Here is a 115,343-nt window from a genome sequence, read left to right as displayed (position 1 = left end):
CTGGGCGCCGTGCAGGTGCGCGAGGCGGCCGACGAGGAGGGCGTGCTGCTGCTCGAGCGGCTGCATCCGGACGTGTCGGTGCGGTCGTTGCCGGAGGCGAAGGCGTTGCTGGAGGCGGCGGGGACGTTGCGGCGGCTGTGGGTGGAGCCGCCCGCCTCTCATTCCTTCGAGACCGTGGCCCAGCGGACCGGGCGCCAGGCGGCGGCCATGCGGGCGGGCGCGGCGGCCGACGCGGAGGTTGCGCCGCTGGTCGACGCGGCGCTCGCGGCTCGCGAGGAGTTGCTGGCCGAGCCGCCGGAGGAGCGGCTGCTGCACGGCACGTTCCGGCAGAGCAAGGTGCTCGCCGGGGACCGGATGCCGTGGCTGGCGGTGGGGCCCGATCCGGTGGTCGGGGAGAGCGCGTTCGATCTGGCGCGGCTGGTGCGGGACCGGGTGGAGGATCTGATCGCCCAGCCGTCGGGGGCGTCGACCACGCGGCGGCGGATCAAGCGGCTCGCGGAGTCGCTGGAGGTCGATCAGGAGCGGCTGCGCGGCTGGACGCTGTTCCGGGCGGTGGAGTCGGGGGTGCGGGCCCGGCGGGTGGGGCGAGAGCAGGACGCGGAGCTGTTGCTGGAGTTCGCGGGCTGGTTGTGACGGGGCCTCCGACGGTGGCGCGAGATGTCTCCGACGGTGGCGCGAGATGTCTCCGACGGTGGCGCGGGATGCCTGCGGCGGCCTGCGCGGGTGCCTGCGGCGGTGGGGCCGGTGCCTGCGGCGGTGGCGCGGGTGCCTGCGGCGGTGGCGCGGGTGCCTGCGGCGCCTGCGCGGGTTGTGGGGGTGCGCGTAGCGCGGTGCGTTGTCCGGGGGTCGGGCCGCGCCGGGGGGTGTCCGTCCTCGGAACGGCGCGGAATCGGTTGCTTGAAGAGGCGCGGGGCGTTGACGCGCCATCCGCTGCGGGCGGACACCCCCCGACACGTCCCTGCTCGCCGTACGCGCCTGCCGGCCGCCTCACCTGGGTGCCCCGCCCCGCCGTGTGCGGCTCTCTCGCCCTCGCCGGTGCGCGTGCAGTCGCCACGCTGCCCCGCCGCTGCGGGCAGTCGTGGGTGGGCGCGGCGGCACCCCGCCGGGCCGCGTCACCCCGGGCCCGCGCCCGGGGGAACGCGGTGCCGGTCAGTTGGTGAGGCGGGTGATGGCCTCCTCGACCGTCACTTCCTCGCGTTCGCCCGTGCGGCGGTCCTTCAGTTCGACGACGCCCTCTGCGGAGCGGCGGCCGGCCACCAGGATCTGGGGGACGCCGATGAGTTCCGCGTCGGTGAACTTCACGCCGGGAGAGACCCCCGCGCGGTCGTCCACCAGGACGCGGACGCCGGCCGCGGCCAGCTTGTCGGAGACCTCCAGGGCCAGCTCGGTCTGCAGCGCCTTGCCCGCGGCGACGACGTGGACGTCGGCCGGGGCGACCTCCTTGGACCAGACGAGGCCCTTGTCGTCGGCGTGCTGCTCGGCGAGCGCCGCCACCGCGCGGGAGACGCCGATGCCGTAGGAGCCCATGGTGACGCGGGCCGGCTTGCCGTTCTGGCCGAGGACGTCGAGCTTGAGGGCGTCCGCGTACTTGCGCCCCAGCTGGAAGATGTGGCCGATCTCGATGGCGCGGTCCAGCTTCAGGCCCGTGCCGCACTTCGGGCAGGGGTCGCCCTCGCGGACCACGACCACGTCGACGTAGGCGTCGACCTCGAAGTCGCGGCCCGCCACGACGTTCTTGGCGTGGGTGTCGGCCTTGTTGGCGCCCGTGATCCACGCGGTGCCCGGCGCGACGCGGGGGTCGGCGATGTACGTGACCTTCTCGCCCAGTCCCTGCGGGCCGACGTAGCCGCGGACCAGGTCGGGGCGGCCGACGAAGTCCTCGGCGGTGACCAGCTCGACGGCGGCCGGGGCGAAGTGCGCCTCGACCTTGTCCGTGTCGACCTCGCGGTCGCCGGGGACGCCCACGGCGACGATCTCGCCGTCCACCTTGACGAGGAGGTTCTTGAGGGTGGCCGAGGCCGGTACGCCGAGAGAGGCGGCCAGGGTCTCGATCGTGGGGGTGTCGGGGGTGGGGATGTCCTCGGCGGCCGGGACGCCGGTCGCGTCCACCGGGGTGAGGGCGTGGGTGATCGCCTCGGTGTTGGCGGCGTAGTCGCAGTTCGGGCAGTCCGCGAAGGTGTCCTCGCCGGCCTCCGCGGGGGCCAGGAACTCCTCCGACTTGGAGCCGCCCATGGCGCCGGCGGTGGCCGCGACGATGCGGTAGTCGAGGCCCAGGCGCTCGAAGATGCGCTGGTAGGCGGCGCGGTGCAGGGCGTAGGACTCGGCGAGGCCCTCGTCGGCGACGTCGAAGGAGTAGGAGTCCTTCATGAGGAACTCGCGGCCGCGCAGGATGCCGGCCCGGGGGCGGGCCTCGTCGCGGTACTTGTTCTGGATCTGGTAGAGGATGACCGGCAGGTCCTTGTAGGAGGACGCCTGGTCCTTGACGAGGAGGGTGAAGATCTCCTCGTGGGTGGGGCCGAGGAGGTAGTCGCCGCCCTTGCGGTCCTGAAGGCGGAAGAGTTCGGGGCCGTACTCGTCCCAGCGGCCCGTCGCCTCGTACGGCTCGCGCGGCAGCAGGGCGGGGAGCTGGACCTCCTGGGCGCCGATGGCGTCCATCTCCTCGCGGACGATGCGCTCGATGTTGCCGAGGACCTTCTTGCCCAGCGGCAGCCAGCTCCACAGGCCGGCGGCGGTGCGGCGCACGTAGCCGGCGCGGACCAGCAGCTTGTGGCTGAGGACCTCGGCGTCCGCCGGGTCGTCGCGCAGCGTCTTCGCCATCAACTTCGACATGCGCTGGACCGGTGCGTTGGCCATGGTTCTCGTGTCTCCTGCTGCGTAAGGGTGGTGCTAGGAGGTTAGCCGGGTGGTCCGGTGCGGTGGAAATCGGTTATCGACCGGCCGGTGACCGCCTGCGCAGCGGGAGCGTGGCGCCCATCACCGCGTACGGCTTGGGGGCGCTCGGGAAGAGGACCTGACGGGCGAGGTCCTGGTAGCCGAGGGAGTGGTAGAGGCCGCGGGCGGGGCTGTCCCGGTCGATCGCGGAGAGGATGGAGCGGGGCTGGGCGGCGGCGTCGGTGATCGTGGTGATCAGGGCGCGGCCCGCGCCGCGGTTCTGGTGCGCCGGGTGGACGTGGAGCTCCGTGATGACGAAGGAGTCGTCCAGCCAGGCGTCGGTGCCCCGGTCTCGGAGGTAGGGCTCGACGACCGTGGACCACCAGTGGGCGCGGTCGTTGGGCATGCCGTAGACGAAGCCGACGAGGCGGCCCTCGACGGTGGCGCCGAGGGCCCTGGCGCCCGCGTAGGTCATGTGGCGCAGGACGATCTGGCGGCGGACGGCCACCTCGTCGGGGCCGAGGCCGAACGCGGCGGCTTGGACGGCCAGCGCCTCGTCCACGTGCGCGGAGAGGTCCAGTGGGCCGATCACGAGGTCCATGGCGGGGAGCCTACAGGGGCGTTCCGGTTGTCGTCGGGGAGCGGGCCGCCGTCTGGGCCGGGTTCAGAACAGGACGCTCATGAAGGCGCCGACCTCCTGGAACCCCACCCGGAGGTACGTCCGTCGGGCCGCCGTGTTGAAGTCGTTGACGTAGAGGCTCGCCACCGGGGCGGTGTCCGCGAGGGCGTAGCGCAGGACCGCCGCCATGCCGGGGGCCGCCAGGCCCTTGCCGCGGTACTCGGGGTGCACCCACACGCCCTGGATCTGGCAGGCGCGGTCGGTGGCGGCGCCGATCTCGGCCTTGAAGACGACCTTGCCGTCGGCGTCGAAGCGGGCGAAGGAGCGGCCGGAGCCGACGAGTTCGGCGACCCGGGCCTGGTAGAGCAGGCCGCCGTCGCCGGCCATCGGGGAGATGCCGACCTCCTCGGTGAACATCGCCACACAGGCCGGCATGATCCGCTCCATCTCGTCCTTGCGGACGCGGCGGACGTAGGGGTCCGGGGCGATGTCGTCGGGGAGCCGGTCGGTGACCATGAGGGGCTGGCGGGTGCGGACCTCGCGGGCCGGGCCCCAGCCGGGTTCCAGCAGCCGCCACAGCTGGGCGGTCGGGCCGGCGGGGCCGACGATCGAGGAGCAGCGGCGGCCGGCCCGGCGGGCGCGGTCGGCGAAGGCGCGGACGGCGCGGGGGGTGGCGCAGATGGGGACGAGGTTGGCGCCCGCGTAGCACAGCGAGGTCAGCATGCCGTGCTCGTACCAGCCCCACATCTCGCCGCCCAGGCGCCACGGGTCGAGACCGGCGACCTGCACGCGTGCGGTCACGAAGGCGTTGGCGACCGGCTCGCGGTCCAGGACGGCGAGCGCGGCCTCCAGGTCGCTCGGTTCGAGCACGCGGGAGGTGGTCTGCGTCAACACGTGCGGCGGCCTCACCCTGAGATCAGCTGGTCTCCGCACTGTACCTGTCGTGCATATGCCGCGCCGCCCCCAGGGCGACGCGGCAGGATCGGGCGGATCAGCCCGCGACGGAGACCGAGGGCTCGCCGGAGATCACGCCGTCCTTCTCCATCTGCTCGGCGATCTTCATGGCCTCGTCGATGAGGGTCTCCACGATCTTGGACTCGGGGACGGTCTTGATGACCTCGCCCTTGACGAAGATCTGGCCCTTGCCGTTGCCGGAGGCGACGCCGAGGTCGGCCTCGCGGGCCTCGCCGGGACCGTTGACGACGCAGCCCATGACGGCGACGCGGAGGGGGACCTCCATGCCCTCCAGGCCGGCGGTGACCTCCTCGGCCAGCTTGTACACGTCGACCTGGGCGCGGCCGCAGGACGGGCAGGAGACGATCTCCAGGCCGCGCTGGCGCAGGTTCAGCGACTCCAGGATCTGGATGCCGACCTTGATCTCCTCGACCGGCGGGGCGGAGAGGGAGACCCGGATGGTGTCGCCGATGCCCTGGGAGAGCAGTGCGCCGAAGGCGACCGCCGACTTGATGGTGCCCTGGAAGGCCGGGCCCGCCTCGGTGACGCCGAGGTGCAGCGGGTAGTCGCACTGGGCGGCGAGCTGGCGGTAGGCCTCGACCATGACGACCGGGTCGTTGTGCTTGACCGAGATCTTGATGTCGCGGAAGTCGTGCTCCTCGAAGAGCGAGGCTTCCCACAGGGCGGACTCGGCCAGGGCCTCGGGGGTCGCCTTGCCGTACTTCTGGAGCAGGCGGCGGTCGAGGGAGCCCGCGTTCACGCCGATGCGGATGGGCGTGCCGTGGTCCTTGGCCGCCTTGGCGATCTCCTTGACCTTGTCGTCGAACTGCTTGATGTTGCCCGGGTTCACCCGGACCGCGGCGCAGCCGGCCTCGATCGCGGCGAAGACGTACTTGGGCTGGAAGTGGATGTCCGCGATCACCGGGATCTGCGACTTCTTCGCGATGACGGGCAGCGCGTCGGCGTCGTCCTGGGTGGGGCAGGCCACGCGGACGATCTGGCAGCCGGACGCCGTCAGCTCGGCGATCTGCTGGAGGGTGGCGCCGATGTCGGAGGTGCGGGTCGTGGTCATGGACTGGACCGACACGGGGGCGTCGCCGCCCACCGCCACGGGCCCGACCTGGATCTGCCGGCTCTTGCGGCGCTCCGCGAGCCTGGTCGGAACGTCCGGCATGCCGAGAGAAATCGCAGTCATCTGCTGTGCAACCCCAAGTCGTGGATCAAGGTCCGGTCCCGTTCAGCGGCGGGCTCCGGCCTTCGAGATTACGGCACCGACATGAACGCCGGGCACGCGGCGTACGGGAGATGCACCCTTTGGCGTCCATCTGCCGGGTGAGGCGACTGAAGCCCGGCCCGGAGGGACATGCTCTCCGGATCGGGCTTCTCGTCGGATCGTCGGACGGTCACCGCATCGGGTGATCGGTCCCGCGCGCGGTGGCCGTCCGGGCGTCAGGTGATGCGCACCGGGTTGACGACGTCCGCCACCAGCACGAGCAGCGTGAAGCAGACGAAGACGCCCGCCACCACGTAGGCCACCGGCATCAGCTTCGCCACGTCGAAGGGCCCAGGGTCGGGCCTGCGCAGCACCTTCGCTGCGCCGCGGCGCAGCGACTCCCACAGGGCGCCCGCGATGTGGCCGCCGTCGAGCGGCAGCAGCGGGAGCATGTTGAAGAGGAACAGGGAGAGGTTGAAGCCGGCCACCAGCATCACGAACATGGCGAGCTGCTGGGTGGGCGGGATGTCGAGGGTGGCGATCTCGCCGCCGACGCGGGCCGCGCCGACGACGCCCATCGGGGAGTCGGCCTCGCGGGGCCCGTCGCCGAAGGCCGCGTCCCACAGGGCGGGGATCTTGGCGGGCAGGGCGGCGAGGTTGTCGACGGCGTCGCCGATCCGGTCGCCCATCCAGGTCACGGACTGGCCGAAGTCCTGTTTCACCACGCCGGTGGCGGAGCTGAAGCCGAGGAAGCCCGCGGTGACGTACTCGCCCTGGACGATCTGACCGTTGGAGTCCTTCTTGGCGACCTTGTTGGTGGCGATGGTCGCGTGGAGGGTGATCTCCTCGCCCTTGCGCTCGACGACGACCGGTACGTCCTCGCCGGGGTTGGCGCGGATCAGGTCGGACAGCCTGTCCCAGTCGTCGGTCCGTACGCCGTCGAAGGCGAGGATCTTGTCGCCGGCCCTGAGGCCCGCCGCCGCGGCCGGGGAGGCCGGGTCGGCCTTGGTGCAGTCGTCGCGGTTCTCGCTCTGCGAGATGACGCACTGGGAGACCGAGCTGACGGTGGTGGTCTGCTGCGAGATGCCGAAGCCCATCAGCACCGTGAGGAAGAGCACCACGGCGAGGATCAGGTTCATGAACGGGCCGGCGAACATGACGATGACGCGCTTCCACGGCTTGCGCGTGTAGAAGAGGCGCTTCTCGTCACCGGGCTGCAGTTCCTCGAAGGCGGCCGACCGGGCGTCCTCTATCATCCCGCGCCAGGGCGAGGTGGAGCGTGCCTCCATGCGGCCGTCGGGGCCGGGCGGGAACATGCCGATCATGCGGATGTAGCCGCCGAACGGGATGGCCTTGACCCCGTACTCGGTGTCGCCCTTCTTCCTGGAGAAGAGCGTCGGTCCGAAGCCCACCATGTACTGCGGCACCCGGATGCCGAACATCTTGGCCGTGGACAGGTGGCCCAGCTCGTGCCAGGCGATGGAGAAGAGCAGGCCGACGGCGAAGAGGACTATGCCGAGGATGAACATCAGGGTCGTCATGCACGGGCCTCCGCCGTCTGTGCCGCCAGTTGCCGGGCCCGGGCGCGTGCCCAGGTCTCCGCTTCGAGGACGTCCGCGACGGTGAGCGAGGTTCCCGTACGGGGGGTGCCGTGCTCCTCGACCACCCGCGTGACGGTCTCCATGATCCCGAGAAACGGCAGTGCGCCGGAGCGGAACGCCTCGACACACTCCTCGTTGGCGGCATTGAACACCGCCGGGGCCGTGCCCGCGAGCTGTCCGACGTGCCGGGCCAGGTCGACGGAGGGGAAGGCCTCGTTGTCGAGCGGGAAGAACTCCCAGGTCGAGGCCTTGCTCCAGTCGAAGGCGGGCGCGGCGTCGGGGACGCGTTCGGGCCAGCCGAGGCCCACGGCGATGGGCCCGCCCATGTCGGGGGGCGTGGCGTGGGCCAGGGTCGATCCGTCCGTGTACTCAACCATCGAGTGGACATACGACTGCGGGTGCACGACCACCTCAATGCGGTCGAAGGGAATGTCGTAGAGCAGGTGGGCCTCGATCACCTCCAGGCCCTTGTTGACCAGGGTCGCGGAGTTGATCGTGATCACCGGGCCCATGGCCCAGGTGGGGTGGGCGAGCGCGTCCTCGACGGTGACGGCCGCCAGCTGGTCCCTGGTACGGCCCCGGAACGGGCCGCCGGAGGCAGTGACGACCAGCTTGCGCACGTCGGCGCGGGTGCCGGCGGCCAGCGCCTGGAAGAGGGCGGCGTGCTCGGAGTCGACCGGGATGATCTGGCCCGGCTTGGCCAGCGCCTTGACCAGCGGGCCGCCGACGATGAGCGACTCCTTGTTGGCCAGCGCGAGGGTGCGGCCCGCCTCCAGGGCGGCGAGGGTCGGCGCGAGTCCGATGGAGCCGGTGATGCCGTTGAGCACGGTGTGGCAGTCGGAGGCGGCGAGCTGGGTGGCCGCGTCCGGTCCGGCGAGGATCTCGGGGAGCGGCTCGCCCGTCCCGTACTGGGCGGTGAGCGCCTCCCGCAGCGCCGGTACGACGTCCTCGCGGGCGACGGCGACGGTCCGCGCCCTCAGCCGGTACGCCTGCTCGGCGAGGAGGGCGACCCGGCTGCCGTTGGCGGACAGGGCGGTGACCCGGAAGCGGTCCGGGTTGCGCAGCACGAGGTCGATGGCCTGGGTCCCGATCGACCCGGTGGACCCGAGGACCACCACGTCCTTCGGGCCGTCGCCCGCCACCGGGTCGTAGACGAGGTGGGGGTCGGCGAGTGGGGCTGGACTGTCGCTCATCCCCCCATTGTGTCCGCAACGGCCCTCCGGGAGGACAGCGCGTCCCTCGGCCGGGTGTCGCGGGCCGTACGAGGGGTGGCCGGGCCGGTCGGCCGCGCCCCTCCCGCCGGGACGGTCCGGTGCGGCAGGCGCCCGACGCGAGTCGCCGGGGGCCTGCTCCGGTCCTGCCTTCGGGGCGGGGCCCCGGGTCAGCCGATGGCGCGGCGGACGTTCTCCCGGCCGGACGGGCCCGGGGCCGCCTCCGCGATCCACGGCCCGTCGCCCGACGGGTCGACGACGCCCTGTTCCAGCCACTCGTACGCGCCGCCCAGCACGCCCTTGACGACCTTGCGGTCGAGGTCGTCGGTGTTGCTCCACAGGCGGCCGAAGAGTTCCTCGACGCGGATGCGGGACTGGCGGCAGAAGGCGTCGGCGAGCTGGTAGGCCTCGCGGCCGTGCTCGCCCTTGGTGCGCAGGTGCTCGGCGCGGACGCAGGCGGCGCTCATCGCGAACAGCTCCGCGCCGATGTCGACGATCCGGCCCAGGAAGCCCTGCTTGGTCTCCATCCGGCCCTGCCAGCGCGACATGGCGTAGAAGGTGGAGCGGGCTAGCTTGCGGGCGGTGCGTTCGACGTAACGCAGGTGACCGGAGAGGTCGGGGTGACCGGAGGGGTGGAAGTCGGCGTACGAGCGCGGGAGTTGGCCGGGACCCGCGACGAGTTTCGGCAGCCACTTGGCGTAGAAGACGCCGGCCTGCGCGCCCGCCCGCGCCTTGTCGGAGAGGGTCTTGTCGGGGTCGATCAGGTCGCCGGCGACCGAGAGGTGGGCGTCGACCGCCTCGCGCGCGATCAGCAGGTGCATGATCTCGGTGGAACCCTCGAAGATGCGGTTGATGCGCAGGTCCCGCAGGAGTTGCTCGGCGGGGACCGCGCGCTCGCCGCGGGCTTCGAGTGAGGCCGCGGTCTCGAAGCCCCGGCCGCCGCGGATCTGGACCAGTTCGTCGGCCATCAGGCAGGCCATCTCGGAGCCGTAGAGCTTGGCGAGGGCGGCCTCGATGCGGATGTCGTTGCGGTCCTCGTCGGCCATCTGGGAGGAGAGGTCCAGGACGGCTTCGAGGGCGAAGGTGGTCGCCGCGATGAAGGAGATCTTGGAGCCGACCGCCTCGTGCAGCGCGACCGGCTTGCCCCACTGCTCGCGCACCGCCGACCACTCGCGGGCGATCTTCAGGCACCACTTGCCGGCCCCGACGCACATCGCGGGGAGGGAGAGGCGGCCGGTGTTGAGGGTGGTCAGGGCGATCTTCAGGCCCGCACCCTCGGGGCCGATGCGGTTCGCCGCCGGGACGCGGACCCGGTGGAAGCGGGTGACGCCGTTCTCCAGGCCGCGCAGGCCCATGAAGGCGTTGCGGTTCTCCACCGTGACGCCCTCGGAGGCGGCCTCGACCACGAACGCGGTGATGCCCCCCTTGCCGCCCGCCGCGTCCTTGCCGCCCTCGGGCTTCGGGACGCGGGCCATGACCACGAGCAGGTCGGCGACGACGCCGTTGGTGGTCCACAGCTTCACACCGTCGAGGACGTAGTCGTCGCCGTCCCGGACGGCGGTGGTGGCCAGCCGGGCCGGGTCGGAGCCGACGTCCGGCTCGGTCAGCAGGAAGGCCGAGATGTCGGTGCGGGCGCAGCGCGGCAGGAACGTGGCCTTCTGCTCCTGGGTGCCGAACATCTTCAGCGGCTGCGGCACGCCGATCGACTGGTGGGCGGAGAGCAGTGCGCCGATCGCGGGGTTCGCGGAGCCGACCAGGGCGAGGGACTTGTTGTAGTAGACCTGGGTCAGGCCGAGGCCGCCGTACTTGGTGTCGATCTTCATGCCGAAGGCGCCCAGCTCCTTCAGCCCGGTGATCACGTCGTCGGGGATCCGCGCGTCGCGCTCGATCACCGCGCCGTCGATCTTCGTCTCGCAGAAGTCGCGCAGTTTGGTGAGGAACTCCTCGCCCCGCTGGACGTCCTCTTCGGCCGGGACCGGGTGGGGGTGGAGGAGGTCGAGGCGGAAGCGGCCGAGGAAGAGTTCCTTGGCGAAACTGGGCTTGCGCCAGTCCTGTTCCCGGGCCGCCTCCGCGACCTGTCGGGCTTCACGTTCGGTGACGGTGGGTCGGGAGGAGGGGGTGGGTGGTGCGGACATGGGGCTCACCTCGCCGCGATTCGTCCTGCGCGAACTTGCGGACGTACGTTACTAGTCGGTGCTACCCGTTCGTATGTACCCGATCCCGGGCGACCCGGCCACCCTTCGTGCGGCCGTTCGGCCGATACTGCGTGGGGAGAGCGGGAGAGAGGAACGCGGCTGAGGAAGCGGTGGAGAAGGCGGTCGGCCATCGCGGCGAACAAAGCCGTCGAAGCGCTTCGACAGCCTATGGACACCCATCCTCACTGCGGCTACTGTCGAACCACCCTCGCCCACCCCTATCTGTCCCGCGCGCTGTCGAAGCGCTTCACACAATTTGGAGAGCTGGATGGTCACCCTCGCCGAGGTCGCCCAGCACGCCGGAGTCTCGGCCAGCACGGTGAGCTATGTCCTCAGCGGCAAGCGGTCCATCTCCACCACCACCCGGCAGCGGGTCGAGGAGAGCATCCGGAAGCTCGGCTACCACCCGAACGCCGGCGCCCGCGCACTGGCCAGCAGCAGGTCGAACATCATCGCCCTCATGATCCCGCTGCGCACCGACATGTACGTGCCGGTGATGATGGAGATCGCCATCGCGGTCGCGGCCGGCGCGCGCACCCACGGGTACGACATCCTGCTGCTCACCGGCGAGGAGGGCCCCGACGCGGTGCGCCGCGTCACCGGCAGCGGACTCGCCGACGCGATGATCCTCATGGACGTCGAACTCGACGACGAGCGGCTCCCCCTCCTCCGCGACACCCACCAGCCGTCCGTACTGATCGGACTCCCCGCCAGCACCGAAGGCCTCACCTGCGTCGACTTGGACTTCCGGGCGACCGGCGCGCTGTGCGTGGAGCATCTGGCGCAGCTGGGGCACCGGGACATCGCCGTCATCGGTGAGGCCGCCGCCGTGTACGAACGGCACACCGGTTTCGCCGAGCGCACCCTCGACGGCCTGCGCACCCGCGCGCGCGAGCTGGGACTGCGGCTGCTGCACCGGCCCTGCGAGGGCGGGTACGACGCGATGGCCGCGACGCTGGCCCGCGTCTTCGACGAGCGCCCCGACACCACGGGGTTCGTCGTCCAGAACGAGTCGGCGGTGGAACCGCTGCTCGCCCTGCTGCGCCAGCAGGGGCGGGCGGTGCCGGAGGACGTGTCGGTGGTCGCGGTCTGCCCCGAGCAGGTCGCCACCCAGGCCTCGGTGCGGCTCACCTCGGTGGCGCTGCCCGCGCAGGAGATGGGCCGGCGGGCCGTGGAGCAGCTGGTGGCCAAGCTCGACGGGCGCGGTAGCGACGAGGTCGTGCTGCTCGCACCGGAGCTGACCGTCCGGGCCAGTTCGGGTCCGGCGCCCGTCCGGTCGTAGGGTCGCCCGGCTCCCGCCCTGGCGCGTCACGCCTTCGTGGATGCCGACGCCGAGCGGGGGCGGAGCGTGCGCCGGTACTACCGTGCCTCGACCGTGATGACGCGGTCCTGACCGGCGACGAGGTCGAGCGGTTCGGCTCCGGAGGGGGTCCGGAGTTCGATGCGGTGGGTGCGGTCCGGGCGCAGGACGGCCGTCGCGGTGCCGTCCGGTGTCCAGGCGAGGTCGACCGAGGCGCCGAACCGGGTGCGTATGCCCCTGAGTTGGCCCTGGCGGCAGGAGGCGGGGAGGGCGGGCAGCAGGACCAGCCGGCCGGGGGTGGACTGCACGAGCATCTCGATGAGCACGGCGGGCAGGGTGTGGGCGGCGTCCGCGTTGTAGACGTCGCGGTGGGGGTAGTGCGCGCTCATCAGGGAGGCGTGGAAGTAGTCGCCGTCGAGGACCCGGCCGAGCGCGTGGGCGACCCGGTCGCCGTCACGGAGCCTGGCCGCGACGAGGGCGTGGTGGAGGTGGCCGTGGGCGGAGTCGTTCTCGGCGCCGCGCAGTTCGAGGGCGCGGTGGGCGGCCTCGGCCTGCTCGGGGGTGTCGTACGGGTTGATCTCCTCCAGCGGCCAGACCCCGTAGAGGTGGCTGAGGTGGCGGTGGTCGTAGGTGTCCGCCAGCCCGGGCCACGCCCACTCCGCGAGGGCGCCGTCGGCGTTGATCCGGTGCGCGGGGAGGCGGCCGGCGAGGGCGCGCAGGCGGTCGGCGCGGTCGGGGTGGCGGTCGGCGGCGATGAGCAGGGCGTGCCGGGCGGCGGAGAGGTCCATGGCCGCGTCGAGGGTGCCCCAGCTCGCGTTCGCGGGGCGGTTCTCGGGTGAGTAGGACGGGACGACGACCAGGTGTCCGTCGTCGTCGGTGCGGGTGAGGAAGTCCTCGTAGAAGGCGGCGACTTCGGAGAGTGCGAGGGTGGTGCGGGGGTCGCGCGTGCCGTAGGTCTCGTCGTGGTCGACGAGCGGCTTGAGCAGCCAGTCGGCGCCCGCGGTCCACAGGTGCAGGGGGTACTCGCGGCTGAAGTGGTACGTGTGGCCGCTCTCGCCGTCGGTGTGCGAGGGCGCGACCGCGCCCCGGGTGCCGAAGATCGCGCGGGCGTTGTCCCGCCAGTCGGGCAGTTGCCGGTGGACCAGCGCGGCGTGGGCCTCGGTGACCTCGGGCAGGGCGGCGGCCGCGGCGGAGGCGGTCTGGAGGTTGAGGTTGGCGTTGGTGGTGAAGGCCCCGGACCAGGCGGTGTTCCAGTCGCCGGTCCACAGGCCGGTGAGGCGGGGCGGGAGCAGGCCGCTCGCCGACAGCAGGTGGTAGCGGCCGGCGGCGAAGAGCCGTTCGAGGAGGGCCGCGCTGTGCGGCCTGGTGAGCAGGTCGGAGCCCGGCAGGGCGCGTTCGGCGGGGTCGGCGGCGAGGTCGAGGGTGACGCGTTCGTAGGCGGTGCGGTGGTGGGTCAGGTGCCGGGCGAGGAGGGCGTCGTAGGAGGCCAGGTGCGGCGCCGCGTACCGGGCTTCGCGCAGCAGGTCGCGCAGGGCGCGGCTCTCGGCGACCGTGTCCAGCTCGCCGGTGTGGCGGTGCACCCGGGTCAGCAGCAGCACCTCGGTGGCGCCCTCGACGAGGACGCCGGGCGGCGTGAGCCTCGTGGTGCCGCCGGTGACGGCGACGAGGGTGACGCCGGTGTACGCGAGGTCGCTGCCGGGGTAGCGGGCGCGCAGGGTGAGCAGGGCGCCCTCGGGGGTGAGGACGGCGCCGTGGCCGATGCCGAGTCCGGCGGGGGCGCCGGGGAGGCGGGGGTCGAGGGACAGGTCGAGGGTGAGGTGCGGGTCGCTGACGTGCTGGACGATCACGTCGTCGGCGCGGGAGACGAAGACGCGGCTGGCCCAGCCGGCGCGGGTGGCGGTCGTCTCGCCGGTGGTGAAGTCGACGGCGCGGCGGTAGGGGGCGTCCGTACCGTCGGGGGTCGGTCTGTTCAGGCGGAGCTGGAAGGCCGGGTGGAAGGGGCGTACCCATTGCAGCGGGCGGCCGTCGGTGAAGTCCTCGGCTGCCGTCGGGTCTCCGGCCAGCAGGCGGTCCTGGAGGGCGGGGAGTTCGGCGGCGAGGTTGGGCGGGCGGCGGTGGGCGTCGTCTCCGTCCGGACGGACGAGGGTGTGGTGGGTGACGATCACCCGGTCGGCGTGCGGGTCGCCGTGCACGAGGGCGCCGTGGTGGCCGTTGCCGCTGAGGAAGGCGTCCTCCCAGCGGGCGGCGGGCGCGGGCTCCCAGGTGCCGTGGACGGGCGTGGCGCTCATGGCTTCAGCACCGCCACGGCGTAGCGGCCGAGGGTGATCCGGTCGGTCGCCGTCGTCTCCGTCAGCAGGTCGTGGTGGGTGCCGGGGAGGTCGACGGTGACCGGTTCGCGGCCGTGGTTGAGCAGGAACAACAGGTCTCCTCGCCGGACCGCCTCGACGCCGTCCGGAAGCCCGTCGAGCACCGGACGGACGTCCGCGCCGGCGGCGACGCGGGCCAGCAGGGCGCGCAGCGCGTCCGGCTCGGGGAGCGTGGAGACGTACCAGGCGCGGCCCTTGCGCAGTACGGCCGGCAGTCCGTCGAGTTCGCCGCCCTTGTACGGCACGGTCTCGTCGGCGGAGCCGTCGGGCTCCAGTTCCTCGGACCACAGGGTGCCGCGCAGGCCGCCCTCGCACTCGGCGCTGCCGCCCGGCTCCAGCGGCCACCACTCGTGGAGGGTGCGGATGCCGAACAGGCCGCGCAGCCGGGCGTCCATGGCGCCGGGCCGTACCCGGTCGTCCTGGTCGGCGACGCCGGTCAGGAAGCCGCAGACGAGGGTGCCGCCGCCGCGCACGTACGCGAGGAGGTTGTCGACGGCGGCGTCGGTGAGGAGGTAGAGCTGCGGGACGACGACGAGCCGGTAGCGGGTCAGGTCGTGGCCGGGGTGGGCGAAGTCGGTGGTGATTCCGGCCCGCCAGAGCGCGCGGTGCCAGGCGCCGAGGACGTCCGGGTAGTCGGCCTCGCGGGAGGGCCGGGCCTCCTGGTCGCCGGCCCACCAGGAGTGCCAGTCGTGCAGGACGGCGACGTCGGCGGTGACCGCGGCGCCGGTGACGTGCGGGGCGATCCGGGCCAGGTCGGCGCCGAGCCGCCGCACCTCCTGGTACGTGCGTCCCTGCTCGCCGGCGTGGGAGACCATCCCGGAGTGGAACTTCTCGGCGCCCTGCCGGGACTGCCGCCACTGGAAGTGGCAGACGGCGTCGGCGCCGCGGGCCACGGCCTGGAGCGACCAGAGGCGGTGGAGACCGCGCGGCTTGGGGTGGTTCACTCCGCGCCAGTTGACGGGTCCGGCCGCCTGTTCCATGAGCATCCACGGGCCGCGTGCCTGGGAGCGGGTCATGTCCTGGACGAGGGCGCCGTGCTGGGCGCCGGACGGGTCGCGCGGGTCGGGGTAGAGGTCGACGGAGACGACGTCCTCCTCCTCGGCCCAGCGCCAGGCGTCCTGTCCCGCCCACAGCGGCATGAAGTTGGTGGTGACCGGGAGGTGGGGGCTGTGGCGGCGGACGATGTCGCGCTCGGCGGTGTAGCACTCCAGGAGCATGTCGGAGGTGAAGCGCCGGAAGTCGAGGACCTGCGCCGGGTTCTTGAGGTAGTGGGTGCGGCGGGCCGGCAGGATCTCCGCCCAGTCGCCGTAGCCCTGGCTCCAGAAGGCGGTGCCCCAGGCGGTGTTGAGGGCGTCGAGGGTGCCGTAGCGGTCCTCGAGCCAGCGGCGGAAGCGGGCGGCGGCCTCGTCGCCGTGGTCGTAGGTGCAGTACTCGTTGTTGATGTGCCACATGGTGAGGGCGGGGTGCTGCCCGTAGCGCGCGGCCAGGGCCTCGGTGATGGCGGCGGCGTGGCGGCGGTAGACGGTGCTGGAGTGCGAGAAGTGCTGCCGGCCGCCCCACCACTCGGTGCGGCCGTCCTCGTCGCGGGGCAGCGTGTCGGGGTGCAGGTGCCCCAGCCAGGGCGGGGGTGAGGCGGTGGGGGTGGCGAGGACGACGCCGATGCCGTGGGTGTGCATCAGGTCCATGAGCCGGTCGAGCCAGGCGAAGTCGTGGACGTCGGGGCGCGGTTCGAGCTTCGACCAGGAGAAGACGCCGAGGGTGACGGAGTTGACGCCGGCGGCCTTCATCAGGCGGACGTCCTCGGGCCAGGTCTCCTCGGGCCACTGCTCGGGGTTGTAGTCGCCGCCGTAGAGGATGCGGCCCAGGGTGGCGTCGGACAGGTGCGGCATCAGCCCTTCACCGCCCCGGTGAGCATGCCCTTCTTGAAGTGGCGCTGGACGAAGGGCGACAGGACGGCGACCGGCAGCAGGGCCATGACCATCACGGCCATCTGCACGGCTAGGCCGGAGAGTTCACCGGTCTTGATCGCCTGGCCGAGGCCGACCGGCGCCTCCTGCTTCTGCACCAGCTGGATCATGACGTTCTGGAGCGGCAGCATGTCCTGGTCGTTCAGGTAGAGGGAGGCGTTGAACCAGGCACTCCAGTAGCCGACGGCGTAGAACAGCGTGATCACCGCGACCACCGCGCGGGACAGCGGCAGCACGATCTGCCACAGGATGCGCAGGTCGCCGGCGCCGTCGATGCGGGCGCTGTCGATCAGTTCCTGGGAGATGCCCATGAAGAAGCCGCGCAGCACCAGGATGTTGAAGACGCTGATGGCGCTCGGCAGGATCAGCGCGAGGTAGCTGTCGGTGAGGCCCAGGGACTGCACCAGCAGGTAGGTGGGGATGAGACCGGCGCTGAAGAACATGGTGGCGAGCAGCACCATGAGGATCCAGCGGTGGGCGAGGGAGCCGCTGCGGGAGAGCCCGTAGGCGCACAGCACGGACACCGCCATGGAGAACAGGGTGCCGACGAGGGTGATGCCCACGCTGACGAGCGCGGCGCGGGTGACCTGGCCGCCGCTGAGCAGTTCCTGGTAGGCGACGAAGGTGATGTCCTTGGGGATCATCACCAGGCCGCCGGCCTCGTCGATGGACTTGCGGGTGGACAGGCTGGTGACGATCACGATCCACAGCGGGAACAGGATGCCCAGGCAGGCCAGGAGCAGGACGAGCCCCTTGCCGGCGAGTCCGGCGCGGCTGGGCCTCTCCTCCCACACGGGGCGGGGCGGGGCCGCCCACCGGCGGGGTGGGCGCGCCGGCCGGTCGCCCGCGGAGGTCGTCGCCTCTCGGACGGAGGTCGCTTCGGGTACGGCGGTCACTTCTTGTACACCCCCTGCTCGCCCATGAGGTGGGCCACCTTGTTGGCCGCGAGGACGAGGCCGAGACTGATGACGCCCTTGACGAGGCCGGCGGCGGCCGCGTAGCCGAAGTCCTGGTTGCGTACGCCGTTCCACCACACGAAGGTGTCCAGGACCTCCGCGGCGCCCGGCCCCACGGCGCCGCGTTGCAGGAGGATCTGTTCGAATCCGACGGTGAGGGCGTCGCCGACGCGGAGCACCAGGAGCAGGGCGACGACCGGGCGCAGTGCGGGCAGGGTGACGTGCCACATGCGGCGCCAGCGGTTCGCGCCGTCCATCGCGGCCGCCTCGTACAGGTCGGGGCTGACCGAGGCGAGGGCGGCGAGGAAGACGATGATCCCCCAGCCGGCGTCCTTCCACACGCTCTGCGCGGTGATCAGGAACTTGAAGGTGTCGGGGTCGGTCATGATGTCGAGCCCGTCGTACCCGTGCTGCCGCAGCAGCTGGGAGAGGAGCCCGGCGCCGCCGAGGAGCTGCTGGAAGACGGCGACGACCAGCACCCACGAGAAGAAGTGCGGCAGGTAGAGGATGGCCTGCGAGATCGCCCGGACCCGGGGCCTGACCACGCTGTTGATGAGCAGCGCGAGCAGGATCGGGATGGGGAAGTACAGCAGGAGCTGGAGGACGAAGAGGACGAGGGTGTTCCGGACCGCGTTCCAGAAGGCGGAGTCCTCGAAGATCCGCTGGAAGTTCTCCAGGCCCACCCACGGGCTGTGCAGGATGGAGACGACGCCGTTGTCGCTGAGGTAGGGGTCGTACTCCTGGAAGGCGACGACGTTGCCGAGGATCGGCACGTAGTTGAAGACCAGGAGCAGCACGACGGCCGGCAGCGTCATCAGCAGCAGGACGCGGTCGCGCCGGAACCTCAGCCGCAGGCTCAGCTTCCCGGTGGCCGGTTTGTCCGGGGCCCCCTTGTCGCCGCCGTGCGCCTCCGGGAGCTTCTTCTTGACTTCTTCGGCCTCGGTGTCGGTCCGAGGCACCGTGCTGTGCGACACGGCGGTTCTCCTTGCCTCGTACCTGGTCAGCCGGCCGCGGAACCGTTCTCGTCGAGGATCTTCCGGTACCAGTCGCGGAGCTTGTCCCCGCCCTTGCTCTTCCAGTCGGAGACGGCCTGCTGCATGTCGGCGATCTTCTTGCGGCCGCGGACGATGTCGTCCTCAAGCTGCTCGAAGTCGTTGGAGAGGTTGGTGTAGCGGGCCGGCTCGGTGATCTGCATGCCGTAGAACGAGGGCTTCTTGGTGACGGCGCCCATGCGCTGCTGCCACTCGACCTGCCCCTTGGCCACCTCGGGGAAGTCGGGGTGGGCGATGGTCGCGGCGGGGCTCGCCACCATCACGTAGGCGTTCATCACGTCGATGTTGCCCTGGTCCGTCTTGGTGGGCACGCCGTCCTTGACGGTGTAGTGGGTGCCTTCCACGCCGTAGTTGGTGGCCATGTACTCCTTGGTCCCGTACGGCGCGGCGGTGACGTTGGCGACGGCCAGCACGTCTCGGATCACGGCCTCGGACGCCTTCTTGTTGACGAAGGCGAAGATGCTCGCCGGGTTCTGCGCCCACAGGGTCGGGGCGCCGCCGTCGTGACCGAAGAGGTCCATGCCCCAGATACGGAACTCCGGGTTCTGCGTGGCCTGTTCGGCGGTGCGGCTCCACCACTGCGACATGTCCTGGTTGTAGATCAGGAACTCACCGGCGGCGAACTTGGGGCCGGGGTCGGCGGCGTTGGACTTGCCGAGCTTGGCGTCGGGGTGGACGACGCCGGCGGCGAACAGCTTGCGCGTCCACTCCAGTGCCTCGAGGTACTCCTCGGTCTCGATGCGGTAGATCAGCTTGCCGTCGGTCTCGTTCCAGCCGAGCGACTTCTCGTTGCCGGAGAGCACACCGAAGGCGTTGAAGGCGGTCCACTTCATGTCCAGGCAGGCCCAGCGCTTGGCCCTGGCGTTGGTGGCGTCCTTGGCCAGCGCCATGAACTCGTCGCACGAGCGGGGGATTTCGTAGCCCTCCTTCTCGAAGACGTCCTGGCGGTAGAACGGGACGATGCCGGTGACGTACGAGGACGGCATGGGCAGGCCGCGCAGCTTGCCGCCGAAGATGGACCGCTGCCAGGCGTCGGTGGGGATCGCGGCGAGGTTCGGGTACTCCTTGACCGCGTCGCCGGAGAGGTAGGGGCCCAGGTCGGCGAACTTGCCGATGATGGCGCTCGGGATCTTTCCGGTCATGTTCCAGCCGGGCACGACCACCACGTCGGGCACCTCGCTGGAGGCGAGGACGGCGCCGAGCTTCTGGTCGTAGGTGTTGCCGTCCTGGTTCTGCCAGACCACGTCGACGCCGATGAGGTCGTTCATCGACGTGTAGTAGGCGTTGTCCTCCTTGGGCGGGGACCCCCAGAACGGCGACATGACGGTGACCTCGCCGCCCTTGCCGAGCTTCTTCGGCACCGAGGACTTCAGGCCCGCCAGGTCGAGCTTGCCGGTGAAGCCGACCGCCGAACCGTTCTTGCTGGGGATGTCGGGGGTGACCACGTTGCTCGCCACGTACGCCGGGAGGATCTTCTTGGCGTCCTTCTTCGACGTGGTGCCGTCGCGCGAGCCTCCGTCGGATCCGCCGCAGGCGGAGAGCAGCGGCACTCCTCCCGCCACCGCTGCGGTGGCGACCGCGGTGGAGGCGAGGAAACTTCTCCGGCTGGGACCGGAGGCGGCGTTCGGCGTCATTTGCGTCAACCCTTCGTGCCTTCGTGGCGCACCGGGACACCCGACGGGGGCCGTCGGGTCGGTGTCTTGAGAGAACTGGGACCAGTTCGCGTCGAAGCGCTTCGATGTTGCAGCGAGGTTAAGTTAACCCCTCGGGGGGCACAAGAGCCGTCCCAAGATTCCTGACCGGCACTGCCCGCAGGGGACTTGACGGAACTCCTCCTCTCCACGTTGCAATGCCGGGCGGGCTCGGTCGCGATCCGTCGCGGTCTCTTGACACCCACCCTGGGCTGCACAGAGCATCGAAGCGCTTCGACGTCCTACCCGCTCCATCGCAAGGGGACCTCCACGTGACCGCACCCACGCCGCCGTTCCGTGATCCGCACCTGCCGTTCGCGAAGCGCGTCGACGATCTGATGTCGCGGCTCACGCTCGACGAGAAGACCGCCTTCCTGCACCAGTTCGCGCCCGCGGTCGAACGTCTCGGCATCGCCGCCTTCCGCACCGGCCAGGAGGCGCTGCACGGTGTCGCCTGGATGGGGCCGGCGACCGTGTTCCCGCAGGCCGTGGGGCTGGGCGCCACCTGGAACGAGGACCTCGTGCGCCGGGTCGGCGAAGCGGTGTCCAAGGAGGCCCGGGTGATGCGCGCACGGGACGGACGCGTCGGCCTCAACGTCTGGTCCCCCACCGTGAACCTGCTGCGCCACCCCCTGTGGGGCCGCAACGAGGAGGGCTACTCCGAGGACCCCAAGCTGACGTCCGCCGTCGCCACCGCCTACACCCGGGGACTGCGCGGCGACCACCCGGCGTACTGGCGCACCGCGCCCGTCCTCAAGCACTGGCTCGCGCACAACAACGAGACCGCCCGGGACACCTCCTCGTCCTCCGTCCGGCCGCGCGTCCTGAACGAGTACGACCTGCGGGCCTTCCGCGAAACGGTCGAGGCGGGCGCGGTGGCCGGGGTGATGCCGGCCTACAACCTGGTCAACGGCCGTCCCAACCACCTCTCCCCCCACCTCGGCGGGCACCTGCGCACCTGGACGGAGGAGGACCTCCTGGTCTGCTCGGACGCGGGCGCGCCCTCCAACCTGGTCGACTCGGAGCACTACTTCGACACCCACGAGGAGGCGACCGCCGCCGCACTGCGGGCCGGGGTGGACAGCTTCACCGACCACGGCACGGACTCCTCGAGGATCGTCGCGCGGGTCCGGGGCGCGCTGGAGCAGGGCCTGCTGACGGAGGCGGACGTGGACGCGGCCGTGCGGCGGCAGCTGTCGGTCCGTTTCCGGCTCGGCGAGTTCGACGCCGAGCACGACCCGTACGCCGTGACGGCGGACAGCGAACGGGACTTCGACTCGCCGGAACACCGGGCGCTCGCCCGGGAGGCGGCCGAGCAGGCGGTGGTCCTGCTCAAGAACGACGGCGTCCTGCCCCTGACCCCCGGCACGCGCGTCGCCGTCGTCGGACTGCTCGCGGACGAGTGCAAGCTCGACTGGTACAGCGGTACGCTCCTCCACCGCTCGACCCCGCTCGAGGGCCTGTACGAGCGGTTCGGCGCCGACCGCGTGAGCTTCGCCGAGGGCGTGGACCGGGTCGTGCTGCGCACGGCCGACGGCAGGTTCCTGCACGTCCCGCCGTCGGACGAGGCCCCCGCCGAGGCGCGTGGCACGGAGGGCGCCCTCGACCCGGCCCTGCTCGCCGGCCGCACCGACCTGCCGCCCCTGACCACCGACGCCACCGGCACCGAACTGGCGCTCGTCGACTGGGGCGAGGGCGTGCTCACCCTGCGCGCGCCCGACGGACGCTACCTGTCCGTCGCCGAGGACGGCTTCGTCCGCGCCTCCGCCGACCAGCCCGGGGGCTGGGTCGTGCAGGAGACCTTCCGGCTGGAACCGCACGCGAACGGTCACCTCCTGAGGCACACGGGAACGGGTCGTCCCGTCCAGGTCGCCGCCGACGGGGTGAAGGTTGCCGCTGACGACGCGGACGCCGAGGTCTTCGGGCTGACGGTCGCCGAGCGAGGCGAGGACGCGGTGGCGCGGGCGGCGGCCGGGGCGGACGTGGTCGTGGTGGTCGCGGGCAACGACCCGCACATCAACGGCCGCGAGACCGAGGACCGTACGACGCTGCGCCTCCCCGGCCACCAGGAACGGCTGCTGCGCGCGGCCCGCGCCGCCAACCCGGCGACGGTGCTCGCGCTGGTGTCCGCCTACCCGTACGCGGTCGACGCCGAGACGCTCCCGGCGGTGCTGTGGACGGCGCACGGCGGCCAGGCGGCCGGCACCGCGCTGGCCCGGGTCCTCGCCGGGGACGTCTCCCCGGCGGGCCGGCTCCCGCAGACCTGGTACGCGGCCGACGCCGACCTGCCCGGTCTGCTCGACTACGACGTGATCGGCGGCCGCCAGACCTACCTGTACTTCGAGGGGACGCCCCTGTTCCCCTTCGGGCACGGCCTGTCCTACGCGTCCTTCGGGTACGCGGACCTGGCGGCGGGGATCGAGAACGGGTCAGTGTCGGTGTCCTTCACGGTCACCAACACCGGGGAGGTGGCCGCCGACGAGGTGGCCCAGCTCTACGTCCGTGCCGCCGAGCCGTCGGTGCCGCGCCCGCGCCGCGAACTGCTGGCCCACCGCCGGTTCGCCCTGGCCCCGGGCGCGTCGACCCGGGTGTCCTTCGAGGTCCCGCTGTCCGCCCTGGCGTTCTGGGACGTGGCGCACGGCCGGTGGCGGGTGGAGCCGGGCCCGTACGACCTGCTGGTGGGCGCCTCCAGCGAGGACGTGCGCCTGTCCGCGACCGTCGCCGTCGACGGCGAACCCGCCGCACCGCGCCCGGTCCGTGAACGCGGTCTGGAGGCGGCCGACTTCGACGAGCAGAGCGGCACGGAGCTCGTCGACCGGACGAAGGTCACCGGCGACGCGGTGACGCCGGCGGCCGGAGGATCGGGCGAACTGCTCTACCGAGCCTGTGACTTCGGCACCGGCGTGACGCGGGTGACCGTGTCGGTCGCGGGCGGCGGCACGGTCGAGGCGGCCCTGGACGGGGGCCCGTGGACGACGGCGCTGTCCCCGGCCGCGCCGACCGCGGGGCCGTACGACTACGTGGAGCTGGACGGCCCCCTCGTCGCCGAGGGCGTCCACGACCTCCGCATCAGGCTGCGCGGCTCACTGCGGCTCGCGCACGTCGGCTTCTCCGGTTGAGGGTCCGGGGAGGTCCGGCACGGGGACGGGGTCCGGTACCGGTGGCCAAGGGCTACCGGTACCGGACCCCCGACTCGCGACCCGCTCTGACCAGGCCCAGTTCGTAGGCGACGATCACCGCCTGGGCCCGGTCGCGCAGTTCCAGCTTGGCGAAGAGCCGGTTGATGTGGGTCTTCACGGTGTGGTCGGTGATGGTGAGCCGCTCCGCGATCTCCGTGTTGGACAGGCCCCGCGCGATCAGGGTCAGCACCTCCGTCTCCCGGGCCGTGAGGTCACCGGCCGCGGGGACGGGCAGCCGTGAGCCGCGCGCGTGCACGAACTCGGCGATCAGCCGCTTGGTGATCTCGGGCGACAGCAGGGCGTTGCCGCTCGCCACCACCCGTACCGCGTGCAGCAGTTCGGGGAAGGTGGCGTCCTTGAGCAGGAAGCCGCCCGCTCCGGCCGCGAGCGCGTCGTACACGTACTCGTCGAGCCCGAAGGTGGTCAGCATCAGGACCTTGGTCGCACCCCCGGACGCGGCCAGGATCTCGCGGGCCGCCTCGATCCCGTTCTTGTGCGGCATCCGGATGTCGAGGAGCGCGAGGTCGGGCCGGGTCTCCCGGGCCGCCAGCACCGCCCGCACCCCGTCCTCCGCCTCGGCGACGACCTCGATGTCCTCCTGGGTGGCGAGGAGGTTCACGAACCCGGTGCGGACGACCGCCTGGTCGTCGGCGACCAGTGCCCTGATCACGTGCGGCTTCCCCGCTCGCTCCCCGGCGCTCATCCGCTCCCCCCTGCTCATCCGCTCCCCCAAGGCAGCTCCGCCTCCACCAGGAAGCCGCCGTCCGGGCCCGCCCCCGCCGTGAGCCGCCCCCCGACCAGGGCGGCCCGCTCCCGCATGCCGGTCAGCCCGTGCCCCGTACCGGCGACGGAGTCCGGACCGGAACCGGGATCCGAGCCGGGACCGGTGCCCGGACCGTCGTCGCGGACGCGGAGGGTGAGCAGCCGGCCGGCGCCGTAGTCGACCTCGACCACGGTACGGGCGCCGGGGGCGTGCTTGCGGGCGTTGGTCAGCGCCTCCTGGGCGATCCGGTAGGCGGACAGCTCCCACGCGGCGGGCAGCGCCACCCGCTCCCCGGTGATCCGCAGCTCGGCCGGGCCGCCCACGGCCCGGTGCTGCTCGACCAGTTCGGCCAGATGGTCCAGGGTCGGCTGCGGCGCGGTGAGAGCGGCCGGGCCGGTGTCGCCCGGGGGCGTGCGCAGGACGCCGAGCAGGCGGCGCAGTTCGGCCATCGAGGAGCGGGCGGTGCCGGCGATCTGCTGGAAGCCGTCACGCGCCTCCGGCGTGAGTCCGGGCGTGGTGTACGTGGCGCTCTCGGCCTGTACGGCGATCATCGACACCGAGTGGGAGACGATGTCGTGCAGTTCGCGGGCGATCGCGGCGCGTTCCGCCTCGGCGGCCTGCTGCCGCTCCATGGCGATCAACTTGGCCTGCGCCAGGCTCCGTTCGGTGCGTGTCTCCTCCCGGGAGCGGACCGCGTCACCCATCATCACCGCTCCGAAGACGACCACGGTCAGCAGGAACGACTCGGCGAACAGGCTGAGCGATCCCTTCTCCCACAGCGCGGGCACCGGCAGGTCCATCCGCGACCAGGTGTTGATGTGCACCAGGTTGACGCACACCGCGCCGAGCGCGCCGCCCGCGACGGTGAGGGCCGGGTGCAGCACCCGGTTGCGGCCCAGCGAGTAGCAGCCGGTCAGCCCGCTCACCATGATCGACACGTACAGGTTGACGTCCCCGGCGAAGGCGATCAGCCCCGCCGCGACGGTGAGCATCGCGACGGGCGGGAAGGAGCGCCGCCACATCAGCGAGGCCGCGGACACCAGCACTCCGACCGTGGTCGTGACGCCGCCCGGAACGGCGATCAGCTCCACGACCGCGCCCACCGTCACGGCACCGCCGGTGATCCAGGGGTAGGCGGGCGCCGCGATCCAGTCGCGCAGGCGCTGTTGGGGCGACGTACTCATTCCTCCATGATCCCGGCCGGGGCAGGGGCGCGCGTCACCGCCCGGGTGGAGTCCGGGACCGGATGTCGTACCACGGGTTGACTTCCGGCTGCGGAGCCTCGGTTGACGCCCTGGGACCTGCGGATTCCTAGCGTCGACGGACATGGGGAAGACCTTTGGGGAACGGGTCGCCGGGTACGCCGGGCGGCACGTCGAACGGTACGCGTGGGCCGGGTGCGCGGTGGCGGCGACGGGCTTCGCGCTGGTCTCGGGCCCGGTGCCGCACCGGATGTGGGGATGGTCGGCCGGGGCGGGGTACGCGCTCGCGGCGTTCCTGTCCTCGGGCTCCGCTGCGCGCCGGGCGGCTCGCGCTGTCGCGGTGGCGGGGGCCGTCGTGGTCCCGCTCGTCGTCCTGGTGGCGGCGGGGCTCGGGCAGTCGGAGGTCGCCGTGGTCGAGCGGTCGGGGCGGCTGCTGCTCGCCGGTGGAAGCCCGTACCTCACGGCTCCCTCGGCCGTGGCCGACTTCAATCCCTATCTGCCGGGGATGGCGCTCTTCGGCGTCCTGCCGGGAGATCCCCGCTGGTGGCTGGGCGGCACGTTCGTCGTGTCCCTCGCCGCGGCCCGGCCGTGCCGCGTCGGTCCGCTGCTCGCCTGCCCGCTGGTCGCGCTGCCCCTCGCGGTGGGCGGCGTGGACCTGCCGGTGGCCGGCCTGATGTGCCTCGGCCTCGCACTGGCGGGGCGGGGCCGGCCGGGTGGGGCCGGTCTCGCGCTCGGTGCCGCAGCGGCCCTCAAGTGGACCGCCTGGCCCGCGCTGCCGGTGGCCCTGGCCCTGATCGCCGTACGGCAGGGCGGCCGTTGCGCGGCGCGGTGCGCGGGCGTGGGCCTGGGCACGGGGGCGGCGGTGGTCCTGCCCTTCGCACTCACCGATCCCACCGGCTTCTTCCGCAACGTCGTCGCCTTCCCGTTCGGGCTCACGGCCACCGCCTCGCCCGCCGGCAGCCCGCTGCCCGGTCACCTGCTCGCGGCACACGTCCCCGGCGGCACGGTGATCGCTCTCGCGCTCCTCACGGCCGGCGCACTGCTGATCGGTGTCTCGCTCGCGGTGCGCCCTCCGCGGACGCTGCGGGCGGCGGCCGGACGGCTCGCGCTCGGCCTGGGCCTGGCGACGGTCCTGATGCCGGCGACGCGCTTCGGCTACCTGGTCTGCCCGCTGGTCCTGGCCGCACTGGCACACCGTCCGCCGCACCGCGCCCCCTTGGCCACCGACCGTTCCCTCGAGAGGACCCCCGCATGACGAGCGCCGCCCGCACGCTGATCGTCACCAACGACTTCCCGCCCCGGCAGGGCGGGATCGAGACCTTCGTCCGGGAACTGGCCGACCGCTTCCCGCCCGACGGGGTGGTCGTCCTCACCGGCTCCCCCACCCCCGCGGCCCAGCCCGGCGAGCCCGTCCCGTACCCGGTGGTCCGGCACCCGGCCCGCACCCTCCTGCCGACGCCCCGCGCCACCGCCCACGCCGCGGCGGTGGCCCGCCGGTACGGCTGCGACCGGGTGTGGTTCGGCGCGGCGGCGCCCCTCGCGCTGATGGCGGGACGGCTGCGCCGCACGGCGGGGATCCGCACAGCCGTCGCCACCACCCACGGCCACGAGGTGGGATGGGCCCGCACCCCGGGCGCCCGGTGCCTGCTGCGGCGCGTCGGCACCGAGGTGGACACGCTGACCTGGCTGGGCGACAGCACCCGGGGCCCGATCGAGGCGGCCCTCGCCCCCGGTGCCCGGACCGCCCGCCTGGTCCCCGGCGTGGACACCGGGGCCTTCCACCCGGCCGTCGACGGCGCCCCGGTCAGGACGAGGTGGGGTCTGGGCCACCGCCCCGTGATCCTGTGCGCGGCCAGACTGGTCCCGCGCAAGGGCCAGGACACTCTGGTCAGGGCGCTGCCCTGGGTGCGCAGGGCGGTCCCGGACGCCGTACTGCTGCTGGCCGGCGACGGCCCCTACCTGTCCGGGCTGCGGCAACTGGCCCTGCGCGAGGGCGTCATGGACTCGGTCTTCTTCGCCGGCGGCCATCCCCACCACGCGCTGCCGTCCTTCTACGCGGCGGCCGACGTCTTCGCGATGCCCTGCCGCACCCGCAGGGCCGGTCTGGAGGTGGAGGGCCTGGGGATCGTGTACCTCGAGGCCGCCGCGTCCGGGCTGCCGGTCGTCGCGGGCGACTCGGGCGGCGCCCCGGACACGGTGCGCGAGGGCGAGACGGGGTACGTCGTCGACGGCCGTTCGGTCGCGGCGACGGCGGACCGGCTGATCAGGCTCCTGCGCGACCCCAGGCTCGCCCGCGCCATGGGCGACGGCGGCCGCCAATGGGTGCGGACCGCGTGGTCGTGGGACCGGTCGTACGCGACGCTGCGGGACCTGCTGTCGGGTCGGACGGCGGGCTGCCGCACAGTGGGGGCGGACGAAACCGCCCGCACCGCGGGACCGGACTGAACGGCCGCACCGCGGGACCGGCAGAGACCCCCCGCGCCGCGGGGCGGTCGAACCGGCCCGCGGCGCGGCCGACCGCCCCCGGCGCCTGCGCGCCGTCCCCGGGGCCGGGCGTCAGAGCGCGAGGCCGGTGAGGACCAGTACGCGCTCGTAGGTGTAGTCGTCCATCGCGTACCGCACACCCTCGCGGCCCACGCCGGACTGCTTGGCGCCGCCGTACGGCATCTGGTCGGCGCGGTAGGAGGGGACGTCGCCGACGACGACGCCGCCGACCTCGAGGGCGCGGTGGGCGCGGAAGGCGGCCTGGAGGTCGTGGGTGAACACGCCTGCCTGGAGGCCGTACTTGGAGTCGTTGACGGCGGCGAACGCCTCGGCCTCGCCGGTCACCTTCTGCACGCTCAGGACGGGGCCGAAGACCTCCTCGTGGGCGAGGGTGGTGTCGGCGGGCAGGTCGGTGAGGACGGTCGGGGCGTAGGAGGCACCATCGCGCTTGCCGCCGGTGAGGAGCTTCGCGCCCGCGGTGACGGCCTCCTCGACCCAGGACTCCACGCGCTCCGCGGCGGCCTCGCTGACCAGCGGGCCGACGTCCGTGGCGTCGTCGTTCGGGTCGCCCGTGACCTGGGCCTCGACGGCGGCGACGATGCGGGGCAGCAGGCGGTCGTAGACGGCGGCGTCGGCGATCACGCGCTGCACGGAGATGCAGGACTGGCCGCCCTGGTAGTTGGAGAAGGTCGCGATGCGCGCCGCGGCCCGGTCCAGGTCCTCGTCGCTCGCCCAGTCGGCGAGGACGACGGCCGCGCCGTTGCCGCCCAGTTCGAGGGTGCAGTGCTTGCGGGGGACCGAGTCCATGATCGCGTAGCCGACGGTCTCCGAGCCGGTGAAGGAGATGACCGGGAGGCGCTCGTCCTGGACGAGGGCGGGCATGCGGTCGTTGGGGACCGGGAGGATGCTCCAGGAGCCCGCGGGCAGGTCGGTCTCGGCGAGGAGTTCGCCGAGGATCAGGCCGGAGAGGGGGGTGGCGGGGGCCGGCTTCAGGATGAGGGGGGCGCCGGCGGCGATCGCAGGGGCGATCTTGTGGGCGCAGAGGTTGAGCGGGAAGTTGAACGGCGCGATGCCGAGCACGACGCCCTTCGGGAAGCGGCGGGTGAGGGCGAGGCGGCCCTGACCGCCGGCGTCGGTGTCGAGGCGCTGGGCCTCGCCGCCGTTGAAGCGGCGGGCTTCCTCCGCGGCGAAGCGGAACACCGAGACGGCGCGGCCGACCTCGCCGCGGGCCCACTTGACCGGCTTGCCGTTCTCGGCGGAGATCAGGCGGGCGATCTCCTCGGTGCGCTCGGCCAGACGGCGGCTGACGTGGTCGAGGGCGGCGGCGCGGATGTGGGCGGGGGTGGCGGCGAACTCGTCCCGTACGGCGTACGCGGCGGCCACGGCCTCCTCGACCTGGGCGTCGGTGGGGAGGCTCACCGTGCCGACGGTGGTGCCGTCCCAGGGGGACGTGACGTCGAAGTCGGACTCGCCGGTGGCCTGGCGGCCGGCGAGCCAGAAGGCGTGGGTGGAAGTCATGTCGGGTCCCGGCCCTTCCGCGTTGGGGGTGGTGGTGTGTGCGCCGTGCGGGGTCCACGGTAGGGCGGGGCGGGGCGGTTGCCGTTTGTCCGGGGTGTAGTGGTGGGGGTGAGGTGTTCGACGTGGTGGCCAGGTGGGACCTCAGTCGGTGGCCGTGGCCTTCAGGGCCAGCCAGAGCTCCATGCGTACGTCCGGGTCGTCCAGGGAGCGGCCGAGGATCTCCTCCACCCGGCGCATGCGGTAGCGCAGGGTGTGGCGGTGGACGCCAAGGTCGGCGGCGGCCGCGTCCCACTGGCCGTGGCGGGAGAGCCAGGCGCGCAGGGAGGCCACCAGGTCGCCCCGGCCGGTGGCGTCGTGGTCGCGCAGCGCCCGCAGGAGGCCGTCGGCGAAGGCGCGGACCGCGTCGTCGGCGAGGAGCGGCAGCACGGAGCCGGCCGCGAGGTGTTCGTGCTCCACGCAGACCCGGCCGCGCCGGCGGGCCACCGACAGGGCCTGTTCGGCCTGTTTGTAGGCGGCGGACGCGGCGATCGGCCCGGACGGTGCCGAGAGGCCGACGACCAGGCTCTCGTCGTCGCCGCCCGAGCGGGACTCGGACGCCGGGCGGGCGGCCTCGAGTGCCGACGCGTACTCGACGCAGGCGGCGACGGCCGCGCCCCCGTCGGTGGCCAGCACCACCAGGCGTTCGCCCTCGGGGACGGCCAGCACCGCCTCGCCGGAGCGGGCCGCCGCGGACTCCACGATCTCCGTGAGGGTGCCGAGGGGGTCGCCGCCGGTGTCGCCGCCCGTGTCTCCGGCGGCCTGGGCGGTGCCGGCGGCCCTGGACCTCGCCGCGGCCGACTCGGCGACGACGATCCGGAACGGCGCGTCCAGCAGGCCGCCGTACAGGCTCCCGGCGACTGTGCGAGCGTGGTCGGGCTCGCCGGCCAGCAGCATGCGCAGTACGGCCGCGTCGATGCGGAGCCCCGCCTCGTGCAGGGAGCGGGAGCGTTCCGTGGTGAGGGTCAGCAGGGCGATGGCGGAGTGGACGGCGTACCGCTCGGCGGTGCCGAGGGCGGCGGCCGTGCCGACGGCGAGCGCGGAGCGGGGGCGGCGGGAGGTACCCAGGGAGTGCAGCTCGACGCGGTCGGCGTTCTCGGGGTGCTCGGAGTTCCCGGTCCCGCCGACCACCGACGAGGCCGGCGCGGGGCGCTCGCGCAGCCGCTGCACGTCCGCGGTGAGCCGAGCCGCCCTGCGGCCCGCCCACTCCGGCGCGGTGGCGACGACGGCGCCGGAGGCGTCGTACAGCGCCGCCCAGCCGTCGACCTGGGCGGCGAGCGCGGCCAGCAGGCCCTCCGGGCCGTCGGCCAGGGTCCGCCGGGTCAGCTCGCGCTGGGCGGCGAATCCGGCGGTGACCGCGCGGTACTGGTCGGCGGCGATGGCGGCGGAGACGGCCTTGCTGATGGCGAGGAAGGGGGTGCGGCGCGGCACCTCCAGGAGCGGGAGTCCTTCCTCCCGGGCCGCTTCCACCAGGGCCGGGGGGATGTCGTCGTAGTTGACCCCGACGGCGAACCCGAGGCCCACCACGCCCGCACCCGCCAGCCGCTTCACGTACCGGCGCATCACCTCGGGGTCCTCGGCGTCGAGCTTGAGGGCGGTGATCAGCAGCAGCTCCCCGCCCTCCATGTAGGGCACGGGGTCGGCGAGTTCGCTGACGTGGGCCCAGCGCACCGGCACGTCGAGGCGGTCCTCGCCGGCGCGCACGGTCAGCTTGAGCGCCGAGTGGTGGACGAGCGAGGCGAGCGTCGGGGGCATGGGTGCCTTGGCCTTCGGGTCTGCGTCAGGGGCGCGAGGCTGGTCGCGGGGGCGGGTCCGGTCGCGGGGTCGGGTGTGGAGCCTCTGTGATCCTTTGGCCGCCGCGTATGAACGGCCTGTGTCGATTCTGCCTCACTGTACGGTCCCCGGGCCCCGTACACCTCACCCGCGCAGGTCCACCAGCAGCGGCGGCGCGTACTCCCCCTCGACGCTGGTCAGCGACAGCACGGCGTGCCCGGCCGGCACGGCGTGCGCCAGCTCGGAGGCCGACCAGCGTTCCCGCTCGACCTGCCGGACGGTCACCGCGTCCGTGGTCACCGCCCTGCCTGTCACCAGCTTGCGCACCGCGTGGATGAAGCGCGTCATCGGCTGGTCGGCGAAGACCGTGTGCTTGGCGACCTCCGTCGTCTCCACCCACTCGGTGCCCCAGGCCTGCGCGAACCGGCCGCCGTCCCAGGTGGAGACGCCGCAGAAGGCCATGCGGCAGCCCACGGCACCGTACAGCGGGCCGTGCAGCGCCTCCGGGACGTCGCCGACGGTCCGCAGGGCGAGCAGCACGCCCGCGTTCTGCGAGCGCAGTCGCTGGATGCGGCGCACGGACTCCGGGGTGACCGCGCCCGTCGCGTCGTCCAGGACCAGGCAGGCGAAGTGCTCGCGCCGGCCCTGCCTGACGACGGCGTGGAACTGCGCGAGGACCAGCCGGGTGATCACCCGCGCGGCCTCGTCGTGTCCTCGCTCGGGGACGTCGATCCGGACCCGCAGCGGGTGGTGGGCGACCGCGCGCAGGGAGAACGGCCGGGCCGGGCCGCGGCCGCCGAAGAAGTCGGCGAACGCCGGCCGGTTCAGCAGGGCCAGCCGGTCGGCCAGGGCCCGGCCCGCGTCGCCCGGCGCGCCGGTCTGCCGGACACGCGCGTCGAGCTCACGGCGCATGACGTCGTTCCCGCTCGCCGCGAGCGCCTCCCCCAGCCGGGCCAGCGCCGTCTCCTCGCCGGCCAGCAGCGCGTGCAGCTCGGGCAGGGAGGGGAACCGCCCGTGGACCGCCCGGAACGGGCCAAGGAGCTGCGCCAGCGCGGTGACGGCGCCCTGCGCTCCGACCGTGTCGAGGTCGCCCACCAGGGCTTCGGCGAGGATCGCGGCCGCGTCGTCCGGGTCGTCCGACTCGGCGTAGGGGTCCAGGTCGTGCACCGAGGCGGGGTCGCCGATCCGGACGATCACGTCGAAGGCGTCGTCCTCGCACACCGGGGTCCCGGGGGCGGACACCGCCACGACGGCGCAGGCCCCGGTGAGCGCCTGCAGCGCGAGTGCCTCGGTCACCGGCTCGACGAGGGCGCGGGTCTTGCCGGACCCGGGAGGTCCGACCGCCAGCAGCGAGGTGCCGAGCACCTCCGGGCCGAGTGCCGCCCCGGCGTCCCGGTACGGCAGCGGGGTCTGCTGGGCGGCCGTCCAGCGGCCGATCCGCACCTGTCCGGCCAGCAGGTCGTGCCGGGCGGTCCGGCGTAGCAGGTCCCGGGCACCGGACGAGTGGGCCCAGGCCGCGCCGCCCAGACGCAGCACGGTGTCGCGGAACGCGTCCAGCGTGGCGCCGCGCCGAGCGGCGGAGAAGGCGTTCTCGACGCGGGCGCAGTCGACGTCGTTCACGCCGCCGCGGGCGACCTCGCCGGTGAGCAGGTCGGCGGCCTCGTGCTGGCCGACGTCGCGCAGGGCGGGCCACTGGGAGCGGGGGCGTGCGGCCGGGACGCCGGGGGCGGGGGCGGCCCGGCGGGCGGCGAGCAGTGTCCGCGCGTACGGCAGCCAGCCGCCCAGGCGGGCGAACGGCCACACCACGAGGAGGGTGACGACCGCGTACAGCGTGTCGGTGTACAGGCGGGACGCCATCAGGCCGTAGCCGTCGGAGACCAGCACGGTGAGGGAGAGCAGCGGGTCAACAACCGGCACCGGGGACCATCCGACGGCCGGGAAGGCGTCGGGGAAGACGAGGCTGAGGACGGCGAGGGCGAGCAGGGCCGCGATCAGGGCGCGGGCGGGCTGGGGCCTGCGGGTCACGTAGTGGCTGACGACGGCGCGCCAGCTGCCGAGCACGGCCACCAGGGCGACGAGCGCGGCGAAGGCGAGGCCCTCGTAGATCACCAGGGCTTCCGCGCCCGGGGAGGCCACCTCCTGCCCCTCGAAGACCTTGGGCGACGCGAGCGTGCCGCCCCACCACCAGTCGTCCGGGGTGAACAGGCGCAGGAGGGCGTACTGGTACGAGGTGACACCGCGCTGCCACAGCGACCACACGAGCATCGCCAGGAGGAGGGGGACCAGCATGCCGACGACCGTCACCGGGGCGACCCGCTCCGGGGTCTCCTCGGGCGGCCGGTAGCCGAACCGCCAGATCCCGGGGCGGGCGGGCGGCCTCTCCTCGTCGAGCCAGGCGGCGACGGCGGACACGGGCCGGGGGGCCTGCTCGGGCACGGGGGGCGCGTGCGGCGCCGTCGCCGGTCGTGGCGGCACCGCGGGTGCCTCCGCGGGTACCCGGGGCGGCCCGGCGAACGCCCCCGGCGGCCCCGGTGGCGTCTCGGGCGGCCCCGCCGGGCGCGGCACCGGATTCGCGTGCGTGCCCCGTGCGTCCCGCGTCCCGTCGCCGTCCATCGCCCTTGCCCCCTGACCTGCCGCTCCGTCCACCATCAGCGAGCCAATCTAACGCCCTCCCAAGGGGAGTTCACCGCTTACGCGGCCGGGCCCGCGCGGACGTGTCCATATGTCGCCGTTCCTGCCACCTGTCCATGTCGGACAACCGGCCGTACGGACAACGCCCACATGGAGCATGCCCACCCCACAGCACCGGTCCTAGCCTGCGAGAAAAGAAGTCAAGCGATTGCCCGCACGACCCCAGGAGCCCCCCATGACCGCAGTTCCGCAGGAGCGCCGCGTCGTCACCGCCATCCCCGGCCCGAAGTCGCAGGAGCTTCAGGCCCGCCGTACGGCCGTGGTGGCGCAGGGTGTGGGCTCCACGCTGCCCGTCTTCGTCGCCCGCGCCGGCGGCGGTGTCATCGAGGACGTCGACGGCAACCGCCTGATCGACTTCGGTTCCGGCATCGCGGTGACCTCCGTCGGCGCCTCCGCCGAGGCCGTCGTGCGCAAGGCGTCCGCGCAGCTCGCCGACTTCACCCACACCTGTTTCATGGTCACGCCGTACGAGGGTTACGTCGCCGTCGCCGAGGCGCTGGCCGAGCTCACGCCGGGCGACCACGCCAAGAAGTCGGCGCTGTTCAACAGCGGTGCCGAGGCCGTCGAGAACGCCGTCAAGATCGCCCGTGCGTACACCAAGCGGCAGGCCGTGGTGGTCTTCGACCACGGGTACCACGGCCGGACCAACCTGACGATGGCGCTGACGGCGAAGAACATGCCGTACAAGCACGGCTTCGGCCCGTTCGCGCCCGAGGTGTACCGCGTGCCGGTCGCCTACGGCTACCGCTGGCCCACCGGTGCCGAGAACGCCGGTCCGGAGGCCGCGGCCCAGGCGATCGACCAGATCACCAAGCAGGTCGGCGCCGAGAACGTGGCCGCGATCATCATCGAGCCGGTGCTCGGTGAGGGCGGCTTCATCGAGCCGGCCAAGGGCTTCCTGCCGGCGATCCGCGAGTTCGCCTCGGACAACGGCATCGTCTTCGTCGCGGACGAGATCCAGTCCGGCTTCTGCCGCACCGGCCAGTGGTTCGCCTGCGAGGACGAGGGCATCGTCCCGGACCTGATCACGACGGCGAAGGGCATCGCGGGCGGTCTGCCGCTGTCCGCCGTCACCGGCCGCGCCGAGATCATGGACGCCGCGCACTCCGGCGGCCTGGGCGGCACCTACGGCGGCAACCCGGTGGCGTGTGCCGGCGCGCTCGGGGCCATCGAGACGATGAAGGAGCTGGACCTCAACGCCCGGGCGAAGCACATCGAGGCGGTCATGAAGTCCCGCCTGTCCGCCATGGCGGAGAAGTTCGACGTCATCGGCGACGTCCGGGGCCGCGGCGCGATGATCGCGATCGAGCTGGTCGGGGACCGCGGCACCAAGGAGCCGAACCCGGCGGCGACCGCCGCGCTCGCCAAGGCCTGCCACGCCGAGGGCCTGCTGGTCCTGACCTGCGGCACCTACGGCAACGTGCTGCGCTTCCTGCCCCCGCTGGTGATCGGCGACGACCTGCTGAACGAGGGCCTCGACATCATCGAGCAGGCCTTCGCCGGCCTCTGAGCGAGGCCGTTCGGGCGGTTGCGCACGAGCACGTGCGCGAGCGCCCGAACGCGCATCTGAGCTGCGCTTCGCACGCCTGGCGCAACGACCGGCAGAGCGTGTGAAGAACGTGTGCGAGGTGGATGGCAGGACGCCGAGGGCCCTGTCCTGAGCGCACCCCCTGCCGTAGGTTCTACGCAGATGAGAGATACACCCGCCCACAGGGGACTGTGGGCGGATCATCAGGACGGGGCTTCCCCGGCTTCGACCTGGTTCGTGCCTCGCGCACACAACCGGAGCCCACGGGTTCCGGCTTCCTCACCGATCGGACGGTCGCCCGCCCCAAACCCCCCGGGGCGCGCGGCGTTCCGGTCAGGACGGCCGCCTCGGCACTCGGGACGGTGGTTCGCCGAAGGGCCGACACACTCCCCCCCTTGTGCCGGCCCTTCGGTGTTCACTCCCCCGGACCCCTCTTCTCCCCCGTGTTCTCCCCCGTGACGCGGGCCAGCAGGTCCCGGGCCTCAGGGATGCGCGGGTGGTCCGGGTGCAGCTCCCGTTCGCAGTCGGCCAGCGCACGGCGTGCGCTCGTCGCCGCCTCTTCGCGGCGTCCCAGGCCGTTCAGGGCCTCGGCGGTGACCAGGTCCAGGTAGCCGGCGGCGTAGCGGGGCGGCTGCGGAACTCCGTCCTGGCGTACCTCGGCCAGCGCCTCCTCGTGGCGGCCCTGTCCGTTCAGGGCGCGTGCCAGCGTGGTGTGCTGGACGGCGACGGCGGACCCGTTCGCCCGGGTCAGGTTGCCGCGCGCGACGGCCTCCGCCTCCTCGTGGCGGTCCAGCCCGTTCAGCACGGCGGACAGGTGTCCGAGGGTGTTGATCTCCAGCGCCGAGACCGGGGCGCGGTGGGCGATCTGGTTCAGCTCGCGCAGGATGCCGTTCGCCTCGGTCTCCGCCTCCGCGTATCGCCGCAGGCCGGACAGGGCGGCCACGCGGCTGCTGCGGGCGATCAGCAGCAGCATCCGCGAGTTGAGGCCGACCGGCTCCAGTTCCGCGATCAGCGTGTCCAGCTCGTCCAGCGCCTCGGCCACCCGGCCGTGCATGACGGCCGTTCCGGTGGCCAGCACCCTCGCCTCCCAGTGCGGCGGACGCCTGCGCCAGGGTCGTCTCGGGAGCGCGGCCAGGGCCCTCGCCTCGGCCTCGACCTCTTCGTACCGGCCCTCCCTGACCATCGCCTTCAGCCGGGCGAAGGTTTCTCCCCACCGGCCGTCCCGTGCCGTTCGTATGCTCGTCACGGGCGGTGAGCCTACGCGAGGCCGGGCCTGCGAAGCTGGGCGTCATGCCGGACTCCGCCCCTCCTCGCGCACTGCCCGCCCTCGTCGGGCTTGCCCTGCTCCTCTTCGCGCTGATCACCTGGCAGGTCCTCGCCGACGGCCCGCTGGTCGGGGTGGACGAGCGGCTGAGCGGGGCGCTCGTCCACCCCGACCGGTTCTCCGAGCTGCTGTCCGACCTGGGCAACGTGCCGGTGGCCGTGCCCGTTCTCGTCGTGGCGCTGGCGTACACGGCGTGGCGGGGGCGGGCCGAGGGTGCGGACCGCTGGTGGCTGCCGCCCCTCGCGGGGGCGGTGGCGATGATGCTGGTGCCCGCGCTGGTCGCGCCGCTGAAGGAGTGGACCGACCGCCCGGGCACCCCGGCGGTGCCGCCGGCGGTCGGTTACTACCCCTCCGGCCACACCGCCACGGCCCTCGTCGCGTACGGCGCGGCGACGCTGCTGCTGCTCGGGCGGCTGCGCACGCCGGCCGTGCGCCGGGGGCTGGTCGTGCTGTGCGCCGTGCTGGTGCTCGGCACCTCCTACGGGCTGGTGCGCAGGGGCTACCACTGGCCGCTGGACGTGGTGGCCAGCTGGTGCCTGGGGGTGGTGCTGCTGGCCGGGGTCCGGCTGGTGGTCCGCCGGACCACGCCCGGCGGCCGGACCCCGCCCGGCGTCAGCCGAAGTAGGCGTCGAAGTTCTTCTGGAACTCCCAGTTCGCGTAGCGGTCCCAGTTGATCGACCACGTCATCAGGCCGCGCAGGTCCGGCCAGGTGCCGTGGGTGGCGTACGAGCCGCAGTCGGTCTTCCTGGTCAGGCAGTTGAGCGCCTTGTTGACCTCGGCCGAGGAGACGTGGCCGTTGCCCGCCTGGGTGGAGGCGGGCATACCGATCGCGACCTGGTCCGGGCGCAGCGGCGGGAAGACGTTGTTCGCGTCGCCCGCGACCGGGAAGCCGGTGAGCAGCATGTCGGTCATGGCGATGTGGAAGTCGGCGCCGCCCATGGAGTGGTACTGGTTGTCGAGGCCCATGATGGGGCCCGAGTTGTAGTCCTGGACGTGCAGCAGGGTCAGGTCGTCGCGCAGGGCGTGGATGACCGGCAGGTAGGCCCCGGCCCGCGGGTCCTGGCCGCCCCACTTGCCGGTGCCGTAGTACTGGTAGCCGAGCTGGACGAAGAAGGTCTCGGGCGCCATGGTCAGCACGAAGCCGTCACCGTACTTGGCCTTGAGGGTCTTCACGGCCGAGATGAGGTTGACGATGACGGGGGTCTTCGGGTTCTTGAAGTCCGTGTCGTCGGCGTTCAGGGACAGGGAGTGGCCCTCGAAGTCGATGTCGAGACCGTCCAGGCCGTACTCGTCGATGATCGCGGAGACGGAGGAGACGAACTTGTCGCGGGCGGCGGTGGTGGTGAGCTGCACCTGGCCGTTCTGGCCGCCGATGGAGATGAGCACCTTCTTGCCGGCCGCCTGCTTGGCCTTGATCGCGGCCTTGAACTCGGCGTCGCTCTCCACGTTCGGGCACTCGGCGACCGGGCAGCGCTCGAAGCGGATGTCGCCGGAGGTGACCGAGGTGGGCTCGCCGAAGGCCAGGTCGATGACGTCCCAGCTGTCGGGCACGTCGGCCATGCGGGTGTAGCCGGAGCCGTTGGCGAAGCTGGCGTGGAGGTAGCCGACCAGGGCGTGGGCCGGGAGGTCGGAGGAGCCGCCGCCGTCGTCCGGGCGCTGGGCGGTGGTCGCGGTGACCGTGGCGGAGCGCGCCGACTCGCCCGCGTCGTTGACCGCGGCGACCTGGAACGAGTACGCCGTCGAGGGGCTCAGGCCGGACACCGTGGTGGAGGTGCCGGTGACCGTGCCGGCCCTGGCGCCGTCGCGGTAGACGGCGTAGCCCGTCGCGCCCGGCACCGGTGACCAGGACAGGGCGACGCTGGAGGAGGTCACGGAGCCGGTCTTCAGGCCGCCCGGGACCGCCGGGGGCTGCTGCGTCCCGCCGCCGGGTCCGATGAGGGAGATGTCGTCGGCGTGGTAGGCGCCGGTGCCGTACCAGCCATGGGTGTAGATCGTGACCTTGCTGGTGGACGGGCCGGTGCGGAACGTGGTGGTCAGCTGCTGCCAGTCGGGGGCGGACTGGGCCCAGGTGGAGACGTCGGTGGTGCCGGTGCCGCTCGCGCCGAGGTAGACGTAGGTGCCCCGGACGTATCCCGAGAGCGTGTACTGGGAGTCCGGTTCGACGGACACCGTCTGCGAGCAGCGGGCGTTGTCGGCGCCCGCCGGGGTGGCTTTCAGGGCCGCCGTGCCGCTGTGCACGGGCGAGGTCACGGTCGTGCCCGCGGTGCAGGTCCAGCCGTCGAGCGCGGACTCGAAGCCGCCGTTGCGGGCGAGGTCCGCGTCGGCCGCACGGGCGGCCGACGTGAGCGCGGTCAGGCCGGACGCGGCGAGGGCCGCGGCCGTGAGCAGGGTGACGAGGGGGCGACGGGCGAGGGGTCTGGCGTGTTCCGCACGTGCGCGTTCCACAAGTGCCTCCGGACATGGGGGAGATGGGGAGGGTGGAGCGCGCCCAATTTGGTCCAGACCAATTACGTTGTCAACCCCTCGCGCAACTCACCCCCCGCCGCCCCCGCTCTCCTCCACCGCGAGGGCCGCCGCCGCCTCGTGCATCGCCAGCTCCAGCAGCGAGGGGTCGGTGAGGGTGCCGGTCCCGTCCGGCGGGATCAGCCAGCGGGTGCCCCCGGAGGACAGCCGGCCGGGGTACGGCACCACGATCCAGGTGCCGAGCCCGGCGGTCCTGATGCCGGTGCCGACCCAGCGGGCGGCCGTGCCGGCCGGGACGAAGAAGCCCGTGCGCGCGTCGCCGAAGTCGGCGAGCACCGGTCCCGGCTGGTCCAGGACACGGGAGAGCACGTCCAGGGTGGGATAGCCGAGTCTGCTCGGCAGGATGAGCACGTCCCAGGCCTTGCCGGCGGGCAGCAGCGCGACGCCCGAGGGGTCGCGCTCCCAGTCCCGGCGGCAGGACCCGGGATCCGGTGCGACGGATGCCAGCCACGCGACCGCCGTCTTCGCACCAGGCATGTGAAACCTCCCTTTCACTCGTCGACGCGGGGTGCGTCGTCACGAGGGAGAGGGAGGTCTCCCGGCCGCATTACGCGGGTTGCCGCAGCTCGTTGGGGTGAACCGGGTCACACCGCTCGCCGGCCGGCGCGGCTCAGCTGTCGAAGCCGAGTCCCAGGCGGTCCATCGTGCGCAGCCACAGGTTGCGCCGGCCGTCCCGGTCGTCCGCGCGGGCCAGCGACCACTTGGTGAGGGCGATGCCGGTCCAGGCGAAGGGCTCGGGCGGGAACGGCATCGGCTTCCTGCGCACCATCTCCAGTGCGGTCCGCTCGGTGCGCTCCCCCGCCAGCAGGTCGAGCATCACCTCGGCGCCGAACCGGGTCGCGCCCACACCGAGGCCGGTGTACCCGGCCGCGTACGCCACCTTGCCCTGGTGCGCGGTGCCGAAGAACGCGGAGAAGCGGGAGCAGGTGTCGATGGCGCCGCCCCAGGCGTGGGTGAAGCGGACGCCCTCCAGTTGCGGGAAGCAGGTGAAGAAGTGCCCGGCGAGCTTGGCGTAGGTCTCGGGGCGGTCGTCGTACTCGGCGCGCACCCGGCCGCCGTAGGGGTAGACGGCGTCGTATCCGCCCCACAGGACGCGGTTGTCGGACGACAGGCGGAAGTAGTGGAACTGGTTGGCGCTGTCGCCGAGTCCCTGCCGGTTCTTCCACCCGATCGAGGCCAGTTGTTCCGCGCCGAGCGGCTCGGTCATCAGGGCGTAGTCGTAGACCGGGACGGTGTACGAGCGCACCCGGCGGACCAGGTTCGGGAACACGTTGGTGCCGAGTGCGACCGTGCGGGCACGGACCCCGCCGTAGGGGGTGCGTACGGCCATGCCGGCGCCGTGCGGTCTGAGGGTGAGCGCGGGGGTGCGCTCGTAGACGCGTACGCCGAGTTCGAGGCAGGCGCGCTTGAGGCCCCAGACCAGCTTGGCGGGGTTGACCATCGCGACGCCCCGCCGGTCCCACAGGCCGGCCCGGAAGGTCGGTGAGTCGACCTGCTCCCGTACGGCCTCGGCGTCCAGGTACTCGATGCCCTCGGCTAGGCCCTTGGCGCGGATCTCCTCGTACCAGTCCGCCAGTTCCCGGGCCTGGTAGGGCTCGGTGGCGACGTCGATCTCGCCGGTGCGTTCGAAGTCGCAGTCGAGGCCGTGGCGGGCGACCGCCTCCTCGATGGCGTCGAGGTTGCGGGCGCCCAGCTCCTCCAGCTTGTGGATCTCGTCCGGCCAGCGGGTGAGGCCGTTGGACAGTCCGTGGGTGAGGGAGGCGGCGCAGAAACCGCCGTTGCGGCCGGAGGCGGCCCAGCCCACCTCGCGGCCCTCCAGCAGCACCACGTCCCGCTCCGGGTCGCGCTCCTTGGCGATCAGCGCGGTCCACAGTCCGCTGTAGCCGCCGCCGACGACCAGCAGGTCGCAGGTCTCGACGCCGGTGAGGGCGGCCTCGGGGCGGGGGCGGCCGGGGTCGTCCAGCCAGTACGGGACCGGCTGGGCGTCGGAAAGGGATTTCGTCCAGTCGTTGCTGCGGCTCATGGCACCAGGGGCCATGATTTCAACTCCCTACGAATGCAATGGTGCGCTTGCGCTGTTGTGCTTCACGCCTTGCGGCGATTTCGGCGATTGCCGACGACCATGGAGGCCAGGACGAACAGTACGGCGACGACGAACATGGCCGTACCGATGACGTTGATCTGAACGGGCGTTCCGCGCTGGGCCGATCCCCACACGAACATGGGGAAGGTGACGGTCGAACCGGCGTTGAAATTGGTGATGATGAAATCGTCGAAGGACAGCGCGAAGGCGAGCAGCGCGCCGGCCGCGATACCGGGGGCGGCGATCGGCAGCGTGACCCGGAGGAAGGTCTGGAAGGGGCCGGCGTACAGGTCCTGGGCCGCCTGCTCCAGCCTCGGGTCCATCGACATCACGCGCGCCTTGACGGCCGTCACGACGAAGCTGAGGCAGAACATGATGTGGGCGATCAGAATCGTCCAGAAGCCCAGCTGAGCACCCATGTTGAGGAAAAGGGTGAGCAGCGAGGCGGCCATCACGACCTCGGGCATCGCCATCGGCAGGAAGATCAGCGAGTTGATCGCGCCCCGGGCGCGGAAGCGGTAGCGGACCAGCGCGAAGGCGATCGCGGTGCCGAGCGCGGTGGCGCCCAGCGTCGCCCAGAGGGCGATCTGGAGGCTGAGCGAGAGGGAACCGCACAGCCCGGCGACCCCGCACGGGTCCTTCCAGGCGTCCGTGGAGAACTGCTGCCATTCGTAATTGAAGCGCCCGTTCGGCTTGTTGAACGAGAACACCGTGACGACGACGTTGGGCAGCAGCAGATACGCCAGCGTCAGCAGCCCGGCGATCACGACCATACGGCGCTTGAACCAGTTGACGAAGGCCATTTAAACCAGATCCTCCGTCCCCGACCTGCGGATGTAGAAGGTGACCATGGCCAGAATCGCGGCCATGAGGATGAACGAGAGCGCGGCCGCCGTCGGATAGTCCAGCACCCTGAGGAACTGGGACTGGATCACGTTGCCGATCATTCCGGTGTCCGCCGAGCCCAGCAGCGAGGCGTTGACGTAGTCGCCGGTGGCCGGGATGAAGGTCAGCAGGGTGCCGGAGACGACGCCGGGCATCGAGAGCGGGAAGGTGACCTTGCGGAAGACGGTGGAGGGCCTGGCGTACAGGTCGCCCGCCGCCTCGTGCAGCCGGCCGTCGATGCGCTCCAGGGACGTGTAGAGCGGCAGGATCATGAAGGGCAGGAAGTTGTACGTCAGACCGCAGACCACCGCCAGCGGGGTGGCCAGCACGCGGTCGCCCGCGGTCCAGCCGAGCCAGCTGGTCACGTCCAGGACGTGCAGCGTGTTCAGGACGCCGACCACCGGGCCGCCGTCGGCGAGGATGGTCTTCCAGGCCAGGGTGCGGATCAGGAAGCTGGTGAAGAACGGCGCGATCACCAGGATCATGATCAGGTTGCGCCAGCGTCCCGCGCGGAAGGCGATGAGGTACGCGAGGGGGTAGCCGAGCAGCAGGCACAGCACGGTCGCGGAGGCCGCGTAGGCGACCGAGCGCAGGAACTGCGGCCAGTACTCGGTCAGCGCGTCCCAGTAGGTGGCGAAGTGCCAGGTGACCTTGTAGCCCTCCTCCAGCGAGCCCGTCTGCACGGACGTGGAGGCCTGGTAGATCATCGGCGCCGCGAAGAACACGACCAGCCACAGGATGCCGGGCAGCAGCAGCCAGTACGGCGTCCAGCGGCCGCGTTTGCGCGGGGGCTTCTGCTCCGGCGCGGTCGGGGTGAGCGGCGGTGGCGCCTCGGTGAGGGTGGACATCAGGCGGCCTCGCCCTCGGCGACACCGGCGTCGATGTCCTGGGCCGCGTCGAGGCCGAAAGTGTGCGCCGGGTTCCAGTGCAGGACGACCTCGGCGCCGGGCGCGAGGCGGGCGTCGCGGTCGATGTTCTGGGCGTAGACCTCGAACTCGGGGCAGGCCGCGCAGTCCACGACGTACTGGGTGGAGACGCCGATGAAACTGGTGTTGCTGATCCTGCCGGTGATGCGGTTGCGGCCCTCGGGGATGGCGCCCGCGTCGTTCGCGTGGGTGAGGCTGATCTTCTCGGGGCGGACCCCGACCAGGACCTTGCCGCCCGCCTTCGCCGGGGCGGAACACCGGGCGCCCGGCAGGACGAGCTTGTCACCGGCCGCCTTCACGACGACGTCGTCGCCGCTGCGGGTGTCGACCTCGGCCTCGATGAGGTTGGAGGTGCCGAGGAAGTTGGCGACGAAGGTGGTGCGCGGGTTCTCGTACAGGTCGGCGGGGGCGCCCAGTTGCTCGACGCGGCCCGCGTTCATCACGGCGACCCGGTCGGCCATCGTCATGGCCTCCTCCTGGTCGTGGGTGACGTGCACGAAGGTGATGCCGACCTCGGTCTGGATGCGCTTGAGCTCCAGCTGCATCTGGCGGCGCAGCTTGAGGTCGAGGGCGCCGAGGGGTTCGTCGAGGAGCAGCACCCGGGGGTGGTTGATCAGGGCGCGGGCGACCGCGACGCGCTGCTGCTGGCCGCCGGAGAGCTGGTGCGGCTTCTTGCGCGCCTGCTCGCCGAGCTGGACCAGGTCGAGCATCTCGCCGACCTGCTTCTTCACGCTCTTGATGCCGCGCCGGCGCAGGCCGAAGGCGACGTTCTCGTAGATGTCCAGGTGCGGGAAGAGGGCGTAGGACTGGAAGACGGTGTTGACCGGCCGTTTGTAGGGCGGCAGCGCGGTCACGTCCTGGTCGCCGAGGTGGACGGTGCCGCCGCTCGGCTCCTCCAGTCCGGCGATCATGCGCAGGGTGGTGGTCTTGCCGCAGCCGGAGGCGCCGAGCAGGGCGAAGAAGGAGCCCTGGGGCACGGTCAGGTCGAGCGGGTGCACGGCGGTGAAGGAGCCGTAGGTCTTGCTGATGCCGGCGAGGCGGACGTCGCCGCCGCCGTCCTTCGCGGCCGTCTGGTTCTTCGTCGTCTGGTTCTTCGTCTGGTTGGTCGTCATCGTCGTCACGCCCCGGTGAGCTTCGCGAACTTCTCTTCGTATGCGGTCTCTTCCTTCGAACTCAGGGAGCGGAAGGAGTGCGACTTGGCCTGCATGGCCTGGTCGGGAATGATCAGCGGGTTGTTCGCCGCGTCCTCGTCGATCTTGGCCAGGTCGTCCTTGACGCCGTCGACGGGGCAGACGAAGTTGATGTAGGCGGCGAGTTCCGCGGCCGGGCCCGGCTCGTAGTAGTAGTCGATGAGCCGTTCGGCGTTGGTTTTGTGCCGTGCCTTGTTGGGGATCAGCATGTTGTCGCTGGACGTGACGTAGCCGCTGTCCGGGATGACGAAGTCGATGTCGGGGTTGTCGGCCTTGAGCTGGACGACGTCACCGGCCCAGGCCAGACAGGCCGCGAAGTCGCCCTTGCTGAGGTCGGACGTGTAGTCGTTGCCGGTGAAGCGGCGTATCTGGCCGCGGTCGACGCCCTTCTGGAGCCGGGCGATCCCCGCGTCGTAGTCGTCGTCGGTGAAGCGCGCCGGGTCCTTGCCCATGTCCAGGAGCGTCATGCCCATGGTGTCGCGCATCTCGGTGAGGAAGCCGACCCGACCCTTGAGCTTCGGGTTGTCGAGCAGGTCGGAAACCGTCCCGACCTCGATGCCGTCCAGCGCCTTCTTGTTGTAGGCGATGACGGTCGAGATGCCCTGCCAGGGGTAGGAGTAGGCGCGGCCCGGGTCCCAGTCGGGGTTGCGGAACTGGGGCGACAGGTTGGTGAAGGCGTGCGGCAGGTTGGCCGGGTCCAGCTTCTGGACCCAGCCGAGGCGGATCAGGCGGGCGGCCAGCCAGTCGGTGAGGACGATGATGTCGCGGCCGGTCTCCTGGCCGGCGGCGAGCTGCGGCTGGATCTTGCCGAAGAACTCGCTGTTGTCGTTGATGTCCTCGGTGTACGTGACCTTGACGCCGGTGCGTTTGGTGAACGCCTCCAGCGTGGGGTGCCGGCGGCCGCTCTCGTCGACGTCCATGTACTCGGTCCAGTTGGAGAAGCGGACCTGCTTCTCCTCCTTGGAGTGGTCCTCGGCGGAGACGCCGCCCTCGGTCTTGCCTGCCGCCGGGATGCCGCAGCCGCTCAGCAGGCCGAGTCCGCCGGCCGCGAGCGCGCCGCCCGTGGAGGCGCGCAGCAGCGACCGGCGGGTGAGGGCGGCCCTGCCGCTCCTGAGAGAGCGCCGCACGGCGGCCACTTGGGCCGGGGACAGGCGGTCTGGCTCGTACTGCTCCATGCGCGTGGTTGCCCTTTCGGGTGGGTCGGCCGTGGTCGGCGGCCTCTCGTCGTGACTACCGGTCCCCGAAGACGGTGCGGTGCCAGTCCTTGGCCGCCACCGCGGTGTTGTCGAACATGACGTGCTTGATCTGCGTGTACTCCTCGAAGGAGTAGGCGGACATGTCCTTGCCGAAGCCGGACGCCTTGTACCCGCCGTGCGGCATCTCGCTGATGATCGGGATGTGGTCGTTGATCCACACGCAGCCCGCCTTGATCTCGCGGGTGGCGCGGTTCGCGCGGTACACGTCCCGGCTCCAGGCGGAGGCGGCGAGACCGTACGGCGTGTCGTTGGCCAGCCGGATGCCCTCGTCGTCGGTGTCGAAGGGCAGCACGACCAGGACGGGGCCGAAGATCTCCGACTGGACGACCTCGCTGTCCTGGGTGGCGTCGGCGATCAGGGTGGGCCGGTAGTAGGCGCCGTCCTCGAGGTCGCCCTGCGGTGCCTCGCCGCCGGTCACCACGCGCGCGTAGGCGCGGGCCCGGTCGACGAACGCGGCGACGCGGTCGCGCTGCACGTGGCTGACCAGCGGGCCGAGGTCGGTGCCGGGGGCGAAGGGGTCGCCGACGCGGACGGTGTCCATGAGGGCGGCGGTCTTCTCGACGAACGCCTCGTAGAGGGGGCGCTGCACGTACGCGCGCGTGGCGGCCGTGCAGTCCTGGCCGGTGTTGATGAGCGCGCCCGCGACCGCGCCGTGGACGGCGGCGTCCAGATCGGCGTCGTCGAAGACGAGGAAGGGGGCCTTGCCGCCCAGCTCCAGGTGGAGGCGCTTGACGGTCGAGGTGGCGACCTCGGCGACGCGCTTGCCGACGGCGGTGGACCCGGTGAAGGAGGTCATGGCGACGTCGGGGTGGGCGACGAGGTGCTCGCCGGCCTCCCGTCCGGTGCCGCTGACGATGTTGATCACGCCGTCGGGGATGCCGGCCTCGGTCGCGGCCTGGGCGAACATCAGGGAGGTCAGCGGGGTGATCTCGGCGGGCTTCAGCACGATGGTGTTGCCCGCGGCGATCGCCGGGAGGATCTTCCAGGCGGCCATCTGGAGCGGGTAGTTCCAGGGCGCGATCGACCCGACGACGCCGATCGGCTCGCGGCGGACGTACGAGGTGTGGTCGCCGGAGTACTCCCCGGCCGACTGCCCCTGGAGCTGCCGGGCGGCTCCGGCGAAGAAGGCCGCGTTGTCGACCGTGCCCGGCACGTCGAACTCACGGGACAGCTTCAGCGGCTTGCCGCACTGCAGGGACTCCGCGCGGGCGAAGTCCTCGGCGCGCTCGGCGAGGACGGCGGCGAACCGGTGCAGGGCGTCGGAGCGCTCGCCGGGGGTGGCACCGGACCAGCCGGGGAACGCCGCCCGTGCGGCGGCGACGGCCGCGTCGACGTCGTCGGGGCCGGCCAGTTCGTAGGTCAGGACGTCCTCGCCGGTCGCCGGGTCGACGACGGTGTGCGTCCGTCCGGAGGTGCCCTTCGTGAGACGGCCCGCGATGTACTGGGCCCCGTCCGCGAAGCGGTCCTGGGCCGGGAATCGGTCCGGGGTGGCGTTGCCCGGGTTGTGCATGTCGGCTCTCCTCGGTCTCCCCGTGGCGGGGGCCGGCGTGGCTCAGGCTCGATGTGAGTGCCGATCCTGACAGAGCACTAGGCCTCCAACAAGTGATTCCGTTGTTGCCATTTGGTTACGCGACGGAATCTGTCGACCAGGTGTCGAGTCGCCACGGAAAAGGGCGGACGGAGTGTCAGTGGCGCGTGCCACACTCGCGTGCATGGAGAAGATCACGGGGGCGGAGCGGATTCCGGAGGCGGGCAGGAGCGCGGAGGCGGCCACGGCAGGCGTCGACGGGCTAGACGACCTGCTCACGCGGGTCCGGGCGGGCGAGCGGATCGAGTACCTGTGCTTCTGGGGGCACCGGCCGCTCCCGGACGGCAGGCTCGGGCCGAGCTGTCTGAGCCAGTGGTGGCCGTCGCCGTTCACGGTGGCCGGGGTGGAGTACGCGACGGCCGAGCACTGGATGATGGCGGGCAAGGCCCGGCTCTTCGGGGACGAGGAGGCCGAGCGGCGGGTGCTGGCGGCCGTTCATCCCGCCGGGGCGAAGAAGGCGGGCCGTCTCGTGCGCGGTTTCGACGAGGCGGTGTGGGAGCGGGAGCGCTTCCGGATCGTGGTGGAGGGCAGCGTCCACAAGTTCGCGTCCGACCCGGCGCTGCGGGCGTTCCTGCTGCACACCGGCGACAGGGTGCTGGTGGAGGCGAGCCCGGTGGACCGGGTGTGGGGCATCGGTCTGGCCGCGGACGACGAGGCGGCGACCGATCCGGAGCGCTGGCGGGGGCCGAATCTGCTGGGCTTCGCGCTGATGGCGGCCCGGAAGCGGCTGAGAGAGACGCCCGGCGGGTAACGGAGCAGGAACAGGACCGGACCCGCCCGGCCCCCGTCACGACGTGAGGGGCACCGGGCGGGTCCGGACTCGGGCTCGGGCTCGGGCGACGCTCAGGCGACGCTCATCAGGCTCGCGAAGGCGAGGAAGCCGAGCAGCGGCAGGACCACGGTGGCGGTGATGCCGAGCACGAGACCGGCGGTCGCGGCCCCCTTGTTGGTGGCCTCGCCCCTGGTGGCCTTCCCCCGGCCGATCGCGCCGAAGATGATCCCGAGGATGCCGAGGATCACGCCGAAGAACCAGAGGAAGAAGGTCAGGCTGCACACCACGCCGATGATGCCGAGGACCAGTCCGGTGGTCCCCATGCCGTTGCTCGGCTGCATCGGCATGCCGTAGCCGGGACCCTGCGGGTAGCCCACGGGCGGGGCGGCCGGGTAGGACGCGCCCTGGTTCGGGTAGCCGTACCCGGGCGCGGACTGCGGGTAGGCGTAGCCCCCGGCGGGCGGCTGACCCGGCTGCTGCGGCGGCCCGTATCCCCCGGGTCCGGGGTTGGAGTACGACATGAACTGCTCTCCCCTCGTTGGCGCTTGACATCGTAGAGGCAATGCCGCGGGGAGGAGATCAGCTTTCCGCGGTCACCGAGACCGGCGCGGGGCGCGAGGAGCCGTAGTAGGGGTCGTCGTCGTACGAGTCGTCGTTGATCGCGGCGGTGATGCCGACGGCGATCAGCACGATCACGGCGATGCCGAGGACGACGCCGATAATGCCCATGACGAACCCGGCCTGCGCCTGCCCGTGGTTGCTGGCCAGGCCGAGCTCCGCCTTCCGGCGGCCCTTGACCCCGAAGACGATGGCGAGGACGCCGAGCACCAGGGAGACCACGCCGTACATGCAGAACAGGGCGCAGGCCAGGATGCCCAGCACCATCGACGCGGTGCCCATGCCGTTCTGCGGGGCCATCGGCATTCCGGGCCAGCCGTAGCCCTGGCCGTACCCGGGGTAGCCGTAGCCGACCGGGGCGCCGGCGCCGTCGGGCGCGACCGGCGGGGGCGGCACGGCGGAGTCGGGGGTGGCGTAACCGGCGCCCGGCATCGACGTGACCGTGGCCTGGTCGTGCACGCCCGGCGGCGGCTGCCAGGGCGGCGGTGCGTCGGAGGCGGGCGGCCGGGGCGGCTCCTGCGCCGGCCCGGGCCCGGCGCCCTTCTCGAGGGAGGGCCCGCTCTCCGGGGGCGCCCAGGGGTCGCGGCCACCGGCCGAGTCCCCGTCGGGTCGTATCTCGTCGCTCATGCCTCGTCCCCCCAGGTCGTTCGTGCCCGCCATGCTACGGTCCCGGGCCGCCGGGCGTGCGACCGGCCTACGATGATCCCCGAACGACCGATCAGCCGATCGCCCGCGTCCCACCGCCGCCGCGCGGCCCGGGACGCCGCCCCGGGGAGGAACCCATGACCGAGCACCTCGTCGACCCCGACGTACCGCGCGACCTGCACGCCTTCATCGCCGGACTGCCGAAGGCCGAACTGCACGTCCACCACGTCGGCTCCGCCTCCCCGCGCATCGTCTCCGAACTGGCCGCGCGCCACGCCGACTCGAAGGTCCCCACCGACCCCGAGGCCCTGGTCGACTACTTCACCTTCACGGACTTCGCGCACTTCATCGACGTGTACCTGTCCGTGGTCGACCTCATCCGCACCCCGGAGGACGTCCGGCTGCTCACCTTCGAGGTGGCCCGGGACATGGCCCGGCAGCAGGTGCGGTACGCCGAGCTGACCATCACGCCGTTCTCCTCCACCCGGCGCGGCATCGACGAGGCCGCCTTCATGGACGCGATCGAGGACGCCCGCAAGGCGGCCGAGGCGGAGTTCGGGACCGTGCTGCGCTGGTGCTTCGACATCCCGGGCGAGGCCGGCCTGGAGTCCGCCGAGGAGACGGCCCGGCTCGCCACCGACGACCGGCTGCGCCCCGAGGGCCTGGTCTCCTTCGGACTCGGCGGACCCGAGATCGGAGTGGCCCGCCCGCAGTTCAAGCCGTACTTCGACCGCGCGATCGCCGCCGGCCTGCACTCGGTGCCGCACGCGGGCGAGACCACCGGCCCGCAGACGGTGTGGGACGCCCTCACCCACCTGAACGCCGAGCGCATCGGGCACGGCACCAGTTCCGCCCGGGACCCGAAGCTCCTCGCCCACCTCGCCGAGCGGCGCATTCCGCTGGAGGTGTGCCCGACCTCGAACATCGCCACCCGCGCGGTGCGCACCCTGGACGAGCACCCGATCAAGGAGTTCGTGCGCGCCGGCGTCCTGGTGACGGTCAACTCCGACGACCCGCCGATGTTCGGCACCGACCTCAACAACGAGTACGCCGTCGCCGCCCGGCTCCTCGGCCTCGACGAGCGCGGCCTCGCCGACCTCGCGAAGAACGGGGTCGAGGCCTCCTTCCTCGACGCGCCGGGCAAGGCCCGCATCGCCGACGAGATCGACACGTACACCGCCGCCTGGCTCGCCTCCTGAGAACCGCGCCCACCGAGAGTTGCCCCCACCATGGACACCCCGCGTGCCCTGACCGCCGTCGCCCACCGCGGCGACCCCTACCGGCATCGCGAGAACACCGTCGCCTCGCTGCGGTCCGCCCTGGACCGGGGCGCGGACGCGGTGGAGACCGACGTCCGCCTCACCCGGGACGGCGTGCCGGTGCTGTTGCACGACGAGACGCTGAAGCGCCTGTGGCAGCTGGACCGGCCGCTGCGCTCCCTGTCGGCCGAGGAGGTGCGCGGGCTGACGGCGGGCGGGGTGCCGACGCTGGCCGAGGCGCTGGCCGCGACCGGGGACAGCCGGCTGATGCTGGACCTGCCGGGCGGGCCGGGCGAGCGGGCGGTACGGCGCATCGTGGACGTGGTCCGCGAGTGCGGGGCCCAGGACCGGGTGTACTACACGGCGGGCGCCGCCGCCATGCTCGCGGTGCGGGCCGCCGACCCCGCCGCCGAGATCGCCCTGACCTGGACGACGGCCGCCCCGCCCCGGCCCGCGCTGCTCGCGGCGGTCCGGCCTCGATGGCTCAACTACCGGTTCGGGCTGGTGAACCGGGACCTGGCCGAGCGGGTCCACGCCGACGGCCTCCTGCTGTCCGCCTGGACCCCGGACACCGGGCGCACCATGCGCCGGCTGCGCGCCCTGGGCGTCGACTCCCTCACGACCAACCGCATCGACGTGCTGTGCGCGCTGCGGGACGCCGACACGGCCGGCACCGAGGTCCCGTAGGGGGTTGCCCCCTACGGCTCTCGCTCCCGCTGGGGGCGTTCCCCGAGCCCGGCTCCGGGGCGGGCACCCTACTCGGCGACGATCCGGCACGGGGCGCGGCGCACAAGGATGATCAACGATCCTTCCGCCGCAACCGCCTTCACCCCGGGAGCAGTCGATGCGTGCCCGTACCCACTCCGTTCTCGCCGCCTCGGTCGTCCTCGCCCTGGCCGCCGGCCCGTTGGCGGCCCCGGCCTTCGCCGCGCCGCCCGCCACGGCCGCCCACTCCGCCGATCAAGGAGATCAAGGAGATCAAGGAGATCAGGGGGACGAGGGGGATCAGGGCGATCAGGGCGGGCCGAACGAGAAAGCGCTGCGCGCCGCCCTCGACGGGCTGCCGAACCGGTACGCCACCGCCGCCCTCGTGCGGGTCGGCACGTCCGGCGGCGACTGGCACGGCAGCGCGGGGGTGCGCGACCTGGCCAGTGGCCGGCCGGCACACCCCGATGCCCGCTTCCGAGCCGGCTCGATCACGAAGGTGGTCACCGCTGCCACCGTCCTGCGTCTCGCCGCGCGGGACGAGATCGACCTGGACGCGCCGGTCCAGGGTTACCTTCCCGACCTGTTCACGCCGGAGTTCAGGCAGCCCATCAGCGTGCGCCACCTGCTGAACCACACCAGCGGCATCAAGCCGGGCGTCAGCTTCGGCGACGCCTTCACGGACGTGTACCCGCACCGGTACGACACCCTCACCCCGCAGCAGGTCGCGGCGTCGGCGATCGCCGAGGGACCGGAGGAGTTCGCCCCGGGGACACGCCAGCAGTACCTGAACATCAACTACACGATCCTCGGCCTGCTGATCGAGAAGGTCACGGGACGCTCCTACGCCTCGGTGGCCACGCGTCTCGTCCTGCGCCCGGCCGGCATGCACCACACCTCCTTCCCGGGCACCGATCCCCGCATCCGGGGCCCGCACAACCGGGGCTACCAGAAGGTGGAGCGGCCGGACGGCACGACGACGTTCGTCGACGTGACCGAATGGAACCAGGCCGACCGCTGGGCGGCGGGCGACATGATCTCCACCACCGCCGACCTGGAGAAGCTGCTCACGAAGCTGTTCCGGGGGAGGATCGTGCCGCAGCCCGAGCTGGAGGAGATGTTCACGACTCCGGCGGGCGTCACGGGCGCGACCCTGAGCGCCGGCCTGGAGTACCAGGAGGTCGACGGCCAGGTCTTCTGGACCAAGTCCGGGTCGCGCTACGGCTACGGCACGTTCATCGGCGGCACCCGTGATCTGAGGCGCACGCTGGTCTACTCGGTCAACTCCACGGACGCCAAGGGGGAGGGGCACAAGCCGGTCGGCGAAGCGATCGTCGCGGCCGCTGTGCGGTAGGCCCCGCGCACCGCCCCGGCCCCGTCAGCCTCCGCACCGCCCCGGCCCCGTCAGCCGCCGCGCCACCGCGTGCGCGCCGACCGTCGCCGCCCCCGCGAAGCCGAGCCCCACGGCGAGGTCGCGCGGGCGGGTGGTGCGCAGGACGCCGGCGCGGCGCAGGCGCCGGCGGGCCCAGAGGGTGAACGGGACCACGATCAGCGGCGAGGTCGCCGCCCCGGGTGTGTAGCCGCGCACCAGCCCCGCCTGGGCGAGGTGGACCAGGCCGTGCAGGCCGAAGGCGTTGAGCGCGGTCTGGTAGGTGGCCGAGCGGCCGCCGGTCAGCCGGCCCGCGACGGACGCGGAGGCCACCACGGCGGCCATCGCGCCGACCGCCACCGCGAACTCGCGCCCGTCGACCGAGCCGGCCCGCCGCCACACGGTCTCCGGCACGGCCGGGTACCGCTCGCGCAGGGCGGGGAGGTTGCGCCGCCACCAGCCGGGCAGGGTCGCCAGTTCCTCGAGGTCGTGCAGGGCCCAGGCGGCCAGGAGCCCCAGCGTGACCGCGCCCTCGACGGCGCCTTCGGCCGCCCCGACGACTGCCCTCTCATCACCCGATGAATTTTTCACATGATCAGTCTGCTACACACCGACGATCCCGTTCCACCGCTTCGCGAATTCCGCCCGCTCCCCCGCCGAGATGTCCCGTGCGATGGCGAGCCGCCCGCGCATCGCCGCGTCCGGGAAGATCAGCGGGTCCTCGGCCAGGGCGGCGGTCTCCTCGTCGCCGGAGGACGCCAGGACGTCCTGGGCGGCGGGGACCGGGCAGACGTAGTTGACCCAGGCGGCCAGTTCGGCGGCGACCTCGGGCCGGTAGTAGTGGTCGATCAGCCGCTCGGCGTTGGCCTTGTGGCGGGCCAGGTTGGGGATCATGAGGGACTCGGCCCACAGTTCGGCACCCTCCTCCGGGACGACGAACTCGATGTCCGGGTCGTCCGCCTGGAGCTGGATCACGTCACCGGAGTAGGCCTGGCAGGCGAGCACGTCGCCGCTGGAGAGGTCCTTGATGTAGTCGTTGCCGGTGAAGCGGCGGATCTGCCCCTTGGCGACCTGCTTCTCCACCTGGTCGCAGATCAGGTGGAAGTCGTCCGTCTCCCAGTCGGTGATGTCCACGCCGTTTCCCTGCATCAGCAGCGCGAACGCCTCGTCCATGCCGGACAGCAGGGTGACGCGACCCCTGAGGTCGGCCGCCCACAGGTCGGAGACGTGCCGGATCTCCCGGCCGAGCCTGCGCCGGTTGTAGGCGATGCCGGTGATGCCGGACTGCCAGGGCACGGTGAACTTCCGGCCGGGGTCGAAGGCGGGCGAACGCAGCAGCGGGTCCAGGTACTTGGTGACGTTCGGCTGCCGGGAGCGGTCCATCTCCTGCACCCAGCCCAGCCGCACGAACCGCCCGCACATCCAGTCGCTGATGACGATCAGGTCGTGGTCGGTGGGCTGGTGGTTCATCAGGGACGGGCTGATCTTGCCGAAGAACTCGTCGTTGTCGTTGATCTCCTCGACGTAGTCGACGGAGATGCCCGTCTCCTTCTCGAACGCCTCCAGCGTGGGCCGCCGGTTCGGACGCTTGTCGTCGGTGTCGATGTACAGCGGCCAGTTGGCCCAGGTCAGCCGCCGCTCGGTGGCGGACCGGTCGGTCGCGGCGCGGTCGCCCGGGGCCACGTACGCCGCGGGGACACCGCAGCCGGCCAGGGCGCCGAGCGCACCGAGCGCGGCGGAACCGCCCAGGCCGCGCAGCAGGGTACGACGGGAGAGCGGAGGCGTCTTCGGGAGCAGGGGCATGGCACGAGCATCCCGTCCCCCGCCCACCGGGACAATCGACGCTGCGTCGAGCGGGCCCGGCCAGGCCCGACACCCTGTCGAGCGCGGGGAGTTCACCCCTGGCACACACGCGCCGCGGCCCCGGACGGAGACCGGGAAGGTCCGTCCGGGGCCGCGCGCACACCGCGTGGGGTCACATGTCCAGCGACGTCATCACGTGCTTGATCCGCGTGTAGTCGTCGAAGCCGTACCCCGACAGGTCCTTGCCGTAGCCGGACTTCTTGAAGCCGCCGTGCGGCATCTCGGCGACCAGCGGGATGTGGGTGTTGATCCACACGCAGCCGAAGTCCAGCCGCTTGGACATCCGCATCGCGCGCCCGTGGTCCTTGGTCCACACCGAGGAGGCCAGCGCGTACTCGACGCCGTTGGCCCACTCGACGGCCTGGTCCTCGTCGCGGAAGGACTGGACGGTGATGACCGGGCCGAAGACCTCCTGCTGGATGATCTCGTCGTCCTGCTTGAGGCCGGAGACGACGGTCGGGGCGTAGAAGTAGCCCTTGTCGCCGACCCGGTGGCCGCCCGCCTCGACCTTGGCGTGCGCGGGCAGCCGCTCGATGAACCCGGAGACCTGCTTGAGCTGGTTCGGGTTGTTGAGCGGGCCGTACAGCACGTCCTCGTCGTCCGGCTGCCCGGTCTTGATCTCGGACGCGGCCTTGGCGAGCGCGCTCACGAACTCGTCGTGGACCGACTCGTGGACCAGCACGCGGGTGGCCGCCGTGCAGTCCTGGCCGGCGTTGAAGTAGCCCGCCTCCGAGATGCCCTCGACGGCCTTGGGGATGTCGGTGTCCTCGAAGACCACGACCGGGGCCTTGCCGCCCAGCTCCAGGTGGACCCGCTTGAGGTCCTTGGAGGCCGACTCGGCGACCGACATGCCGGCCCGCACCGAACCGGTGATGGAGGCCATCGCCGGGGTCTCGTGCTCGACCATCAGGCGGCCGGTGTCGCGGTCGCCGCACACGACGTTGAAGACGCCCTTGGGCACGATCGAGCCGATGATGTCGGCCATCAGGGCCGTGGAGGCGGGGGTGGTGTCCGAGGGCTTGAGGACGACCGTGTTGCCCGCGGCGAGCGCCGGGGCGAACTTCCACACGGCCATCATCATCGGGTAGTTCCACGGCGCGACCTGCGCGCAGACCCCGATGGGCTCGCGGCGCACGAAGGAGGTCAGACCCTCCATGTACTCGCCGGCGCCGCGGCCCTCCAGCATCCGCGCCGCGCCCGCGAAGAAGCGGATCTGGTCGACCATCGGCGGGATCTCCTCGGAGCGGGTCAGCCCGATCGGCTTGCCCGTGTTCTCCACCTCGGCCGCGATCAGCTCCTCGGCCCGCTCCTCGAACGCGTCCGCGATCTTCAGCAGGGCCTTCTGCCGCTCGGCCGGGACCAGGTCCCGCCACGCCGGGAAGGCCGCCGCGGCGGCCGCCATCGCGGCGTCCACGTCCGCCTGCCCGGACAGGGGGGCGGTCGCGTACGCCTCGCCCGTGGCGGGGTTGACCACTTCCGTGGTCCGTCCGTCGGCGGCGTCCCGGAACTCACCGTCGATGTAATTGCGCAGACGACGCAGCTCGGTGCTCACTGCCGGCCCTCCAAGTTCGGGTGTCCATTGACTGAGACACCCACCCTAGACGGAGTGCCGACGTTTTCAACACCCCCACTCCCCTCAGGGTTGCGATATCCGCAGTCTGAAGCGATCGAAACAACGAATTTCATCGATCCGGCCTTGCGAAACTGTCGATACGTCGTGCACAGTGAAGCCGTGGCCAGTCGAAGCGCAGACCAGAAGGACTCCCGCGAGTCCAGGAACGGCGGTCCCCAGTTGGACGCCGTCTCCCTCGCCATCATCGAGCAGCTCCAGGAGGACGGCCGCCGGCCCTACGCCGCCATCGGCAAGGCCGTGGGCCTGTCGGAGGCGGCCGTGCGCCAGCGCGTCCAGAAGCTGCTCGACCAGGGCGTCATGCAGATCGTCGCCGTCACGGACCCGCTCACGGTGGGCTTCCGGCGCCAGGCGATGGTCGGCGTCAACGTCGAGGGCGACGTGGAGTCGGTGGCCGAGGCGCTGTCGGCCATGTCCGAGTGCGAGTACGTGGTGATGACCGCGGGCTCCTTCGACCTGATGGTGGAGGTCGTCTGCGAGGACGACGACCACCTCCTGGAGGTCATCAACCGACGCATCCGGGCCGTGCCCGGCGTGCGCTCCACCGAGAGCTTCGTCTACCTGAAGCTCAAGAAGCAGACCTATATGTGGGGAACCCGATAATCGTGAGCACCGACAGCCCCAAGGACCTCAGCAAGACCGCGTACGACCACCTGTGGATGCACTTCACCCGCATGTCGTCGTACGAGAACGCCCCCGTCCCCACTATCGTCCGCGGTGAGGGCACCCACATCTACGACGACAAGGGCAAGCGCTACCTCGACGGTCTCGCCGGCCTGTTCGTGGTCCAGGCCGGACACGGCCGCACGGAGCTGGCCGAAGCGGCCGCGAAGCAGGCGCAGGAGCTGGCCTTCTTCCCGGTGTGGTCCTACGCCCACCCCAAGGCCGTCGAGCTGGCCGAGCGCCTAGCGAACGAGGCCCCCGGCGACCTCAACAAGGTCTTCTTCACCACCGGCGGCGGCGAGGCGGTGGAGACCGCCTGGAAGCTCGCCAAGCAGTACTTCAAGCTGACCGGCAAGCCCACCAAGTACAAGGTGATCTCCCGCGCGGTGGCCTACCACGGCACCCCGCAGGGGGCCCTGTCCATCACCGGCCTGCCCGCGCTCAAGGCCCCCTTCGAGCCGCTGGTCCCCGGCGCGCACAAGGTGCCGAACACCAACATCTACCGCGCCCCGATCCACGGCGACGACCCCGAGGCCTACGGCCGCTGGGCCGCCGACCAGATCGAGCAGCAGATCCTGTTCGAGGGCCCGGAGACCGTCGCGGCGGTCTTCCTGGAGCCCGTGCAGAACGCGGGCGGCTGCTTCCCGCCCCCGCCCGGCTACTTCCAGCGGGTGCGCGAGATCTGCGACCAGTACGACGTGCTGCTCGTCTCGGACGAGGTCATCTGCGCCTTCGGGCGCCTCGGCACGACCTTCGCCTGCGACAAGTTCGGCTACGTCCCGGACATGATCACCTGCGCCAAGGGCATGACCTCGGGCTACTCCCCGATCGGCGCCTGCGTCATCTCCGACCGCCTCGCCGAGCCGTTCTACAAGGGCGACAACACCTTCCTGCACGGCTACACCTTCGGCGGCCACCCGGTCTCCGCCGCGGTCGGCATCGCCAACCTCGACCTGTTCGAGCGCGAGGGCCTCAACCAGCACGTGCTGGACAACGAGGGCGCCTTCCGCGCCACCCTGGAGAAGCTGCACGACCTGCCGATCGTCGGCGACGTCCGCGGCAACGGCTTCTTCTACGGCATCGAGCTGGTCAAGGACAAGACGACCAAGGAGTCCTTCAACGAGGAGGAGACCGAGCGGGTCCTGTACGGCTTCCTCTCCAAGAAGCTCTTCGAGAACGGCCTGTACTGCCGTGCCGACGACCGCGGCGACCCGGTCATCCAGCTCGCCCCGCCGCTGATCTCCAACCAGGAGACCTTCGACGAGATCGAGCAGATCCTGCGCGCCACGCTGACGGAGGCGTGGACGAAGCTCTGATCATCCTCCGATCATCCTTTGGGACGATCATCACCGGCCCCGGCGCCGCCCGTTCGAGTGAGACACGGCGGCCCGGGGCCTCGTGCTGTCCGGCCCCCGCGCGGGGACTGCCTAGCGTGCCCAGTGACCGATCGGCCCCGTCTTCGTTCCCCCGGAAGGGGGACGACACGACCGGGGAAATACGGATCAGAACCGAGGTGTACGCCCATGGAGGCCCCGCCGGACAACGATGTGCTCTGGGCCCGCGCCCTGCACTTCCAGCACCACGACGGCTCCCCCGCGTTGCAGGGCGTGTCGCTCGGTGTGCGCGAGGGCGAGATCCTCGCCGTGAGCGGACCGCGCGGCAGTGGCAAGACCACGCTGCTGCGGTGCCTGTCCGGCCTGGTCAAGCCGCAGGACGGCGAGGTGTGGTTCAACAGCGTGCCGGTGCACACCATGGGTCCGCTGAGCCGGGAACGCCTGCGCCGCGACCGCTTCGGCTGGATCGACCCCGCCCCGGCGCTCGTCCCGGAGCTGAACGCGTGGGAGAACGCCGCGCTCCCCCTCATGCTGCGCGGCACCGGCCGGCGCCGGGCAAAGACCGCCGCCCTGGACTGGCTGGACCGCCTCGACGTCGGCGGCAAGGCGCGCAGGCGCCCGCACGAACTCCAGCAGGCCGAGCGGCAGCGCGTCTGCATCGCCCGCGCCCTCGCCGTCGCCCCGGCGGTCCTCTTCGCCGACGAGCCGACGGCACCCCTGCACCGCGCCGACCGTGCCCAGGTGCTGCGGACGCTCACCACGGCGGCCCGCTCGCACGGCATCACCGTCCTGCTCGCCACCCACGACGCGCAGACCGCCGCCCTGGCGGACCGCGCGGTGGCGCTCCTCGACGGACGCCGGGTACGGACCGTGCACCTCCCCCCGCTCGCCGAGACCGCGGTGGCCACGGGTGCCGCCGGGACTCCCGGAACGGAAGGCCGGGCGGCGTGCTCGCTCTCCGCCTGACCCGCACCGCCCACCTCGCCGTCCACCTGCGCCGCCTGCTGGTCGCGGTGGCTTCGGCGGGCACGGGCTTCCTGTTGCTGTCCGCCCTCGGCTACGCCCTGAGCCACCCGGACACACCCGGCGCCGCCGCGCTCCGTCTCGCCTGGTGCGCGGCGCCGCTGGCCGCCGCGGTGCACCTCGCGGTGACCGTGGCCCGCACCGACCCCGGGACCCGGCCCCGCTCGGGGCTGTCGGCGATCGGCCTGGGCCCGGGCCGGCTGATGGCCGTCTCGGCGACGACGACGGCCTTGGCCGCCGCGCTCGGTTCGGTGGCGGCCCTGTTCCTCTACCTCCAGCTGCGCGGCGACCTGACGGGCGGCCCGCCCTCGGGCCGCGTGGCGGCCGACGCCCTGGCCGTCGGCCAGTCCCTGCCCGCCCCGGCCGTCCTGACCCTGCTCGTCCTCGTACCGGCCCTCGCGTCGGCCGCGGTGGCCCACACGCTGCGCCCCCGCGACCCCCGGCCCACCACCACGGCACCGCGCGGCTACGGCCGCTTCGGCGCGTACGGCTGGGGCAAGACCCGAGAAACCTTCGGCGCCTACGGCCGCTTCGGCTCCCGAACCACCGCCGTGACTGCGGGCAGTCGTGCCGACGTGGCTGCGGGCAGTCGCGCCGACGTGGCGGCACAGGTGGGCGCAGGCGGCGGCCTGCGCACGCAGGTGAGTGACCCCCGGCCCCCAGCCCCGACGGACGGCGCAGCGGAGACGCCGGTCACCACACAGACGCTGGACCCGCAGCCCGAGCCCGCCCCAGAGCCGGCCCCCCGCCCCCAGAGCACCACCGCCCTCCCCTGGGGCATCGCCGTACTCGCCGCGGGCCTCACCGTCGAGACCTACACCGGCAACGCCTCCACCGCCCCCACCCCCGGCACGGCCCCCTCCGCCGGTGTCCTGATCGGCTGGGCCCTCGCCGCCCTGGGCCTCGCCCTGGCCGGCCCGGGCCTCACCCATCTGTGCGGCCGCCTGCTCCAGGCCGCCCGCCCCGGCGCCCTGCGCCTCCTGGCCGGCCGCGTCCTCATGGAGGAGTCCCACCGCATCGGCCGCCCCCTCGGTGTCGTGGCCGCCGTGGCCGCCGCGGCCTACGTGGCGGCCACGGTGTACGACGGCGACGGCCCGGCCTTCGGCCCGCTGGCCACGCTGGGCGCCCTCCTCGTGGCCGGCTGCACGGTCGCCACCCTCCTCACTGCCGCCGTCGCCGCCAAGCACGCCCGCGCCGACACCACGGACGCCCTGCTGCGCCTCGGCGCACCCCCGGCGACCCTGCGCGGCGCCGCCGCCGTACGCACCGCCGCCCTGCTCGCCCTGTTCGGTCCGCTGACCCTGGTCGTCGCGGTGCTGGCGGCACTGCCGCTGGACCACTGAGCCTCGGCCGAGCCGCAGCCGAGCGGCAAGAATCCTTTTCGAGAAAGTCCCCGGACCGGCGATGAGTTCCGGGGCCGCCTCCCGTCTACCTCTTCGAACGGCACGGCACACGAACCGCACGACAGCGGCGGCACATCAACGGGAGAGGCCCCCCATGTACCAGCAGATGATCTTCCTGAACCTGGCCACCAACGACCTCGACACCTCCAAGAAGTTCTTCACCGGGCTGGGGTGGGAGCTCAACGCGCAGTTCAGCGACGACAACACCGCCTCGTTCCCGGTGAGCGACACCATCGTCGTGATGGTGCACACGCCGCAGAAGTACCGCGAGTTCACGAAGAAGGAGATCGCGGACTCGACGAAGTCCAGCGAGGTGCTGATCGCGCTGAGCGCCGAGAGCCGCGAGAAGGTCGACGAGCTGGTGGACAAGGCGGTCGCGGCCGGCGGCTCGGTCTCCGGCGAGACGCAGGACCACGGCTTCATGTACGGCCGGGCCTTCGACGACGTCGACGGCCACACCTTCGAGGTCGTGTGGATGGACCCGGCGGCGGTCGAGGGCTGATCCGGGCGCGTGCCTAGCATGGGCGGGTGGATCCGACATCCGATCAGACACCCGCCCAGCGCAAGGCCCGGTCACCGCACGGGTCACCGTCACTGTCACAGTTCCAGTCCCACCACGCCTCCCACGACCGGGAGATCGAGAGCCTCGACGAGTTCGACCGCGTCGTCGCGGCCCCCGGCTCCCTCGCCCACCACCGCGTCCAGGCCGTCGACCTGACGGACCGTACGGACGCCCTGCTCGCCGCCGACGCCACGGGCGCCGTCTTCCTCGGATGCCCGATGGCCCCGGCGGCGGCCGCCCGGGTGCGCTCCGCCGGCGCCCTGGTCTTCCCGCCCATACCGGGCCTCCCCTTCGACCCGTACCGGGGACGCGTCTACTCCCCCGACGAGTTGTACGCCCACCTCGCCGAGGGCTACGAGGCGACACCGGACGCCCTCGCGTACGCATGGTTCCAGCAGACCAAGGCCGACGGCGACGTGTTCGCCTCGATGCTGCGCGCCGTCCACGACGACGCCGTCTCGGACGCCCTGGACGAACTCGTCGCCGGCGCCCGGGTGGTGGGTGTCATGGGCGGCCACGCCATGGCCCGCGGCACCGCGGAGTACGCGGGCGCCGCCCGCCTGGGCCGCGAACTGGCCCGCGCCGGGCTCCTGGTGGCCACGGGCGGCGGCCCGGGCGCGATGGAGGCGGCCAACCTCGGCGCGTACGCCGCCCCGTTCGAGGACGGGATGCTGGACGACGCCCTGGCGCTGCTCGCCAAGGTCCCGTCGTTCGCGCCGTCGATCGGCGACTGGGCGCGGTCCGCGTTCGAGGTGCGGGAGCGCTGGCCGGACGGCGGCGCCTCGATCGGCATCCCGACCTGGTTCTACGGCCACGAGCCGCCCAACGCCTTCGCCGCGCACATCGCCAAGTACTTCGCCAACGCCACCCGCGAGGACGGCCTGCTGGCCCGCTCCACGGCGGGCGTCGTGTTCCTGCCGGGTGCGGCCGGCACCTTGCAGGAGATCTTCGACAACGCGACGCCGAACTACTACGAGTCGCGCGGCGAGCCCACCCCCATGGTGCTCGTGGACCGGGAGCACTGGACCGGGACCCTGCCGGCGTGGCCGCTGCTGCGGTCGCTCGCGAAGGGCCGGGCGATGGAGTCTCGAATCGCACTGGTTGGCCGGATCGACGAGGCTCCCGAGGCGCTGAAACGTCTCGGCGGTTAATAAGACGGCAAAGTCAACGCCCCTGTCCGGCATATGCGTTGACACTTCTTACGCCCCGCTTATAGACCAGTGAGGCTCATGGGTGTGCTGATGCCGCGTCATCGAGTGTCGGCACACTCACCACCCCCCGCATCCGCGCTCCCGTAAAGGACAAACGTGGCAGTCCTGTCCATAATCAGCCGTACGGCATCCCGCCGTGGTGTCCGCGCCCTCGGCGTCGTCGCCGCCTCCGCGGCCCTGGCGCTCAGCGCCTCCGGCTCCGCCCTCGCCTGCGACATCAGCGAGTTCTCCGCCGAAGCCCAGTGCGACGGCGACAACGGTGTCATCACCGTCACCGACGTGGACCCGGCCGGCATCCCGGCCACCGTCACCGTCACCCTGAAGAGCACTGGCGAACAGGTCGGCCAGGAGACGGTCAAGGGCTCCAAGGAGGGCACCACCGTCTCCTTCGCCGTGGACTGGAAGCCGAACACGGATTACCGCGTCCACATCAAGGCCGACCGGTACGTCGACGAGTTCATCAAGCCGGACGTCACCACCCCGTCGACGCCTTGCAAGACCGAGGACACGCCGACCCCGACCCCGACCCCGTCGGAGAGCTCCTCGACCCCGTCCGACGAGACGGAGTCCCCGGCGCCGGAGCCCTCCACGTCGGCCCCCGCGCCGTCGCAGCCGGAGAGCAGTGCGCCGGCGGCCGCGCCGAGCGACAACGCCCCGTCCCCGGCGGCCGGTGAGTCCAACCTCGCCGAGACCGGTGCCAACTCCAACACCGGCATGATCGCCGGTATCGCGGCGGCCTTGGTCGTCGTCGGTGGCGGTGCCGTCTTCTTCGGCCTGCGCCGTCGCGGAGCCAACAGCAACCGCTGACGCCCGCACACCGGTTCACGTACACCGGTTCACACAGCGGTGGCCCGTCCCGTCCAGGGGCGGGCCACCGTCGTGTCAGCCGAACGTCGCCTTTTCCAGCCAGAGTTCGAGCAGCTTGCGGTCACCGAGCACCTCGAGTCCCGGGGCGTCCAGCGGCAGCCGGCCGTAGAAGGACATCAGTACGTCCGTGAGCGGGCCGCGCAGCGCCACGGTCGCCTTCTCGTGGCCGCGGCGCCAGGTGATGCCCTCGTCGGGCAGCTCGATCAGCCACTCGGCGTTCAGCTCGGCCGGGGTGTCGGTGGCGTGCAGGTGGATGCTGCTGCCCGGGGAGCGCAGCTCCTTCGCCGCCGTGCCGGGGAGCACCCGCTGCACGAACCGCACGATGTCCAGCCACTCGTCGACCGCGTCGGCCGCCACGTCGGCCGCGACCGGCTGAAGGGGCAGACCGGCCGCCAGTACCGCGTCCGCCCCGTGGACGACGATCTCGTGGGTCATCCGCCGCGCCCAGAATCCCGCGGTGTCGACGCCGGCCCAGGACCACGCGCGCGCATCCGGCCCGGCCTCCCGCAGCGCACCGACGACCACCTCGCCGGACTCCGTCAGCCACGCCTCCAGCGCCGCCGCGTCCCCGGTCGTCGCGGGCCCCTCGTTGCCCGGCACCCGGTCCATCGGGACTTCCTCCTCGGCGCGGGTGCCGACGATCAGGCCGGTCCAGCGCAGGGCCCGGCCGACGTGCCGTACCAGCTCCTCCAGGGTCCAGTCGGGGCAGGTCGGCACGGTGGCGGACAGATCCGCACCGGACGTGACCACGGCCCCCAGCCGGCCCACCTGGTGGACGATTTCGTCGCAGTACCGTTCGTGCGCGAGGAGTGTCATGCGCTCACCCTACGAACGGAACGATCACCCGAGCACCACCGTTTCGGCCACATCGAACTCCACGCCGACCGCGTCCCCGACCTCGGGCGCGTCCCGCAGCGCGCAGGCCGCCTCCAGGCGGGGCGCGTCCTGCGGCTGGAGGTGGACGGCGACGTGCGTACCGCGGAAGGTGCGGGCCGTGACCGTGCAGCGCAGGCCCTCGTCGGCGGGGACGATACGGACTCCGGCCGGCCGCACGAGCACCGTGCGCGAGCCCTGCGGGGCGCCCTCGGGGACCGGCACCTTGCCCCAGGGGGTGTCGGCGGCCTGCCCGGCGACGGACGCGTCGGTCACGTTGTCGAAGCCGAGGAAACGGGCCACGAAGGCGTCCGCCGGACGCTGCCAAACCTCCAACGGCGTCCCTGACTGGGCGATCCGCCCGTCCCGCATCACCACGACCCGGTCGGCCAGCGCGAACGCCTCGCCCTGGTCGTGCGTCACGGCCAGCACCGTGGTGCCCAGCCGGCCGAACAGCTCCCGCAGTTCCACCACGAGGCGTTCCCGCAGCGAGCGGTCGAGCTGGCCGAGCGGCTCGTCCAGCATCAGCAGCCGGGGCCGGGGCGCGAGGGCGCGGGCCAGGGCCACCCGCTGCTGCTCACCGCCGGAGAGCGCGGCGACGGACCGGCGGGCGGCACCCGGCAGCCCGACCAGCTCCAGCAGCTCCCCCACCCGGGCCTGCTGCTCCGTCCGGGACGCGCCGCGCATCCGCGGCCCGAAGGCGATGTTTCCGGCCACGTCCCGCTGCGGGAACAGCTGGTGGTCCTGGAACATCAGCCCGACCTCGCGCCGGTGCGCGGGCACCCCGGTCTGGTCCCGTCCGTCGAGCGTCACCCGGCCGGCGTCCAGCGGCTGGAGCCCGGCGACCGCCCGCAGCAGCGTCGACTTGCCGCTGCCGCTGGGCCCGAGCACGCACACCACCTCGTGCTCGGCGACCCCCAGGTCGACGTCGTCGAGCACGGGCCGCCCGCCGAAGCGGACGGTCGCGCCTTCCAGGCTCAACAGGCTGGCCGGCATGTCTAGAACTCCCCGCTCCGGTCGGTCCGCAGCCGCTCCAGCACCACCAGGGCCACCGCGCACACCAGCATCAGAATCGTCGAAAGGGCCATCGCCTGGCCGTAGTTCATGTCCCCGGGCCGGCCAAGGAGCCGCGCCACGGCGACCGGCAGCGTCGGGTTGTCGGGCCGCGCGATGAACACGGTGGCCCCGAACTCCCCGAGCGACACCGCGAAGGCGAAGCCGGCCGCCACCAGCAGCGCTCGCCGCACCATCGGCAGGTCCACCTCGCGCCACACCCGCCACGGCGACGCGCCCAGCACCGCCGCCGCCTCCCGCAGCCGCCCGTCCACCGCCCGCAGCACCGGCAGCATGGTCCGTACGACGAACGGGACGCCCACCAGCGCCTGCGCGAGCGGCACCAGGATCCAGGACGACCTGAGGTCCAGCGGGGGTTCGTCCAGCGCGATCAGGAAGCCGAAGCCGACCGTCACGGCCGACACTCCGAGCGGCAGCATCAGCAGCGCGTCGAACCCGCGCACGAAGCGGCCCGCGTCGCGCCGGGTGAGGGCGGTCGCGGCCAGCGCGCCGATCACCACGGCGATGGCGGTGGCGGCGACGGCGTACTGGAGGGAGTTGCCGATCGCCTCGATCGGCGGGACGAGGAAGGCGCCGCCGTCCTCGCGGGCCAGCGCCCGGTAGTAGCCGAAGCCGGACGCGCCGAGCGACCGCTGGGCCAGCACCGCGAGCGGCAGGACCAGCAGGACGACGATCACGCCCAGGACACCGGCGAGCAGCGTCCACTGTCCTGCCCCGCGCGGCCGGCGCGCGGTCGTGGCCGCGTCCACGAGCCGCAGGGCGCTCTCGCGCCGGCGTACCGTCCACGCGTGCACGGCGAGGACGGCGGCGACGGCCGCGAACTGGACCAGCGTCAGCACGGCCGCCGTGGACAGGTCGAAGACCTGCGAGGTCTGGCGGTAGATCTCCACCTCGAGGGTGGAGAAGGTGGGTCCGCCGAGGATCTGGACGACGCCGAATGAGGTGAAGGTGAACAGGAAGACCATCAGCGCGGCGGCGGCCACGGCGGGCGCCAGCGCGGGCAGCGTCACCTGCCGCCAGGCCCGCAGGCGCGAGGCGCCCAGCATCCGCGCGGCCTCCTCCTGGCGCGGATCGAGCTGCGCCCAGAGGCCGCCGACGGTGCGGACGACGACGGCGTAGTTGAAGAAGACGTGCGCGAGCAGGATCGCCCACACCGTGGTGTCCAGGCGCAGGCCCCACAGCTCGTCCAGCAGCCCGCCGCGCCCGACCAGGGCCAGGAACGCCGTGCCGACGACGACCGTCGGCAGCACGAACGGCACGGTCACCACGGCCCGCAGGACCTGCTTGCCGGGGAAGTCGAAGCGGGCGAAGACGTAGGCGCCGGGCAGGGCGATCAGCAGGGTGAGCGCGGTGGACGCCAGCGCCTGCCAGGTGGTGAACCACAGGACGTGCCGGACGTCGGACTGCGCCAGCACGTCCCCGACCCGGCCGAGCTGCCAGACTCCGTCCACCTTCAGGCCGCGCGCGACGATGGCGGCGACGGGGTAGGCGAAGAACACCGCGAAGAACGCGACGGGCACGGCCATGAGGCCGAGCCGGGCCGCACTCCCGCGCGCGGTGCCCGTCGGCGTCACCGCTGATTTCACCGCCGATTTCACCGTCCGCTCGCCTTCTCGGCTCACTTCAGTACGAGCGAGGTCCACGACTTGACCCACTGGTCACGGTTGCCGGCGATCTTCGCCGGGTCCAGGGTCTGCGGGTCCTTCGCCTGCGGCCCGAACTTGGTGAACGCCTCGGGGATCCGCGCGCCCTCCCGCACCGGGTAGACGAACATGTTCAGCGGCATGTCCTCCTGGAACCTCTTGCTCAGCAGGAAGTCGAGGAGCGCCTTGCCGCCCGCGGGGTTCTCGGCGTTGCTGAGCAGGCCCGCGTACTCGACCTGCCGGAAGCAGGTGCCGTCGGCGACGCCCGTGGGGGCGGTGTCCGGCTGCGGGTCGGCGTAGATGACCTCGGCCGGCGGGGAGGAGGCGTAGGAGACGACGAGCGGACGGTCGCCTCCCGCCTTCTTGCCGCCGGACGAGCCGGAGAACTCCTCGTTGTAGGCCTGCTCCCAGCTGTCGACGACCTTGACGCCGTTCGCCTTGAGCTTCTTCCAGTAGCCCTCCCAGCCCTCGTCGCCGTACTGGGCGGCGGTGCCGAGCAGGAACCCGAGCCCCGGCGAGGAGCTGCCCGCGTTCTCGGTGACGAGCAGGTCCTTGTACGCGGGCTCGGCCAGGTCGTCGAGGGACTTCGGCGGAGCGAGGTCGTGCTTCTCGAAGTACGCCTTGTCGTAGTTGACGCAGATGTCGCCGGTGTCGACCGGAGTGACCCGGTGCTTGTCCTGGTCGGCCCGGTACGCGGGCAGGACCTGGTCGGAGCCCTTCGCCTCGTACGGCTGGAACAGGCCGTTGTCGAGCGCGCGGGACAGCAGGGTGTTGTCGACGCCGAAGAAGACGTCGCCCTGCGGGTTGTCCTTGGTGAGGATGGCCTTGTTGACGGCCTGCCCGGCGTCGCCGTCCTCCAGGACCTTGACCTTGTAGCCGGACTCCTTCTCGAAGGCGGCGACGACGTCCTTGGACGCGGCCCACGAGTCGTGGCTGACCAGGGTCACGGTCTTGGAGTCGCCGGAGCCGCTGCCGGCGTCGTCGGACGACGATCCGCAGGCGGCCAGGGTGCCGACCATGCCGAGGCCGACGGCCAGGACGCTGACCTTCTTGGTGATGCTCACTGAATTCCTCCTGGGTGACCAGGAGAAGACGCGGCCCCGCCCGGAACCCCTGGCGAGGGTCCCGGGCAGGGCGCAACAGCTCGAGTGGTGACCGATCTCCCTACCCAGAATGACCTGGGCCAGGTTCGGAGGGTCTGCGGCCGGTGCCGCACTCTCAGCGCTGTGGCGCTCCCCTGTCGGAATATGAAGATGTGACTGTGCTGACGTACTTCCGCCGGTCAGGTTACCGCTCGCTCGCGGCGAGCTGACCACACGCCCCGTCGATCTCCTGCCCCCGGGTGTCCCGGATCGTCACCGGCACACCGTGCGCCGCGATCGCCTCCACGAACGCCTTCTCGTCCTCGGGCCGGGACGCGGTCCACTTGGAGCCGGGCGTGGGGTTGAGCGGGATCAGGTTCACGTGCACGGGCCTGCCCTTGAGCAGCCGCCCGAGACGGTCACCGCGCCAGGCCTGGTCGTTGATGTCGCGGATCAGGGCGTACTCGATGGACAGCCGGCGCCCGGACTTCGCCGCGTACTCGAACCCGGCGTCCAGCACCTCCCGCACCTGCCACCGCGTGTTGACGGGGACGAGGGTGTCGCGCAGCTCGTCGTCGGGGGCGTGCAGGGAGATGGCGAGGCGGCACTTGAAGCCCTCGCCGGTGAAGCGGTGGATCGCGGGGACGAGACCGACCGTGGAGACGGTGATGCCGCGCTGGGAGAGCCCAAGACCGTCCGGCTCGGGGTCGGTGAGCCGGCGGATGGAGCCCACGACCCGGTTGTAGTTGGCGAGGGGCTCGCCCATGCCCATGAACACGATGTTGCTGAGCCGCGCGGGGCCTCCGGGGACCTCGCCGTCCCTGAGCGCCCGCATGCCGTCCACGATCTGGTGCACGATCTCGGCGGTCGACAGGTTGCGGTCGAGACCGGCCTGGCCGGTGGCGCAGAACGGGCAGTTCATCCCGCAGCCGGCCTGGGAGCTGATGCACATGGTCACCCGGTCCGGGTAGCGCATGAGGACGGACTCGACCAGCGTCCCGTCGAACAGCTTCCACAGCGTCTTGCGCGTGGTCCCCTGGTCGGTCGACAGGTGCCGTACGACCGTCATCAGCTCGGGCAGCAGGGCCTCCCGCAGCCCCTCGCGCGAACCGGCGGGGATGTCGGTCCACTGCTCGGGGTCGTGCGCGTACCGCGCGAAGTAGTGCTGGGAGAGCTGCTTCGCGCGGAACGGCTTCTCACCGATCGCGGCGACGGCCTCCTTGCGCTCGGCGGGCGTGAGGTCGGCAAGGTGCCGCGGCGGCCGCTTCGCTCCGCGGGGTGCGGCGAAGGTGAGCTCACCGGGGGCTGGACGGGCCACGGTCGGACAACTCCTCATGACGGCGGGCCTGTGGCAACCCCCCGCGTCTGCGGGGACAACGGCAGGGCCATGCCGAAGCCAGGAGACCTCACTGGAACATCCCCGCATCGGCGGGGATACACGGAAAGGCCCGCAGCAGATGCCGCAGGCCCTTCCCATGCTACCGGATGGCTGTCAACCCGACCCGACGAAGATCACCAGCAGCAACCACACCACCGGCGCCGTCGGCAGCAGGCTGTCCAGGCGGTCCATGATGCCGCCGTGACCCGGCAGGAGGGTGCCCATGTCCTTGATGCCGAGGTCGCGCTTGATCATGGACTCGCCGAGGTCGCCCAGGGTGGCGCTGACCGCGACCGCGAGGCCGAGCAGCAGGCCCTGCCACCAGGTGCCGTCCTCGATCAGGAACTGCACGCACAGCGCGCCCGCCGCCATCGCGAACGCCACCGCTCCCAGCAGACCCTCACGCGTCTTGCCGGGGCTGATGCGCGGGGCGAGCTTCTTCCTGCCGAAGCGCCAGCCGACGGCGTAGGCCCCGGTGTCGCTGACGACCGTCAGCATCAGGAAGACCAGGACGCGCCAGGCGCCGTCGTCCGCCGCCAGCATCATGGTGACGAACGTGGCCAGGAACGGCACGTAGAAGGCTGCGAACAGGCCCGCGGTGACGTCCTTGAGGTAGCCCTCGGGCGGCTCCGTCATCCGCCAGACGAGGACCGCGAGGGCCGTGAGGGCCATGGCGATCCACGCCCCCTCGGCGCCGCGCGCGTAGCCGGCGACCACCATCGCCGCACCGCCGATGGCGAGCGGCACGAGGGGCGCCTTGATGCCCTTGCGCTCCTCCAGACGCTTGGTCAGCTCCCACAGGCCCACCACGACGGCGATCACCACCACGCCGACGAAGACGGCCTTGACGACGAACAGCGACGCGATGATCACCACGCCGAGGCCGACACCGACCCCTATCGCGGCCCCCAGGTCGCGCCCCGCGCTCTTCTTCTGCGGCGGCTGGGGCTGCGCCGGCTGCGGGGCGTCGGGCATGGGCTCCGGATTCTGCGGCACCGCCGCATACGGCTGCGCCGACGGATTCTGGTCGCGGTACGGCTCGTCGCGACCGGGCTGGTCGTGGAACGGCTCGTCCCGGAACAGGGGACCGCCCGGCCGAGCGGTCCCCTGGTCGTCGTCCTGGTCTCCGCCGTGTTCGGGTACGTCGGGCACGATGGGCATGGGGCGAGTCTGCTGCGCGTAGTGCGCATCGTACGCGGGACCCGCCGGGGCGGCGCCCTGGACGGGTCCCTGGTCGGACGGCCCCCAGTACCCGGCTTGTGGCGGCGCTCCCCAGGAAGAGTCGTTCATCAGACTTCGAGCAGCTCAGCTTCCTTGTGCTTCAGGAGCTCGTCCACCTGTGCGACGTACTTGGCGGTGGTGTCGTCGAGCTCCTTCTCCGCACGGCGGCCCTCGTCCTCGCCGACCTCGCCGTCCTTGACCATCTTGTCGATGCCGTCCTTGGCCTTGCGGCGCACGGAGCGGATCGAGACCTTGGCGTCCTCGCCCTTGGCCTTGGCGACCTTGATGTAGTCGCGGCGGCGCTCCTCGGTGAGCTCGGGGAACACCACCCGGATGATGTTGCCGTCGTTGCTGGGGTTGACGCCCAGGTCGGAGTCGCGGATCGCCTGTTCGATGTTGCGCAGGGCGCTCTTGTCGAAGGGGGTCACCACGGCCATGCGCGGCTCGGGCACGGAGAACGAGGCCAGCTGGTTGATCGGCGTCAGCGCGCCGTAGTAGTCGGCCACGATCTTGTTGAACATCGCCGGGTGCGCACGGCCGGTGCGGATCGCGGCGAAGTCCTCCTTGGCGACCACGACGGCCTTCTCCATCTTCTCCTCGGCCTCGAGGAGGGTCTCTTCGATCACCACTTGCTCCTGCGTGTCTTGAGTAGGCCCGGCTGCGGTTGCCCTTGCGGGGCGGCGGCCGGCTGCGTCGCGTTCTTCCTGCACGGTTCCCGACCGGCGGGACATTGTCCATCCCCCGGCCCGGTCCCGCCCCGTCCGTCCCCCGGACAGGTGGCGTCCGCGGACGGGGGGTGTTCTCCGGTCAGTCCCGGCTGCCCTGGTCCCCCACGAGCGTGCCGATCTTCTCACCCTTGACGGCGCGGGCGATATTGCCCTCCTTCAGTAGCTCGAAGACCACGATCGGGAGGCTGTTGTCGCGGCAGAGCGTGACGGCCGTGGCGTCGGCGACCTTCAGATCGCGGGTGATGACCTCGCCGTAGCCGAGCGCGTCGAACTTCACGGCGTCCGGGTTGGTCTTGGGGTCGGAGTCGTAGACCCCGTCCACGCCGTTCTTGCCCATGAGCAGGGCCTCGGCGTCGATCTCGAGGGCGCGCTGCGCGGCGGTGGTGTCGGTGGAGAAGTAGGGCATGCCCATACCGGCGCCGAAGATGACCACGCGCCCCTTCTCCAGGTGGCGCACGGCGCGCAGCGGGATGTAGGGCTCGGCGACCTGGCCCATGGTGATGGCGGTCTGCACGCGGCAGTCGACGCCCTCCTTCTCCAGGAAGTCCTGGAGCGCCAGGCAGTTCATCACGGTGCCGAGCATGCCCATGTAGTCGGAGCGGGCGCGGTCCATGCCGCGCACCTGCAGCTCGGCGCCGCGGAAGAAGTTGCCGCCGCCGATGACGATCGCGATCTGCGCGCCGTCCCGGACGACGGCCGCGATCTCGCGGGCGATGGCGTGCACCACGTCGGGGTCGACGCCCAGGCCCCCACCGCCGGAGAAGGCCTCTCCGGACAGCTTCAGCATGAAGCGGCCGCGTACTTTGCCGTCGTCGCTCTTCTCGGCCTTGGTGGTCATGGAGATCTCGCCTCTTTTACGTGGGTCACACACACGAAGAAGGCCACTGCCGGCGGGGGCGGGTTTCGCATCCCATACGCGGCAATGGCCTCCTCGTCAGATCTGCTGTCGTCCGCCGCCACGCGCGTGTACGCAACGGCATACGCGAACGGCGCCGACGACTGCTGTCGACCCTACCGGGGTCGTACGTCCGTCGCGGTACGGACTCAGATGCCGACCTTGATGCGCGAGAAGCGCTTCAGGCTGACACCGGCCTCTTCCAGCACCTTCTGGACGGACTTCTTGTTGTCCAGGGCGTAGGGCTGGCCCAGCAGGGTGGCGTCCTTGAAGAAGCCGTTGAGGCGACCCTCGACGATCTTCGGCAGGGCGGCCTCGGGCTTGCCCTCGGCGCGGGTGGTCTCCTCGGCGACGCGGCGCTCGGTCTCGACGACCTCGGCCGGGACGTCCTCCTTGGAGAGGTACTTCGGCGCGAAGGCGGCGATGTGCTGGGCGACACCCTTGGCGATCTCGGCGTTGGGCTTGTCCAGCTCGACGAGGACACCGATCTGCGGGGGCAGGTCGGGCATCGTGCGGTGCATGTACGCGGTCACGAAGCCGCCGGAGAACTGCGCGAAGCGGTCCAGGACGATCTTCTCGCCGAGGTTGGCGTTGGCCTCGTCCACGTACGCCTGGACGGTCTTGCCGGCCTCGATCTCGGAGGCGAGCAGGGCCTCGAGGTCGGCCGGGGCGGCCTTGGCGACGTGCTCGGCGATGGCCGTGGCGACGTTCTGGAACTTCTCGCCCTTGGCGACGAAGTCCGTCTCGCACTTCAGCTCGACGAGGACACCCGAGGTGTTGTCGTCGGCGATGATCGAGACGACGGCGCCGTTCTCGGCAGAGCGGCCCTCGCGCTTGGCGACGCCCTTCTGGCCCTTGATGCGGAGCGCCTCGACGGCCTTCTCGACGTTGCCCTCGGCCTCGTCCAGCGCCTTCTTGCAGTCCATCATGCCGGCGCCGGTGAGCTCGCGGAGCTTCTTGACGTCGGCGGCGGTGTAGTTCGCCATGATTCCGGAATCTCTCTCGAAGTCTGAAGATCTACGGGCCGGACGGCGGGGGCTTCGTGGGCCCCCGCCGTCCAGAACCCGAAGGTGGTGAGGGGTCAGGCCTGCTCGGCGTCCGCGGCCGGGGCCTCGGTGGCGGCAGCCTCGGCGGCAGGAGCCTCGGCGGCGGGGGCCTCGGTGGCCTCGGCAGCCGGGGCGGCCTCGGCGGCAGGAGCCTCGGCGGGCTTCTCGGCGGCCTCGGCGTCGTCCTTCTTCTCGGCCTTCTCGCCCTCGAGCAGGTCGCGCTCCCACGCGGCGAGCGGCTCACCGGCGGCCTTGTCGCCCTTGGCGCCACCGGCGGCACCGGAACGGGCGATGAGGCCCTCGGCGACGGCGTCGGCGATCACGCGGGTGAGCAGGGTGACGGAGCGGATCGCGTCGTCGTTGCCCGGGATCTTGTAGTCGACCTCGTCGGGGTCGCAGTTGGTGTCGAGGATGGCGACGACCGGGATGTTGAGCTTCCGGGCCTCGCCGACCGCGATGTGCTCCTTCTTGGTGTCCACGATCCAGACGGCGCTGGGCACCTTGGACATCTCGCGGATACCGCCGAGGGTCTTCTCCAGCTTGGCCTTCTCGCGGGAGAGGACCAGCAGCTCCTTCTTGGTGAGGCCGGAGGCGGCCACGTCCTCGAAGTCGATCTGCTCGAGCTCCTTCAGGCGCTGCAGGCGCTTGTAGACGGTCGAGAAGTTGGTGAGCATGCCGCCCAGCCAGCGCTGGTTGACGTAGGGCATGCCGACGCGGGTGGCCTGCTCGGCGATGGCCTCCTGCGCCTGCTTCTTCGTGCCGACGAACATGACCGTGCCGCCGTGGGCGACGGTCTCCTTGACGAACTCGTAGGCGCGGTCGATGTACGACAGCGACTGGAGCAGGTCGATGATGTAGATGCCGTTGCGCTCCGTGAAGATGAAGCGCTTCATCTTCGGGTTCCAACGGCGGGTCTGGTGACCGAAGTGGACGCCGCTTTCCAGCAGCTCCCGCATCGTGACGACGGCCATGGCCGTATCTCCTTGATTTTCTCGGTTGTGCCGCGCGAGCCGGACGGCTCCCGCGCCTGACGCCCGGATGCGCCTGCCCTGAGGGACCGAGGGGCGCTGACACGGACCTGTGCGGGCCTCGTGTCGGGGCGTGCGAAGTCGACCCGGTGACCCGGATCGCCACCAGAAGTGTACGGGACCCGCGGGGTACCGGGTGACGCGGCTGTCCACAACCGGGGCGCGGTCCACAGGGCCGGGCGTCGATCGGCCGGGCGCGGGACGGTGTCCGCATGCGAACGAGGCGATGGGTGAGTGCGTGGACCCGACCGGTACTGCTGCCGGTCGTCCTGTCCGTTCTGACCGTGCCGGCGGTGCTGGCCGTCCTGGCGGTGCTGGTCGTGGAGCCGCCGCGACCGGCGGCGGGGGCGGCCGCGGTGACGGTCGCGGCGGCGGGCCGGGCGGTGCCGGCGGCCGGGGTGCCGGACGCCTCGCGGAGGTCGCCGGGCCCGATGGCGCCGGACCCGGTGGTGCCGGCTCTGGCCCGTCACTGGCCGGTCGGGGACCGGCCAGCGGTTCTGCGGGGCTGGGAGCCTCCGGCGACCCCGTACGGCCCCGGCCACCGCGGGGTGGACCTCGCCGCGGCGGGCGGGGCGCCGGTACGGGCGGTGGCCGCGGGGCGGGTGTCGTTCGCGGGGCCGGTCGCCGGCCGGGGCGTGGTCTCGCTGGAGCTGGCCGGTACGGGTGACCCGCCCCTGCGGACCACGTACGCGCCCGTCGAGGCGACAGTGGAGGAGGGCGACGAGGTCGCGGCCGGCGAGGTGCTCGGCACGGTGCAGCCGACGGGCTCGCACTGCACCGGCTGCCTGCACTGGGGTCTGCTGCGCGGCGACGTCTATCTGAACCCGCTGTCCCTGCTCCCGCCGTGGCTGCTGGACGCGGGTCCGTCGAGGCTGCTGCCGGTGCTGGGGGTGCCGGTGCCCGGCCGGGCGGGGGTCAGCCCCGAACGCCCCGCAGCACCATGGAGACCGCCGCCTCCGTGATCTCCGCGGGCTCCTCCGCCGCGCCCAGCTCGATGCGCCGTACGGCCGCGTCCACGACGCCCTGGAGGAGCATCGCCGCCAGCCTCGGCTGGTCGTGCCCCAGGTCGCCGAGCGCCTCGACGATCATCGCGACCAGCCCGCCGTGCGCGGCGCGGATCTTCTCCCGCGCGCCGGCGTCCAGCTCGCTCGCGGAGATGGCCACGACGGCCCGGTGCCGCCGGTCCCCGACCAGGTCGAGCTGGGTGCGCACATACGCCTCGATCTTGGCCCCGGGAGCCGTCTCGCGCTCCATCGCCGCCTCGACCTCCGCCGCCCAGACGGGGAAGTCGACGGCACACAGCTCCTCGACCACGGCCGCCCGCGACCGGAAGTACTCGTACACGGACGACCGCGCGAGGCCCGTCCGTTCGGCGAGGGCGGGGAAGGTCAGCGCCTCCGTTCCGCCGTCGGACAACAGGGAGCGTGCCGCGTCCAGCAGGGCGGCACGCTGCATCGACCGGTGCTCGGCCACAGAGGCCGCTCGAATCCTTGGCACGTCACCACTTTACGGACGCGGCACCCCGGACGGGAGTCACTCACCGGCCGGACGACCACCGGCCGCCGCGCCGACGCCGACGCGCACCGCGCCGAAACCCCAGGTCAGCGGCCGAAACCGGCCAGCTTGGCGCGGAGCTGCAACACCGACTTGGTGTGAATCTGGCTGACTCTGCTCTCGGTCACGCCCAGCACGTTCCCGATCTCGGCGAGGGTGAGGCCCTCGTAGTAGTACAGCGTGACGACGGTCTTCTCCCGCTCCGGCAGGGTGTTGATCGCCCGGGCCAGGAGCCGTCGCAGCTCGCGGTCCTCGGCGACCTCCACCGGATTGTCGGCGGCGGTGTCCTCCAGCGTGTCCATCAGACTCAGCCGGTCGCCGCCCTCGCCGCCCGCGTGCAGCAGTTCCTCCAGGGCCACCACGTTGGCCAGCGACAGCTGGCTGAAGACCGCGTGGAGGTCCTCCACGGCGATCCCCATCTCCACGGCGACCTCGCTCTCCGACGGGGTGCGGCGCAGCCGCGCCTCCAGCGTCGCGTACGCGCGCTCCACGTTGCGTGCCTTCTGCCGCACCGAGCGCGGGATCCAGTCCAGCGCACGCAGTTCGTCGATCATCGCGCCCCGGATCCGGGTGATCGCGTACGTCTCGAACTTGATCTCGCGGTCGACGTCGAACTTCTCGATGGCGTCGATCAGCCCGAACACTCCGGAGGAGACGAAGTCGGCCTGCTCGACATTGGACGGCAGTCCCACACTGACCCGGCCGGCCACGTACTTCACGAGGGGCGAGTAGTGCAGGATCAGCTGTTCCCGCAGCCGCTCGTCGCCGGTCGCCTTGTACGACCGCCACAGCTCGTCGAGTGTCGAGGGGGCGGACGGTCGCACGCTGCCACCGTCGCGGGCGGCTGGGGGGATCGCCGCCCGGTCGGACCCGGAGGTGTGCTGGGGCATTCGTCGCCTAGTGCCGTTTCTGCCGTGATGTCGTGTGCCTGAGGCCGCCGGTCTGCTTTCTGGTTGTCGCCTGTCGTCGGCCGTCTGCGTGGGGGTCATCGTGAGCGTAGCGTGACTGGGCCGTCGCGGTGTGCGAAGGAGTGGGCGGGGACCCTACGCAGATACGTTCCGCCGAACGCTCTACAGGGGGGACGATGATCGCTCTGGGTGATCATTCGAATACCCCAACTGCCGGAATCCCCAGGGGCGTCGGGCTTCCCCCGGACGGCCGAACACGGTGCGTCAGCGCGGGCTGCGACCGCCGCGAATCGAGATCATCGCCTGGCGTGTCAACTTCCAGCCGTCGCCGTGTCGTTCGACGTAACCAAGCGCTCGAAGCTCGTACAGTCTCGCGGTCGCGTCGTCGCCGGTGGTCTGGGCACGGCGTGCCACCTCCGCCGCCGTCGCCGTCCCCCGGCCGGGGAGCCCGGCCAGCACCTGTCGGGTCCGGGGCTCCAGCAGATCGGTGGGGAGAACCGGCCCGCGCCGCTCCGGAGGCAGCTCCCCCATGTCGCCGACCAGTTCGACCACTTCTGCGGCGTCGCCGACGAGCACCGCGTCGCCGCGCAGCAGTTCGTGCACCCCCGTGGAGAGCGCGCTGGTCGCCGGTCCGGGCACGCCCATCACGTGGCGCCCCAGACGCCGGGCCGCGCGGGCGGTGACCAGCGAACCGCTGCGGTAGGCGGCCTCGACCACCACGGTGCCCCGGGTGAGCGCGGCGATGACCCGGTTGCGTAGGACGAATCTGCTCGGCGTCGGGTGATCGCCGGGCGGCAGCTCTCCGACGACCAGCCCCTGCTCGGCGATCCTGGTGATCAGCGCGGTGTGCCCGGGCGGGTAGGGACGGTCGACCCCGCAGGCCAGCACCGCCGCCGTGACGCCGCCGGCGCCCAGGGCACCCCGGTGTGCGGCGCCGTCGACGCCGTAGGCACCGCCGGACACCACCACCCAGCCCCGCTCGGCCAGGCCGGCGGCGAGGGTGGCGGCCATGTGGGCGCCGTACTCGGTGCAGGCGCGGGCGCCGACGACGGCGACCGACCGCAGCGCCCACATGCGCAGACTGGGCGTGCCCCGCACCCACAGCCCGAGCGGCCGGGCATCACCGAGGTCGTCGAGCTGCCCCGGCCACTCGGCGGTCCCGGGGACCACGAACCGCGCCCCCGCGGACCGGGCGACGGCCAGGTCACGACACGGGTCGGCCAGACCCGCCCGGGCACACAGGCCGGCCCAGCGCTTCGCGCTCACCCCCGGCAGGGCGCGTCCGCCCTCGCGCAGGCGCCGCACCACTTCCAGGACGCCGCGCTCACGCACCCACCGGCCGCCGGTCTCGTCGCCGGGTTCGAGAACCCGGGCGAGGAAGACCCGGCCCAGCAACTCGCCCTCGGCCGCCGTGTCGCCCGGCGCCGTGCTCCTGCCGCCGCGGACGTCGGTGCGGACGCCCGCGATCCCACCTCCTCCACCGGCCCCCACATCCGCGTCCGCGCTTGCGTCTGCCTGCCCACCGACGCTGCGGAACCCGACGACGGCACCTCCGACGGCCACGCCGTCCGTCCCCGCCGCGCCGGATCTCGCCCCCGTGCCGGGCATCCCGGCCCCAGGGGTCGGCCCGGCCGGCAGGTCGTCACCCCCTGCGCCGCCGATCTCTGTCCCGTCCCCCTCCGTCTGGTCCGCCCTCCTCTCCCGACCGTCGTCCCGGGGCACAGCACGCGTCACCGCGTCACCCTCGCCGGGATCACCTCCCCCTGAGGAGTCGCCCTCGACCTGACCACCGCCGCCGCAGAACAGGGCGTCGGCGCGGAAGAGGGCGTCTTTCCCCGGCTGCGCCGCGTCCCTGTTCATGGCGCCGTCCCCCGTCGGCCCGGCTCCCCCGCTCACGTCAGTGCTCCCAGAGCCATCGGAACGCCCCGCGGCACACCGGTGCGCAACTGCAGCGCCAGGGCGACGTCCCCCGCTACGGGGCGGTCGTGGCCGACGAGGTCGGCGACGGTCCAGGCCACGCGCAGGACCCGGTCGAGTCCGCGGGCGGTGAGCACGCCGCGTTCCAGGCTGCGCTCCGCCTCCTCCAGCGCCCCGGGCGCGGCACGCCAGCGGCTGCGCAGCTCACGGCCGGGCACCTCGCTGTTCGACCGCCACGGCGTGCCCGCGAGGCGCGCGGCAGCCCGCTCCCGGGCCGCGCGCACCCGGTCGGCGACGGCGGCGGTGGAGTCGCCCCGGGGTCCGTCCCCCGCCAGCTGGCTGCGTGTGACCCGGTCCACCTCGACGCGCAGGTCGACCCGGTCGAGCAGCGGCCCGGACAGCCTGGCCTGGTAGCGGCGGATCGCCGCCGGCGAGCACTCGCACAGCTCGTCGGTCCGCGAGAACCGCCCGCAGGGGCAGGGATTGGCGGCGAGCACCATCAGGAACCGCGCCGGGAAGCGCACCACGCCCGCGCTGCGCGCGATGACGACGTGCCCGGCCTCCAGCGGCTGGCGCAGAGCGTCCAGCGCGTGACTGCTGAATTCCGGTGTTTCGTCCAGGAACAGGACGCCCCGATGGGCCAGCGACACCGCTCCCGGCCGCGCGATGCCGGGGCCGCCGCCGACGAGGGCCTGCATCGTGGCGGAGTGGTGGGGAGCGCAGTAGGGGGCCACGTCGATCAGTGGCCTGCCCGGCGGCAGCAGCCCCGCCACCGAGTGCACGGCGGTGACCTCGAGGGACTCGGCACGGACGAGCCGGGGCAGGATCGCGGGCAGCCGTTCGGCGAGCATGGTCTTGCCGGCGCCGGGCGGGCCTTCCAGGAACAGGTGGTGGCGGCCGGCCGCGGCGACCTCCACGGCCGTGCGGGCCGACTCCTGTCCGACGACGTCGGCGAGGTCGTGGCCGTGCTCGTGACCATGGTCGTGCTGGGCCGCTCCGATGCTGTGCATTCCGGTGGCCGCGCCGGTGCCGGGCATCCGCAGGCCGGCCATGAGCGGGTCGGGGCGGCCCTGAAGGTCCTGTTCCTCCTCCGGCACGGGTTCGTCGGCGAGGACGGCGATCAGCTGGCGCAGGCTGCGCACCCCGAGCACCGACACTCCCGGCACCAGCGACGCCTCGGCGGCGGCGCACTCCGGTACGACCACCTGTTCGTAGCCGGCCTCGGCCGCGGCGAGTACCGCCGGCAGGATGCCGCGCACCGGCCGCACCCGGCCGTCCAGGCCCAGCTCGCCGATCATCACGATGTCGGCGAGCACCCGCGGGTCGATCCGTTCCGCGGCGCCCAGGACGCTCGCGGCGACGGCGAGGTCGAAGCCGCTGCCGCTCTTGGGCACCGAGGCCGGGCTGAGTCCCACCGTCAGCTTCTTCTGGGGCCACTCGGCGCCCGAGTTCACCACGGCCGCCCGTACCCGGTCCCGGCTCTCGGTGAGGCTCTTGTCCGGCAGCCCCACCAGCGTGAACGCCGCCACTCCCGGTTCCAGGTCGGCCTGGACCTCGACCACCACGCCCTCGACGCCGACGAGCGCCACCGAGCACGTACGCGCGAACGCCATCACGCCACCCCCCGGGCGTGTTCGACCACGGGGGCGCCGCGCCGCGGGAGGAGCACGCCGACCAGGTCGATGCGGACCCCGCCGGGCGGGGCTCCTCCGTGGGTCTGGATCCAGCGGCCGGCGAGCCGCCGCAGCCGCTCCGCCTTGTCCGGGGTCACGGCGGCCATCGGGTGCTCGAAGGAGCCGCCCCTGCGCGTCTTGACCTCGCAGACGACCAGGACGTCGCCGTCGCGGGCCACGATGTCGATCTCGCCGGTCCTGCCGCAGCGCCAGTTCCGCTCCAGGACGGTCATTCCGGCTCCGGCCAGCCGGCGGGCGGCGAGCGTCTCGCCGTACTTGCCCAGCGCACCTCGTGCGTTCATGTCGGCACCACCTCCGGCACCAACGATCACGCAGAAGTTACGAGCCCATCACTCACGGTGAGCTACTCACCGGTTGTGGACAACTCCGTCACCCGCCCGGGAGCTCCAGGTCGCTCTTGTTCAGCTCCTCGATGTTCACGTCCCTGAACGTCAACACCCTCACCTGCTTGACGAACCGGGCCGGCCGGTACATGTCCCACACCCAGGCATCAGCCATGGAGACCTCGAAGAACACCTCGCCCTGGACCGAGTGCACCTGCATCTCGTAGTCGTTGGTGAGGTAGAAACGCCGCTCGGTCTCGATCACGTATTTGAACAGACCGACGACGTCGCGGTACTCCCGGTAGAGCTTGAGCTCCATCTCGGTCTCGTACTTCTCGAGGTCCTCGGCGCTCATGGCATGTTCCCCTTCAGCCGTGCGGTCACCCCATTGTGCGCCAGTCCCGCGTGCCCCTAGACGATTTCGGTGTCCAGGGTCACCGGACCGGCCGGGGGACCTTCGTCGAGCAGCGTGCGCAGCAGCCCGGCGAGTCTGGTCGGATACACCGTCTCACGTGCCCGGGTCAGTTCCTCACACGTCCACCAGCGCGCTCCGGCGACGCTGCGCCGCTCCAGTTCGGTGAGGCCGGGGCCGACCGCCTCGGTGGCGGTCCGGGCGGTGCGGGCCAGGTAGTACCACTCGTCCTGGTCCCAACGGCGGCCCGCGAAGGGGAAGGAGCACCTGCGCCGCCACAGCACCGGGCCGAGTTCGACGTCGGTGATGCCGGTCTCCTCCAGGAGTTCGCGCCGGGCGGCCTCCTCACGGGTCTCGTCGCCCTCCACACCGCCACCGGGGGTGAACCACCAGTCGTCGGCCGGGTCGTCCGGTTCGTGCCCGTGCAGCAGCAGGATGCGGTCCTCCGGGTCGAGCAGCACGACCCGGGCGACCCGGCGCAGGCCGCCCTCATAGGTGTCCTGCCCCGCCGGCGTCACCTCAGCGCCCACCGGCCGGCTCCGCTCCCTTGCGGGCCCGGGAGGCCCCCGCGCGCTGGGCGAGCGGGCCGTAGGCCGCGCCGCCCAGGATCAGCACGGCCCCGGCGATCACCAGGACGACGACGGTCCGCAGCGGACCGGGCGAGGACAGGTCGCCCAGCGTCTCGAAGCCGGTCGGCCGCTCCAGCATGCCGTTCATCGGCCAGGCCACGGCGTCCACGCGGGCGTCCACGGCGCCGCGCGACACGGTGCCGCCGGCCGCGTCGGTGAGGTGGGCGGTGGAGTCGACGGAGTTGTCGCGCTCGTCGCCGAGCAGGAACAGGCGGCCCTCCGGGACGGTCACCGTCTGGAAGTCGCTGATCTCGGCCGGGGTGCCGGCGGGCAGGTACGGCTCGTCGATCACCTTGCCGTTGACCTTCAGCTTGCCCTTCTGGCAGCACGAGACGGTGTCCCCGCCGACGGCGACGACCCGCTTGACCATCGGGGCGTTGGCCCAGGTCGCGTCCTTGAACACGACGACGTCACCGCGGCGGACGTCGGCGCCGTCGATGCGCTGCGCCAGGACCCGGTCACCGGCGTCGATCGTCGGCGTCATCGAGCTGGTCGGCACGGTGTAGGGGCGGTAGACCACCGCACCCCAGGCGAAACCGCCGAGGAACAGCACCAGACCCAGCGCCACCGCGATGCCGGACAGCCGCTGCCCGGTCCGGCCGCCCACCGCGCCCTTGTTCGCTCCGCCACCGCGCGGGGCCGTACGTGTCGTGCTCTCGCCACCCATGGAGCCGCACCTTACCCGGCGGTACGCCAACGGGGCAGCCCCCTCCCGGGGACCGGAAGGGGGCTCTTGGAACCGCGGCGGGATGCGGCGGGCTCAGCGCGTCTCGGCCGGGGCGGTGCGGCGACGGCGCCACCAGACGAACGGGACCACGCCGGCCACGGCCAGGCCCTGAGGTGCGACCGTGAGCGCGGCGGCCGGCGACTGGGCCTGTGACTGGAGGCCGTCCTGGTCGAAGGTGTCCGGGACCGGCAGGGTGCTCCAGCGGTCCATCGGCCAGGCGACCACGATGGCGCGGCCCACGACCTCGTCCACCGGGACCATGCCGCCGTTCTTGTCCGCCTGGTTGTAGCGCGAGTCACGGGAGTTCTGCCGGTGGTCGCCCATGACCCAGATTTTGCCCTCGGGCACGGTGACCTTGAACCGGCCGCCCTGGTCGTCGTCCGAGCACGGGGTGTTGCCCGGGTAGACGTACGGCTCGTTCAGCGCCTTGCCGTTGACCTTCAGCGGGCCGGTCTTGTTGCACTCGACCGTGTCGCCGCCGACGCCGATGACGCGCTTGATCAGGTCCTTCTCGTCGGCGGACGGCATCAGGCCGATCCAGCTGAGGACGGTCTGCAGCGCGTTCGGGTCGGGCGTCGGCTCGCCCGCAAGCCAGTCGTCCGGGTCGTGGAAGACGACCACCTCGCCGCGCTCGGGCTCGGAGCCGAACCAGGGGGTCAGCTTGTCGACGAGGACCCGGTCACCGATCTGAAGGGTGTTCTCCATCGAGGACGACGGGATCGAGAACGCCTGTACCAGGAACGTCTTGATCAGCAGGGCCAGCACCAGCGCGATGCCGATCAGGATCGGCAGCTCCTTCCAGAAGGAGCGCTGCTTCTTGGCCGCCGGAGGTGCCGCGGGCGGTGTTCCGCCGACCCCCTCGTCCTCCGTCCCGCCGTTGTGCCCGTTCTGGCCGCTCTGTCCGTTCGTCACCCTGCCGTCCTCGGTTCCGGAGCCGTACCGGGAGTCCGGGGCGCCGACCGCCGCCGGGTCGGCCGTCTCCTCGGGGCGTCCGCGGTTCTCCTCGCCGTCGTGTCCGGACCGTGCGCCGACCGCCACATCCCCCACGCCAACTCCTCACTCTCTGCCACCGCCTGCCCCGGATGCGACGCAGGCCCACCACTCCCATAACGAGCGGGAGTTCCGCAGGGGTCGGGAGTTCAATCATCGCGTTCGGATCGTAGGGGGCAACCCTATGCGACAGCCCGGGAGCGGCGGTCGAACCGGAGGCCGAGTCGGACACGGACGCGTACGTCTCGGGTTCGTCCAGGGTGGTCCAGTGACCGAACGGCCACGCGATCACCATGGCCCGCCCCACCACCTCGTCCTCGGAGACGGTGCCGAAGTCGGTGTTCTGGTGGGCGCGGGAGTCGGCCGAATTGGACCGGTGGTCGCCCATCACCCACAACCGCCCCTCGGGGACGGTGACGTCGAAGGGCGTGCGGGACGGCACGTCCCCGGGGTACAGGTAGTCCTCGTTCAGGGGAACGCCGTTGACGGTGACGCGGCCCTGTTTGTCGCAGCACTTGACGTGGTCGCCGCCCACGCCGACGACCCGCTTGATGAGGTCCTTCTCGTCGTCGGACGGCAGCAGTCCGATGAAGGCGAGGCCTTCCTTGACCTGTTTGACGACGACGGGATCGTCCTTCTTGGTGGTCTGTTCGCCCCGGAGCCAGCCGCCGGGGTCCCGGAAGACGACCACGTCCCCGCGCTGCGGCTCGGAACCGAACCAGGGGGTCAGCTTGTCCACCAGGACCCGGTCGCCGATCCGGATGGTCTGCTCCATGGAGCCCGACGGGATCACGAAGGCCTGGACGAGGAAGGTCTTCAGCACCAGCGCTATGAGGACCGCGACGCCGATGAGGAGGGGGATCTCCTTGACGGCGCCGCGTCTGCGCCGCCGTTTCACCTTGCGCTGGAGCTTGCGGCGCTCGGCGCGCGAGCGGCCGCCGGAGGGCGCGGCGGTGCGCCTCGAGCCGGTGGGCAGCAGGTTCTCCGTGGGGCTGCTGGGCGCCCCCCGCGGCTTCCCCCGGCTACCCATCGGCGTCCCCGGCCCGCCCGGCCCCGGTCCCGGACCGCGTCGCCGGCGCCGCCCCGGCCCCGGCGGGCGTCGGCTCGGCCCCGCTCTCCCCCGCCCCGGCCCCGGTCTCCCCAGCCTCTGCCCCGGTCTCCCCCGCCCCGGCCCCGCTCTCCCCCGCCTCGGCCCCGCTCTCCGCGTCCGGCACGCGCGCGTAGGCGTCGGGGCGGTCCAGGTGGGTGGCGTGGCCGAAGGGCCAGACGATCCAGTCGGCGCGGCCGATCACCTCGTCCAGCGGCACCATCCCGCCGCCCGGGGAGCCCAGGTGGTCGCGGGAGTCGCTGGAGTCGGCACGGTGGTCGCCGAGGACGAAGAGGGTCCCGTCGGGGACGACGACGTCGAAGGGGACCGTGGACGGGCGGTCGCCGGGGTAAAGGAACGCCGACTCGTCGACCGACTGGCCGTTCACCCGGACCCTCCCCTCCTCGTCGCAGCACACCACGTGGTCCCCGCCCACACCGACAACGCGTTTGATGTAGTCACCGTCCCCGAAGAGCCCGGTGCCGTCGAAGACGACGATGTCGCCCCGCTGCGGCCGACCGTCGAAACGGTACGCCAACTTGTTTACGAGAACGCGGTCACCGATCCTCAATCCGCGCTCCATCGATCCGCTCGGGATCTGGAACGGCCGCAGCACGAAGGTGCTGAGCAGCAGCAGGAACAGCAGGAGGACCAGCAGGGTCACGGTGATCCGGCCGCCCGGCACCCAGTCGGTGATCCGCCCCGTGAACGCGGAACGCGACCGCTCCTCCGGACCGTCCGGATCCGAGGGCTGCTCGGAGTCGGAGGGGCGGGAGGAGCGGTCGCGCTCCGTGTGCTGTGCTTCGGTGTCCATCGGGGCCAGATGCTATCCGGCCCCGGCACGGACCTCGGAGGGCGCTCAGCTCTCGCGCTTCTCCTTGATCTTCGCGGCCTTGCCGCGCAGCTCGCGCAGGTAGTACAGCTTGGCGCGGCGGACGTCACCCTTGGTGACGAGCTCGATCTTCTCCACGATCGGGGTGTGCACCGGGAAGGTGCGCTCGACGCCGACGGAGAAGGAGACCTTGCGGACCGTGAAGGTCTCGCGCACGCCGGCGCCCTGACGGCGGATGACGACGCCCTTGAACTGCTGCACACGGGAGCGGTTGCCCTCGATGACGCGCACGTGGACGTTGACGGTGTCGCCGGGGCGGAAGGCCGGGACGTCGCTGCGCAGCGACGCGGCGTCGACGGAGTCGAGCAGGTGAGACATTTCGTCTGCTTTCCTCGCTGATGCCACAGGTCATCAACGGAAACTAGGTGTTTCGGAGTCAGTGTCGCGCGGGTCGGGACGGGCGTCGTTTCCCCCTGTGGCAGGGGCACGCTCCGGACGGACGCACAACAGCCGCCTATTCTTCCATGCCCGGGGTCCTGCGCCAAAATCGGCCGTACGGTTCCCCGTCCGGGTCGGGCTGCCAGCCCAGGATGGAGAGCATCTCGCGGTCCTTCTTGTCGAAGGCGGCGGGATCGCACCGTTCGATCAGGTCGGGCCGGTTGGCCGTGGTGCGGCGCAGCGCCTCGTCGCGGCGCCAGCGGGCGATCTTCCCGTGGTGGCCGCTGAGCAGCACGTCCGGGATGCCGCGCCCGCGCCACTGCGGCGGCTTGGTGTGGACGGGGCCCTCCAGCAGGTTGGCCATGGCACCGGGAGCGAAGGAGTCGTCCCGGTGGGACTCGGCGTTGCCCAGCACGCCGGGCAGCAGCCGGGCCACGGCCTCGGTGACGACGAGTACCGCGGCCTCGCCGCCCGCCAGGACGTAGTCGCCGATGGACACCTCGTACACGGGCATCCGGGTCGCGTACTCGTCGACGACGCGGCGGTCGATGCCCTCGTAGCGGGCGGGGGTGAAGATCAGCCAGGGCCGCTCGGAGAGGTGGACGGCGAGTTCCTGGGTGAAGGGGCGGCCACTGGGCGTGGGCACGATGAGGGCGGGCTCACGGGCCCCCGTCTCGTAGCCGTCGGCCAGCACGGTGTCCAGGGCGTCGCCCCACGGCTCGGTCTTCATGACCATGCCGGGGCCGCCGCCGTAGGGGGTGTCGTCGACCGTGTTGTGGCGGTCGTACGTCCACTCGCGGAGGTCGTGCACGTGGACGCCGAGCTGCCCACGCGCGCGTGCCTTGCCGACGAGGGAGACGTTCAGCGGTTCCAGGTACTCGGGGAAGATCGTGACGACGTCGAGCCGCATTACGCCTCGTCCCCGGCGTCCTCGGCATCGGCGTCGCCCTCGGTATCGGCGTCCCGTGCCGAGGCGATCTCGGCCCGGTCGTCGATCAGGCCGGGCGGCGGATCGATGACCGCGCGCTGCTCGTCGAGGTCGATCTCCGTGACGATCTCGGAGACGAACGGCACGTAGACCTCGGTGCCGTCGGGGCGCTCCACGACGAAGAGGTCCTGCGTGGGCAGGTGGGAGATCTCGGTGATCCGGCCGACCTCGGTGCCGTCCTCGGTCACCACGTCGAGGTCGATCAGCTGGTGGTCGTAGTACTCGTCCTCGTCCTCGGGCCGCTCGGCCGGGTCCACGTCGGCGATCAGGAGGGTGTTGCGCAGCGCCTCGGCGCCGGTGCGGTCGTGGACGCCGGCGAAGCGCAGCAGGAGGCGGCCGCTGTGCACCCGGCCGGTCTCGATGGTGAGCGGTCCGGCGGAGGCGGGGTCGGTGGCCAGCACGGCTCCGGGCCCGAGCCTCAGCTCCGGCTCGTCCGTGCGGACCTCGACGGTCACCTCGCCCTTGATCCCGTGGGCGCGGCCGATGCGCGCGACTACCAGCTGCACTGTGCTTGATCTCCTGTCGGAACTGCGGACGAGCCGTCGGACTCGAACGGCCCTCGGGGCACGGACGGCCACGGGGCACATACTGCCTCGGGGCTCCTGCTGCCCGGGGCACACACGACTACGGGCCGGGGACGGCCCTGTGGCCTTCCCCGGCCCGAGCCGGTACTGCGATGCGCGTCAGCGGACGTGGTCCACGTCGACGAGGTCGACACGGACACCGCGGCCGCCGATGGCGCCCACGACGGTGCGCAGGGCGCGTGCGGTGCGGCCGTTGCGGCCGATCACCTTGCCGAGGTCGTCGGGGTGGACCCGAACCTCGAGCACCCGTCCGCGGCGCAGGTTGCGCGAGGCGACCTGCACATCGTCGGGATTGTCGACGATGCCCTTCACGAGGTGCTCGAGAGCCTCCTCGAGCATGCTCAGGCCTCGGACGCGGAGGACTCGGCGGCGGCCTCGTCCTTCTTGTCGGCCTTCTTCTTCTGGGTGATCGCCTCACCCTTGCCCTCGTCCTCGCCACCGATCGCCTCGAAGGACGGGCGGGCCGCCTTCTCGGCCGGCTGGAGCAGCGGAGCCGGGGCGGGCTCGCCCTTGAACTTCTGCCAGTCGCCGGTCTTCTTCAGGATGGCGAGCACGGGCTCGGTCGGCTGCGCGCCGACACCGAGCCAGTACGCGACACGCTCGGCGTCGACCTCCATCACCGACGGGTTGTACGTCGGGTGGTACTTGCCGATCTCCTCGATGGCCCGGCCGTCACGGCGGGTACGGGAGTCGGCGACGACGATGCGGTAGTGAGGCGAACGGATCTTGCCCAGACGCTTCAGCTTGATCTTGACTGCCACGGGAGTGGGTTCTCCTGGTTTTGACGTGGGTGGGCACGGCGAGAGAGCCGCGTGGGGTTGCGGTACCCGAGTGCCCGATGGACGCGTCAGCCGGAGGAGAGAGGGGTCCTGTGCGACTGTCGAGTACAGCTAGCCATTGTGCCACACGCGCGCAGGCCCGTCGGACCGAGGGCACCGGGTCCGCCCCCGCGGGCGGACCACTCGGCCCCGGACGACGGACCCCGGCCCGGTCCGGCTGCCACGAGCAGCCGGACCGTCAGCCCACTCCCGCGCCGACCACCTCCGGGATGCGGAACGGCTTGCCGCAGCCGCCGCACATGATCGGCGCCTGGGCCAGCACCGACGGGACGACGCGCACATTGCGTCCGCAGTCGCAGACCGCCTTCACGCGCACCCCTCCCCCGGAGGAGCCGTGCCGGGCGGCCGGACCGCGGAAGCTGCGGGCCGTGTCCGTCGCGGTGGCGGCGGTGTGGGCCTTCAGCGCGCGCTGGAGGCGTTCGATCGTCGGTCGGTAGCGGCGCTTCGCCTCGGGGGTGAGCGTGACCAGCGAGAAGCCACTGCTGGGATGTGGCTCCTCGGGGTGGTCCAGGCCCAGCTCCTCGGCGATCGCGAGGAATCGGCGGTTGTGGTAGCGCCCCGCGCGGGATGTGTCGCGTACTCCGCGCGCGGCGGCGATGCCGTGGACTGCCTCGTGAAGCAGTCGCTCGAAGGAGAGCTCGTGCCCGCAGGCGGACGACGACTCTCCGATCAGGGACTCGGGCGCGGCAAGATCGGGCAGCTCGGTGTGGTGCCGCTGAATGTCGGCCCACGCCTGCGCCAGCTCTGCGGCGAGAACAGGTGGTGTCGTGCTCACGTAATGACAACGAGCCGGGGGGCCGCTGTGTTCCTATTCCGGGGCATCCCAAATAATTTGCACGTACCCGTCAGTTGCCGCTGATGCGTCCCGACGAGGGCGGGTGCGCTGATCTGCGGAGAAGCCGCACAGCTCGTACCAAGCTGGTGCGTAGTCTGACGTACGCGCCGGCGCGTAGCCGACGTCCACGCGCCGGAGTGCGTGCGACCCGCGCGGGCGCAAGTGGCGTTTCGGTCGCTGTCGCGACGGAGGGGCGCCGTCCGGGTGAGCGCGTCGACGGATGCGACGTTACCGCGTGCGCCTCCGGCGTGCGGCACCGCCCCGCCCCGCGGCACGCCGGGGCACCGTGCGGTGGCCGCCGCACCGGTCGACCTTGGCCGGAACCGTCCCATCCGCGCCGCGGCCACCCACGGTCATCGCCCAGCGACGGGATCCGGCCAACCGGCCGAGGGCACGGGACGGGGCTACCCGGGGTACCACGCGGCCAGGCCCATGTTGCCGGGAAGTGAAATCTCGCCAGGGTGCCGGGGATCGGGCAAACCGGGTCCCTCCACCACTGGACGCCACGGCGAGCCCGGAGTTTCCTGGCATACGGGGGGAGTGCGAGCGCACTGCACGGGGGCCATGGAATCGGGCACGGCGGCAACACTCGGCGATTGGGGCGCTTTCCTATGACACCTACGCTCGTGCGGCAGCACTCGTCGTCTCACGCGGGGGCGCCACCTCACGTGGACTTGCGAGCACGCGCGCGTGACTGGTCCGAGATACAGGAGCGGATGCTCGTACCGCTCTACGAGGCCGTCTTCGAGCGACTGGACGTGGGCGGCGACACCCGGATGCTGGGCCTGGGCTGCGGATCCGGTCTCGCGCTGCTGATGGCCGCCTCGCGCGGCGCCGCGGTGACCGGGGTCGACTCCCGCTCCCCGGAACTCCTGGCCCTCGCCCGCCGGCGCCTGCTTCCCGGGGCGCCCGGGGAAACGGGCGCGGCCGAGGGGCAGTGGCCCTCCGAGACGGGCGGCACGCGCGCGCGGGCCGGCACGCCGAGGCTCGTCGAGGGCGCACCCGAGGCCGCGGCGGACCCGACGGCGCCGGCGTTCAACCTGGTGACCGCCTTCGAGCCCACCGGGTGCCTCGCGGACGACTCGGAGCGGCTCGGTGAACTGCTCGCCCGGGCGACGCCGCTCGCCGCGCGGGGAGCGGCCGTCGTACTGGCCGGCTGGGGCCCGCCCGAGCGCTGCGCCACGACGTCGGTGCTGCGGGTGGCCGGCAAACTCTCCGACCCGCTGCGCGGCGCCGGCTGGCGCCCCGCCCTGCGCGACGACCTGGAGGAGGTCGCCCAGCGGGCCGGGCTGAGGCCGGACGGCTCGGGGCGGGTGGCCTGCCCGTTCGGCTACGCCGACCCGGGCAGCGCGGTGCGCGGACTGCTGTCGACCGGGCTCTTCGACGCGGCGGTCGCGGCGACCGACCGGGAACAGGTCGACAAGGAGCTGACGGAGGCCCTGCATCCCCATCAGCGGCCGGACGGAACCGTGTGGATGCCGAACGTGTTCCGCTACCTGATCGCCCGGGTGCGTTGACGAGCCCTTCCGGCCGGATACGCGCGACCGGCGACGGGACACGGCTCCCGCGGCTCCCCCTGCTGGATCCGAGACTGGTGCATCAGAGACCGCTGGACCAGAGAACGGTGGATCAGAGACCTCTGCCCTGATCCACCGTTCGGGGGAACGGGACGGGCGTCAGCCCATGAACTTCTTGAACTCGTCCGGCAGCTCGAAGTCCTGACCGCCCTGCTGCGGCAGCCCCAGGGCGCCCCCGCCCTGCGCGGCGGCGGCACGGCGGGCGGCCTCCTCCTGCTCCTGCTGCTTGCGCTTCATCGGGTTGCCGGAGCGCTGCTTGCCCTTGGCCTTCTTCTGCTGCTTCTTCTGCCGGCCGGGCCCGCCGCCCATGCCGGGCATCCCCGGCATCCCGGGCATGCCGCCCCCCTGGGCCATGCGGGACATCATCTTGCGGGCCTCGAAGAAGCGCTCCACGAGTGACTTGACGGCGCTGACCTCGACGCCGGAGCCCTTGGCGATACGGGCGCGGCGCGAGCCGTTGATGAGCGTCGGCTCCTGGCGCTCGGCCGGGGTCATCGACTTGATGATGGCGGCCGTGCGGTCGACGTCGCGCTCGTCGAGGTTGTTGATCTGGTCCTTCATCTGGCCCATGCCGGGCAGCATGCCGAGCAGCTTGCTGATGCTGCCCATCTTCCGGACCTGCTCCATCTGGGCCAGGAAGTCGTCCAGGGTGAAGTCCTGGCCCTTCTTGGACGCCAGCTTGGAGGCCATCTTCTCGGCCTCTTCCTGGCTGAACGTCTTCTCCGCCTGCTCGATCAGGGTGAGCAGGTCACCCATGTCGAGGATGCGGGAGGCCATCCGGTCCGGGTGGAAGGCGTCGAAGTCCTCGAGCTTCTCGCCGTTCGAGGCGAACATGATCGGCTTGCCGGTCACCGAGGCGATCGACAGGGCCGCACCACCGCGGGCGTCGCCGTCCAGCTTGGACAGCACCACGCCGTCGAAGCCGACGCCGTCGCGGAAGGCCTCCGCGGTGTTGACCGCGTCCTGACCGATCATCGCGTCGACGACGAAGAGGATCTCGTCGGGGCTGACCGCGTCGCGGATGTCCGCGGCCTGCTGCATCAGCTCCTGGTCGATGCCCAGGCGGCCGGCGGTGTCGACGATGACCAGGTCGTGGACCTTGGCCTTGGCGAACTCGATGGAGTCCTTGGCGACCTTGACCGGGTCGCCCACGCCGTTGCCCGGCTCGGGGGCGTAGACCGCGACACCGGCTCGCTCGGCGACGACGCTCAGCTGGTTGACGGCGTTGGGGCGCTGGAGGTCACAGGCGACCAGGAGCGGCGAGTGGCCCTGCTCCTTGAGCCAGCGGCCCAGCTTGCCCGCGAGCGTGGTCTTACCGGCACCCTGGAGACCGGCGAGCATGATCACGGTCGGCGGCTGCTTGGCGAAGCGCAGGCGGCGGGTCTCGCCGCCGAGGATGCCGACCAGTTCCTCGTTGACGATCTTGAGGACCTGCTGGGCGGGGTTGAGCGCCTTGGAGACCTCGGCACCGAGGGAGCGCTCCTTGACCTTCTTGATGAAGGCGCGCACGACGGGGAGCGCCACGTCGGCCTCGAGCAGCGCGATGCGGATCTCGCGGGCCGTGGCGTCGATGTCCGCCTCGGTCAGCCGTCCTTTGCCCCGGAGGGATTTGAAGGTGGCTGACAGGCGGTCGGAGAGAGTATCGAACACGGCGGCGTAGGTCCTCGCGTCGGCGTTGGTGTGGGTCGCCCTCCAGGGTATCCGTCCCGGCAAGCAAATCGTCCCTGCCCGCTGCGGAGGGCGGGCAGGGAACGGACAGGGACCGGAAGCCCCGCGTGCGCGAGGGCCGCACCGTACGGTCACGCCCGCAGCGAATCCTCCAGCTCCCGGGCCACCGACGCCGCCTCCTCCCCCGGCAACGGCACCCCGTCGCCCCGCGTCACGTAGAACGCGTCCACCGCGTTCGCCCCCAGCGTCGACACGTGCGCGCTCCGCACCCGCACCCCCGCCGCCTCCAGGGCCCGCCCGAGCCGGAACAGCAGCCCCGGTGCGTCCTGCGCCCGGACCTCGATCACCGTGGCCAGCCGGGACGCGGCCGGGGCGACGGTCACGCGGGGCGGGGGCGGCTCCACGCCCCGGCGCCGGGGGTGGGCGGCGTCCCGTTCGGCGAGGCGACCTGCGGTGTCCAGGGTGCCGTCCAGGGCCCTGACCAGGTCGGCACGGAGCCGGGCGGCCTGGGGCAGGGAACCGTACTGGGCGGCGACCCGCCAGTCGAGGAGCAGGACGGAACCGTCGACGCCGTCCGGCAGCGGAAGGGACCGCAGTTCGGCGGTGCGGACGGTCAGCCGGTGCAGGGCCAGCACCCCGGCCACGGCGGGGAGCACCCCGGCCTGGTCGGGCACGGCGATCAGCAGCTCGACGCCGAGCGGATCGGGACCGGCGTCCGCGCCCGCACCGGGCTCCGCGGAACCGGCCAGCGGCTCGGTCCGCGCCCGCAGCGCCAGGACCGGGCCGCCCGTGCGGAAGGCCTCGACCGCGAGCCGCTCCTGCTCGGCGGTGGGCGCGGCGGCCTCGGCCTCGGCCGGTGGCTCCCCGGCCAGCACCGCGGCGACCCGCTTCACCAAGTCGGCGACGAGGGAGCCGCGCCAGGACGACCAGGCGGCCGGCCCGGTGGCCAGCGCGTCCGCCTCGGTCAGGGCGTGCAGCAGCTCCAGCGTGCGCTCCGTACCCACCGCCTCCGCGACCGCGCGCACGGTGGCCGGGTCGTCCAGGTCGCGCCGGGTGGCGGTCTCCACGAGCAGGAGGTGATGGCGTACGAGAGTGGCGAGGACGGCCGCGTCCGCGCCGTCGAAGCCGATGCGGGCGGCGACGTCCCGGGCGATGGTCTCCCCGGCCACGGAGTGGTCGCCGGGCCAGCCCTTGCCGATGTCGTGCAGCAGCGCGGCGACCAGCAGCAGGTCGGGGCGGTGCACCCGGCGGGCGAACCCGGCGGCGCGGACGGCGGTCTCGATCAGGTGCCGGTCGACGGTCCACAGGTGCACGGCGTTGCGCTGCGGGCGGCAGCGGACCCGCTCCCAGTCGGGCAGCAGCCGGGTGACCAGGCCCTCGGCCTCCAGTGCCTCCCAGACCTGCACCGTGGGCCGGCCCGAGCCGAGCAGGGTCACCAGTTGCTCGCGCGCCTCGGCGGGCCAGGGCGTGGGCAGGGGGCGCGCGGTTGCCGCCAGGCGCCGTACGGCGTGCAGGGAGAGCGGGAGTCCGGCCTGCGCGGCGGCGGCCGCGGCGCGCAGCGGCAGTACGGGATCGCGTTCGGGGCGCGCGGTGCGGGCGAGCACCACCTCGCCGTCCTGCTCCACCACGCCCTCGGCGAGCGGGGAGCGCTCGGCGGCCGGTTTTCCACCGTTCCGCCCGCTCATCATGGCGCGCAGCCGCGGGCGTACGGAACGCGCGCGCAGGACGCGCCCCACTTCGCGCCAGGTGACGTCGCCCGCGTAGGAGATGACGCGGGCCGCCTCGTACACCTGCCGCAGCAGGGCGTCGGCGTCCAGCAGGCCCAGCTCGGCCGCCACCTGGTCCTGTTCCTGCAAGGCCAGCCGGTCGGTCGCGCGGCCCGTCGCCAGGTGGAGGGCGTCGCGTACGTCGAGCAGCCGGCGCCGGGCGTCGGCGAGCCCCTCGCGCGGGGCGTCGGCGAGCCAGGAGGCGGCGACGGCACGCAGGGCGGTGGCGTCGCGCAGGCCGCCCCGGGCCTCCTTGAGGTCGGGTTCCAGCAGGAACCGCAGCTCGCCCTGGCGTTCGGCGCGCTCGGCGCACAGGTCGCGGAGTTCGGGGAGGCGCTTGGGGGCCTGGTTGCGCCAGTCGGCGAGGACGGCGGTACGCAGGGAGGCGGTCAGGCCGAGGTCTCCGGCGAGGTGGCGGGCGTCCAGGAGACCGAGGTGGACTTTCAGATCCTCGCCGGCGGTCTTGCGGGCCTGCTGCGGGGTGCGGACGGAGTGGTCGAGGTCGAGGCCGAGGTCCCAGACCGGGTACCAGAGGCGGTCGGCGAGGGCGGCGACGGCCTTGTCGTCCCGGCCGTCGTGCAGGAGGAGCAGGTCCAGGTCGCTGCGCGGGGACAACTCGCCGCGCCCGTAGCCGCCGACCGCGACGAGCGAGACGCCCGCCTGTCCCCCGGTGCCCGCGTCGAAGAGGCCCGCCAGCCAGTCGTCGGTCAGCCCGGCCAGCGCCCTGCGGCGCGGCGGCCCGGACCGCGCCCCCTCGGTGAGGAGGCGCAGCCTGGCCGCCGCGTAGCCGCCGGGTCCCGAGCCCTCTGCTTCTTCCGTCACGTCCGTACTGGTCACCCGGCGACTCCCGTTCGTCCGTCCGTCGTGTCAGAGCGCGTCGGGTCCGCGCTCGCCGGTCCTGACCCGTACGGCCGTGTCGACCGGGACCGCCCAGACCTTGCCGTCGCCGATCTTGCCGGTGCGGGCCGCCTTGACCACGACGTCGATCAGCTGCTCGGCGTCGTCGTCCTCGGCCAGGACCTCGATGCGGATCTTGGGCACCAGGTCGACGGTGTACTCGGCACCCCGGTAGACCTCGGTGTGTCCGCGCTGGCGGCCGTAGCCGCTGGCCTCGGTGACGGTCAGGCCGTGGACCCCGAAGGCCTGGAGGGCCTCCTTGATCTCGTCCAGCCGGTGCGGCTTGACGACGGCGGTGATGAGCTTCATGCGTCCACCTTCCTGCTCGGGGCCGACGCGGCCGCGGAGGCGGCCGGCGTGGCGGTCGTCCGGGCGGCACCGCCGCCGGCGCCGCTGAAGTCGTATGCGGTCTCGGCGTGCTCGGCCTGGTCGATGCCGGCCACCTCGACGTCCTCCGACACCCGCATGCCGATCGTCTTGTCCAGCAGGAGGGCGAGGACCGCGGAGACGACCAGGGAGTAGGCGAGGACGCCGAAGACGCCCGCGCACTGCTTCCAGAACTGGTCGAGGCCGCCGCCGTAGAAGAGGCCCTCGACGTCGGACTGGCCCTTGCCGCTGGCGAAGAGGCCGACGAGCAGCGAGCCGAGGATGCCGCCGACGAGGTGGACGCCGACCACGTCGAGGGAGTCGTCGTAGCCGAACCTGTACTTGAGGCCGACGGCCATGGCGCACACGACGCCGGCGATGAGGCCGACCGCGATCGCGCCGAGCGGGGAGACGGCGCCGCCGGCCGGGGTGATGGCGACCAGGCCGGAGACGGCGCCGGAGGCCGCGCCCAGGGTGGTGAAGGCGCCGTGCCGGATCTTCTCGTAGGCGAGCCAGCCGAGGATCGCGGCGCCGGTGGCGACCTGGGTGTTGACGAACATCAGCGCGCCGACGCCGTCGTCGTTGCCGAGCCAGGAACCGGCGTTGAAGCCGAACCAGCCGAACCAGAGCAGTCCGGCGCCGAGCATGACCAGCGGGAGGTTGTGCGGGCGCATCGGGTCCTTCTTGAAGCCGACCCGCTTGCCGATGACGAGGATCACGCCGAGCGCGGCGGCACCGGCGTTGATGTGCACGGCCGTGCCGCCCGCGAAGTCGATCACACCCAGCTCGAAGGCCCAGCCGCCGGCGCCCCACACCCAGTGGGCGACGGGGAAGTAGACGATCGTGGCCCACAAGGCAATGAACAGCGCCCAGGCCGTGAACTTCACGCGGTCCGCGAGGGCGCCGCTGATCAGGGCAGGGGTGAGGACGGCGAACATCAGCTGGAAGACCAGGAAGACGAAGACGGGGACGGTGTAGCCGTCCCACAGCTCGGTCAGGCCGATGTTGCTCAGGCCCACCCAGTCGGAGTTCCAGCCGACGACGCTGCCGGAGTCGGTGCCGAACGCCATGGAGAAGCCGTAGAGCACCCACAGGACGGTGACGATGCCGAGGCTGATGAAGCTCATCATCAGCATGTTCAGGGTGCTCTTGACGCGGACCATGCCTCCGTAGAAGAAGGCCAGGGCCGGCGTCATGAGCATCACCAGGGCGGAGCAGATGAGCATGAAGCCCGTGTTGGCGGCAGAGAGCTCCGTCTCTGCGGCGAGCGTGACGGCTGGAGCCATCGGCGTCTCCTCGTCGTTGGTACGGCCCCATGCGGGCGAAGCCTGGGCGGGCGGGGTGAGGGGTGGGCCGGTTATGCGCCATGAGATTGGCGCAGCGCGGTTTCGGTGGAAGCCCCTCGTTGTTTCGCCGCCGTGACGAAGGCGCGGTGCGTGTTACGCGTGGGTGAACGGCCGGGGTGGTCGTCGTCGGGACCGAGCCGTCCGGTCCGGGACGCAGACCGGCCGCGGCGGCCTCCGAATGACCTGGCATGGGGGAGCCGAGTCGGGCAGTTCGGGAGGGCCGGCCGCGGCCGGGGCTGGTGGGGGTTCAGACCGCTTCGGCGGTCTCCGGCAGCTCGACGGCGAGCCGTTCGGTGAGGTCGACGACCTCACCGAGGTCGCCGAAATCGCGTACGGCCGTGTCGACGGTCTTGCGGATGCGGGTGTTGACGCGTTCGGAGCGGACCTTCTTGGCGATGCCCATGGCCTCCATGGCCAGGACGGTGCTCTCCGCGGGTTCGCGGCGCAGCAGGTGCACGGTGGCCATGCCGATCAGGTTGAGCGCGTAGGAGCGCTGGTGTTCCTCGTCCTTGGCGAACAGCTCCACGGCCCGGCGCATCAGGGGGTCGGCGAGGGAGGCGTAGGCGGGGCTGCGGCCGGCCACGTAGGCGAGGTCGCGGAAGGAGTGGCTGTTCTCGCCGTACAGCTCGGCCTCGGAGAAGAAGCGGATCCAGTCGGGGTCCGGCTCGTCCCACTCGTCGGCCTCGGCGAAGATGTCCTCCGCCATGCGCACCGCGCGCTTGGTGCGGCCGGGCTGCCCCATGTTGGCGTAGGCGCGGGCCTCCATCGCGTACAGCATCGACTGGGTGCGGGGGCTGGCGCAGTCCCGGCTGCCGTACTGCGCGAGGTGGATCAGCTCCAGGGCGTCGTCGGGCCGGCCGAGGTGGATCATCTGGCGGCTCATGCTGGAGAGGATGTACGAGCCGAGCGGCCGGTCCCCGGCCTCCTTGGCGGCGTGCAGGGCGAGCACGAAGTACTTCTGGGCAGTGGGCTGGAGCCCCACGTCGTACGACATCCAGCCGGCCAGCTCGGCCAGCTCGGCGGCGACCTTGAAGAGCTTGGCCCGGGTGGTCTCCGTCTGGGGTTCCTGGAGCAGGTCGGTGACCTCGTGCAGCTGGCCGACCACGGCCTTGCGGCGCAGCCCGCCACCGCACTGGGCGTCCCAGCGGCGGAACATCACGGCGGTGGACTCCAGCAGGTCGAGCTCCGGCCTGGACAGGCGACCCCGCGCGCGGGAGGCGGGCGCCGCGGGCCCCTGTGCCGCCGACGGGCCGGCGGAGGGCGTGGGGACGAGCCAGCGCTGCATGGGTTCGATGAGGGACGGGCCCGCGGAGAGGGCCAGCGAGCTCCCGAGGAAGCCGCGCCGCGCCAGCATCAGGTCGCTGCGCGAGAACTCGCTGAGCAGGGCCACGGTCTGCGGGCCCGTCCAGGGGAGGTCGACGCCGGTCGCGGAGGGCGTGGGCCGGGTGGAACGCAGGCCCAGGTCCTCGACGGAGACGACGACGCCGAAACGCTCGGAGAACAGCTCGGACAGGATCCGCGGGATCGGCTCGCGCGGGTTCTCCCCGTCGAGCCAGCGGCGCACGCGTGAGGTGTCGGTGGAGATGTGGTTGGCGCCCAGCTGGCGGGCCCGGCGGTTGACCTGGCGGGCCAGCTCGCCCTTGGACCACCCGCTGCGGGCGAACCAGGAGGTGAGCAGCTCGTTCGGGCGCTTGTCAGCGTGCGACGCGCTTCCCGCGCTCGTACCGCTTCCGCCGTTGCCACTCACTGGAACGCCCCCATCCCTGATGCCACCTGTCGCCGAGTGCGCCAAGCCCTATCAGAATGCCGGTGGTTGCGGCCCCCCGTCCGGTGGTTGACACCCTTCGAACGGAGGACCGGGTTGCCTCCGGCATACCCACAAGTGCATGTGCCCCAAGGCTCCATGCACACAAAGTAGTCCCGCGATCACTCGTTCAGCCATGGCGATTGCGGAATCGCCACCATTCGCCACCCCTTCGAATGAACTCACGGTGGCCGGGACGCGATTCACTTGACATAGGCCAGCCAGAAGCAGGTGCAACGGTGCACACCGGGGCGCGCGTGTCCGGACGCACCACCCGGAGCGCTTCCGGACGCTGCCTGAACCGCTCCGGACTGGGGAGTTGGAAGCAGAGAGTCACGTTTCACGTCCGCTGCGTAACCGCCGCTGCGTCGGACCCGTTGGAGGGGGCATGGGCTTCACGATCGGCATCGGCAGCAGTCGGGGCATGCGCGAGATCAGGTCCGGCGCGCGCCGCCGCGGCCGCGCCTCGGAGTGCACCGTCGTGGCCGAGTTCACCGGGTTGTGGGGCTGGGACGTGGTCCCCGGCGCCCGGACCGCCGCGGGCGCCTGCTCGTGCGGCCTGCCCGACTGTCCGGCGCCTGGCGCGCACCCCCTGGACTTCGCGCCGGAGGTTCCGGCCGGGGCGCGGCTCGCCGAGGCGAGCGAGGCGTGGGGACGGTTTCCGGGCGCCGCGGTGATGCTGGCGGTGGGGCGGACCTTCGACGTGATCGAGGTGGCCGAGCCCGCCGGCCTGCGGGCGCTGGCCCGGCTCGAGCGCATGGGCCTCCCGCTCGGTCCGGTCGCGGCGACGCCGCAGGGCCGCGCCCAGTTCTTCGTGGCGCCGGGCGCCGCCGCCGAGCTGCCCCGGCTGCTGTACCGCACGGGCTGGGACGACCCGTCCGCCCTCGACCTGCGCGGCCTCGGCCGGGGCACGTACATCACGGCCCCGCCCTCCGACCGCGGCGGCCGGGGTCCGGTGCGCTGGCTGCGGCCCCCGGCCCTCGACTCGGCCACGAGGCCGCCGGCGGCCCGGCTGCTTCTAGGGACACTCGCGTACGTGGCCCACCGGTCCCGGGCGTAGCCACCGCCACCGGCAGACGGGCACACCGGCAGGGACGCGCTCCTGCCCGTCTGCCCGTCTGCCCGTTCCCGTCGGCCGCCCGCCCGTCCTGGGACGACTCTCGGGAACACCCGCGGCCGACTCTCAGGACGCAACGACTGATCCTCGGGCCACCGCGGCGGATCCTGGGCGTTCCCGGGACAGCCACCCGCGCCGCCTGGGCCCGCCCACGTCACCCGAGCGGCCGGGACCGCCCCGCCCCCCGGCGTCCCGCACGCGAGAAGCGCCCGTCTCCCGGTCCGGGAGGCGGGCGCTTCTCGCGTGCGTGCGTGCGCGGGGCGCCGCAGGCTGCGTCACTCGCCGATGAGGGCGTCCACGAAGGCCTCGGGCTCGAACGGCGCCAGGTCGTCCGCGCCCTCGCCCAGACCGATCAGCTTGACCGGCACGCCCAGCTCGCGCTGCACGGCGACCACGATGCCGCCCTTGGCCGTGCCGTCCAGCTTGGTGAGCACGATGCCGGTGATGTCCACCACCTCGGCGAAGACCCGGGCCTGGATCAGACCGTTCTGACCGGTGGTGGCGTCCAGCACGAGCAGCACCTCGTCCAGCGGCGCGTGCTTCTCCACGACGCGCTTGACCTTGCCCAGCTCGTCCATGAGGCCGGTCTTGGTGTGCAGGCGCCCGGCGGTGTCGATGAGCACGACGTCCGAGCCCATCTCCTTGCCCTCCTTGACCGCGTCGAAGGCCACGGACGCCGGGTCGCCGGCCTCCGGCCCGCGCACGGTGTGGGCGCCGACCCGCTCGCCCCAGGTCTGCAACTGGTCGGCGGCGGCGGCACGGAAGGTGTCGGCGGCACCGAGGACGACGCTGCGGCCGTCGGCCACCAGGACGCGGGCGAGCTTGCCGGTGGTGGTGGTCTTGCCGGTGCCGTTGACCCCGACGACCATCACGATGCCGGGCTTGCCGGTGGCGGGCTCGGTCTTGAGCTCGCGGTCCATGTCGGGGCCGACGAGGTTGACCAGCTCCTCGCGGAGCAGGCCGCGCAGTTCCCCGGGGGTGCGGGTGCCGAGCACCTTCACCCGCTCGCGCAGCCGCTCGACCAGCTCCTGGGTGGGCTGCACGCCGACGTCGGCGGTGAGCAGCGTGTCCTCGATCTCCTCCCAGGTGTCGTCGTCGAGGTGCTCCCGGGACAGCAGGGTCAGCAGGCCCTTGCCGAGGGCGTTCTGCGAGCGGGAGAGGCGGGCACGGAGCCGGACCAGTCGGCCGGCGGTGGGCTCGGGAACCTCGATCTGCGGGATCTCGAGCTCTTCGACGACGGGCGGCTCTTCGACGGTGGCGGTGCCGCCGTCCGGGAGGTCGACCTCCTCTATCGTCCGGCGCGTTTCGTCGCGCGGCGTCTCGGCCTCGTCGCCGACGTGCGGCTCGGCCGGAGGGGCGGTGATGTCGGGAGTGGCCGGGGGTGGCGGAGGCAGCTGCTTCTTGCGGCGGGAGCCCACGACCAGCCCGCCGAGCGCGCCGATCACGACCACGGCGATGACTACAGCAAGGATGACGATTTCCATAACGCGTCCAGTATGCGTGACCCCCGGCACGGGGCATCGCTGTCGGCTCCTCGTGGTTTCGTCTGCCGGCTCCTCGTGGTTTCGTCCGAAGGACAAAGGACCCTGGGAGGCACGAGTCGGAGCAAAGTACGATGGAGGAGGACGCGTCAACGCGCGTAGAGTCCCGACCGGCCCCTCTTCCCCACGATCGAGGCACGGACCCCCCACATGAGCAAGACCGCCGAGAACGAAGGCGCCCTGGAAACCCGTGGCATCGAGCAGGTGCCCGACCACGAGCGCACCGCCCGGACCCGCGAGCTGTTCCCGACCTGGGTCGGCGCCAACATCAGCGTGCTGCTGCTCACGATGGGCGCGAGCCTCGTCGTGGCGTACCACCTCAACTTCTGGCAGGCCCTGGTCGTCGCGGCCGCGGCGCCCGTCGTGTCGTACGGGCTGGTGGGTCTGATCGGCATCGCCGGCAAGCGGGGCGGGGCGCCCGGCATGGCGCTGTCGCGGGCCGTGTTCGGGCAGCGGGGCAATCTGCTGCCCGGCTCGCTCATCTGGGTCGCCCGCTGGGGCTGGGAGACGATCAACGCGGTGACCGGCGCCTATGCCGTGCTCACCGTGCTGGACATCGTGTTCGGCATCCGCGCGAACAGCGTGCTGGACATGGTGACGCTGCTCGCCTTCGTCGTGGCGACGTTCGCGATCTCCGGGCTGGGCATCAACGCCGTGCAGAAGTGCAACAAGTACGCGACGTACCTCTTCGGTGCCTTCTCGGTGCTGGTCCTCGGCTATCTGGTCGTCGACACGGACTGGTCCGCGGTGTTCGACCGGTCCGCCGGTTCGGTGGCCGCCATGATCACGGGCGTGGGCCTGATCGCGGCCGGTGGCGTCAGCTGGATCCCGTCCGCTCCGGACTTCACCCGGTACCTGCCGCGTACGGCCTCCTCGAAGGGGATCGTGGGCGTCACGGTCGGCGGCGCCGGCATCGTCGTCCTGCCCATGGTCCTGATGGGCATGATCATGGCCGTCTCCACACCGGACCTGGCCTCGGCGGCCGACCCGGTCTCCTTCCTGGGCGAGATCCTGCCCACCTGGATCGCGGTGCCGTACCTGCTGATCGCGCTGATCGGCATGCTGCTGATCAACTCGATGTCGATGTACTCGGCCGGCTTCACCGCGCAGACCCTGGGATTCAAGGTCCCCCGGCACTGGGCGGTCTCGGTGAACGCCGTGATCTCGCTGGTCTTCGGCGGCGTGCTGATGCTGGTGGCGACCAGCTTCATGGGGTCCTTCATCGCCTTCCTGTCGCTGCTCGCGGTCGCCTTCTCCGCCTGGGTCGGCGTGTTCGGCGCGGACATGCTGCGCGGCCGGGAGTACGACGGCGCGGCCCTGGCCGACACCGGCCGCACCAGCGCCTACTGGTACCGCGGCGGCTTCGCTCCCGCCGCCGTCGTCGCCTGGGCGGTGGGCCTGGCCGCCGGTCTGATGTTCACCACGTCCGACTGGTTCACCGGTCCCCTCGCCACGAACAACTTCGTCGGCGAGTACGGGCTGGGCTGGGTGGCCACGGTCGTGATCTCCGCCCTGCTGTACGCGGTGCTGCCGAAGCCGGCGCTGATCGTCCCGGAAGCGCGCGCGGAGCGGGCCGACCAGCCCGAGACCGAGGCCAGGACCGAGACCGTGACCGTCTGACGTACGCCCAACACCGGACGACGTCCCCTCTCCCGTGTGCTCGGGAGCGGGGGCGTCGTTTTCGTCCCCGCCCCCTCCCGGCCACGGCGAACTACCGTTGCCCGCCCGGCCGCGCGGTGCTCGTCTGCGCGCATGAGTCTCAGCGTGGACCTGATCGCCGCCGCGGCGGGGTGCACCCGAGCGGGCTCGACGACCGCCTGGACAACATCGAGGCGGCGGCCCTGCGCGCCCGGTGCATCGGCGCAATGTGCTCATCTCGTAGAGGGTCCCGGCACACCTCCGCCCCGCCCGGAGAACGACCGGGCGGGGCGGCGGACGGTACGGGGAGAGGGGCAGCGGGGACTTGGCCCTTCTCCCCGAGTTCGGGGCGCGGGCGGGTCAGCCCATCTCTTCCAGGGCCTTGCCCTTCGTCTCCTTCACGAACTTGAGCACGAAGGGGATGGAGAGGGCGGCGAAGATCGTGTAGATCACGTAGGTGCCGGAGAGGTTCCAGTCGGCCAGGGACGGGAAGCTCGCGGTGATGGCCCAGTTGGCGATCCACTGGGCGGAGGCGGCCACGCCCAGGGCGGCGGCGCGGATGCGGTTGGGGAACATCTCGCCGAGGAAGACCCAGACGACCACACCCCACGAGAGGGCGAAGAAGAGGACGAAGACGTGGGCGGCGATCAGGGCGACCCAGCCCTGGGTGGCCGGGAGCTTGCCGTCGACCAGGTCGAAGGAGAAGGCCCACGCCTCCAGCGCCAGACCGATCACCATGCCGACCGAGCCGATCAGGGCGAGCGGCTTGCGGCCGACGCGGTCCACGAAGATCATCGCGATCACGGTGCCGACGATGTTGATGATCGACGTCGTGAACGAGTAGAAGAACGACTGCGTCGGGTCGACGCCGACCGACTGCCACAGCGTCGAGGAGTAGTAGAACGCGACGTTGATGCCGACGAACTGCTGGAAGACCGACAGGCCGATGCCGATCCAGACGATCGGCTTGAAGAAGAAGCTGCCGCCGAGCAGGTCCTTGAAGGAGGACTTCTCCTCGCGGTGCATCGCGTGCTCGATCTCGGCGACGCGGGCGTCGAAGTCGGTGTCCTTGCCCTCGACCTCCTCGAGGATCTCCCTGGCTCGTTCGTGCTTGCCGACGGAGATCAGGAAGCGGGGGGACTCGGGGATGGCGAAGGACAGCAGGCCGTACAGGATGGCCGGGATCACCATGACGCCGAGCATGACCTGCCAGGCCTCCAGGCCCATCAGCTCACCGCGCTGGTCACCGCCCGCGGCGTTCAGCAGACCCCAGTTGACCAGCTGCGACACGGCGATGCCGATGACGATCGCGGCCTGCTGGAAGGAGCCGAGCCGGCCGCGGTAGGCGGGCGGGGACACCTCGGCGATGTAGGCGGGGCCGATCACCGAGGCCATGCCGATGGCGAAGCCGCCGATGATCCGCCACATGGCGAGGTCCCACAGCGCGAAGGGCAGGGCGGAGCCGACGGCGCTGATGGTGAAGAGGACCGCCGCGATCTGCATGCAGCGGATGCGGCCGATGCGGTCGGCGATGCGGCCGGCGGTCGCGGCGCCGATGGCGCAGCCGATGAGTGCGACGGCGATGACCTGGGCCAGCACCGCGGAGCCGACGTCGTAGCGGTCCCGGATGGCCTCGACGGCGCCGTTGATCACGGAACTGTCGTAGCCGAACAGGAAACCGCCCATCGCGGCCGCCGCCGCGATGAAGATGACGTGCCCGAGATGATCGGGGTGAGCCGTCCTGGCTCCTGGACTGGGCGCCTGCGATGTGCTGGCCACGTGTACTCCTCGGGCTACCGGCAACGCTGCCGGGGCGGTTCGCCCTTCGAGGTGCCACTGAAGGGACCTGAAGGTAAAAGCAACGTTGCAGAGACTATGCCTTCAAGTTTCGAAGTCAATAGGGCAAGAGTTGTGAGTTTGAGGATGCCGAACGCGGTTACTCGTTCAAGAGTTGAAGTTAACTGTGGTCAGACCGTGGAACTGAGCGCTCGGAGTGCTAGCGCAGCCGCTGGCTGATGACCTTCGACACACCGTCGCCCTGCATGGACACGCCGTAGAGCGCGTCGGCGACCTCCATCGTGCGCTTCTGGTGCGTGATGACGATCAGCTGCGAGGCCTCCTGGAGCTCCTGCATGATCCGGATCAGCCGCTGCAGGTTGGTGTCGTCGAGCGCCGCCTCGACCTCGTCCATCACGTAGAACGGGCTCGGCCGGGCCTTGAAGATCGACACCAGCATGGCCACCGCGGTCAGCGAGCGCTCCCCGCCGGAGAGCAGCGACAGCCGCTTGACCTTCTTGCCGGGGGGCCGGGCCTCGACGTCCACGCCCGTGGTGAGCATGTTGTCGGGGTCGGTGAGGATCAGCCGCCCCTCACCTCCCGGGAACAGCCTGCTGAAGACGCCCTCGAACTCCCGGGCGGTGTCCCGGAAGGCCTCCGTGAAGACCTGCTCGACGCGCTCGTCGACCTCCTTGACGACCTGGAGCAGGTCGGCGCGGGTCTTCTTCAGGTCCTCCAGCTGCTCGCTGAGGAACTGGTGCCGTTCCTCGAGCGCCGCGAACTCCTCCAGCGCCAGCGGGTTGACCTTCCCGAGCTGCTGGTAGGCGCGCTCGGCGGCCTTCAGCCGCTTCTCCTGCTCGGCGCGGACGAAGGGGCGCGGGCGGTTGCGCGGGTGCTCCGGGTCGGCGGGGAGCTCCTCGCCGTCGGCGGGGGGCGAGGGCGGCACCTCTTGATGGGGGCCGTACTCGGCCGCGAGCCCCGCCGGTTCCACACCGAGTTCCTCCAGCGCCTTGGTCTCCAGCTGCTCGATGCGCAGCCGCTTCTCGGCGCCGAGTACCTCGCCCCGGTGAACTGAATCCGTCAACTTGTCCAGCTCCGCCTTGAGGTCGCGTCCGGCGGTGCGCGCGGCGGTCAGTTCCTGCTCGCGCCGCGCCTTGGCGGCCTCGGCGAGGGTGCGCTCCTCGTCGGCGCGGGTCAGCGAGACCTCGACGTGGGCGAGCAGCTGCCGGGCGCCGGCGGCGACCGCCTCGGCGACGGCCGCCTCGTGCCGCAGCCTGGCCCGCCGCTGCTCGGCACGCGCGCGTGCCTCGCGTTCGGCGCGGGCGGCGCGGTCCAGGGAGTCGGCCCGCCCGGCGAGTCCCTTGACCCGCTCCTCGTGGGTACGGACCTGGAGGCGGGCCTCCATCTCGGTCTGGCGTGCGTTGGCGCCGTCGGCGGCGAGCCGGTCGCGGGCGGCGGTGTCGGGCTCCTCCTCCCCTCTTTCCCCGAAGGGGGCACTCTCCTCCGCGACGGCCAGCCGCTCGGCCAGTTCCTCGACCTCCATGAGCGCCTTGTCCAGCGCCTCCTGAGCCCGCTCGGCCGCGGCGGCGGACCGTTCCGCCTCCCCGGCGGCGCCGCGTGCCTGGCCCGCGAGCCGGCCCAGCTGCTGGGCGACGGACGACTTCTCCCGGTCGGCCGTCCGGCGCCGCTCCCCCAGCTCCTCGACGAGCGCGGCGCACTCCCGCCGTTGCCCGACGGCTGCTTCCTGCTCCCCCGCCAGCTCCTCGCACCGCACGCCCAGCTCCGCCAGCTCGGCGGCGGCCTGGTCCACGGACGCCTGCACCTCCAGCAGGCTCGGCGCTCCCGCGGACCCGCCCTGCGCGAAGTGGGCGCCCAGCAGGTCCCCCTCGGAGGTGACGGCAGTCAGCCCGGGGCGGGCGTAGACCAGGTCCTCGGCGTCCTCCAGGGTGGCGACGACGACGATCCCCCGCAGCAGCCGCCGTACGGCGGGCATCAGGTCGGCGGGGCCCTGGACCAGGTCGGCGGCGTACGGCGGTCCGTCGCCGCGCGGCTCGTGCGGTACGTCGTCGGGGGCGCCGGCGAGCAGCAGGGCGGCGCGGCCGGCGTCCTGCTTGCGCAGCAGGCGGATGGCGTCGGCGGCGGCCGCCGGGGAGGTCACGGCGAGGGCGTCGGCGGCGGCACCGAAGGCGGTGGCGAGGGCCGCCTCGTGGCCGGGCGTCACGGTGAGGAGTCCGGCGGCCGGGCCGAGCAGGCCGGTGAGCCGGTCCTTGGCGGCCAGCAGCGCCCCGGTGCCGTCCTTGCGGCGCAGTCCGAGGGCGAGGGCGTCGTGCCGGGCCCGGGTGGCGGCGCGCTCGCGTTCCGCGGCGGTGGCGGCCTCGCGGGCGGCGCCCAGTGCGGCCTCCGCCTCGGTCAGCCGCCGCTTGGCGGTGTCGTGCCGCTCGGCGAGTTCCTGGTCGTCGGCGTCGAGTCCGTCGACCTCGGCCTGGAGGGTCTCGTACTCCTCCTGGGCGGCGGCGGCCCGCTCCCTCGACGCGTCGCGGGCTTCGGCCAGCCGCTCGATCTCGGCCTGGGCGGAGGCGGCGCGGGACCGGGCGGCGCCGACCTGCCCGCTGAGCCGGGCGAGTCCCTCGCGGCGGTCGGCGATGGCGCGGGCGGCGTCCTTGAGGCGGCGCTCCTCCTGGGCCAGTTCGCGTTCGAGGTCCGCGCGGTGGGCGACCGTGTCCTCCAGGGCGTGCTCGGCCGCCTCCAGGGCCGCCTCGAGTTCGGCCTCCTGCTCGCGGACGCGGGCGGCCTCGCGCTCCAGTTCCTCGGGGTCGCGGCCCCGGCGCTCCTCGGGCGGCGCCGAGGTCGCGCTCTTCACGCGGGCGTCGGCCAGCGAGATCGTGCCGCGCACGCGTTCGGCGAGCTGGGACAGCTCGTACCAGGTCTGCTGGGCTCGCTGGAGGCGCGGGGTGAGCCGGCGCACCTCGTCCTCGAGGTCCGCCTCGCGGCGCAGTGCCTTGCCCAGCTCCCGCTCGGCGGCCTCCTTGCGTTCCTTGAGGGCGGCCTCGTCGGCGATCTCGGCCTGGAGCGCCTCGCGCATCCGTACGAGGTCGTCGGCGAGGAGCCGGAGCCGGGCGTCCCGGAGGTCGGCCTGGATGACGGCGGCCCTGCGGGCGACGGCGGCCTGGCGTCCCAGGGGCTTGAGCTGGCGCCGCAGCTCGTCGGTGAGGTCCTGCACACGCGCGAGGTTGGCCTGCATCGCGTCCAGTTTCCGGAGCGCCTTCTCCTTGCGCTTGCGGTGCTTGAGGACACCGGCGGCCTCCTCGATGAAGGCGCGGCGGCCCATCGGGTCGGCGTGCAGGACGGAGTCGAGCTGGCCCTGGCCGACGATGACGTGCATCTCGCGGCCGATGCCGGAGTCGGAGAGCAGTTCCTGGATGTCGAGGAGGCGGCAGGTGTCGCCGTTGATCTGGTACTCGCTGCCGCCGTTGCGGAACATGATCCGCGTGATGGTGACCTCGGCGTACTCGATGGGCAGCGCCCCGTCGGAGTTGTCGATGGTCAGCGACACCTCGGCCCGGCCGAGCGGCGGGCGGCCGGTGGTGCCGGCGAAGATGACGTCCTCCATCTTGCCGCCGCGCAGCGACTTGGCGCCCTGTTCGCCCATGACCCAGCTGAGCGCGTCGACGACGTTGGACTTGCCCGAGCCGTTCGGGCCGACGACGCAGGTGATGCCCGGCTCGAACCGGAGCGTGGTCGCCGAGGCGAACGACTTGAATCCGCGGAGGGTCAGGGCCTTCAGGTGCACGCCGTCGGACTCTACCTTTCGGGTGTGTCTCACTCCATGAACCGGTGAACCGCCGCGGTTTCACCGGTGAACGTGCAGGGCACATCAGACGTTGAAGAGGGTGAAAGGTTGCGCGGGGCAGGGACCGGCCGGGACGGGGCGCGGGACGAGACGAGGGGCGGGAAAAGAAAGAAGGGACGCCGAAGCGTCCCTTGCAGACTCTGACACCTGAGCGGTGGTACGGGCGGGCCCGACCACTGCCGTGCCGTGGTGGAGCGATGCAGTGATCAGGTGAGCGCAGGCTCCGCCTGGTGTGCGTCAACGCTCTCCATGCTCTCCATGATCCTGTCGTGAGAAGCGGCAGCCGCCAGCGCGTCGTTCTCCGCCTGGATTCGTCCGAGCTCGGATTCCAGGTCCTGGACGCGCTGCTGGAGCCGTCGCATCTCGGCGAGGAGTCGAGGGTCGGAGCCGCCGACGTAACCGAGAAGCGCCTTTGCCATGATGGATGGTCCTCCACAATGAGTGACCGACCGAAGCGGTGTGGGTCGTGAGGGAATCGCACCCGCGGTGCTTGGCACTTTGGAGTTTTTGCTGCCGTTCAACCATGCCAAACAGCTAAGGTGCGCGGGGCTTTCAGCGTCTCACCAAAAAGTTTGACGGTCAACACGATCACGCCCCGTATCCGCGGGCGCCCGGGGGCACGCGGCCGGGAAACGGCGGCGCTGCGACTCCTGCGGGCCCCTCGGGGCATGGCGATCATTCTGCGTGCGGAGCCTCCCACGAGCGGCTGTCCTTGGCAACCACCTGCCCGTTTTCACCCCGGCCACCCCTCCGGCGAGGGTCGCTCCCGGCGCTCGCGGAGCTTCACGCGGCCGGACGTCACCGGATGGCGAAGCCGTCGTAGCCCCCGCGGGGTGTGTCCCAGATCTCCGTCACTCCGTCCACGCGTCCGGGCGTGTCGTCACCGCGCAGCCAGTCGAGCAGCCCCTCGCAGCGCTCGCGCGGGCCCTCCGCGACGACCTGGACGCGGCCGTCGCCCAGATTGAGAGCAAAACCACTCATCCCGCCGAGTTCCAGCGCCCTGGCCCGCGTGAACCAGCGGAATCCCACGCCCTGAACCTGTCCGCGCACCCACGCGACCAGCCGTACATCCTCGCTCATGACTGCAACCTAACCAGTCAATGTCTCGCGGGACACTTCACCCCCTGGCGCCATGCGGTACCGTCCCGACCCAATGAATCCCACATGAAACTCACTCGATCGTGTGAGTTCCGTGTTGATCGTGAGCACAGTCGACCGCGAGGGCACGCCCCACGCGCGGACGAGGACGAGGAAGGCCAGGACATGGGACGCCACCGACGCTCCGCCGCCGGCCGCGCCGCCGCGGGCCGCTCCCCGGGGGGCCATGAGACGGACGGCACGACGACGGGCCGGGCCCGTGACCCGCTGGCGCCGGACGCGGGCGAGGCTCCCACGATGGGGATCGCCCCCTACCTGAACCCCGAGGCGTACGCCGAGGTCCGCGCCAGGAGCGACGCCTACCTGTTCGCGGACGACCCGGACGGCGCGGGCCCGCAGGCCGGCCGTACCGTCGCCTTCCCCGCCGGCGGCTACACGCCCGACGGCGGTTCGCAGCCCGGCGGGGGGCGCCGTCGCCGGCGCAAGAAGTCGGCCGCCGGTGTCCGCACCGGTCTGCTCGGAGTGTCCGCCGCGGTCGCCATCGGCACGGTGGCGGTGGCCACGGGCGCGGTGCCCGGCCTCGACAACTACCGGATCGGCGGCGACAGCAGCACCGGTGACCCGGTGCGGGCCCAGGACGCCCCGACGAACAGCCCGTCCCAGCAGGGCGGCACCTCGGGCAGCGCCGGCACCGGCCGTGGCGACGACGCCGCCACGAGCCGCGGCGACCGCTCGGCCTCGCCGTCCCGGTCCTCCTCGTCCCCGTCCTCGTCTCCGTCGGAGGAGAAGTCCGCCAAGGACTCCCCGTCCGCGTCGCCGTCCTCGGCCTCTCCGTCCACCTCGGCACCGTCCTCCAAGCCCGCGGCCCCGGCCGGGACACCGTCGAAGACGAAGAAGCCGAAGACGACGCCGAGCGCCGAGCCGAAGCGGCCCGCACCCTCCCGCCCGGCCACCAAGGAGCCCGCCGCACCCAGCACGCCCGCCGCCGCGTCGGAGCAGGCCGTCGCGCAGGCGCAGGTGGTCAAGCTGGTCAACGACGAACGGGCCAAGGTGGGCTGCCGCCCGGTGGCCGCGAACAGCGCCCTGCGCGAACTGGCCGAGGACTTCAGCGAGGCCATGGCCACCCAGGGCTTCTTCGACCACACCGACCCCAGCGGCGCGACCCCCTGGGACCGGGCCGCGGCAGCGGGCATAAGCGGTCTCGGCGGCGAGAACATAGCCCGCGGCCAGGCCGGCGCCCAGGCCGTGATGGACGCCTGGATGGCCAGCCCCGGCCACCGGGCCAACATCCTGAACTGCGACTTCACGACCCTGGGGGTCGGAGTCCACTTCGGCTCGGGCGGCCCGTGGTGGACGCAGGACTTCGGCTACTGAGATAACCGCAGGTCAGAGGGCTAGGCGCCCTCGTGGGCCGTCTCCGGGCCGTCAGCGGCAGGCTCCTCGTCAGAGAAGACGCGATCCACGGCGGCCCGGGTGCGGGTCCCGCTCGACGGCATCAGGTGCGTGTAGGTCCGCAGCGTGAAGCCGGGGTCGTGGTGGCCCAAGTACTCGCTGAGAGCCTTGATGCTCTCCCCCGCGTCCAGGAGCACCGAGGCGTAGAAGTGCCGCAAGGCGTGCATGCCGTTGTCCCGACCGGTCTCAACATTCGCGGCCCGAAGTGCCGGCCGCCATACGCGATCGTTGAAGCGGTTCCGGTCGAGCGGCAGCCCGGCAGGGCCGGTGAAGATGAGCGATGCCGTGACCGGCGGACCGTCGAGGTTCTTCCACGGAAGCGTGATCCGCGTCGCGGGGTGGCTCTTGAGGTGGGCGGCCAGGGCGAAGGCGACGGACTGAGGCAGAGGAACGTCACGCTCCTTGCCACCCTTCGGCGGAGCGAACACCGGCCGGTGCAGACGCAGTAGCTTGACCTGCCGGACGACGTGGACCACTCCCCCGAGGAAGTCGACGTCTTCCACGGCCAGGCCGAAGACCTCTCCTTGGCGCAGGCCGCACCCGGCAGCGACGTTGACGAGCGCCTGGTAGCGGTCCGGCAGGGCCGAGCGCACATCCATGATCCGCTCAGCAGGCCACGGCTTGACCTTGCGAGGCTCCAGACGCGGCGCACGCACGGACCGAGCGCTACACGGGTTGGCGCGGATGATCCGGTCTTCCACGGCGGAGGTGAACACTGTCGACACGTGGGCGAAGATGCCGCGTCGGTACCCGGCGGAGAGCCCGCGGTCCTCCAGCGTCCGCAGCCAGACCCGCAGATGCGACGGTGTGAAGGAGGCCAGAGGCCGAGAGCCCAGGTACGGAATCGCGTGCAGGCGGAGACGGCTCTCCACCGACTCACGGGTCAGCGGGTCAGTGATCTGCGAGGCCATCCACTCAGTGGCGTACTGCTCGAACGTGACCTTGCCAGCCACGGGGTCCACGTAGTCGCCGCGAGACATGTCGGCCTCGATGTTGGCCAACCACTGTTCAGCCTTGCGCTTCTGCTTGTCAGGGAAGCTCTTGGACTTCTCGGAGCCGTCGGGGCCGACGTAGCGGGCGCGGTAGCGCAGGCCGATGCCGAAGCGGTCGGTCTTGACCTTGACGGTCTTGCCGTCGGTGCCGGTCTCGACCTTGTACCAGCGGTCTTGTACGTGTCCGGCCATCAGGCGGCCCTCTCCATCTGGGACTCGACCCAGACGCGAACGTCTTCGGGGTCGAAGCGAAGGTGCCGGCCGACGCGGAAGCCGCGCGGTCCGGTCTGCTTGCGGCGCCACTGATAGACGGTCTCGACCGGGACGCCGAGGAGGTCAGCCAGGTCGACCGGGGTCAGGTAGCGGTCGGGCAACGAGCGCTTCACGCCCACACCTCCATGTCGTCCATGTCGTGCAGGTCGGCGAGTGCTTCGCGTGCTGTCTCGCGGTTCAGGTGCAGCTCACGGGCGATCGATGCAGCCAGCCAGGATTCACCGGGGGTGTGGCCCTGTCCGGCGTAGGTCCAGTGGGCGAGCACGAGCGTGGAGCCCTCCGTGTCGTCGAGGTCTTCGGAGAGCCCGCGTTCGCGGCGTTCCTGGCGTGCGCGGTAGTCGGCGCGGACCTGGCGGAGGGCGCCGAGGGTGGTGGAGTACTGGCGGCTCTTGGTCGAGAAGTGCCCGCGGAAGCCGAGCATGTGAGCCCAGCGCGCCAGCATCCGGGCCGGGTAGGCGTCGTCCAGGTCCCAGCACGCTTCGATGAGCCGTCGTGTGTGCGCGGGCAGGGGCAGCTTGTCCAGCTCGGACAGCTCCCCGATCCGGCGGTCAACGGTGCCCGTGGTCTCGGCCGCCTTGGTGGCGTACTTGGCGACGTAGGAGGCCACGGCCTGTTCCGTCAGCTCCTCGTGTCCGAGGGCGCCGATGGGCTGTACGTCGACCTGCTCACCCCACCGCAGCGTGCGGGCGGGAAAGTCGCCGGATGCGGGGACCGGTACGGAGACGCGGGCGGCGGCGGCACGGATCGAGGCATCCAGGAGAGCGACCGTGGCCCATGCCGGCGGGGCGGTGTCGGGTCCGTCGGGGCCGTCGAGGCGCACCACGGCGTGGAAGTGGACGGAGCCGCGTTTCTGGAACTCGGCGACCTTGCCGAAGGAGACCCGGCACACCTCCTTCATGGCCGTCTGGGTCAGGCCCGCGTGGGCGGCGATCTCGCGGCGCAGGTAGATGGTGAAGCGGCGCCACAGGTCGGAGGCGAAGTTGTTCCACAGCACCGCGCACGCGTAGTCGTACCGCTCCGGAGCGAGCGCCGTACCCAGCTCCGGCGCATCCTCGGCATGCGTGTGCCCGCAGCGGCAGCGTCCGGAGTCGGGCCGGTTATGCACGGCCCCGAAGGAGGGGGCGGTCAGGGTGGCGAAGACGCGGGGGTGATCCCGCACGGTGGCGGGCACGTCCTTGCGTTCGTCGCCCGTGATCCCGGAGCGGATCAGGTGGTAGGTGTCCCCGGCGTACGTCCAGGCGCAGGCCGGGCAGCGGGAGGCACGGCGGTTTCCGCAGGCGACCCGGAGGGCGCCGCCCGGCTCATGCTCGGTGCTGTAGGAGTAGAGCACGTCACCGGTCGCGCGGTCGCGGGTGACGGTCTGGCCCATCAGACGGATGGGATGCGAGCAGCCGCCTGTACGGCGAATCTGCTCCTGCCAGCGGTCGAAGCCAGGCGAGTTCGCCACGCGCAACAGGTCAGCAAGGGTCACGGGGTCGGTGCCCATGGAGGCCGCAGCACCAGCCACGGCCTCAGGGGAAACGGGGAAGTCCGTCACGCGTACACCCGCCCCGGGGTCGGCATGAGCCCCTTGGGGTTGTGGCCAGGGCACGCCACCAGAGCCGAATCCGTCGGCTCATCCGGGTCGAAGCAGAACTCGGACCAGCCGGTACCGCCACAGAGGCAGGCCCCCTCGACCTGGACACGGTTGTTCCGCTGCACGGCCGTGTCGCTCACCTCGATCATGAGGAGGGTGAGGGAGGCCAGGCTCTCGGCGCGGTTCAGCCGGGCCGTCTGCGGAAAGCGTGCGCGGTGGGCGTTCTTCTGCTCGCTGGTCGCGACGTGGGACAGCATCCGGTAGCCGCGCAGGAACTCGGCCGACTGGTAGAGGTCTTCCAGTCCCATGCGGAGGGCGCCCTGAACGATCCACGCCTCGACCTGGGCCTCGTCGCCACGCTTGTAGGCGTACTTGGTGGGCTTGTCCGACGCGTACAGCGCCACCGCCCGTTCCGCGTTCGATAAGTCCCTAACGCATACGGCGGGAGTGGTCGGGGCAACGTGCTCAGCAACCAGAGTTGCGGGCATGATGGGACTTCCCTTCCAGGGAGCCAGGGGCGGCGGTTCTTCTTGGCGGTTGAGCGCCGCCCCTGGGCAAGGCTTAGTGGTGCCGGGATGGTCCGTACAGCAGGTACATCCCTAAGGTTCCCTAGGGCACCTTAGGGTGTCAAGGGGTACGCTAGGGATGTAGCCAACTGAGACGAGGAGATGACCCCCATGGCAGACCAGGCCGACAATCGAGCGCCCTATGCGCAGATTGCCGCCCACTTCGCGGAACTGATCACATCCGGTGAACTCCAGCCGGGCACGCTTCTGCCGAGCATTAAGAACCTGTCGCAGGAGTGGAGCGTCAGCACTGCGACTGCCGAGAAGGCTCTGCGGAAGCTGCGCAACGAGGGCCTTGTCAGGGGTATCCATGGCATCGGGACCGAGGTCTTGGACCGTCCCGCTCCTATGTCCTCCGGGTCTCAGCGCCAGGACCGAGGTCGCCGCACCGGGTCCAGTTGGGGAACCGGCGAACGGTCCGACTCGCATCAGGCTTCGGTGGTGCCGGCGCCCGCAGAAGTAGCCCAAGCACTGGACCTCAAGCCCGGCTCGAACGTGATCCGACGCAGCCGGGTCTACCGCGACCGACATGGCATCGTCGCGCACTCCACGTCATGGATTCCCGCCCGGTACGGAGAGCTGATCCCCCAGCTCACGAGCAGCGAGCGACTTACCGGAGGAACCTCCCTGCAACTCATCGCGCAGGCAACCGGCCGCCCGATCACGCACCGGTTCGACACCGCGTCGGCTCGACTGCTCACTCCGGATGACGCGAAGCTGCTGGAGCTGGACCCCAAGAAGGCCCCGCGGGACCCGGCAGTTGTCATGACTGCGAGGTTCGTCGACAGCGAAGGCGCAGTCGTTGAGTACGGCGTCGACCTCGGCGGCCCTGGGCGCACCTGGCAGACGGAATCGGAAGTCACTCAGTGAACCGCGCTCGCCAACCGTTCTGTGTCCTCATGGTCGGACTTCCCGGCTCAGGGAAGACGACTCTGGCCCGTGCTCTGACAGCACGGGGGTTCGTCAGACTCTGCCCGGACGAGGAGATGTTCCGTCGCCATGGGGTGTACGGGGTCGACTTTCCCCGAGGTACGTTCCCGACCCTTGAGCGGCCGATCCTCGAAGAGACTGCCGTGCAGCTCCGCGAGGAACTCCAGGCCGGTCACGACGTGGTGATCGACCACGGCTTCTGGACGCCGGAAGACCGGGCCCACTGGCGATCGATCGCTACCGAAGCTGGCGCGATTTCGGTGGTCGTCTACCTGGAGGCCAGCCACGAAGAGCTGTGGTCGCGCGTCAGCAAGCGCAACGCGCGGCACGAGGATGATCCGAACTCGATCTACTTCGCCGAAAGCGACCTGCTCCGCTACCGCAAGCGATTCGTTGCCCCGGAGCCCGGTGAACCGCACATCGTCTACAGCGGCGATCCTGAGTCCGTTCTCAAGACCCTGCAATCAGAGCAGACCAGCCCATAGCCCGAGACCGCCGGCACCCAGCCGACACAGG

95 protein-coding genes, 2 pseudogenes and 1 riboswitch (1 of these 98 running past the window's edge) are annotated in these 115,343 nt (G+C 72.0%); of the genes and pseudogenes, 25 read left to right on the top strand and 72 right to left on the bottom strand.

Annotation, left to right across the window (positions count from 1 at the left end; genetic code table 11):
- Positions 1-633: the 3' portion of an aminoglycoside phosphotransferase family protein gene (locus tag Sco07f_RS35165; RefSeq protein ID WP_108990264.1), read on the top strand. The gene continues 267 nt to the left of window position 1, outside the view; only the last 633 of its 900 coding nucleotides appear in the window; its start codon lies off the left edge, out of view; its stop codon occupies positions 631-633.
- 516 nt (positions 634-1,149) lie between these two features.
- On the opposite strand, the gene Sco07f_RS35160 is transcribed toward Sco07f_RS35165, so the two are convergent.
- From Sco07f_RS35160 to Sco07f_RS35130, 7 genes are all read right to left on the bottom strand, one after another.
- Positions 1,150-2,853, bottom strand: a complete 1,704-nt coding sequence (locus tag Sco07f_RS35160; RefSeq protein ID WP_108990263.1) for a proline--tRNA ligase — start codon at positions 2,851-2,853, stop codon at positions 1,150-1,152.
- Between the two features lie 73 nt (positions 2,854-2,926).
- On the bottom strand, positions 2,927-3,472 hold the full coding sequence (locus Sco07f_RS35155; protein ID WP_007387719.1) for a GNAT family N-acetyltransferase: 546 nt from the start codon (positions 3,470-3,472) through the stop codon (positions 2,927-2,929).
- 63 nt (positions 3,473-3,535) lie between these two features.
- Positions 3,536-4,384, bottom strand: coding sequence for a GNAT family N-acetyltransferase (locus Sco07f_RS35150; protein ID WP_054100871.1), 849 nt, complete (start codon positions 4,382-4,384; stop codon positions 3,536-3,538).
- Positions 4,385-4,481: 97 nt separating this feature from the next.
- A complete protein-coding gene (gene ispG / locus Sco07f_RS35145; protein WP_087789382.1) occupies positions 4,482-5,639 on the bottom strand; it encodes a flavodoxin-dependent (E)-4-hydroxy-3-methylbut-2-enyl-diphosphate synthase in 1,158 nt (385 codons plus the stop codon).
- A 254-nt stretch (positions 5,640-5,893) separates the two neighbouring features.
- Positions 5,894-7,198, bottom strand: coding sequence for a M50 family metallopeptidase (locus tag Sco07f_RS35140; RefSeq protein WP_007387716.1), 1,305 nt, complete (start codon positions 7,196-7,198; stop codon positions 5,894-5,896).
- Positions 7,195-8,451: a 1-deoxy-D-xylulose-5-phosphate reductoisomerase gene (dxr, locus tag Sco07f_RS35135; RefSeq protein WP_108990262.1), complete on the bottom strand. Its 1,257-nt coding sequence runs from the start codon at positions 8,449-8,451 to the stop codon at positions 7,195-7,197. Before dxr ends, Sco07f_RS35140 begins: the two co-directional genes overlap by 4 nt.
- A gap of 188 nt (positions 8,452-8,639) precedes the next feature.
- Complete coding sequence (locus Sco07f_RS35130) at positions 8,640-10,604, bottom strand: acyl-CoA dehydrogenase family protein (protein ID WP_108990261.1); 1,965 nt, start codon at positions 10,602-10,604, stop codon at positions 8,640-8,642.
- A 328-nt stretch (positions 10,605-10,932) separates the two neighbouring features.
- Between Sco07f_RS35130 and Sco07f_RS35125 the strand changes: the two genes are divergently transcribed.
- Positions 10,933-11,946, top strand: coding sequence for a LacI family DNA-binding transcriptional regulator (locus tag Sco07f_RS35125; protein ID WP_054100868.1), 1,014 nt, complete (start codon positions 10,933-10,935; stop codon positions 11,944-11,946).
- Positions 11,947-12,023: 77 nt separating this feature from the next.
- Here Sco07f_RS35125 and Sco07f_RS35120 read toward each other — a convergent pair whose 3' ends face one another.
- From Sco07f_RS35120 to Sco07f_RS35100, 5 genes are read right to left on the bottom strand one after another with little or no spacing between them, the layout of a single operon-like run.
- Positions 12,024-14,252, bottom strand: coding sequence for a glycosyl hydrolase family 95 catalytic domain-containing protein (locus Sco07f_RS35120; RefSeq protein WP_108990260.1), 2,229 nt, complete (start codon positions 14,250-14,252; stop codon positions 12,024-12,026).
- Positions 14,249-16,219 (bottom strand): beta-galactosidase, encoded by a 1,971-nt coding sequence (locus tag Sco07f_RS35115; protein ID WP_108990259.1) that lies wholly within the window; start codon positions 16,217-16,219, stop codon positions 14,249-14,251. Before Sco07f_RS35115 ends, Sco07f_RS35120 begins: the two co-directional genes overlap by 4 nt.
- Positions 16,219-17,193 (bottom strand): carbohydrate ABC transporter permease, encoded by a 975-nt coding sequence (locus Sco07f_RS35110; RefSeq protein ID WP_108990258.1) that lies wholly within the window; start codon positions 17,191-17,193, stop codon positions 16,219-16,221. Before Sco07f_RS35110 ends, Sco07f_RS35115 begins: the two co-directional genes overlap by 1 nt.
- Positions 17,190-18,227 carry an ABC transporter permease gene (locus tag Sco07f_RS35105; protein WP_108990257.1) on the bottom strand — a complete coding sequence of 346 codons (1,038 nt, stop codon included), beginning with the start codon at positions 18,225-18,227 and terminating at the stop codon, positions 17,190-17,192. The genes Sco07f_RS35110 and Sco07f_RS35105 overlap by 4 nt, the downstream gene beginning before the upstream one ends.
- A 26-nt stretch (positions 18,228-18,253) precedes the next feature.
- Positions 18,254-19,939, bottom strand: coding sequence for an extracellular solute-binding protein (locus tag Sco07f_RS35100; protein WP_108990256.1), 1,686 nt, complete (start codon positions 19,937-19,939; stop codon positions 18,254-18,256).
- A 329-nt stretch (positions 19,940-20,268) separates the two neighbouring features.
- Between Sco07f_RS35100 and Sco07f_RS35095 the strand changes: the two genes are divergently transcribed.
- Positions 20,269-23,115, top strand: coding sequence for a glycoside hydrolase family 3 C-terminal domain-containing protein (locus tag Sco07f_RS35095; RefSeq protein WP_108990255.1), 2,847 nt, complete (start codon positions 20,269-20,271; stop codon positions 23,113-23,115).
- 52 nt (positions 23,116-23,167) lie between these two features.
- On the opposite strand, the gene Sco07f_RS35090 is transcribed toward Sco07f_RS35095, so the two are convergent.
- Together Sco07f_RS35090 and Sco07f_RS35085 are read right to left on the bottom strand one after the other, a co-directional pair.
- A complete protein-coding gene (locus Sco07f_RS35090) occupies positions 23,168-23,896 on the bottom strand; it encodes a response regulator (protein ID WP_244942214.1) in 729 nt (242 codons plus the stop codon).
- Positions 23,893-25,122 carry a sensor histidine kinase gene (locus Sco07f_RS35085; protein WP_108990254.1) on the bottom strand — a complete coding sequence of 410 codons (1,230 nt, stop codon included), beginning with the start codon at positions 25,120-25,122 and terminating at the stop codon, positions 23,893-23,895. The genes Sco07f_RS35090 and Sco07f_RS35085 overlap by 4 nt, the downstream gene beginning before the upstream one ends.
- A 142-nt stretch (positions 25,123-25,264) precedes the next feature.
- Between Sco07f_RS35085 and Sco07f_RS35080 the strand changes: the two genes are divergently transcribed.
- Both Sco07f_RS35080 and Sco07f_RS35075 read left to right on the top strand, forming a co-directional pair.
- On the top strand, positions 25,265-26,395 hold the full coding sequence (locus Sco07f_RS35080) for a glycosyltransferase 87 family protein (protein ID WP_108990253.1): 1,131 nt from the start codon (positions 25,265-25,267) through the stop codon (positions 26,393-26,395).
- A complete protein-coding gene (locus Sco07f_RS35075; protein WP_108990252.1) occupies positions 26,392-27,585 on the top strand; it encodes a glycosyltransferase family 4 protein in 1,194 nt (397 codons plus the stop codon). Before Sco07f_RS35080 ends, Sco07f_RS35075 begins: the two co-directional genes overlap by 4 nt.
- A 111-nt stretch (positions 27,586-27,696) precedes the next feature.
- On the opposite strand, the gene Sco07f_RS35070 is transcribed toward Sco07f_RS35075, so the two are convergent.
- The 3 genes from Sco07f_RS35070 to Sco07f_RS35060 form a co-directional block, all read right to left on the bottom strand.
- Positions 27,697-29,142: an aldehyde dehydrogenase family protein gene (locus Sco07f_RS35070; RefSeq protein WP_042825278.1), complete on the bottom strand. Its 1,446-nt coding sequence runs from the start codon at positions 29,140-29,142 to the stop codon at positions 27,697-27,699.
- A gap of 141 nt (positions 29,143-29,283) precedes the next feature.
- A complete protein-coding gene (locus Sco07f_RS35065; RefSeq protein ID WP_108990251.1) occupies positions 29,284-30,933 on the bottom strand; it encodes a PucR family transcriptional regulator in 1,650 nt (549 codons plus the stop codon).
- Positions 30,934-31,095: 162 nt separating this feature from the next.
- Positions 31,096-33,564: a type IV secretory system conjugative DNA transfer family protein gene (locus Sco07f_RS35060; RefSeq protein WP_108990250.1), complete on the bottom strand. Its 2,469-nt coding sequence runs from the start codon at positions 33,562-33,564 to the stop codon at positions 31,096-31,098.
- A gap of 253 nt (positions 33,565-33,817) precedes the next feature.
- Between Sco07f_RS35060 and gabT the strand changes: the two genes are divergently transcribed.
- Entirely contained in the window at positions 33,818-35,152 is a 1,335-nt protein-coding gene (gabT, locus tag Sco07f_RS35055; RefSeq protein ID WP_108990249.1) for a 4-aminobutyrate--2-oxoglutarate transaminase, read from the top strand.
- A 433-nt stretch (positions 35,153-35,585) separates the two neighbouring features.
- Here the strand turns inward: gabT and Sco07f_RS35050 are convergent, their stop codons facing one another.
- Entirely contained in the window at positions 35,586-36,416 is an 831-nt protein-coding gene (locus Sco07f_RS35050) for a tetratricopeptide repeat protein (protein WP_244942213.1), read from the bottom strand.
- Positions 36,417-36,460: 44 nt separating this feature from the next.
- Between Sco07f_RS35050 and Sco07f_RS35045 the strand changes: the two genes are divergently transcribed.
- Positions 36,461-37,168, top strand: a complete 708-nt coding sequence (locus tag Sco07f_RS35045) for a phosphatase PAP2 family protein (RefSeq protein WP_167468315.1) — start codon at positions 36,461-36,463, stop codon at positions 37,166-37,168.
- Here the strand turns inward: Sco07f_RS35045 and Sco07f_RS35040 are convergent.
- From Sco07f_RS35040 to Sco07f_RS35005, 8 genes are all read right to left on the bottom strand, one after another.
- Entirely contained in the window at positions 37,107-38,939 is a 1,833-nt protein-coding gene (locus Sco07f_RS35040; RefSeq protein WP_007444974.1) for a chitinase, read from the bottom strand. The two genes, Sco07f_RS35045 and Sco07f_RS35040, sit on opposite strands and share 62 nt — an antisense overlap.
- Positions 38,940-39,026: 87 nt before the next feature.
- A complete protein-coding gene (locus tag Sco07f_RS35035) occupies positions 39,027-39,494 on the bottom strand; it encodes a hypothetical protein (RefSeq protein WP_054100854.1) in 468 nt (155 codons plus the stop codon).
- 133 nt (positions 39,495-39,627) lie between these two features.
- Complete coding sequence (locus Sco07f_RS35030) at positions 39,628-41,055, bottom strand: NAD(P)/FAD-dependent oxidoreductase (RefSeq protein ID WP_087789399.1); 1,428 nt, start codon at positions 41,053-41,055, stop codon at positions 39,628-39,630.
- Positions 41,056-41,102: 47 nt separating this feature from the next.
- Positions 41,103-41,903: an ABC transporter permease gene (locus tag Sco07f_RS35025; protein ID WP_054100852.1), complete on the bottom strand. Its 801-nt coding sequence runs from the start codon at positions 41,901-41,903 to the stop codon at positions 41,103-41,105.
- Positions 41,904-42,833, bottom strand: a complete 930-nt coding sequence (locus Sco07f_RS35020) for an ABC transporter permease (protein WP_108990246.1) — start codon at positions 42,831-42,833, stop codon at positions 41,904-41,906.
- Positions 42,833-44,023, bottom strand: a complete 1,191-nt coding sequence (locus Sco07f_RS35015) for an ABC transporter ATP-binding protein (RefSeq protein WP_108990293.1) — start codon at positions 44,021-44,023, stop codon at positions 42,833-42,835. The genes Sco07f_RS35020 and Sco07f_RS35015 overlap by 1 nt, the downstream gene beginning before the upstream one ends.
- A 5-nt stretch (positions 44,024-44,028) precedes the next feature.
- Positions 44,029-45,276 (bottom strand): polyamine ABC transporter substrate-binding protein, encoded by a 1,248-nt coding sequence (locus Sco07f_RS35010; protein ID WP_007444968.1) that lies wholly within the window; start codon positions 45,274-45,276, stop codon positions 44,029-44,031.
- A gap of 55 nt (positions 45,277-45,331) precedes the next feature.
- Positions 45,332-46,867 carry a gamma-aminobutyraldehyde dehydrogenase gene (locus Sco07f_RS35005; protein ID WP_087789400.1) on the bottom strand — a complete coding sequence of 512 codons (1,536 nt, stop codon included), beginning with the start codon at positions 46,865-46,867 and terminating at the stop codon, positions 45,332-45,334.
- A 172-nt stretch (positions 46,868-47,039) separates the two neighbouring features.
- Between Sco07f_RS35005 and ybiA the strand changes: the two genes are divergently transcribed.
- Positions 47,040-47,696: a riboflavin biosynthesis intermediates N-glycosidase gene (gene ybiA, locus Sco07f_RS35000; protein ID WP_167468314.1), complete on the top strand. Its 657-nt coding sequence runs from the start codon at positions 47,040-47,042 to the stop codon at positions 47,694-47,696.
- A gap of 92 nt (positions 47,697-47,788) precedes the next feature.
- On the opposite strand, the gene Sco07f_RS34995 is transcribed toward ybiA, so the two are convergent.
- Positions 47,789-48,238, bottom strand: coding sequence for a DUF4190 domain-containing protein (locus tag Sco07f_RS34995; protein WP_007444965.1), 450 nt, complete (start codon positions 48,236-48,238; stop codon positions 47,789-47,791).
- Between the two features lie 58 nt (positions 48,239-48,296).
- The gene (locus tag Sco07f_RS34990) at positions 48,297-48,962 is read right to left on the bottom strand and encodes a DUF4190 domain-containing protein (RefSeq protein ID WP_087792824.1); all 666 of its coding nucleotides are present in this window, start codon (positions 48,960-48,962) and stop codon (positions 48,297-48,299) included.
- Positions 48,963-49,018: 56 nt separating this feature from the next.
- Here Sco07f_RS34990 and Sco07f_RS34985 point away from each other — a divergent pair, with 56 nt between their 5' ends.
- The 3 genes from Sco07f_RS34985 to Sco07f_RS34975 all read left to right on the top strand — a co-directional run bounded on the left by Sco07f_RS34985 (position 49,019) and on the right by Sco07f_RS34975 (position 52,298).
- The gene (locus Sco07f_RS34985) at positions 49,019-50,179 is read left to right on the top strand and encodes an adenosine deaminase (protein ID WP_108990244.1); all 1,161 of its coding nucleotides are present in this window, start codon (positions 49,019-49,021) and stop codon (positions 50,177-50,179) included.
- A gap of 30 nt (positions 50,180-50,209) precedes the next feature.
- Entirely contained in the window at positions 50,210-50,926 is a 717-nt protein-coding gene (locus tag Sco07f_RS34980) for a glycerophosphodiester phosphodiesterase (protein WP_054100848.1), read from the top strand.
- Between the two features lie 157 nt (positions 50,927-51,083).
- Entirely contained in the window at positions 51,084-52,298 is a 1,215-nt protein-coding gene (locus Sco07f_RS34975) for a serine hydrolase domain-containing protein (RefSeq protein ID WP_108990243.1), read from the top strand.
- 24 nt (positions 52,299-52,322) lie between these two features.
- Here the strand turns inward: Sco07f_RS34975 and Sco07f_RS34970 are convergent, their stop codons facing one another.
- The 3 genes from Sco07f_RS34970 to Sco07f_RS34960 all read right to left on the bottom strand — a co-directional run bounded on the left by Sco07f_RS34970 (position 52,323) and on the right by Sco07f_RS34960 (position 55,728).
- A complete protein-coding gene (locus Sco07f_RS34970; protein ID WP_108990242.1) occupies positions 52,323-52,904 on the bottom strand; it encodes an HXXEE domain-containing protein in 582 nt (193 codons plus the stop codon).
- Positions 52,905-52,916: 12 nt separating this feature from the next.
- Entirely contained in the window at positions 52,917-54,116 is a 1,200-nt protein-coding gene (locus Sco07f_RS34965) for a polyamine ABC transporter substrate-binding protein (protein WP_108990241.1), read from the bottom strand.
- A 172-nt stretch (positions 54,117-54,288) separates the two neighbouring features.
- Positions 54,289-55,728: a gamma-aminobutyraldehyde dehydrogenase gene (locus Sco07f_RS34960; protein ID WP_007444926.1), complete on the bottom strand. Its 1,440-nt coding sequence runs from the start codon at positions 55,726-55,728 to the stop codon at positions 54,289-54,291.
- Positions 55,729-55,893: 165 nt separating this feature from the next.
- Between Sco07f_RS34960 and Sco07f_RS34955 the strand changes: the two genes are divergently transcribed.
- The 7 genes from Sco07f_RS34955 (at position 55,894) to Sco07f_RS34925 (ending at position 62,809) form a co-directional block, all read left to right on the top strand.
- Positions 55,894-56,409, top strand: a complete 516-nt coding sequence (locus Sco07f_RS34955) for an Lrp/AsnC family transcriptional regulator (RefSeq protein WP_007444925.1) — start codon at positions 55,894-55,896, stop codon at positions 56,407-56,409.
- Positions 56,410-56,411: 2 nt separating this feature from the next.
- A complete protein-coding gene (locus Sco07f_RS34950; RefSeq protein WP_042825281.1) occupies positions 56,412-57,785 on the top strand; it encodes an aspartate aminotransferase family protein in 1,374 nt (457 codons plus the stop codon).
- A 207-nt stretch (positions 57,786-57,992) separates the two neighbouring features.
- Complete coding sequence (locus Sco07f_RS34945) at positions 57,993-58,769, top strand: ABC transporter ATP-binding protein (RefSeq protein WP_007444923.1); 777 nt, start codon at positions 57,993-57,995, stop codon at positions 58,767-58,769.
- Positions 58,751-60,169: a hypothetical protein gene (locus tag Sco07f_RS34940; RefSeq protein WP_108990240.1), complete on the top strand. Its 1,419-nt coding sequence runs from the start codon at positions 58,751-58,753 to the stop codon at positions 60,167-60,169. Before Sco07f_RS34945 ends, Sco07f_RS34940 begins: the two co-directional genes overlap by 19 nt.
- A 154-nt stretch (positions 60,170-60,323) precedes the next feature.
- Positions 60,324-60,731 carry a VOC family protein gene (locus Sco07f_RS34935; RefSeq protein ID WP_108990239.1) on the top strand — a complete coding sequence of 136 codons (408 nt, stop codon included), beginning with the start codon at positions 60,324-60,326 and terminating at the stop codon, positions 60,729-60,731.
- Between the two features lie 26 nt (positions 60,732-60,757).
- Complete coding sequence (locus tag Sco07f_RS34930; RefSeq protein WP_108990238.1) at positions 60,758-61,942, top strand: LOG family protein; 1,185 nt, start codon at positions 60,758-60,760, stop codon at positions 61,940-61,942.
- A gap of 156 nt (positions 61,943-62,098) precedes the next feature.
- The gene (locus tag Sco07f_RS34925; protein WP_007444932.1) at positions 62,099-62,809 is read left to right on the top strand and encodes an LAETG motif-containing sortase-dependent surface protein; all 711 of its coding nucleotides are present in this window, start codon (positions 62,099-62,101) and stop codon (positions 62,807-62,809) included.
- Between the two features lie 75 nt (positions 62,810-62,884).
- Here the strand turns inward: Sco07f_RS34925 and Sco07f_RS34920 are convergent, their stop codons facing one another.
- The 10 genes from Sco07f_RS34920 to rpsB all read right to left on the bottom strand — a co-directional run bounded on the left by Sco07f_RS34920 (position 62,885) and on the right by rpsB (position 73,780).
- Positions 62,885-63,685: a maleylpyruvate isomerase family mycothiol-dependent enzyme gene (locus Sco07f_RS34920; RefSeq protein WP_087789409.1), complete on the bottom strand. Its 801-nt coding sequence runs from the start codon at positions 63,683-63,685 to the stop codon at positions 62,885-62,887.
- Positions 63,686-63,709: 24 nt separating this feature from the next.
- Entirely contained in the window at positions 63,710-64,738 is a 1,029-nt protein-coding gene (locus Sco07f_RS34915) for an ABC transporter ATP-binding protein (RefSeq protein WP_087789410.1), read from the bottom strand.
- Positions 64,739-64,740: 2 nt separating this feature from the next.
- On the bottom strand, positions 64,741-66,459 hold the full coding sequence (locus tag Sco07f_RS34910; RefSeq protein ID WP_167468313.1) for an ABC transporter permease: 1,719 nt from the start codon (positions 66,457-66,459) through the stop codon (positions 64,741-64,743).
- Complete coding sequence (locus tag Sco07f_RS34905; protein ID WP_108990237.1) at positions 66,435-67,523, bottom strand: thiamine ABC transporter substrate-binding protein; 1,089 nt, start codon at positions 67,521-67,523, stop codon at positions 66,435-66,437. Before Sco07f_RS34905 ends, Sco07f_RS34910 begins: the two co-directional genes overlap by 25 nt.
- A 79-nt stretch (positions 67,524-67,602) precedes the next feature.
- Positions 67,603-67,708: riboswitch (TPP riboswitch) on the bottom strand.
- A 38-nt stretch (positions 67,709-67,746) separates the two neighbouring features.
- A complete protein-coding gene (rlmN, locus tag Sco07f_RS34900) occupies positions 67,747-68,877 on the bottom strand; it encodes a dual-specificity RNA methyltransferase RlmN (RefSeq protein WP_087789412.1) in 1,131 nt (376 codons plus the stop codon).
- Between the two features lie 156 nt (positions 68,878-69,033).
- Positions 69,034-70,209, bottom strand: a complete 1,176-nt coding sequence (locus Sco07f_RS34895) for a phosphatidate cytidylyltransferase (protein ID WP_108990236.1) — start codon at positions 70,207-70,209, stop codon at positions 69,034-69,036.
- A complete protein-coding gene (gene frr / locus Sco07f_RS34890) occupies positions 70,209-70,766 on the bottom strand; it encodes a ribosome recycling factor (RefSeq protein ID WP_007444938.1) in 558 nt (185 codons plus the stop codon). The genes Sco07f_RS34895 and frr overlap by 1 nt, the downstream gene beginning before the upstream one ends.
- A gap of 181 nt (positions 70,767-70,947) precedes the next feature.
- The gene (pyrH, locus tag Sco07f_RS34885; protein WP_007444937.1) at positions 70,948-71,706 is read right to left on the bottom strand and encodes a UMP kinase; all 759 of its coding nucleotides are present in this window, start codon (positions 71,704-71,706) and stop codon (positions 70,948-70,950) included.
- 206 nt (positions 71,707-71,912) lie between these two features.
- The gene (tsf, locus tag Sco07f_RS34880) at positions 71,913-72,749 is read right to left on the bottom strand and encodes a translation elongation factor Ts (protein WP_007444936.1); all 837 of its coding nucleotides are present in this window, start codon (positions 72,747-72,749) and stop codon (positions 71,913-71,915) included.
- 95 nt (positions 72,750-72,844) lie between these two features.
- Positions 72,845-73,780 carry a 30S ribosomal protein S2 gene (gene rpsB / locus Sco07f_RS34875; RefSeq protein WP_007444935.1) on the bottom strand — a complete coding sequence of 312 codons (936 nt, stop codon included), beginning with the start codon at positions 73,778-73,780 and terminating at the stop codon, positions 72,845-72,847.
- A gap of 269 nt (positions 73,781-74,049) precedes the next feature.
- Between rpsB and Sco07f_RS34870 the strand changes: the two genes are divergently transcribed.
- Entirely contained in the window at positions 74,050-74,799 is a 750-nt protein-coding gene (locus Sco07f_RS34870) for a murein hydrolase activator EnvC family protein (protein ID WP_439959706.1), read from the top strand.
- Here the strand turns inward: Sco07f_RS34870 and Sco07f_RS34865 are convergent.
- The 17 genes and pseudogenes from Sco07f_RS34865 to Sco07f_RS34785 all read right to left on the bottom strand — a co-directional run bounded on the left by Sco07f_RS34865 (position 74,753) and on the right by Sco07f_RS34785 (position 88,534).
- Complete coding sequence (locus tag Sco07f_RS34865; RefSeq protein WP_042825269.1) at positions 74,753-75,310, bottom strand: TetR/AcrR family transcriptional regulator; 558 nt, start codon at positions 75,308-75,310, stop codon at positions 74,753-74,755. The genes Sco07f_RS34870 and Sco07f_RS34865 overlap by 47 nt on opposite strands.
- A 128-nt stretch (positions 75,311-75,438) precedes the next feature.
- Entirely contained in the window at positions 75,439-76,281 is an 843-nt protein-coding gene (gene whiG, locus Sco07f_RS34860) for an RNA polymerase sigma factor WhiG (RefSeq protein ID WP_007444904.1), read from the bottom strand.
- Positions 76,282-76,563: 282 nt separating this feature from the next.
- Positions 76,564-77,907 carry a DNA-processing protein DprA gene (dprA, locus tag Sco07f_RS34855; protein ID WP_439959707.1) on the bottom strand — a complete coding sequence of 448 codons (1,344 nt, stop codon included), beginning with the start codon at positions 77,905-77,907 and terminating at the stop codon, positions 76,564-76,566.
- A gap of 284 nt (positions 77,908-78,191) precedes the next feature.
- Positions 78,192-79,829 (bottom strand): YifB family Mg chelatase-like AAA ATPase, encoded by a 1,638-nt coding sequence (locus tag Sco07f_RS34850; protein ID WP_108990233.1) that lies wholly within the window; start codon positions 79,827-79,829, stop codon positions 78,192-78,194.
- The gene (locus Sco07f_RS34845; protein ID WP_007444915.1) at positions 79,829-80,191 is read right to left on the bottom strand and encodes a YraN family protein; all 363 of its coding nucleotides are present in this window, start codon (positions 80,189-80,191) and stop codon (positions 79,829-79,831) included. Before Sco07f_RS34845 ends, Sco07f_RS34850 begins: the two co-directional genes overlap by 1 nt.
- Before the next feature lie 88 nt (positions 80,192-80,279).
- A complete protein-coding gene (locus Sco07f_RS34840; RefSeq protein ID WP_108990232.1) occupies positions 80,280-80,588 on the bottom strand; it encodes a DUF2469 domain-containing protein in 309 nt (102 codons plus the stop codon).
- Positions 80,589-80,644: 56 nt separating this feature from the next.
- Positions 80,645-81,175, bottom strand: coding sequence for an NUDIX hydrolase (locus Sco07f_RS34835; protein WP_167468312.1), 531 nt, complete (start codon positions 81,173-81,175; stop codon positions 80,645-80,647).
- Positions 81,165-81,941: a signal peptidase I gene (gene lepB, locus Sco07f_RS34830; protein WP_087789417.1), complete on the bottom strand. Its 777-nt coding sequence runs from the start codon at positions 81,939-81,941 to the stop codon at positions 81,165-81,167. Before lepB (Sco07f_RS34830) ends, Sco07f_RS34835 begins: the two co-directional genes overlap by 11 nt.
- A 93-nt stretch (positions 81,942-82,034) precedes the next feature.
- Positions 82,035-83,048, bottom strand: a complete 1,014-nt coding sequence (gene lepB / locus Sco07f_RS34825; protein WP_244942212.1) for a signal peptidase I — start codon at positions 83,046-83,048, stop codon at positions 82,035-82,037.
- Positions 82,945-84,021, bottom strand: a pseudogene (gene lepB, locus Sco07f_RS34820) (signal peptidase I); the annotation flags it as partial. The pseudogene lepB (Sco07f_RS34820) and the gene lepB (Sco07f_RS34825), both read right to left, overlap by 104 nt.
- Positions 84,022-84,189: 168 nt before the next feature.
- Positions 84,190-84,892, bottom strand: a pseudogene (lepB, locus tag Sco07f_RS34815) (signal peptidase I); the annotation flags it as partial.
- A gap of 45 nt (positions 84,893-84,937) precedes the next feature.
- A complete protein-coding gene (rplS, locus tag Sco07f_RS34810) occupies positions 84,938-85,288 on the bottom strand; it encodes a 50S ribosomal protein L19 (RefSeq protein ID WP_007444857.1) in 351 nt (116 codons plus the stop codon).
- A gap of 136 nt (positions 85,289-85,424) precedes the next feature.
- Entirely contained in the window at positions 85,425-86,258 is an 834-nt protein-coding gene (gene trmD, locus Sco07f_RS34805; RefSeq protein ID WP_007444856.1) for a tRNA (guanosine(37)-N1)-methyltransferase TrmD, read from the bottom strand.
- A complete protein-coding gene (gene rimM / locus Sco07f_RS34800; protein WP_108990230.1) occupies positions 86,258-86,842 on the bottom strand; it encodes a ribosome maturation factor RimM in 585 nt (194 codons plus the stop codon). The genes trmD and rimM overlap by 1 nt, the downstream gene beginning before the upstream one ends.
- Positions 86,843-87,019: 177 nt before the next feature.
- Positions 87,020-87,259, bottom strand: a complete 240-nt coding sequence (locus Sco07f_RS34795) for an RNA-binding protein (RefSeq protein ID WP_003973401.1) — start codon at positions 87,257-87,259, stop codon at positions 87,020-87,022.
- 2 nt (positions 87,260-87,261) lie between these two features.
- Positions 87,262-87,681: a 30S ribosomal protein S16 gene (gene rpsP, locus Sco07f_RS34790; RefSeq protein ID WP_007444852.1), complete on the bottom strand. Its 420-nt coding sequence runs from the start codon at positions 87,679-87,681 to the stop codon at positions 87,262-87,264.
- Between the two features lie 256 nt (positions 87,682-87,937).
- Positions 87,938-88,534 carry a hypothetical protein gene (locus Sco07f_RS34785; protein WP_007444851.1) on the bottom strand — a complete coding sequence of 199 codons (597 nt, stop codon included), beginning with the start codon at positions 88,532-88,534 and terminating at the stop codon, positions 87,938-87,940.
- A 671-nt stretch (positions 88,535-89,205) separates the two neighbouring features.
- On the opposite strand from Sco07f_RS34785, the gene Sco07f_RS34780 reads away from it, so the two are divergent.
- Positions 89,206-90,111, top strand: a complete 906-nt coding sequence (locus Sco07f_RS34780; RefSeq protein WP_108990229.1) for a class I SAM-dependent methyltransferase — start codon at positions 89,206-89,208, stop codon at positions 90,109-90,111.
- Positions 90,112-90,270: 159 nt separating this feature from the next.
- On the opposite strand, the gene ffh is transcribed toward Sco07f_RS34780, so the two are convergent.
- From ffh to nsdA, 5 genes are all read right to left on the bottom strand, one after another.
- On the bottom strand, positions 90,271-91,821 hold the full coding sequence (ffh, locus tag Sco07f_RS34775) for a signal recognition particle protein (protein ID WP_042825250.1): 1,551 nt from the start codon (positions 91,819-91,821) through the stop codon (positions 90,271-90,273).
- A 149-nt stretch (positions 91,822-91,970) separates the two neighbouring features.
- Entirely contained in the window at positions 91,971-94,442 is a 2,472-nt protein-coding gene (locus Sco07f_RS34770) for a [protein-PII] uridylyltransferase (protein ID WP_167468311.1), read from the bottom strand.
- Between the two features lie 30 nt (positions 94,443-94,472).
- Positions 94,473-94,811: a P-II family nitrogen regulator gene (locus Sco07f_RS34765; protein WP_030402312.1), complete on the bottom strand. Its 339-nt coding sequence runs from the start codon at positions 94,809-94,811 to the stop codon at positions 94,473-94,475.
- Positions 94,808-96,154, bottom strand: a complete 1,347-nt coding sequence (locus Sco07f_RS34760) for an ammonium transporter (RefSeq protein ID WP_108990228.1) — start codon at positions 96,152-96,154, stop codon at positions 94,808-94,810. The genes Sco07f_RS34765 and Sco07f_RS34760 overlap by 4 nt, the downstream gene beginning before the upstream one ends.
- 307 nt (positions 96,155-96,461) lie before the next feature.
- A complete protein-coding gene (gene nsdA, locus Sco07f_RS34755; RefSeq protein WP_007444844.1) occupies positions 96,462-97,961 on the bottom strand; it encodes a transcriptional repressor NsdA in 1,500 nt (499 codons plus the stop codon).
- 445 nt (positions 97,962-98,406) lie between these two features.
- Between nsdA and Sco07f_RS34750 the strand changes: the two genes are divergently transcribed.
- Positions 98,407-99,078 (top strand): bifunctional DNA primase/polymerase, encoded by a 672-nt coding sequence (locus Sco07f_RS34750; protein ID WP_054100832.1) that lies wholly within the window; start codon positions 98,407-98,409, stop codon positions 99,076-99,078.
- 332 nt (positions 99,079-99,410) lie between these two features.
- On the opposite strand, the gene ftsY is transcribed toward Sco07f_RS34750, so the two are convergent.
- Positions 99,411-100,619 (bottom strand): signal recognition particle-docking protein FtsY, encoded by a 1,209-nt coding sequence (gene ftsY / locus Sco07f_RS34745; protein WP_007444840.1) that lies wholly within the window; start codon positions 100,617-100,619, stop codon positions 99,411-99,413.
- A 207-nt stretch (positions 100,620-100,826) separates the two neighbouring features.
- Between ftsY and Sco07f_RS34740 the strand changes: the two genes are divergently transcribed.
- Positions 100,827-102,296: a cytosine permease gene (locus tag Sco07f_RS34740; protein WP_007444838.1), complete on the top strand. Its 1,470-nt coding sequence runs from the start codon at positions 100,827-100,829 to the stop codon at positions 102,294-102,296.
- 378 nt (positions 102,297-102,674) lie between these two features.
- On the opposite strand, the gene Sco07f_RS34735 is transcribed toward Sco07f_RS34740, so the two are convergent.
- The 4 genes from Sco07f_RS34735 to Sco07f_RS34720 all read right to left on the bottom strand — a co-directional run bounded on the left by Sco07f_RS34735 (position 102,675) and on the right by Sco07f_RS34720 (position 109,020).
- Complete coding sequence (locus Sco07f_RS34735; protein ID WP_042825244.1) at positions 102,675-104,093, bottom strand: sugar porter family MFS transporter; 1,419 nt, start codon at positions 104,091-104,093, stop codon at positions 102,675-102,677.
- A gap of 217 nt (positions 104,094-104,310) precedes the next feature.
- Positions 104,311-107,880 carry a chromosome segregation protein SMC gene (gene smc / locus Sco07f_RS34730; RefSeq protein WP_108990227.1) on the bottom strand — a complete coding sequence of 1,190 codons (3,570 nt, stop codon included), beginning with the start codon at positions 107,878-107,880 and terminating at the stop codon, positions 104,311-104,313.
- Positions 107,881-108,146: 266 nt separating this feature from the next.
- Positions 108,147-108,359, bottom strand: a complete 213-nt coding sequence (locus Sco07f_RS34725) for a hypothetical protein (protein WP_003973418.1) — start codon at positions 108,357-108,359, stop codon at positions 108,147-108,149.
- A 379-nt stretch (positions 108,360-108,738) separates the two neighbouring features.
- On the bottom strand, positions 108,739-109,020 hold the full coding sequence (locus Sco07f_RS34720) for an acylphosphatase (RefSeq protein WP_007444898.1): 282 nt from the start codon (positions 109,018-109,020) through the stop codon (positions 108,739-108,741).
- Between the two features lie 183 nt (positions 109,021-109,203).
- Here Sco07f_RS34720 and Sco07f_RS34715 point away from each other — a divergent pair, with 183 nt between their 5' ends.
- Positions 109,204-110,412, top strand: coding sequence for a CAP domain-containing protein (locus Sco07f_RS34715; RefSeq protein ID WP_108990226.1), 1,209 nt, complete (start codon positions 109,204-109,206; stop codon positions 110,410-110,412).
- Positions 110,413-110,432: 20 nt separating this feature from the next.
- Here Sco07f_RS34715 and Sco07f_RS34710 read toward each other — a convergent pair whose 3' ends face one another.
- From Sco07f_RS34710 to Sco07f_RS34695, 4 genes are read right to left on the bottom strand one after another with little or no spacing between them, the layout of a single operon-like run.
- Positions 110,433-111,674, bottom strand: coding sequence for a tyrosine-type recombinase/integrase (locus Sco07f_RS34710; RefSeq protein WP_108990225.1), 1,242 nt, complete (start codon positions 111,672-111,674; stop codon positions 110,433-110,435).
- On the bottom strand, positions 111,674-111,868 hold the full coding sequence (locus tag Sco07f_RS34705; protein WP_070390434.1) for a helix-turn-helix domain-containing protein: 195 nt from the start codon (positions 111,866-111,868) through the stop codon (positions 111,674-111,676). The genes Sco07f_RS34710 and Sco07f_RS34705 overlap by 1 nt, the downstream gene beginning before the upstream one ends.
- Positions 111,865-113,241, bottom strand: coding sequence for a replication initiator protein RepSA (repSA, locus tag Sco07f_RS34700; protein ID WP_108990224.1), 1,377 nt, complete (start codon positions 113,239-113,241; stop codon positions 111,865-111,867). The genes Sco07f_RS34705 and repSA overlap by 4 nt, the downstream gene beginning before the upstream one ends.
- A gap of 47 nt (positions 113,242-113,288) precedes the next feature.
- Positions 113,289-113,735, bottom strand: a complete 447-nt coding sequence (locus tag Sco07f_RS34695) for a hypothetical protein (RefSeq protein WP_108990223.1) — start codon at positions 113,733-113,735, stop codon at positions 113,289-113,291.
- A gap of 273 nt (positions 113,736-114,008) precedes the next feature.
- On the opposite strand from Sco07f_RS34695, the gene Sco07f_RS34690 reads away from it, so the two are divergent.
- Both Sco07f_RS34690 and Sco07f_RS34685 read left to right on the top strand, forming a co-directional pair.
- Positions 114,009-114,767, top strand: a complete 759-nt coding sequence (locus Sco07f_RS34690) for a GntR family transcriptional regulator (RefSeq protein ID WP_108990222.1) — start codon at positions 114,009-114,011, stop codon at positions 114,765-114,767.
- Positions 114,764-115,312: a P-loop nucleotide/nucleoside kinase family protein gene (locus Sco07f_RS34685; protein WP_280524576.1), complete on the top strand. Its 549-nt coding sequence runs from the start codon at positions 114,764-114,766 to the stop codon at positions 115,310-115,312. The genes Sco07f_RS34690 and Sco07f_RS34685 overlap by 4 nt, the downstream gene beginning before the upstream one ends.
- The last annotated feature ends 31 nt before the right edge of the window (positions 115,313-115,343 follow it).

This window comes from Streptomyces coelicoflavus (assembly GCF_003112555.1).
GTDB lineage: Bacteria > Actinomycetota > Actinomycetes > Streptomycetales > Streptomycetaceae > Streptomyces > Streptomyces coelicoflavus.
Note: the sequence above shows the minus strand (reverse complement) of the source record. Positions and strands in the feature narration are given on the sequence as shown.

Excerpts from the sequence above, each read along its gene's own strand:
- Sco07f_RS35160 (WP_108990263.1), bottom strand. The coding sequence starts at position 2,853 with ATGGCCAACGCACCGGTCCAGCGCATGTCGAAGTTGATGGCGAAGACG.
- Sco07f_RS35155 (WP_007387719.1), bottom strand. The coding sequence starts at position 3,472 with ATGGACCTCGTGATCGGCCCACTGGACCTCTCCGCGCACGTGGACGAG.
- ispG (WP_087789382.1), bottom strand. The coding sequence starts at position 5,639 with ATGACTGCGATTTCTCTCGGCATGCCGGACGTTCCGACCAGGCTCGCG.
- Sco07f_RS35140 (WP_007387716.1), bottom strand. The coding sequence starts at position 7,198 with ATGACGACCCTGATGTTCATCCTCGGCATAGTCCTCTTCGCCGTCGGC.
- dxr (WP_108990262.1), bottom strand. The coding sequence starts at position 8,451 with ATGAGCGACAGTCCAGCCCCACTCGCCGACCCCCACCTCGTCTACGAC.
- Sco07f_RS35130 (WP_108990261.1), bottom strand. The coding sequence starts at position 10,604 with ATGTCCGCACCACCCACCCCCTCCTCCCGACCCACCGTCACCGAACGT.
- Sco07f_RS35125 (WP_054100868.1), top strand. The coding sequence starts at position 10,933 with ATGGTCACCCTCGCCGAGGTCGCCCAGCACGCCGGAGTCTCGGCCAGC.
- Sco07f_RS35120 (WP_108990260.1), bottom strand. The coding sequence starts at position 14,252 with ATGAGCGCCACGCCCGTCCACGGCACCTGGGAGCCCGCGCCCGCCGCC.
- Sco07f_RS35115 (WP_108990259.1), bottom strand. The coding sequence starts at position 16,219 with ATGCCGCACCTGTCCGACGCCACCCTGGGCCGCATCCTCTACGGCGGC.
- Sco07f_RS35100 (WP_108990256.1), bottom strand. The coding sequence starts at position 19,939 with ATGACGCCGAACGCCGCCTCCGGTCCCAGCCGGAGAAGTTTCCTCGCC.
- Sco07f_RS35090 (WP_244942214.1), bottom strand. The coding sequence starts at position 23,896 with ATGAGCAGGGGGGAGCGGATGAGCGCCGGGGAGCGAGCGGGGAAGCCG.
- Sco07f_RS35085 (WP_108990254.1), bottom strand. The coding sequence starts at position 25,122 with ATGAGTACGTCGCCCCAACAGCGCCTGCGCGACTGGATCGCGGCGCCC.
- Sco07f_RS35080 (WP_108990253.1), top strand. The coding sequence starts at position 25,265 with ATGGGGAAGACCTTTGGGGAACGGGTCGCCGGGTACGCCGGGCGGCAC.
- Sco07f_RS35075 (WP_108990252.1), top strand. The coding sequence starts at position 26,392 with ATGACGAGCGCCGCCCGCACGCTGATCGTCACCAACGACTTCCCGCCC.
- Sco07f_RS35070 (WP_042825278.1), bottom strand. The coding sequence starts at position 29,142 with ATGACTTCCACCCACGCCTTCTGGCTCGCCGGCCGCCAGGCCACCGGC.
- Sco07f_RS35065 (WP_108990251.1), bottom strand. The coding sequence starts at position 30,933 with ATGCCCCCGACGCTCGCCTCGCTCGTCCACCACTCGGCGCTCAAGCTG.
- Sco07f_RS35060 (WP_108990250.1), bottom strand. The coding sequence starts at position 33,564 with ATGGACGGCGACGGGACGCGGGACGCACGGGGCACGCACGCGAATCCG.
- gabT (WP_108990249.1), top strand. The coding sequence starts at position 33,818 with ATGACCGCAGTTCCGCAGGAGCGCCGCGTCGTCACCGCCATCCCCGGC.
- Sco07f_RS35045 (WP_167468315.1), top strand. The coding sequence starts at position 36,461 with ATGCCGGACTCCGCCCCTCCTCGCGCACTGCCCGCCCTCGTCGGGCTT.
- Sco07f_RS35035 (WP_054100854.1), bottom strand. The coding sequence starts at position 39,494 with ATGCCTGGTGCGAAGACGGCGGTCGCGTGGCTGGCATCCGTCGCACCG.
- Sco07f_RS35030 (WP_087789399.1), bottom strand. The coding sequence starts at position 41,055 with ATGGCCCCTGGTGCCATGAGCCGCAGCAACGACTGGACGAAATCCCTT.
- Sco07f_RS35025 (WP_054100852.1), bottom strand. The coding sequence starts at position 41,903 with ATGGCCTTCGTCAACTGGTTCAAGCGCCGTATGGTCGTGATCGCCGGG.
- Sco07f_RS35020 (WP_108990246.1), bottom strand. The coding sequence starts at position 42,833 with ATGTCCACCCTCACCGAGGCGCCACCGCCGCTCACCCCGACCGCGCCG.
- Sco07f_RS35015 (WP_108990293.1), bottom strand. The coding sequence starts at position 44,023 with ATGACGACCAACCAGACGAAGAACCAGACGACGAAGAACCAGACGGCC.
- Sco07f_RS35010 (WP_007444968.1), bottom strand. The coding sequence starts at position 45,276 with ATGGAGCAGTACGAGCCAGACCGCCTGTCCCCGGCCCAAGTGGCCGCC.
- Sco07f_RS35005 (WP_087789400.1), bottom strand. The coding sequence starts at position 46,867 with ATGCACAACCCGGGCAACGCCACCCCGGACCGATTCCCGGCCCAGGAC.
- Sco07f_RS34995 (WP_007444965.1), bottom strand. The coding sequence starts at position 48,238 with ATGTCGTACTCCAACCCCGGACCCGGGGGATACGGGCCGCCGCAGCAG.
- Sco07f_RS34990 (WP_087792824.1), bottom strand. The coding sequence starts at position 48,962 with ATGAGCGACGAGATACGACCCGACGGGGACTCGGCCGGTGGCCGCGAC.
- Sco07f_RS34980 (WP_054100848.1), top strand. The coding sequence starts at position 50,210 with ATGGACACCCCGCGTGCCCTGACCGCCGTCGCCCACCGCGGCGACCCC.
- Sco07f_RS34975 (WP_108990243.1), top strand. The coding sequence starts at position 51,084 with ATGCGTGCCCGTACCCACTCCGTTCTCGCCGCCTCGGTCGTCCTCGCC.
- Sco07f_RS34965 (WP_108990241.1), bottom strand. The coding sequence starts at position 54,116 with ATGCCCCTGCTCCCGAAGACGCCTCCGCTCTCCCGTCGTACCCTGCTG.
- Sco07f_RS34945 (WP_007444923.1), top strand. The coding sequence starts at position 57,993 with ATGGAGGCCCCGCCGGACAACGATGTGCTCTGGGCCCGCGCCCTGCAC.
- Sco07f_RS34935 (WP_108990239.1), top strand. The coding sequence starts at position 60,324 with ATGTACCAGCAGATGATCTTCCTGAACCTGGCCACCAACGACCTCGAC.
- Sco07f_RS34920 (WP_087789409.1), bottom strand. The coding sequence starts at position 63,685 with ATGACACTCCTCGCGCACGAACGGTACTGCGACGAAATCGTCCACCAG.
- Sco07f_RS34915 (WP_087789410.1), bottom strand. The coding sequence starts at position 64,738 with ATGCCGGCCAGCCTGTTGAGCCTGGAAGGCGCGACCGTCCGCTTCGGC.
- rlmN (WP_087789412.1), bottom strand. The coding sequence starts at position 68,877 with ATGAGGAGTTGTCCGACCGTGGCCCGTCCAGCCCCCGGTGAGCTCACC.
- Sco07f_RS34895 (WP_108990236.1), bottom strand. The coding sequence starts at position 70,209 with ATGAACGACTCTTCCTGGGGAGCGCCGCCACAAGCCGGGTACTGGGGG.
- pyrH (WP_007444937.1), bottom strand. The coding sequence starts at position 71,706 with ATGACCACCAAGGCCGAGAAGAGCGACGACGGCAAAGTACGCGGCCGC.
- tsf (WP_007444936.1), bottom strand. The coding sequence starts at position 72,749 with ATGGCGAACTACACCGCCGCCGACGTCAAGAAGCTCCGCGAGCTCACC.
- rpsB (WP_007444935.1), bottom strand. The coding sequence starts at position 73,780 with ATGGCCGTCGTCACGATGCGGGAGCTGCTGGAAAGCGGCGTCCACTTC.
- Sco07f_RS34870 (WP_439959706.1), top strand. The coding sequence starts at position 74,050 with ATGCGAACGAGGCGATGGGTGAGTGCGTGGACCCGACCGGTACTGCTG.
- whiG (WP_007444904.1), bottom strand. The coding sequence starts at position 76,281 with ATGCCCCAGCACACCTCCGGGTCCGACCGGGCGGCGATCCCCCCAGCC.
- dprA (WP_439959707.1), bottom strand. The coding sequence starts at position 77,907 with ATGCCCGGCACGGGGGCGAGATCCGGCGCGGCGGGGACGGACGGCGTG.
- Sco07f_RS34850 (WP_108990233.1), bottom strand. The coding sequence starts at position 79,829 with ATGGCGTTCGCGCGTACGTGCTCGGTGGCGCTCGTCGGCGTCGAGGGC.
- Sco07f_RS34845 (WP_007444915.1), bottom strand. The coding sequence starts at position 80,191 with ATGAACGCACGAGGTGCGCTGGGCAAGTACGGCGAGACGCTCGCCGCC.
- Sco07f_RS34840 (WP_108990232.1), bottom strand. The coding sequence starts at position 80,588 with ATGAGCGCCGAGGACCTCGAGAAGTACGAGACCGAGATGGAGCTCAAG.
- lepB (WP_087789417.1), bottom strand. The coding sequence starts at position 81,941 with ATGGGTGGCGAGAGCACGACACGTACGGCCCCGCGCGGTGGCGGAGCG.
- rplS (WP_007444857.1), bottom strand. The coding sequence starts at position 85,288 with ATGTCTCACCTGCTCGACTCCGTCGACGCCGCGTCGCTGCGCAGCGAC.
- trmD (WP_007444856.1), bottom strand. The coding sequence starts at position 86,258 with ATGCGGCTCGACGTCGTCACGATCTTCCCCGAGTACCTGGAACCGCTG.
- Sco07f_RS34795 (WP_003973401.1), bottom strand. The coding sequence starts at position 87,259 with ATGCTCGAGGAGGCTCTCGAGCACCTCGTGAAGGGCATCGTCGACAAT.
- Sco07f_RS34780 (WP_108990229.1), top strand. The coding sequence starts at position 89,206 with ATGACACCTACGCTCGTGCGGCAGCACTCGTCGTCTCACGCGGGGGCG.
- Sco07f_RS34765 (WP_030402312.1), bottom strand. The coding sequence starts at position 94,811 with ATGAAGCTCATCACCGCCGTCGTCAAGCCGCACCGGCTGGACGAGATC.
- Sco07f_RS34760 (WP_108990228.1), bottom strand. The coding sequence starts at position 96,154 with ATGGCTCCAGCCGTCACGCTCGCCGCAGAGACGGAGCTCTCTGCCGCC.
- Sco07f_RS34750 (WP_054100832.1), top strand. The coding sequence starts at position 98,407 with ATGGGCTTCACGATCGGCATCGGCAGCAGTCGGGGCATGCGCGAGATC.
- ftsY (WP_007444840.1), bottom strand. The coding sequence starts at position 100,619 with ATGGAAATCGTCATCCTTGCTGTAGTCATCGCCGTGGTCGTGATCGGC.
- Sco07f_RS34740 (WP_007444838.1), top strand. The coding sequence starts at position 100,827 with ATGAGCAAGACCGCCGAGAACGAAGGCGCCCTGGAAACCCGTGGCATC.
- Sco07f_RS34725 (WP_003973418.1), bottom strand. The coding sequence starts at position 108,359 with ATGGCAAAGGCGCTTCTCGGTTACGTCGGCGGCTCCGACCCTCGACTC.
- Sco07f_RS34720 (WP_007444898.1), bottom strand. The coding sequence starts at position 109,020 with ATGAGCGAGGATGTACGGCTGGTCGCGTGGGTGCGCGGACAGGTTCAG.
- Sco07f_RS34715 (WP_108990226.1), top strand. The coding sequence starts at position 109,204 with ATGGGACGCCACCGACGCTCCGCCGCCGGCCGCGCCGCCGCGGGCCGC.
- Sco07f_RS34710 (WP_108990225.1), bottom strand. The coding sequence starts at position 111,674 with ATGGCCGGACACGTACAAGACCGCTGGTACAAGGTCGAGACCGGCACC.
- repSA (WP_108990224.1), bottom strand. The coding sequence starts at position 113,241 with ATGGGCACCGACCCCGTGACCCTTGCTGACCTGTTGCGCGTGGCGAAC.
- Sco07f_RS34690 (WP_108990222.1), top strand. The coding sequence starts at position 114,009 with ATGGCAGACCAGGCCGACAATCGAGCGCCCTATGCGCAGATTGCCGCC.